Raw genomic sequence first — 115,343 nt, 5'->3', positions numbered from 1 at the left:
GCAGCAGGTGTGAATCCGGCATTTAAACGTGTAGATACCTGTGCTGCGGAGTTTGAAGCCAATACGCCATATCTCTACTCTACCTATGAAGATGAGTGTGAAGCGCGGCCTACCGATGCCAAAAAGATTATGGTGCTTGGTGGTGGTCCCAACCGCATCGGGCAGGGCATTGAGTTTGACTACTGCTGCGTGCATGCAGCCTTTGCACTCTCAGACGATGGTTATGAGACCATCATGGTCAACTGTAACCCTGAAACCGTATCTACCGATTACGACACCTCAGATCGCCTCTATTTTGAACCACTGACCTATGAAGATGTGATGGCCATAGTTGATGTGGAAAAACCCTATGGTGTGATCGTGCAGTTTGGTGGTCAGACGCCACTGAAACTGGCCGAGTCACTGGAAGCGGCCGGTGTGCCGATTATCGGTACCTCGCCTGATATGATTGATCTGGCTGAGGATCGTGAACGTTTCCAGCAGCTGCTGCATCAGCTGAAGCTGAAACAGCCTGAGAATGGTACAGCCCGTTCTACTGAAGAGGCTGTTGCTGTGGCCAATGAGATCGGTTATCCGGTCGTGGTGCGACCATCCTATGTGTTGGGTGGCCGTGCGATGCAGATTGTACACAACGAAAAGGGTCTGCTGCGTTATATGCGCGAGGCTGTGCAGGCATCCCCTGATCATCCGGTTCTGCTGGATCGTTTTCTTAATCAGGCCATTGAGCTTGATGTCGATGCCCTGGCTGATGGTAAGCGGGTAGTGATCGGCGGCATTATGGAGCATATCGAAGAGGCTGGTGTGCATTCAGGCGATTCAGCCTGCTGCCTGCCGCCGCATTCGATCTCTGACGAGATTGTGGCTGAGGTGATTCGTCAGACTGAGGCACTGGGACTGGCTCTGAACGTCAAGGGACTGCTCAATATTCAGTTCGCTATTCAGGGTGAAACCATTTATGTGCTGGAGGTCAATCCACGCGCCTCACGTACGGTGCCGTTTGTATCCAAGGCAACCGGCAAACCGCTGGCTAAGATTGCAGCGCGTATCATGGCCGGTCAGTCACTTGATGAGCAGGGTATTAGTGAGATTCCGCAGCCGAAAGATTTCAAAGCTGTGAAAGAGGCGGTCTTCCCGTTTGTGAAGTTCCGTGGTGTTGATCCGCTGCTCTCTCCAGAGATGAAATCAACAGGTGAAGTGATGGGTATTGCCACCACCTTCACCGCTGCCTTCTCCAAAGCGCAGCTTGGCGGCGGCGTGCGGCTGCCGGAATCAGGGCGTGCATTTATCTCGGTTCGTGAATGTGATAAAGCCCATGCCGTTGAGATTGGTCGCGTATTAACAGGGGCGGGATTTAAACTGCTGGCCACCAGCGGTACTCATCAGGCACTGGCTGATGCCGGTGTGGCTTCCGAGAGTGTTGCCAAGGTGACCGATGGTGTGCGTCCGCATATTGTTGACCGCCTGCTTAATGATGAAGTGAAATTGATTATTAACACCACCGAAGGTGAACAGGCGATCAAGGATTCCAAATCGATTCGTGAGGCAACGCTGGATCGTGGTATCGCCTACTACACAACCATGGCCGGCGGTCTTGCTGCTGCACAGGCCATTGCCGGTCACTCGGATGTAACTGTCGTAAAAAGTATTCAGGAATACCACCGCCAGTAAGGCGTGAATCGTTAGGGGTTAGGAGAACTATTTGGAACGTGTACCGATGACTAAACAGGGCGCTGAAACGCTGCGTGAAACTCTCGCTTATCTGAAGGGGGAGAATCGTCACAGGATCGTGAGAACGATTGAAGTGGCGCGTGCACACGGTGACCTCTCCGAAAATGCCGAATACCACGCTGCCAAGGAAGAGCAGGGCATGAATGAAGGGCGCGTCTCTCAGATTGAGGATACGCTGGCCCGTGCTCACATTATTGACCCGGCTACTATCACTTCCGAGAAGATTGTCTTCGGAGCAACGGTGGAGTTGATCGACCTTGATGAGGGCACAGAAGTGACCTATCAGGTGGTTGGCGTTGATGAGGCCAATATTGAGGCGGGCAAAGTATCCATTACCTCTCCGATTGCGCGAGCTATGATCGGTAAAGAGCAGGGTGATGTGATTGTGGTGCAGGCTCCCAGTGGTGAACGTGAGTATGAGGTTCAGGAGATCAGTTACGTTTGATTTGATTGATCCGCAAAACTCGTCCATGAGTTTTGCTTGGCCGCGCAGCAAAAGCGTGGTTTTGCTGCGCTTACGGGCTTCGCCCGCCGCACATCCATGTGCGGGTAGAAGCAGGTTGATCGTGAAGAGGAGTTCATATTGAGAGTTGAGTGCATTCGCATCGGTTCGGTTCGACTCAGTCTGGCACTGATGTTGGGGCTGCTGGTTGTGCCCGGTTTTATTGTGGCTCCGGTTCTCTTTGACAAAGCCGGTTCAGTTTCTCTGGCAGGCGCACTTGCCGGGGAGATTTTTCATATGGCCAATTTGGGGCTGATGCTGCTCTCTGCTGCCGTGATTGTTTTCTGGTTGCGTATGCGTAGCGCAGGCATGCAGATCGGCCGCTTGCGCTGGGGGCTTCTGGCTCTGGTTACGGCCCTAATCGTGGCCAATGAGTACACGATTTCACCGATTCTGGCGGAGTTAAAAGTGCAGATCGCTTCGCTGGATGCTGTGACCGATGAGCATCCGCTTCGCAAGCAGTTCGGTATGTGGCACGGGGTGAGCGCCTCAATTCACCTGATTGCAGCCATCACAGCTGCCGCACTGGTTGCTTTAGGGCCGACCAAACCCGGAGAAGCATGTTCGTCCTGACTGACTGGCTGAAGAAACGAATGGCAGACACCGAGCTGGTGATGCTGCTCTCTTCACTGCTGGTTATTTTCTTTCTGCTCTTCCTGCTGGGGCCGATTCTGGCACCGGTTCTTCTGGCTATTGCACTGGCTTATGTCCTTGATGGCGTGGTTGATCTTCTGCAGCGCTGCAAAACACCACGTTTAGTCGCTATCGCTGTTGCAGGTGGTGGTGCTCTGCTGTTGATCATGTTCGCGCTATTGGCTGTGCTGCCACTGTTAACCGAACAGGTGGGACGACTGGTGATGAATGCACCGCAATATGTGCAGTCGATCAGAGAGATGCTGTTGCAGCTGCAGGCCAACCATGCTGAGTGGATGAATCCGGCCTTTCTGCAGAAGGTAATTGCCGCCATTGCGTTGAAACTGCAGGAGTGGGGCGGGGCACTGCTCACCTTCTCGATCGCCTCTATTCCGGGCATGATAACCCTGCTGGTCTATGCGGTACTGGTGCCGGTGATGGTCTTCTTCTTTCTCAAGGATAAAAATCTGATTATCACCTGGACACAGCAGTTTCTGCCCACAGAACGTTCACTATTGCAACGGGTCTGGGCTGAGCTGGATATTCAGATTGGCAACTATATCCGGGGTAAATTCTGGGAAGCATTCATAGTCGGGCTGGCGATGTGGCTGGTGTTCTGGTGGATGGGGCATGAATATGCGCTGCTGCTGGGTGTGCTTACCGGTATCTCGGTCTGGATTCCGTTTGTAGGTGCTGCTGTGGTGACTGTGCCGGTGATTCTGCTCTCATTCTTCCAGTGGGGCTGGACCGATACCATGGCCTACAGTCTGCTGGCCTATACGGTGGTTCAGGCAATTGATGCCAATGTGATTGTGCCGTGGTTATTCTCTGAAATTGTTAATCTGCATCCCATCGCAATTATTGTGGCCATACTGGTGTTTGGCAGCTTGTGGGGTATTGTCGGTGTGGTCATTGCCATACCGATGGCTGCCCTGGTGAAAAGTGTGGTGTCCATTGTGCTGGAGCGGCGTCATGAGCCTGCTTTGCATGAAAACTGACATTGACACTGGATGGGTGCCTTTTAGGGTGCAGCAGCTTTATTATAATCGGTTTTCTTAACGCAGCGCCGATTGTTCATGATTATGAACGAGGATGAATGAGATGAGTGACGATATACCAGTAAAAGATTCCGACATCGAAGAGCTCAAACGCGAAATGCGTTCTGCCCAATGGACCAATTGGGTAGAGGCCAACCAGAAGCTGTTGATGGGTGCTGCTGCTGCCGTGGTGGTAGTGCTGCTGGCTGCCGGATTCTGGATCGAACAGGATCGTGCTCACAGTGCAACTGCTGCAACTGTTTACCAACAGGCTGTTGGTGAAGCTGATGTGAGCAACAAACAGATTCTGCTGCAGAACGTCAGCAGGGATTTCTCATCCAGCAGTTATGGTGCACTGGCACTGATGCAGTTGGCCAGCGTAGATTCGGCCAATGCCGAAGTGCATCTGAATGCACTGATTGCGCACCCTAAAGCGATGCCGGAGTGGGTATGGCAGGCCAGAATTGATCTGGCTGAGATTAAGCTTGCTGCCGGTGATCTGGCTGCAGCCAAGACGCTTCTCGATCAGAAGGTGGGGGATCAGTATCAGCAGATTCGCTACTACCTGCTGGCTCAGACCGCAACCGATGCAGCGCAGAAGCAGGAGTATCTGCAGAAGGCGCTGGATGCATCTGCGGTGAGTGATGCAGAACTTAAGCAGAAGATTGAATCTCAGATGAATAAGAAAACCTCATGATAAGAGCCAGATTGACAACTCAGTTGAAGTTGCCGTTGTTGGCAGCTGCCGTAGTTCTTATCTCCGGCTGCTCCATGAACCTCTTCTCTTCACAGGATGGCGAGCAGAAAGCGGTTGTGGAGACCACCTCTAATATTTCAGTTGTCTGGCGCAGTGACCTTGATCAACGCCAGCCTGCTTCCAACGGCGGTATCAGTAACCCGGCGATTGCCGAGAGTGAAGATGGTGAAGTGATCGTTGCCGGTGCCCAGGACAAAAGAGTCAGGGTACTCAATGCATCGGGCCGGGAAATTCATCGCATTGCACTGACTGCGGCAGGTGAGTCCGGCGGTCTGCAACTGGCCAATGGTCTGGTTGTTGTCGGTGATGTGGCGGGTAAGGTATTCGGCATCGATGTCAATCGGGGCAGCATCGCCTGGACCATTCAGCTCTCTTCATCGCTGTTAAGCCGGCCTGTTCTAATTGGCAATGATTTCATTATCCAGACTGAAACCAATCAGGTGTTCCGTTTTTCCCCATCCGGAGAAAAAGTCTGGAGCTACTCCGGACCAGCAGCGGGGTTGGGCATGCAGCTGTTGCCCTCTCCGGTTGTATTCCGTGATCAGGTCTATGTAGCGATGCGCAATGGTGATGTTGTGGCACTAAAAGCTGAAAGTGGAAGATTTTTGTGGCAGCGCCAGCTGCTGATTAATAGTGATGCTGCAGTATTAAGAGATCTCAAGGTGCCTGTAGCAACACCGCTGCTTATCCCGGCTGAACAGTCCGGCAAGCATGAGGATATGTTGGCTGTGCCGGTGTTTCAGGGCGAGCTGTTTTTCCTCTCACTGCAGGATGGCAGTACGTTGATGAGTCGTGCCATCTCCACGAAAGCATCACCACTGTTGATCGGTAACAAGGTTTATGTGGCTGATGCGCAGGGTTCACTGAGTATGCTCGATGCCGCTGGTGGCGAAACACTCTGGAAACAGAAACTCTCCGATGTTGAGCTGGCTGGCCCGATCTTCTGGAACAGGATGCTCTGGGTTGCAGATGAGTCTGGAAAAGTATTCCGCCTGAATCTTGATGGAAAACTGCTTGCAACGGTTGAACTGGGTGGACGTATCGACCTGGCTCCTGTTGCATCTTCTGACGGGGTGCTGGTTAGAAATAACCTTGGAACTCTGTTTAAACTGCGCTGAGCGCGCCAAAACAGGTCACTCCCTTGAATCAGAAACCCCATTATCAGAAGTTATCCGGCCGTCTGCCGGTCATTGCTATTGTTGGCCGCCCCAACGTGGGCAAGTCGACACTGTTTAACCGTCTGCTGGGCAAACGCAAAGCCATTGTCGGAGATCGCCCCGGTGTCACTGTCGATCGGCTGGAGAGTGAATGCCTGATTGGCGTTCGCGAATGCGTGCTGGTGGATACCGGTGGTATCGGTGAGGGCACCCATGATGTGATGCAGCCGGCCATTGATGCGCAGGTGGAAGCCGCGCTTGAGATCGCCGATGTTGTTCTTTTTATCGGTGATGGTAAGGCTGGTGTAACACCGGTGGATGCTGCTATAGCCAATAAGCTGCGCCGCCATCATATTCCTGTGGCGATTGTGGTGAATAAAGCTGAGAAACCCAATAGTGAGCTGGAGTTTTTCAAGCTCGGTATGGGTGATCCGATTGCTGTCTCTGCAGCACATGGTGATGGCATCCGTGATTTCGTGATTCATCTGGAAACGTTGCTGCCGGAACTGGTTAAATCAACAGAGGATGAGCAGACGCCGCTGGCCAGTATTGCTGTGATTGGTCGTCCGAATGTCGGTAAGTCGACCCTGATCAATGCCTGGCTTGGTAAGCAACGTATGGTGGTCAGTGATGTGGCTGGCACCACCAGAGACGCGATTGATAGCGATCTTCCATATCGTGACGGTGTTGTGCGTCTGGTGGATACGGCAGGGCAGCGTAAGCATGGCCGAATCAGTGATATCATCGAGTTTGTGGCGCGTGTGAAGGCTGTACAGGCATTTGCGCGTGCAGATACGGCTGTCATGGTACTTGATGGCTCAGAAGGTGTTGTAGAGCAGGATATGCGGCTGATGCAACTGGCTCAGGATGAAGGGTGTGCGCTGCTGGTGGCCGTGAACAAGCTTGATCTGCTGAGTGAAGATGAGTGGAACTATTTCGCCGAGCGCCTCAACTTCCGCATGCGTGGTCTGGCGGACATTCAGATTTTTCGCATCACTGCCAAGAGCAGCAAAGGTGTGAAAAAGCTACTTGATGAGGCGGTCAGGGCAGCCAAACGTAACCGCTTTGAGATCGGAACCGGTGAGCTGAATCGCTGGCTGCAGTCGGCTCAGGAGGCGCAGCATCCACCCAGTGATCGTGGTGCCGCTGTAAAACTGAAATATGCATCGCAGATCGGTACCTCTCCGCCAAGTATCAAAGTTTTCTGTAATCGTCCGCAGGCACTGAAGACCAGTTATCGCCGTTATCTGGAGCAGTCATTCCGTAAGACATTTAATCTTACCGGTGTCACTGTCCGCTTTACCTTCTCAGGGGGTGGCGACAACCCCTATGCCCCGGAGAAAAGACGCTGATCCATGCGTAGTTTCGAAGAGACCAGGGTGATCGCCAGCTCAGCAGGTAGAATGTTTGATGTTGTGATGGATATTGAAGCCTACCCGCAGTATCTGCCCTGGGTTGCTGATGCGACGATCCTGACTGAGCAGCAGGGTGAACTGACGGCTGAGCTTGTAGCAGATCTGGCCGGTTCCAGACACAGCTTTAAAACCATTGATCGCTATGTTTCAGAAAAGTTGATTGAGATACGACTGCTCGATGGCCCTTTTCGCTTTCTGGAGAGCATCTGGACCTTTGAGGCGATGGGGGATGATCGCTGCAAGGTGCATTTCTCGATCGAGTTTGAGTTTCGCAGTATGATGCTGGATATGGTGGCTTCTCCTATCTTCGCAACAGCATGCAAATCGATGGTACAGGCCTTTGAACAACGGGCTCTGGCCCTGAAGGGGCTCTAAATGCACGTTAGTGTCGTCTATGCGCTCGCGCACGAACAATTTATCGAAGATCTGGATGTTGCTGAGGGCACAACGGCTGAAGAGGCGGTACGTACCAGCGGCTTGATGGAAAAGTGTCCTGAAATCGATCTGGCGGTGCATCAGCTCGGTATCTATGCCAAACTGATCAAGGGTACTCAGGAGCTACGCGAGGGTGATCGGGTTGAGATCTACCGTTCACTACCGCGCAAACCGCGCAATGCCCATGCCGCCGATGATAAAAAAGAGCGTATTCGCGCCAAAAAGGCTCGCGTGGAAGCAGGCAACTAACTTCCGGACAGCTTTCAACGAGCTTATTGGTGTTGGTGATTTAACAGTGGGTAGCTGCTGCTGACCTCTCGCGGGTCTGCACCGATCTCTGCCGAATAGCGTAAAAGGACGGCTTTAAGTTCAGATGGGTCACTGAAGCGGGTGAGGTCTTCATCTTCGATGGCTTGCAGAAGGCGGCATTGCATGCCTGAAGAGTCAGCCAGTTTGGCAAGAGAGAGACCTCTGCTTTTGCGTATTTTTTTCAGATGACTACCCGTATATCTTATGCTCTCTGTTGCATTGCTCTCATCTGCGGATTTGAGGTAAAAAACATTTTTCTCACGCTCATCAACACTACTTCTGTTTACCGGACTACTACTTTTTTGTGCCAGCATGGTGTCGTAAAGCTTACGTTTTTCAGTATTGCTTAGCGTTTTATAGGCCGCTTCAATTTCACTGCGAATCTCCTGCAGCTGATCATCATCAAACATGGAATAGGTGGCCTGTGATCCGGTCACATAGGTTCTGGTTGCCAGCCGGTAGGCTTGAATAATGTCGGCAGGGGTAGCGCCTCTGGGGATATCCAGAATCTCGTAATAGTCAGGAAGGTTCATGACTGTTGCTGATGGATAATGCTTTTCACCAGATGTTTGAGCTGAATGGCATTTCGTGAATGGGGATGTTCATGCAGATACATCTGATGCTCACAGAGTGCTTTCATAATCGAAGCATCATGGTTGAGGAAGGATAGTGAGTCCGGTTTTTTGCCATAATACTGTTTCCAGATCAGGGCCATCGAATAACCGAGCTGAAAGTCGGAGGGTTCCCTGATCTGATTGACGATCAGGTGCAGGCCAGCGCTATTGATATTTTTCCTGAGAATCTTGCCATGTTTGGCCGATTTCTGATGAATCGAGGCGATGATCTTATTCAGTGTATTCAGGCTGCGGGTCTGCTCGGTGGGTTTGCCAAGAATCTCTTTGACGATCTCTTTGGTATCAACAGGCACATCACGGAGTTTGCGGTACATCGCCGATTTGAGGAAGCGGTGGCTGTTCTCAATCGAAGTGGGTTCAGGAATCACTGAGAGAATGCCCTGATCTGCGATATTGAAGAAATCGAGCGTGTTGTAGGTTGTGCCTGCACCCAGATCAAGGATTACATAATCAGCAGGCAGTTTATAGAGATGGCGGATAAGCTTGAGCTTCTGAAAATGTTTGAGATTGGCGACCTCAAGATGGTCGGATGCACCGCTGATGATGCCCAGCGTTGTGCCAGGCAGAGATTCGATCATCTCTTTCAGGTCGCTTCTTTTACCGTTGATGAAGTGGGAGAGTGAATGTTTCGGGCGGCTCATGCCGAGATGGGTGTGCAGGTTGGCACCGCCCAGATCAAGGTCTACAACAATGGTACGCCTGCCACTCTGGGCAAGCGCAAGGCCCAGATTAGAAGCGATAAAACTTTTTCCAACTCCACCCTTGCCACTTGCTACAGCCCAGATTTGTGGTCTGTTTTCAGTGGCTCCTGCACTGGCAGGAGCGGTAGGGGACGTCACCACTTTTAACATGGTCAAGACCTCCGTGTCCTGTAAGGAGAAACATATCAATAGGTTATGGCTGTTTTGTCAAGCTTTAGATTAATAGTTGCCTGTATGAAATTACTGTTTTTTGAACTGAAAATGAGAAGATCTGTAGCGAGAAGTTTCTGCTCAAAATAGTAATAACGAGCCGTTGCAGAGATGATGCATTCGCATATTAGACTTTACTTATTAATGCTGGTGTGGCATAAAGTGGGCATGAGTGAGAGACCACTACCAGCCAACCATGAACTGGCAACCAAGGTGCAGAAGGCGATCGTGAAGATTGTGCTTGGCATGATACTGGTTGCTGTGGCACCTGCCATTGTGATGATCAGTGTCATTGTCAATAATGGTAAGCCGCTTGAGATCGGTAAGCAGGTGCCTGAATTTTCGCTGCCTGATCAGGATAATCACCGTGTCTCAGTCAGTGATTTTAAGGGTCACTGGTGCCTGCTCTATTTCTATAATGAAGCGCGTGCTGAAGGGCTGATTCAGGCTCGCCGCTTCCGGGATCACTACGAAGGTTTTCGCGCCCTTGATCTGCAGCTGATCGGTATCAGCTATGATTCGGTTCCATCGCACCATGAGTTTGCCGCGAAAGTGGGTATTTCGCATCCGCTTCTCTCCGATCCTGAAGGTGATGTGATTGAGGATTATTCAGCCCACACCTCGATGACGCATATGACCAAAAATATGAGTTATCTGGTTGATGAAAAAGGTATTATTAAAAAGGTCTATCTGGATCTCTCACCCGATGAACAGGTGCGCGTGGTCTCCAGTGACGTGCGTAGGTTTAAACATCTGTAAATAAGTAGCGTGGGCTTCAGCAGCGCTATGTCTCTTTTTTCTCCACCAGATCCCTGATCAACCCTTTGGCCAGTGCTGCAATAGCAACCTTGGCAATTTTAGGGTCAAACTGGCTTCCGGCACCCTCTTCGAGCTGCTCAAGGCAGAAGGAGAGGGGTCTGGCGCGTCGGTACGCCCGATTCTGGGTCATGGCATCAATTGCCTCTGCAATGGCGATAAAGCGGGCGCCAACAGGGATCTTCTCCTGTTTCAGCCCATCAGGATAACCCGATCCATCCCAGCGCTCACCATGATGCAGTACCATCAGCCGCTCACGCTTCAGCGATTTAATCGGTTTAAGTATTTTACCGGCAACACCGGGCGCCTCTCGAATCACCTGACGTTCAGCTTTTGTAAAACTTCCCGGCTTGAGAAGGATGCCGTCAGGAACGCTGACCATGCCGATATCGTGTAGTAGCCCTGCATTGCCGATCTCTTTGATGGCCTGCTCATCGAGCTTGAATATTTTAGCCAGCCGCATGGCAATCTGGCTGACCCGCCTTGAGTGATCATTTGAGAAGCTGTCTCTTGCTTCCAGAGCACCGACCAGGGCAATCAGTGCTTCCTGCGCATCATTAGTTTGGTGTGGCTTACTCAACTAAAAGACTCCCTCGTTTTCATCCTACTCACTATCAATCGACAATTCCTCGACGATGATCGATAAGTTTGGAATGATCTCATCCCTATGATATAACCCCTTACTATATCAGCAATAAAAGTTCCGTCATCACTGCTGCGGCTGGCTGTATTGAATTTCCACAGTTGATGGTTGATGGCGTAGTCACCTTAGAGGTCTGTGTATGCGCATTGGTATTCCCAAAGAGATCAAGAATCGTGAGCACCGAGTGTCAGTCACGCCGGATGGGGTGAAAGCTCTGGTTGCTGCCGGTCATGCGCTGGTTGTAGAGGTTGCAGCAGGTGCTGACAGCTCTTTTTCTGATCAGAGCTATATCGATGCGGGGGCAACGGTTGTAACAGCCGCAGAAGAGGTCTGGTGTTGTGAGCTGGTGGTAAAGGTGAAAGAGCCGCTGGCTTCAGAGTACTGCTATTTCAGGCCCGAGCTGATGCTCTTTACCTATCTGCATCTTGCCGCCGTACCAGAATTGGCCAGCTCACTGCAGAGTGCGGGAGTTTGCGCGATCGGTTATGAGACAGTGCAACTGGATTCGGGTCAGCTGCCGCTGTTAGCACCGATGAGTCAGGTGGCAGGCAAGGTTGCTGCCCAACTGGCAGTGCAATATCTGCAGAAGGAGAGCGGTACAGGCATTACGGGAATGGGACGTCTGGTTGGTCCGATGGGCGCACAGCCCGCTGCAAAAGTAGTGATTCTCGGGGCCGGTAATGTCGGGATCAGTGCTGCAGAGGTTGTTGCACCTCTGGGTGCAGCGGTGATGCTTCTGGAAGCTGATGATCGGAGAATTGATCAGCTGCAGCATCAGACGCATGAGAATATTCAAGTCGTACACTACACCCATGCCAATCTTCTCAAGCTGCTACCTGATTGCGACATACTGATCGGTGCAGCCCTGATTCCGGGTAAACATGCCCCGATGCTGCTCAAACGCTCAGATATAGCCCGCATGAAACAGGGCTGTGTGTTTGTGGATGTAGCGATTGATCAGGGTGGTATGAGTGAAACAAGTCGCGCTACCAGCTTTGCTGAACCGGTCTATCTGGAGGAGGGGGTCATTCACTGCTGTCTGCCCAATCTGCCATCGGCTGTGCCTCAGAGCAGCACCGCAGCGCTAACCCATGCCACACTGCCCTATATTCAGAAAATCGCCGATCTGGGCTTAGATGCAGCCATAAAAGAAGATCCGGCAATTAAGCTGGGCGTTAATATCAGAGATGGAAAGATTGTTCACAAAGGTGTCAGGGCTGCGCTGTCGTCGAAGTAGACTATAAACAGGGCATAAACAGCCCAACAGACTGAGTTAGATCGCTTTTTCTACCAGTGCAGTGATTTTGTTGAGTAGATCAAGCAGACCAGCCGGAACCTTTTTCTTGCACAGCAGGGATGAGTAGATCACTTCACCCTTCACCACATCCTGATGGGTGATAAGGATTTTACCCTGCTTAAGGATTACACCGTTACAGATAGGCTCACCAAAGCCACCAACCTGTGACATGGTGCGAATGGTTTCCATCACCATCGGAGAGTAGAGCGCAAACTCTTCCCCTTCAGGATGATCGCCAACCTGAGCAATCAGACCGCCTTCACCATCAATAACGATAACACAGGAGAGTTCATGCTCCTGTCGAATCTGTTCAAGTTCCTGTTGAATAGAGATAAGCCATCCCTCCAACCTGCATCATATTTTTCAAGTGACTGGCACAAGAGCAAGCAGTATCACAATTCCTGATCATAAGTTCAAGTTCCTTTGGGAGCTGGCAATCGTTCTCTGGGCAATGTTCGGTGTGTTGCATTAATTTTTTTGAGTTATTGTGTGGGGTGAGAACTATGTGGGCTCAGAATAGTATATGCTGAGACACTCCTCACAAAAACTGGTGAGGCCGCGACCAGAGGCCATTTTTCTCCGGAACTCAGTGTAAGCCGGGCCATTCCATATCTCTTTCAGCGTAGAATCAGCGACATTTCCAAGCTTCAACAGGCCGTTATAATCACGGCAACATGCAACCACATCGCCATTCCATTGGGCGACAAGATATTGCCAGGGGAAAGGGCAGGGCATGTAGGCCGGATATTTTTCTACTCTGCCAAGCTCTTGAAGCTCGTTTTTGCTCCAGGGAAAAAAATCTCTTAACTCTACAACTCCACCTCGCTCTTGCCAGAAATTGCGGAAATCCTCAACCTCATCTTCATTCAGATTCATGACAATCATTCTGATGCTGATGATTGTATTACTCTCCAACTGCTGATGCCGCTGCAGCAGTAGTTCTGTGTTTTCTACGGCCCGGTCGATTTCGGCATGTTCTCCTCTGATCGCCCGGTACCTTTTATCGGTCATGCTATCCAGAGATATTATTATTTTATAAGGCGCGCTTTTGAGAAGGTCATCGATCATTCCGGAATTGAGGTCTGCAGGGTTTATAGAAAGCGTGGGTCTAAGTCCGGCTGATGAACTGTAAGCGACCATCTCTGCAAGTTGTGGATGAAACAGTGATTCGCCAAAGTGAAAAAGTTCAATCTCCTTCTCACGGACTTTTTCTGAGTAGGTGGAAGCTTCATCAATAATTTTTCTGAACAGCCCCATCTCCATGTTACCCTGTTTTCTTGTCATGTTGTCATTTCTGGGGCACATCACACAGGTATAAGGACAACGGTTGGTTGGCTCAATCTGGTGAATATGCGGCTCTTCTGTTCGATAATGCTCAAAAAATTGAGCCCAACCTTCTCTTGATTGGAGTGCTTTTGGCAGCGTGCGACCTTTGGCCCATGTGATGAAATCCATCGCTTTTATCTCCCGTTTTCCAGTTAATTATCCCAGTAGATGAATCCATCAAACGGCACTGTGCTGCGATCAATAATGGCTAACATCAATAATATGTACCAGATTACCAATGCCAACCTTGCAAGAGGGTCGGGCAACCACGTTAAAAGAAATAGATAAGTTTTACTCATCACATCACCCTAAACCGGCAAATGACAGAATCGAAGTAATGACAGGCATACCTGCAACAAGCCAGGTAAAAGTTGCTGTTCTGGTTATCGCGTTTTGCAAGACAGCTGGCAGCATGGAAAGCCGTAGCGGATCATCATTTAGCTGGTAGAGGCGACACAAAGCGATACCAGTGGCATGATAAAAACCCCATAAGAAATAATATAACGATAGTTCATGCCACAGTCCCATCACTGTCATAGCAGCAAACACGGCCAGTAGTTGGTTACGTGTTTTAGCCTGAACCGGACTGAATACATAATCTTTACACCAGCTGGAGAGGGTGATGTGCCAGCGTTGCCAGAAATCAATCAAATTGCGTGCTTTTAAAGGGTGGTTAAAGTTCTCTTCGATATGAAAACCCAATAACAGTGAAAAACCCAATGCAACATCAATATAGCCGCTAAATTCAATATAGAGATAGAGCCAGTCCTTGGCAGAGATGATAAATATACCCCAGAAGCCATCACCAGCATACTGCTCCAGAATACCGCCTAATTTGTGATTAAGCAGCCAATTTCCAAGTACAACAACCTTGGCATAACCATATAAAATGCGCTCAAAACCAGTCGTAAGGTTGACCGAATCCCAACGCCGTCGTTCGCACTGCCTTTGAAAGTTCTGATAGCGGTGGATAGGGCCTACAACCAATACCGGTAGAAAGAGCTGATAGTGAAAGTAGCGGCGCAAACTCATGGTTTGAATGTTGCCTTTATAGACTTCCATCAAAATATGAATGTGACGACATGTATAATATGAGAGGCCAAGCATCACTGGCAATATTGCCCCGGTATTGTCCGCGCCAGGTGACAGCCACTTGTAAACAAGGAAAACAACAGCGATCAGAATGATTGATACCCCGATCAAGGCCGGTTTTTTAGTGGGTGAAATGCAGATGCATAAGTAAGTCAATAATGATGCCGATATCAGCCAAAAACAGGACCAGGGAGAATAGATTGCCACAAAAATCACTGTACTTATGGCAACAACATCAACCTGCCACTGCCTAGGTGATATCCAGGTCACAATAACTGTGGCAACCATCCAAACAAAATAGACCGCTTGGAAGTCAGTCATGATGGTTTTCTTGCGCTAACTTTGATAAAAACCAGTCACTGAAAACAGCACGACCTTTACGATTCAAGTGAGCACGATCCGAATAATACTCTAATGGGAGATCACTTCTAAATTGCCATAGGGGTATTTGATAAAACTCTGAAACTTGCTGTAATGTTCTGTTTAACTGAGCCCTGAACCGATCTCCAAAGTACTCATTACCTTCTTTTGAACGATTCATTTCCAATAAGATGACCTTGATATTATTTTCTTTGGCATGCTTAAGGAAAGATTCAAAATACTTTGGGGAAACAGGTGGTTTGATTTGATATGAAACTTCTGCGTTTTTGATCTCGTCTATTGTAGCAACCTCTTCAAGCTTTAAAGAGCGATCATCCTGATATAATGGGAATAGAATAATTAATTTAGTTCTAATGAGGATTTGCTCAAGCATAAAACGCACATTATTACGGATACTATCGAAGTGCTCATGAAAAAAAGATTTATGATTGCTTAACTCTAAAAAAAATGGTTCTGCCTGTAGAAAGATCCAACGTGGTTTAGACTTTAAAACAGCCTCACTGATGGATTCAAAATCACTAGGTCTACCTGCATTGCGTGAAAAACGAACAAATTCAATTTTCATATTTTTTTTGGCTGCTAATGATTCGAACTTTTCATCATATGGAAATCCACAACTCACCATAGATGTTCCAATTACAATCAGGCCATGATTTTGAATTCTTTTCAATCGTTCAGGTACAAAACTCATCAACAAACGATCATATGCGGCAGGAGGTTTATAGTTTTGATGAAAATAGTCAGAAATCATTATAACAAATAGCAATCCGCTTAATGTGGCAAGCCAGAGACTGACTGGTACTTTGGATACTGGTTTATGATTCATCACATTTTAGCTTATTCTGAACCATTTCAAGCAAGCACTGTAAAGAATCAACACGCATCATTTCATCCATGCTAAACTGAATATCATATCTCTGCTCTGTGGCGGTGATGAGATTCAGATGCCCTAATGAATCCCAACCCGGGGTTTGATCTGACGAGCTATTCAAAGATAATTTTTTTTCTGAAGCGTTGAAAACTGAAGCTGCTAAGCCAACAATATCACTGTGTGGAATAGTTGTGTTGTTTCTGTCCGATTTATGAATTGTATCAGTAATCAAATCACGGATTTCAGATAACAACACTTTCCCTGAAACCCCTCTAGGCAACCTGTTTGTAGTGACAATAGTTTTTGGAACCTTAATGGGTTCAAGAAAATGACGACAATGATCGATAAGATTCGCTTCATCCAAATCATCATCTGATTCCACAACGCTCACAACCAGCTCACCCCAATCCTGATCTGCTATTCCCACGGTTGCTGAATCAGCTACTTGTGGGTGAGACATCAAAACTTCATTGATTTCATCAGGATGTATATTAAAACCACCACTCATAATAATTGCTTTTTTTCTACCAACAATTTCGATAAAGCCTTCCGGGTTTTGTCGAGCCATGTCTCCTGTACATAACCAGTCGTTGAAAAACAGTGATGTTGTAGCAATGGGGTCATCCAGATAACCAGGCGTTACATTTTCCCCTTTCAGCCAGAGTTCACCCTCTTCATTCACCGAACAATCACAGCCTTTCTCATCGACAATTCTAATATCCATATCAACAGGTTTACCTACTGTACCTAAGGCAAACGAATCTTTATCCGGGCCACAAAACAGCCCTCCGGCAACGGTTTCCGACAGGCCGTAAATATTGCATATATTGATGCCAAATCGTTGCTGCGACCTCTCCCAAAGATTTGCATCAAGTTTGGCCGCCACAGAGATCAAACAACGGAAATCTTCACCTTCAAAATAGTCATTATTGGAAGTCAGTCGATCTATCAGCGAAAGTATTGTAGGGACTGTGATGAAATGGGTGATGCGTTTGCTGAATAAGCTATTGAGTCGCTCTTCCAGATTTTGGATCGTAAATGCTGGGGGGCGATACAGCAGGGCGCCGGAAAACAGTGCCAGCAATGGCCCCTGAACGAAGCCATCGTTATGTGCCAGGGATAAATTATTGAAGATGCGGGATTGCTCTGTGTAGCCAAATACGCGTGTAAGCGTTTCTAAATGCTCAAATAAATTGGCATGTGTTGTGAGAATACCCTTTGGTTCGGATGTTGTTCCTGAGGTGAAGGATATAAATGCAATATCATCCGCCCGGGCTGCGCAGGCCGGTTCACTTATGCCGTAATCAGTCAGTAGGCTCGGATAACACTCAACTGATCTGTTTTTCTTCCCGAATAACTGGGCAAACAGAGATCGATTACTCTCCTCCAATATGCTCACAGACAGGAATTCAGCCAACCAGGGTAACGCTGGCTGTAACTCATCATCAACAAAAATCATTTGTGGCGAGACTTTTTCCGCAATGGCTTGCAGACGCTTCGATTTGGCTTCTACGGATAGAAGTATGGGTGAAAAGCCTTCCAACAAAGCTGCGGTGAGTATTGTGATGGCATGCTTATCATGCTTGGTCACAATGATGATTCGTGAGTCCTGTTTAAGTTCATGCGTTCTGAAAAAGGAGGTTAGCTTTTGCACAGAATTCAAGAGCTGGCGATATGTTAGTTTTTCATCATTAAAATCGGCAAACAGAGTGTTATTTTTTGCACGCACCTTGATGTCCCGATAAAGCGCACCAGTATAATTTTTCTTTTGGGTTGTCATACTTTATTAAAAGCCTGTTTTTTCAATGATCTGGTCAACCTTGCCAAGTGGATTTCGTTTTATAACTGCGTTATGCCATTTGGCAGGCATGTATTCAATGCCAAACTGTTGAACAATCGATTTATCCATTGCTGAGTAATCAAATGGCATAGAACACTCTACCCATATCTCCACACCATATCCCCCTGAAATTCTGCATCCTTTGACAACGGCATCATCTATGTTGGCCTGACTCTTTAACCAGCCTTCTAGCAAGCTCGGAAAAATCCACTCAGTAGTTGGCGCCTTTACTGCCCCGGAAGATCGCCCCACTAATCGGAGCTGTTCATGCGCTGTTTTTTGAACCAGGTCGCCGGTATCAAATGATGAGGTGCGAAGTAGTGGTTCCCCCAAATAACCCAGGAACATGTTTGGGCCTGTAATGCCCAGTTGAAACAGTTGACTGGAGTCCTCAACGGTTGTTAACACTATTTGGCAACCTTCACATGGGGGAGGGAGACAATTTTCAGTCTGCTTAGCGATTGTTTCAGCCAGTACGATACCAGCTGTTTCTGTTAAGCCGTAATAATTCACGACCGGGACTCCGAACACCTGCATTACTGTTGCGCGATCTGCCTCGTCAAGGTCAGCGCCGGTACAAAGCAGGGCCTCTACACTTTGAATATGTTCAATAATGCGTTTGCCATAAGCGGCGAGTTGTTTGATGAAAACGGGCCCGCAAACAATTTTTGTCGGCTTTAGTTGGGGTATCTCTTTGATGATCGATAGAAAGGGTGCTGAGTGATTGTCAGCTATCGTAACCGCTGCTTCTGAAACCAGGGGGAGAAGCAGACTACGTAATCCTGACATGCTGTGGATAGGCGCCAGACAATAGAGGTGGTCGCTACTGTCGATCTCAAAATGTTCACTAAACAGCTCTGCTGAACGAATGATATTTCCCAGTGAATGACAAACGCCCTTGGGCATGCCTGTTGAACCGGAGGTGAAGAGAATAAGCGCACATTCATCCTCCCGCCATGCATAGGGGCGAGCTGATGAGGCAGATCTATTTTCAGATAGCCAGAGATCCAGTGGTTTGCAATCCGGGCCAGCATAGACAAGCGGAGCATCGTAATCCTGATGAGCAACGACATGTAAGTGTGAGCCCAACTCTGATTGAGCATGTTGCAGATAGTCGTTGCTTGCATCTTCTCGAATGATTGCGACTGTCCATCCATTTTGCAGTGCAGATCGTATGATGGAGAGCACCAGTGAGCCTTTTATACCCTGTAACAGAACCTTCTTTTCACTGCCTGTTTCTGATGCAAAACGATTCGAAAACAGACGCTCTATCTCGCCTGACTCTTTAGCAGTGTTTCCCATCGGTAATATCATTGCGTAATTAATCCTGAAGATCGTAGATATCTCTATTTAATAATCAGCATAGTTGTATAACTTCAACCTTGTAAGTCGGGACTTTCATCCATATGAGAATATTAGGCAATTTATCCTTCCCTCAGGCATGTAGTTCGTACTAACTAACGGTTGTAACCCGTGTCAGGGAGCAACGGATGTAATGCGGTATTTCTGCAACGCTTTGGGAACATACCACTGTTCACTATTGTAGCCGATGCCGGCAGGGGCGGGTTTGATGCCGTGAAAGCGTTTGTGCATCACCGGCAGCGAGTAGGGGGCGAAGAGGAATACCATCGGTACATCCTGGTGGATCTCCTGCTGCATAAGATCATATTGGGCTTTGCGCTCATGGCGATCAAAGGTTCTGCGGGCGTTATCCAGTGCCGCATCAACATTGGCATTGTTATAAGAGAGGAAATTAAACTGCCGCGGGCCGGTCTGCGATGAGTGCCAGATGGTGTATTGATCGGGATCAGGTGATAGCGACCAGCCTAGAATCACCGCATCAAAGTTTCGTTTATTGATAAAGTTCTGAATAAAGGCTGACCACTCAACCAGCCGTACCTTGATCTCTATACCTACCTTCTTCAGGCGCTGCTGCATGATCGTGGCGGCATCGGCACGTTGTTTGTTGCCGTTATTGGTCAAGACAGTAAACGATAGCGGTTTGCCTTCCTTGTCGACAACGCCATCACCATCAGAATCAACCCAGCCTGCCTCAGCAAGCAGTTTGCGGGCATATTCCGGATCAAACGGGCGTGGTTTGAGCTTCTCATTGACCCAGAAGGTGCCGGGTTTATAAGGGCTGGCGATGGTCTCGCCTAAACCGAGCTGCACACCATCGAGAATCTCCTGACGATCAATGGCATAAGCGATTGCCTTGCGAACAAGGATATCATCAAAGGGTTTACGTTTAAGATTGAAACCGAGATAGGTGTAGACGAAATCAAGGTATTTGTAGCGATTAAAATTCTTTTTCAGCTCCTCACGTGTCTCAAACAGGCGGGAGTACTGCATCGGGCTCAGACCCACTGAATCGAGCCTGCCGGCTGAGAGTTCAAGAAACTGGGTGGCGCGATCCGGGATAATGCGGGTCAACCGCTCTTTGATCCAGACAGGTCCATCAAAGTAATCCTCATTGGCGCTCATCAGAATCGATTGCTGGGATTGCCACTGCGTCAGTTTGTAGGGGCCGATGCTCGCCTTAGGCTCACGCGACAGACGTGTGTCCATAATGTTTTCGTTTTCAAACACATGCTTAGGAAGTATTGCTAAAGAGGACCAGGAAGAGAGGGCGGGGGAGAATGGCTCATCATAATGCACCACAAAGGTGAGTGGATCGGGTGCTTCAGCGCGTTTGACGATAATGTAATCAGCTTTGTACGCGCTCTGGGTGCCCTCATCCTGAATCAGTCTGAGGGTGAACAGGCAGTCGGCTGAGGTGAGAGGTTTGCCATCACTCCAGCGCAGATTCGGGCGCAGATGAAAGGTGATGGTCAGATTGTCAGCTGAGATCTCCCACGACTTTGCCAGCTGGCCGATCAGATCGAGATTTTTGTCATACTTGAGTAGTGAGAGGTAGAGCTGGCCAGCGACAGCGTGACTTGATGCATCACCGGCAATCATCGGAATCAGATTGGTGGCATCACCAATGGAAGCTTCAACCAGTCGGTCGCCACGCGCCGGGATATCTTCATAGGCAGTGTTAACAGCTGTCTCATGCGCTGCTGACGGGGCATTTGAATCGCTGCAGCCGATAAGCAGCAACAGGCAGATAAGGGGTAGCGCTCTGATAGGGATCAATCTGATTAAAATCAGCTTGGACGAACGCGGGCCAGAACCCATAAGATATCACCGGCGCGAATAACTGATTTTTTCGAAAGACTGTTGACGCGGGCCAGAGCTTTGACTGTGGTGCCAAAGCGGTTGGCAATGCGCCACAGTGAGTCACCTGAACGAACGCGATAGCGAACGCGATTCTTTGAGGGCAGCAAAGGATTGATATTGGCACTCGCCTTGGCCAGCTGATTGGCTGGTACCTTCAATTTCTGTCCGATGCGAAGCGTATTGCTGATGCCTCGATTGAGTTTCTTCACGGTTTTGACATCGGTGCCATTGGCTCTGGCAATGCTCCACAGTGAGTTGCCGCTCTGTACTGTCACATAAACAAACTTCGGACCTGAGTGGGGGATGTTCTCCTGCACCTTACCATGGGCAGTTTCAGGCACGTGAATGGTCACCGGACGGGTCAGGTATTGGGCCTGATTCAGGGATGGATTAAAACGGAAGATCGCATCTTTCTCCATGCCGCTAAGCTGGGCAAGCAGTTGGATATCCACCGGTGGATTCAGATCAATAGCGCGGGTTTTGATCGGACTGGGAAATGAGAGTGTGCCATCATCAAGAAGGGCAACCAGACCAATAACATGTTTAACATAGTTGCGGGTCTCCGTCGGAACCGGCATCGCATCCAGTCCATCGGCGAGATCCCATGGTGTTTTCTTCAAGCGTTTTGAAACGGCATAGGGGCCGAGATTGTAAGCGGCGATGGCCAGTGGCCAGCTGTCAAAGCGGTCATGCTGGGTGGTGAGATACTCAACTGCTGCGCTTGTGGATCTTTCGATATCACGCCTGCCATCAATCTTCTTATCCGCTTTGATACCAAGCACTTTGGCTGTACCCGGCATCAGCTGCCATAATCCTGATGCTCCGGCATGGGAGAGCGCATAAGGGCTGTAGGTTGACTCCACGACCGGAATAATCTGTAGCGAGAGTGGTGCAGATACCTTCTCCAGCTTCTCTACCAGACGATAACGGACAAAGCGGGAGCGTTCTGAGACCAGATTCCATCTTTTGCTAAAACGCTGTTTGGCAATGGCTTTCACCGCTTTGATATCATCCGCATTGATACCTTTAAGCAGCGGTTCAGGTTGATCAGAGACCGGTTTGACCAGAGAGTGGGAGAGTTTGAGCTGGTGGGATGCAGTGTTGGCCGCATGAATCAGACGACTGCCCTGATAACTTACCAGTCGCCGGTCAGGGTCAGCGTAACCAAGCGGCTCCTCTGCCAGAGCCGTGTTTGTACACAGCAATGATACTCCCGTAATAAGAAAGCAGTGAATCAGGGATCTCTGTTGCCACGTCCTGTGCATGAAAGATTCAGTGATTGCAGCGATAATCAGCAGTGACGCTGGCTAGAAGAGATCATCATAATCGCCATCATCAAAGTCATCTTCTCCAGCCTCAGCACTGGCTTCAACCAGTGCATTGCCGAGCAGGGTGAGGGCGAGCATTTTACTTCCCTCTTTCTCACGTGCATCAACGGGCACCACCATGACATCACCAAGATTCAGGATAGCTGCGATCTCATCGACATTCTTGGCACCAGGCAGGTCCTGTTTGGTTGCGCCAACGAGTACGGGAAGACCGACATGCTCTTCATAGTAATCATACATCTTCCTCATTTCGACCAGTGACTCTTCACTGGTACTGTCGACAAGGAAGATCGCACCGATGGCACCCTTGGAGAGGATGTTCCACATAAAGTTGAAGCGAGACTGGCCCGGCGTACCGAACAGGTGCAGTTCAAGGTGCTCATCGATTTTAAGGATGCCGAAGTCCAGACCAACGGTGGTCATGCTCTTGAGTTGGGCGACCTGATCAGAGGGGGCAACATCGGTTGCGGCAATCTGAGAGTCACTGAGGTTCTGAACCATTGTGGTTTTGCCGGCATTGACCGGACCGGTGATGACAAGTTTTACAACCTGTTTCTCTTCCATTATAGACCCCTGATTCTGTTGATGATTCGGCTTAAGATAGAGACTTTCTTACCACGTCTGGCATCAGGGTTCTGAGCTCTCATCTCTCTGGTTGCAGTATGGCTGTTGCCTCCGGAGTTCAGTGGTGCAATCAGGCCCAGAATATAGGTCGCCATCAATACCCGCAGACGAATAATCTCATCACGCGTATTTTCAGCCTGGGAGATAAATCCCTGCATCCTGAGTGACCCGTTGTGCTGATACATCATATGCATCTTCATATAGGTAGAGTTGTCCTGAAAGGCGTAGCGCTGCATAGGGTAGAGTCGGACAATCAGAGGCGGCAGGCGCATGGCAAAACTGAGCAGGGAGGCGCGCATCTCTGCGTTGAATGTGTAACCGGCCAGCGCTGAGGCGATCGCCTGCGGAGCAAAGACGCGTTTGTTACTCATGGGGTTAAAGTCACTACTGGTTATGACCTCTACCGACTTGGATTCAAAAATCTCTCTGAGTTTCCTGGATACTTCATCATGAGTGCCTTCAAAGCCGGCACGCTCATAATAGATGCTTTTCGTAGTTGATCCGACCGTGTAATCAACCCTGGCTGGCTTTTGGCTGACTATCATACGGCGGAGGTAAACGAGTGAATTCATTATTATATCCTCTTCAGAGCTGATAATTTTTGAAATATACAGACTGATCCGGTTGCCGCAAACGGAAAGTTAAATTTATGGTCAGTAAGCGCGCACCATTTTCATCACATCATCAGATTGTTGTGGATGATAATCACTGACTAAGTGCCATATAAAAATAAGCCCCCGAAATTGGGGGCTCTGATGCTCTATTACAGAATCTGTCCCAGTTTGCTCTGTGCCTCTCGGGCTTCAAGGAAGACCAGGCCAAGATTGGCGCCTTGAGAAACGGTGACAATCATTGAGGCGCGATGTTCAATATCAAACAGCAGAATACCCGCATTAGAACCGCGAATATTCACCTCCTGAAAGTCTCCGACCTTGAGCGTATCGGTCACACGTTTGGCAAGGCTGCCAAGTGCAGCACCCATGGCAGCTGCAGCATCACCCTGAGTACCACCGAGTTTATCTGCAATCATCATGCCGTCCGGGCTGAGTACACCTGCACCCTGAATGTCCGATGTGGCCATTTTCAGTTCATCCAGAACACTGTTAATTCTATCCTGTTTTGTTGCCATCTCTCTCTCCTCTCAATAATTATAGTAATAGGTTTATGCAGGTAATTTGTAGATATCTTTCATGGTGTCAGCGCCCACTTCCAGTCCCTCAATCCAGTCGATAAACTGGTTGCAGATCTCTTTGCCGACAAACATGGCGCCGTGCTGGGGTGCGATAATCTCAATATCCAGATCGCGAACCATAGCTGCCCACGCTTTGCATGCAGTACTGGTAGGCATATAACGTTTGTGGAAGCCCTCCATGTGGGTTACATGGGCAGTGAAATCTTCAACAAAGCGGTAGTCGACAATGGCTGCTCCCAGATCACCGGAGTAGAGGATTTTTGAAACCGGGTCGTAAACATGGAAGTTGCCGGATGAGTGCAGGAAGTGGGCCGGAATGATCATCAGCTCACAGCCTTCCAGATCAAGTTTCATACCCTGATCAGGGATCTCCTTCATGCGATCCATGACACTGCCATCAACACCGAAGTGGGCGACAAAACGACGCCAGATTGCAGACATGTAGGCATCAGCATCGGTAATCATCAGCCAACCGTTAACAGAGGCAACAATATCCGGGTCCTGATGGGATAGAAAAAGGTATTTCAGCATGGACGGCGGCAGGTGCTCGGGCATGGCAGAGAAGATTTTTGAATAAACCTTGTGCCCACCGGGATCAAGCAGCATGCCTTTGCCTTTGTGAATAATCAGATGCTGGTTGGACGAAACCATCTCGCCCTCGGTAAAGTCCTCAAAGAAGACACATCTGTGCTCTTCATTTTCGAATAGAATATCTGCCATTCGGTTCCTCCGTGTTTAATGTATATCCATAAAAGTGTTACGTGGGGATTTTCTACTCCATATGCATGGCAAAAGCTAAGCGGTCCCTCAACTCTCTGATCAGCTTGCGAATGCCTCTGGGAACGGTTGCCGTATCCATCACCAGTACAAAAGGCTTGTTGTTGATCTCGATGTCCTTGATGACCATCAGATGGCTATCTTCAAGCACAAGTGCTACGCATGTGATGCTGTTGTATTCCCCAAGACGAACAGCATGATCACCAACCCTGATCAATTCCGGTGCAATGGCTGCCATGCCTGCATGGGCAATTTTTCCTGCATGGCTAATGGGCAGCCCGTTCTGATCGGCCAGCAGTAGAGAGTGCAGCTTATGCATCTCTCTGGTCTCTTCGAGAATTGCCTGCAGTCGCACATCCAGTTTTAGTTCCGATGTGTTTTCCACCAATACTCCTCCCATGTTCAGCCGCGATATTTAACCCTAATTTCAATAAGGATTCCATAAAAAAACAGAGCAGTGCTTCTGAACGCTGCAAAGGTACATTGAATGTGCAGCTTTTTCATCATCCATGATCTGGCTATATTGATGCAGGGCATTCATCTATAGTCCGGTTCAAGGGGAGGATTATGACGATCTCTATTATTGGCGCGCTCTCTGGCCTTCCGAAGGTCACGATTGAGGTGATAACATCTCTGCTTGAGGGGCCTGCATTGAATATGTCACATGGCGGTGACTTTACCGGTAAACCTTCGACACAACTTCATGCTGATGCATCATGGGTATTAAAGATTGATGAGCGACGCAACTTCTCAACTGAAGAGGTGGCACACAAATGGTCCGCTCTGCAGATTGAAAAGGAGAGGGCATACGGCATCTATCATCCACAGCGTTGCTGGTTTGTGATTCAGCGAAAGGGCTGGGTGGTGGGCAATATCTCGCCACGTATGCAGCCGCTGCACACTATCGATTTTTCAACCCTTAGCAGTGAGCAGCGATTAAACTACCTGACCAACCTGCTGGCGATCTACTGCCGCTTTGCAGCCGGCAGCGAGAAGCGGCTGGATGAAGGGCTGTCCAATTTTGCTCTGCTTGATGATCAGCTCTTCTACCTTGATGATGATATCTACCCGTGGGATAGCTTCTCATCCTTCTCTGCTATGCTGGCTAACTGGCTCAGGAAATCAGATGAGCTGGGGATGGACAGTGATCAGTGGCAAGTGCTGGGGAAAAGCCTGAAGCCTCTGTTGAGGGGGTATTCATCCTCTGCCGATGATATGGTTTATGAAGGGCTGAGTGATCAATTTGTCGGAAGCTTTGAGATGCATAAGCAGACATTGATCTCTGAACTTCGCTCTGTTGAATCGTGCGTCATGGTTAAAAAGGCTGCTGCTGTGGTATTGCAGTCAGGTGATGAGCCGATTGGGATGATTGCCGATGTGCATGCCAACCTTCCAGCCTTTGAGAGTGTTCTGAAACGCTTTGCAGAGATGGGTGTAGAACAGATTATGCATCTGGGTGATATTGTCGGTTACGGGCCGCAGCCTGCCGCATGTATACGCCTGGCTAAGGAGCAGAGCATCTGCTGCATTCGTGGCAACCATGATCACTACGTGGCTCATCATGGTGATGTAAAGGTTGCAGCCAGTCGCAGTGCACAGTGGACGCTGGATTGGACGATTGAGCAGCTTGATGACGATGATCGGGCCTGGCTGGCCACACTGCCGGTACGTCACCGTACTGATAAGTGGATGGCTGTGCATGGCTCGCCGATCGATAAAAGTTTTTTTAACGGTTATGTCTACAATATGACTGCCGAGAAGAATCTCGAACACCTCAGAAGCAGGGATATTCGAATCTGCCTGCACGGGCACTCCCATATTCAGGGTGTTTATGCCATGCAGGGAAGTGTTGTGTTACCATTTATCAACGCAGCAGAGGTTGATCTGAATCCATTTTCAGCATCGTTGATCTGCCCCGGCTCGGTGGGTCAGCCGCGCGACGGTCAGGTAGGGGCTGAAGCTGCGATCTTCTATCCTGATCGTATGAGAATCGAGCTGTTTACTGTCCCTTATGATATCGAAAAAGTGGCTTTAGAGATGCAGGACAACAACTTTCCGGAGCGTATCGTGCAACGTCTCAGGGCAGGGCGTTAAGCTAAGGATGCTTTGAAAAAGTCAGAGTTTGTGAGCAAAGGCAAAACCACGATTTTGCCTTTGCGTGCTGAAAACTACATGGATGTAGCTTTTCAGAGGTTCGCTAATTTGTTAAGCCTATAAGATGCTTTAAGGACACTTGGGTGCAACTTCAGCGAGTGCTGAGCGGGTCGCCATCCAGCCGGAACCGAGATTGATGGTAGTGCGGGTCACCAGAATTAGCAGGTAGTCAGGTTTCTCCGGTACCACCGCCATGAAATGGTAGGTGCCATCGGTGGTCATCTGAATCTCTTTGATATGGTATTTGATCTCTTCGCCACGCTGGGCTGCCATCATCGCTTCAACCGCAGTGATAGTTTTGCCTCTGAACATATCTACAGCGGCAGCGCCAACAGCATCAACGTAGGATTGCGTAAAGTAGGGGACGTTATGGTGAGCACCGAGTAACAGACCGTTATTCAGATCAACAACAGCAGCAGCAAGTGCGCCTTCGAGTTCACCTACCAGCTTTTCAAGGGTCTGATTCATATCCATCATTAACTTCCTGTTATCTGTTTTGTGCTTCTTGCATGACGCGTTTAACCAGCTCTTCCAGCATGGCCGGTTGTCTCTGTTCAGGCGCTTTCTGCTGCTCCTGAACCTGCTCCTCTTGATGCTGCTTGTTCATCAGTTCAAGAATGATATCCACCTCTTTACGGGCATGGCCGAGCAGCATGCCGAGTTTAAGGTCTCTGGCACCGATGAGCGCCAGCAGCATATCGCTGCCGGCATGGATCAGTGCCACAGTCTGATTTTTTGACTGGGTAACCACCTGGATACAGCCATCATCATCGCCCTGAATGGCGAGTGCATCACCGAGTGAGAGCATCGATGAACACATCGCAGAAAGAGCATCCGCCTCGATGTCGGCAGATGAAGCATAAGCGACTGGAAGACCGTCAGAGGTGCAGAGCAGTGCCGCATCAAGGTGATATTCACGCTCAACCAGTTGTTCAAGCTCACGACGGCAGGCTTCTTTATAATTACTCAACGATTAGGCTCCTGATAACTATTCCCCAACAGGGTTCTGGCAACACAGCTGACGATCTCTTTGATCATATTCTGCATGCCAGCGGGAACTCTGCTACACAAAATCGATAAGTAAATGAACTGATCACCGACAGCTGCTTCATGCATGATCAGCATGCGGCCATTTTTCAGCACCAGAGCACTGCAGACCTGTTCGCCGAGATCGCCTGATTCGACAACTTTGCGGGCGGTTTCCATCATCGATGATGAGTAGGCAGAAAAATCCTCTTCGGGGCATTCACCGGTTTCAGCCATGACCAACCCTTCATCATTGGCAACGGTGATGAAAATAAGCTTCTTTTCCTGACGAAGCTGTTCAAGCTCAGTATGAAGAGAAATGACCTATCCCCCTGTAAAATAATGCAATTCGACCTGAATTTACGCGCAGCTATATGACGTGTCAATAAAACTGCAGAAAGTTAAAGGTGTTGTTGTGGCTGGATGGAACAGTTGAATATGCTTAATAAATCCGTTTACTCTGATCGACAGAGCAGGCTGTTTCATACCATGGAATCGAAGCTCAGTTTGATTCATCACCGCTTATTCCTCGTTTTCAAACCCGAAACGACGAATCTCTTTGACGCGCAGTGCATCGTCATAGGTGATTTCAACACCACGTTTAATCATATCGCCACTCTCTTCATCTTCAAACTGTTCGAAGTAAACAACGCGATTTTCCTGCATGACATGATCAAGCGAAGGTGTACCGAGCGCCTGTTCGACGCTGAATTTGGTATCACCCTCCTGGATCTGCATGATACTACCGATTTTCAGTCGATTACCCTGATGGATCGGTTCATACACACAGCCGCCAAGCAGCATAGCGCTAAGGGCAAAGGGTAGAATCAAGTGTTTGATCATGCTGTCTCCGCAGGGCCACGGTGGCCTTTTTCAAGAAGTGAAATATAGTCTTTCATACCTTTTTCCAGCGTCCATTCCGGCTTCCAGTTGAGCAGTAGTTCTGACTCACTGAGATCAGCTTCGGTATGTTCCTGATAGAATGAAAATGGATTATCAAAGTATTCGACATCCAGATTTTTGTCGAGCAGAGCAGCGAGGTTGGTGACAATATCATTAAAGCTGCGCGCTTCTCCGGAGCCCACGTTGCATACGCCTGAGCGTGATGCATCCAGTGCGGCAAGGTTGGCAGAGACAACATCACGAATGTAAACAAAATCGCGTTTTTGCTCACCGAATTTAAACAGGCGAACCTGTTTGTCCGCTTTCACCTGCTCATAAAGCTGCAGGATCATTGATGCGGTTTTATTGCCTTCGCGCTCATTTTTATGCGCCTCTCCCGGCCCGAATACGTTGAAGTAACGCAGTCCGATGATCGGGGCGGGGTGGCGGTCGTACCAGCGGCAGGCGATGCGATCCATAGCCAGCTTGGAGAAGCCGTAGATGTTTTCCGGCTCCTCACCGAAACCGATACGGTTAGGGGCTGGCGAGTTGCCGTAGGTGCCTGCTGATGAGGCGTAGGTTACACGCGTGCCGGAGATGCTGCTGGCTTCAAGAATAGAGGCGAAGGCATTGGTGTTAACCTCAACCATCAGTCGCTGATCCATCACGGTTGTATCGGTGATAGCGGCCTGATGATAGATGGCGGAAAAACCACCATCGGCAATCTCTTCAAGCAGAAACGGATCATCGCAGTCGGCAGCGCGCACTTCACAATCAACATGGATCAGATTGCGCCAGTCACCGGATGAGAAGTCATCAACGACAACAACATCGGTTGCCGGGCGTTTAAGCAGTGCCGCGGTAATATTTGAGCCAATGTAACCGGCTCCACCGGTAACCAGAATTCTCTCACTCATGCTAATCGCCCGTTATCCATTGGCTTTTGCGCCTTTCCACTGCAACTGCAGCAGTGCCAGCGCACGTGTCGTGGCTTCATTGCAGATCCTGTACCCGGCTTTGGCATTCACCCGGTCGGTGATCTCCTCAGCTGGTAGCTCTCTGATATCTGAATCATTCATACCCGCTTCGGCAAAAATGCGGGAGATCCATGAGCCGATACCGGCAAGCTGGTTGATACGAACGATGCGGATCAGCTCGTCACAACGGGTCGGGGTTACCTGATTGCCTGTGGCAACAGAGAGCTCCTCAGGGTCCTCCTCGGCAAAAGAGTCGACAGGCTTGCAGAGTAGTTTGAAAATAACCCATTCACTTTCAGCCAGAAAGTTGCGATCTTCGTGCAGTGGAAATGTGCCGGGAAATGCTTTTACATTGCTCATATCGTTACGCTATATCCTTTGTGTCGCTCGTTTTTGTTTGATCACAACAGCAAATTTATTCAGGCGGTGGATGTTACGTTACCTGCCATCCAGTGCAAGCCATGCTTTATCAGCTGTTGATTAATGCAAAAGATGAACTCCTCATAACTTTGCTCAGGTAGAATAGTGAAGCTCCTTTTCACTGTAATAAAGGTCCCTGTTTGTTAGACTATGAAACAGTAACAGATTGTAACATTAACCAGACTGTAACAGGGAGGCAGATTTATGCGCTGGTCAGAAATTAACAGTTCAGGATCATCTGTATTTAATCCAAAAAAGATTACGGTGGTGGGTGCTGGCCATGTCGGTGCCACTGCTGCATTTCTTGCTGCCAAGAATGAGTTGGCTGATATTGTCCTGATCGATGTCATTGAGGGCGTGCCGCAGGGCAAGGCGCTTGATATGTATGAATCATCACCGATTCTTCGCTTTGACAGCGCGGTGATCGGAACCAATGACTATGCCGATACTGCCAATTCAGATCTGGTCATTATTACCGCAGGTATCGCCAGAAAACCCGGCATGAGCCGTGATGATCTACTCTCGATCAATGCCGGTATCATTGCCGATGTCACACGTAATATCGTCAGTCACTCGCCCGACTGCATCATTCTGGTCGTCACCAATCCACTCGATGCGATGGTTTATACCGCCCTGAAAGTATCCGGTTTCCCCAAACATCGTGTCATCGGTATGGCCGGTGTGCTTGATTCGGCCCGCATGCGAGCATTTATTGCTGATGAGCTAAAGGTTTCGATCAATAATGTTAATGCTTTCGTACTTGGAGGCCACGGCGATACGATGGTGCCGTTGCCTCGCTACTCGACAGTGGCAGGTATTCCGATCACTGAACTTTTGAGCCCTGAGCGGGTAGATGAAATTTGCCAGCGTACAGCCGATGGCGGAGCTGAAATTGTCAGGCTGCTGAAAACCGGTTCAGCCTTCTATGCGCCGGGAGCATCGGTAGTGCAGATGGCCGAAGCGATTATCAGGGATAATAAGCGGGTGCTTCCATGCTGTGCCTATCTTGAGGGTGAATATGGAGTTAACGGCTATTATCTCGGCGTGCCGTGCAAGCTTGGTGCAGGAGGGCTTGAGGCGATTATAGAGCTTGATCTGACAGAGCAGGAGAGGGCAGGGCTGGCAAAATCCATGCAGGCGGTAGCCGAGTTGGTGGAGCAAGTCGATGGCTTCGGTCTCTATTGAAGATTTATTGATTGCCCTTCATCATTTGCCACTGTAGCTGATGATCAGGTATCAGCTGCTGCTTACACTGCCAGGGAGACTCCTTTGAATATTCATGAATATCAGGCCAAAGCCATGCTTAGCGAATTTGGCGTGCCGGTTCCGCGTGGCGTGCTTGCGCTCAGTGTGGATGAGGCAGTTGCTGCGAGCGATCAACTGGGGGGAGATCTCTGGGTAGTAAAAGCTCAGATTCATGCCGGAGGACGCGGTAAAGCAGGTGGTGTGCGTCTCTGCAGATCAAAGCGTGAAGTGAGGATTGCGGCTGAAGCGCTGTTGGGTTCAACGTTAATAACCAAACAGACCGGAGAAGCGGGTAAAGAGGTGAAGCGGTTGTATGTGGAAGAGGGATTAAATATTAACTCCGAATTCTACCTGAGCTTGCTGGTTGATCGTGAAACAGAGAAGGTTGCCTTTGTGGTCAGTCCTGCCGGTGGCATGGACATCGAAGAGGTGGCTGCATCATCACCTGAAAAGATTCTCACCTTGTCGGTTGCAGGGGATCAGCCCTCTGAGTATGAATGCACGACCATAGCTGCATTCCTCGGGCTCCAGGGGCCGCAGGTTGCAGCCTGTGCCGATCTGCTCGCAAAACTGCACGCGGCATTTTGCCAGAAAGATGGCTCTATGCTTGAGCTTAACCCTCTGATTCTGACTGCTGATGGTGATCTGGTGGCACTCGATGCCAAGTTTGTTGCTGATAGTAACGGGCTCTACCGACATCCTGAGTTGGTGGCGCTGCGTGATCTTGATGAAGAGGATCCGCGTGAAGTTGAAGCTTCGCAATTCGGGCTGAACTATATCGCACTGGATGGTCGGATCGGTTGTATGGTCAACGGGGCAGGGCTTGCCATGGCGACAATGGATATCATTCAGCTTAAGGGCGACAAACCGGCCAATTTCCTGGATGTGGGCGGCGGTGTAACCGTCGATTCGGTATGTGAGGCTTTCAAGCTTCTGTTCAGTGATGATCATGTTAAAGCGGTGCTGGTGAATATTTTCGGTGGCATCGTGCGCTGTGATGTGATCGCCAACGGCCTGCTGGAAGCGATTAAAACCCATCCAATGCGTGTGCCTGTTGTGATGCGGTTGGTGGGTACCAATGAAGAAGAGGGACGCAGGCTGGTTAAAGATGCCGGTCTTGATGTACGTTGGGCTACTGATCTGGATCAGGCCGCTGAATTTGCAGTTGCTGCTGCGGGGGAGCAAGCATCGCTGTCCCGATGCGCGATAGATGGGGATATGAGATGAGTGTACTGCTTGATAAAAACACACGTGTGATCTGTCAGGGGTATACCGGCAAACAGGGGACATTCCACTCCAGTGCCATGATTGAGTACGGCACCTGTTTTGTCGGTGGCGTGACACCGGGTAAAGGTGGTCAGTCCCATCTTGAACGCCCTGTATTTAACACGGTTGCCGATGCCGTAGAGCAGGAGGGGGCAGAAGCATCAGTGATCTTTGTGCCTCCCCGTTTTGCTGCCGATGCGATCATTGAGGCTGCAGATGCCGGCATTAAACTGATTGCCTGTATTACAGAAGGTATTCCGGTTCTCGATATGCTGAAGGTGAAAGAGAGCATTAGCGGTAAAGAGTGTGTTCTGATCGGCCCCAACTGTCCGGGTATTATCACGCCGGGTGATGCCAAGATAGGTATTATGCCGGGTCACATTCATAAGCCGGGTCGCGTAGGTGTAATCTCCCGCTCCGGAACACTGACCTATGAGGCAGTAGATCAGTTAACCCGGACAGGTCTTGGCCAGTCCACCTGTATCGGTATGGGCGGAGATCCCATTCACGGCATGGATTTTATTGATGCCTTAAAGCTTTTTGAAGCGGACGATCAGACCGAGGGTATTGTACTGATTGGCGAGATTGGCGGCTCCGATGAAGAGCATGCTGCTGAATATATTCGCCACGCTATCTCAAAACCGGTCGTAGCATTTATTGCCGGTGCAACGGCTCCAAAAGGCAAACGCATGGGCCATGCCGGCGCCATTATCTCCGGTGGCAAGGGAACGGCAGAGGCCAAATTTGCAGCGCTTGAGATGGCCGGTGTTACTGTAGAACGTAACCCGACGCTACTGGGTGCGCGTATGCTGGAGCTTCTCTCTTAAGTTATTGCGAACTTACTCATGTGGGCTTGAGTGAATCATTTAGAAACCTGACGTTGATGGTGTTTTGCTCTTTGTCGGCTTAACGGATGTGCGGTTGATAATCTCTTTTTTGATCCACTCCGGCACATCTTCGGATCTGGCTGATTCCGCCAGTCTGCCGACCAGTTCACGCTCCTTGCAGCGTGTACGCACCTCATCGGTCAGGCTGATTCCCTGACTCAATAGCTTCATATATGCCTCGTTGGTGAGCATGGCATTGGCGATCATATTGGTACGAATCCAGTAGTCCGCTGCCGCATCCCGGCATACCTGTGACGGGTTAAGCGGACCATCCGTTGCTGCCTTATCTTTATCTTTTGTGGCTGCAACAGGGTTATCTTCAGGGCTGGAAGCTGTCTGTTTGGTCTCTTGTTGCACGGCTTCATTCCCGGCAGGAGAAGTTTGAGATTCATCTTCGCTTTCAGGTTTCACCATTTTGGCAAAGGGGTCGAATGGTTTAATGTTTGATTCGGGGTTTGATTCGGGCTCTGCCTGTGGCGGTTCTGCTAACCTTTCAAAAAGCTCATGGTTATAGAAGTAGAGGTATGCGCCTGAGGAGCCTGCGATAAACAGCGTGCCCAGAATAACCAGGATAACCATCTGCATATTCAGTGGTTTATTGGCGCTTTTTTTTGTCGCTTTCCTCTTTTTTTTGCCGCCTGAGGCAGTTTTTTTCTTTTCGCTTTCGGGCTCTTTTTGTGGTTCCGGGGGGATCTCTATGATCTCCGGTTCAATCTGTTGCTCTTGTTGAACCTCTCTGGTGTGTCGCTGCTCATCGATCTGATTCTGAACGGCCGGGCTTATCTTCTCCTGTATAAAGATGATAAATGTCTTCTGACAGTGTTTGCAGTTAATTCGCTTGCCAGTCGCGCGTCTCAGCTTATCGCTGACGCCATACTTCTTTTGACAATACGGGCACTGGATAAATTCCAAACGTCTCTCCTGAAAGTTTTATACTGTTTCAACTTATAAGGGTAATCAAGATTGATGCCACTTTTAGTGCTTGAATGGTACCGATATCCGCATAACAGTTCGATGAACTACCGGGCACTATCAATGTTCTACAGAGGCGGGTGAGCAACTCTGCTGTTATAACGCTGAAGTTTTATCCATTTCTGTTGATCAGTTTGTTCACGAGTTTGCTGAGTTCCGCGGTTTTGAAAGGTTTATTCAGCAGCATTGAGGTTTCATTATCGAGAATCTTCTGGGTCTTCTCTTTGGGCGCATCGTAACCGGTCATGAAGATTACCGGCAGTTCGGGATAGGTTTTTCGCATCTCAAGCACACTGTCCACGCCATCCATGCGGGGCATGACAATATCGCTGATGACCAGTGAAATTTCATGTTGATGGGCATAGAACTTCTCAATCGCATCAATACCATCGCTGGCCTGAATGACATGATGGCCGAAACTCTCAAGCACCGATGCAACCGTTTTACGTACCTCTATAGCATCATCTGCGACAAGAATGGTGCCTGAATGTGAGACTTGAACCGGCGTTTTAGATGCAGTCGTAACTTCTGTTTGATCACTCTCAGCCAGTGGCAGGCATACCTTAAAAGTAGAGCCCTTGGAGAAGGTGCTTCTGACATGAATGGAGCCATTGTGTGAGGTGATGATGCCATGCGCTGTAGATAGGCCCAGCCCGGTTCCTTGACCCACCTCCTTGGTGGTAAAGAAGGGCTCAAAGACTTTATCCAGATCGGAAGAGTTGATGCCTGTGCCTGTATCCTGAATTTCCAGACAGGCGATGTTTTTACAGTGGATATGGCAGGCACCACGATCACAACAGTTTTCGGGCTGGCTTGGGTAGAGGCGAATATGGATGGCTTTGACGACACTGCTCCTGACAGCATCGCGTGCATTGTTAACCAGATTGATGATGGCCTGTTTGATGTGGGTCTGATCGGCGAATATGGTCATCGGTTCGCTGGAGAGATCAAGTTTGACCTCGATATCCTCAGGGATACCTATCTGTGCCGTTGCGACAGCATCCCTGAGCGCTGCTGCTAACGTGATATTCTCTTTATCGTGTTGTGATTCGCGGGCAAAAGCGAGAAGTTGTTTGACCAGATGTGATGCATCAAAGGAGAGGGTCTGAATATCATCAAGGTTTTCAATGACTGCATCGGGTGCACCACTCTTTTTCGCTTTGACCTGAGCCACATAGGCTTTTCCTGAAATGGCTGCCAGCAGGTTATTAAAGTTGTGGGCAACACCACCAACGAGTGTACCCACCGCCTCCAGCTTCTGGGTCTGCAAGAGGGCATTTTCAACTCGTTTCTGTTCAGTCAGATCTGAGAAGACACCAACAAGGAATTTAGTGTTGCCATCTTCATCGGGGATAGATCTGACATCCAGAGCCTCGGGATAGAGTTCACCACTTTTGCGCTTGTTCCACAGTTCACCTTTCCACTGTCCCTTACTCTTGATCGATGCCCACATCCGTTCATAGAAGTGGCGATCCTGTTTGCCCGATTGCAGCATATTCGGATTGCCACCGATGGCTTCCTGCTGCGAATAACCAGTAACATCAGAAAAGGCCTGATTGACATAGACGATCTCGCCATCAGGTCGGGTGATAATCACGCTCTCACCAGCCCCCTGAAGTGCTTCAGCGAGCATCTCAATCTGTTGCTGATCTTTTTTGAAACTTTTCAGGATGGGTTTATATACAAACAGGTAGAGAGGGTAGGAAGAGAGTGTAACAAGAAGAACACCATCAAGTACCGCTTCTGCCAGTTGTGATAGAGAATCCTCCAGACCAGTGACATCAAACAGTAGCATGGCCAATATTTCGGCAACCAGAATGATGATGGCCAGTCGCAGGACACAATGAAGGTAAAAGAAGTTTTTCTGATCCATGTGGCTCCATTCCTTCGACGCATTATTTGACTCAACTAACCATCTATCGGCTCATTTTAAATGAACTTTAGGGCCGATCTTCTGCTATACTCTCTCTATCATTGTCTCATTAACAGGAGGTTGGTATGAAAAAGGTGCTTATTGGTGTTGCAGCATTAGGCGTGATTGTTGTTGGAGCAGTCTTCTTTCTACTCTCAAATCTTGATAACATTGTAAAAGATGCTATTCAGGTTTATGGATCAGAAGCTACAAAAACGCAGGTTGCTGTAAGCGATGTAAAAATCAAACTTGAATCCGGAGAGGCCTCAATTACTGGCCTGAATATCGGTAATCCAGCCGGTTTTTCTGACCCGAATATCTTTGAGCTGGGCAATATCAGTACCAAAATTGATATCTCAACGATTCGCCAGAATCCGATTGTGATTGATGAGATTATTATCAGTGCACCCAAAGTGGTCTATGAGATCAACAAATCAGGCATCTCCAACGCTGATGTATTGAAAAAGAACCTCGGTGCAGGTGGTGGCAGCAGTGCTTCTTCTGGTACAAGTGAAGGAGAAGAGCTGAAAATGATTATCAAACGCCTGGTTGTTGAAGGCACGTCTGCCAAGGTGCGCATTGCAGCACTTGGTGATCAGCAGCAGAGCGTATCTCTGCCTAAAATTGTCATGCGCGATATTGGTAAAAAGAGTGGTGGCGCGACTGCAGCAGAGGTGGCCCAACAGCTATCATCCAAACTGCTGGGTAATGTGAAGGGCTCCGTTGCCAAGCTTGGTGTAGGAAAATATCTCGGAAAATCGGCGGATGCATTCAAGGCCCAGGCTCTGGACAGAGTTGGTGGTGCCGGAGGTGCAGTTGGCGGTGCAGCCGGTGGTGCCGGTGATGCCATTAAAGGACTATTTGGCAAATAAGCGGGCACAATTGAAATAACCGAAAGGGTTGGATACTCAGGTGTCCAGCCCTTTTTTTTGTTTTTTTACTCTTTCCAGCTTTTCTGTTTAAACCATGCTGGTTTCAACTCATCAAGCATGGAGTAGGGGGCATTCTGGTTTAGTAACCAGGCGGCAAGTTTATCCAGTTCGTTCTCTTCGACAGGCAGATTACGATGCTGAATCTCTGCCACAAGTTGCGCTGCTGTGATCCCTGGAAGAGGCAGGGGGATGGCATCAAGCTTGCAGCCATCGGCCTTCAACAGATCATGCTGTTCAGCATATTCGGTGACGCAGAGCAGGGTAATCTCCCTCTCCCTTAATCTGTTCAGGTCCTCAAGAAATGCGCCGCTGTAACCATCTTTCAGGGTGCTGCCACTCCAGAGTTCATCAAAGTTGTGCAGGATGAGTAGTACTTTCTGATTCTCTTTTTCCAGCTGATTAAACAGTTTCCCCAGACTCTCTACACTGTGATCAGGATGGTTGAAGTAGCTGGCGATGGCCTTTAAAAAGCCTTTAAGATCATGGCAGTAGAGCTGCATGTTGAGCTGAATGATCATGGTTGATCCGGGGATGAAACTGCGCAGATCATCCAGTGTTCGTCTGCGCCCCTGTCCATGCGGACTGATCAGGTTGACTGATTCTCCCGATAGTATAAATCCTGCCAGAGCGGCTGTGAACCCGGGTCGTAAACAGGTTGCTCTCTCTGAATCCATCAGGTCAGAGGCGGCTGCGTGATACGCACCGGTTGTGGTCGCGACAGCGCTTTAGCAAGTTCCTCTTCGCTAAAGATGCCTTTGCTGATCAGCAGGCGGGTGATGGCATCCAACTGCATCTGACTGGCGGGCATAAGCGCCGGAGTCTGGGCTGGTTTAGCTTTGGCCTTTTTATCAGTTGCTGGCGCAGCAAAGTTTTGTCGCATCAGATCAAGCAGCGCCTCATCGGCGTCACCTGTAGCTTTCAGCCCTTTTTTCGACTGGAAATCTTTAACCGCACTGCGTGTTGCCACCCCGAACAGACCGGGTTGATCATGCATGGGGTAACCCATGCGTTGCAGAAGCTCCTGCAACATCGATACCCCTTTGCCGCGCATAAACATTTTCAGTTTTTTATTCATTTCGTCGTATCTCTTTATGCTATCTTATTCAGTATAGCATTAAATGTGAGACTTGGGCGCATGGCACGCGCCACCTTTGCAGGATCAGCGTGGAAATAGCCACCCATATCAACTGCAGTGCCCTGCACACTGTTCAACTCATCAATGATGATGCTCTCATGCTCTGTAAGCTGTTGTGCCAGTGGTGTGAATTGTGACTGCAGCTCCAGATCACTGTTTTGTGCAGCCAGAGCCTGGGCCCAGTACATCGCCAGATAGAAATGGCTGCCACGGTTATCCAGCTCATTAACCCTGCGAGAAGGTGACTTGTTCTCTTTGAGGAATTTGCCATTGGCGGCATTCAGCGCCTCTGCAACTACGGCTGCTTTAGCATTGCCGGTTTTAGCTGCCATATCTTCCAGCGATACAGCCAGGGCCAGAAATTCGCCGAGAGAGTCCCAGCGCAGGTGATTCTCTTTCACAAACTGCTGCACATGTTTGGGGGCAGAACCTCCAGCACCTGTTTCAAACAGGCCGCCTCCGGCCAGTAGCGGCACGATAGAGAGCATCTTGGCACTGGTTCCCAGTTCCAGAATCGGGAAGAGATCGGTCAGATAGTCACGCAGCACATTGCCAGTGACTGAAATGGTATCCAGCCCCTGTTTAACTCTGCCGAGTGCATGACGAATAGCGTTAACCGGCGCCATGATCTGAATATCGAGTCCGGCAGTATCGTGATCTGCCAGATAGGCGTTGACCTTGTTGATCAGATTGGCGTCGTGGGCACGGTTAGAATCAAGCCAGAATATAGCAGGATTACCTGTAGCCCGGGCGCGACTAACGGCCAGTTTTACCCAGTCTCGAATTGGCGCATCCTTGGCCTGACACATGCGCCAGATATCACCCTTCTCAACTGCATGCTCAAGTAGGATATTACCTGCATCATCGATCACACGAACCTTGCCATCTGTAGGGATATTAAAGGTTTTATCGTGCGAGCCGTACTCCTCAGCCTTCTGCGCCATCAGACCGACATTGGCCACATTACCCATGGTGATTGGATCAAAGGCTCCATGCTCTCTGCAGAAGCTGATGGTCTCCTGATAGATGCCGGCATAACAGCGATCAGGAATCATAAATTTGGCATCGTGAAGCTTGCCATCGCTGCCCCACATCTTGCCGGAGGAGCGAATCGCTGCAGGCATCGATGCATCAATAATGACATCGCTGGGAACATGCAGGTTAGTGATGCCTTTGTCGGAATCGACCATGGCAAGGGCAGGGTGACTCTCATAAATGGCCTGAATATCCGCTTCGATCTCAAGGCGTTGTGCATCCGGCAGTGTGGCGATCTTGGCATAGAGATCACCAAGGCCATTGCTGGCATCAACACCAAGCTCTGCAAACAGTGCGGCATGTTTCTCAAACAGATCTTTGAAATAGACGGTGACGGCATGGCCGAACATGATCGGGTCGGAAACCTTCATCATCGTCGCTTTCAAGTGCAGTGAAAGGAGGACGCCTGAGTTGTTGGCATCCTCAATCTGGGCGGCATAAAAGGCGCGCAGGGCTTTGCGGCTCATCACCGCCGCATCAATCACTTCACCACTCTGTAGCGGGGCACTGGTTTTCAGAACAAAGCTGTTGCCGTCGCTATCAATCAGTTCAATGCGGTAACTGCACGCATCGTCAATAGTGCATGATTTTTCACTGCCATAGAAATCACCAGCCGACATATGTGCTACATGTGATTTGGAGTCGCTGCTCCAGGGCCCCATGCTGTGCGGGTTATCTTTAGCATACTGTTTAACAGCATCAGCCACGCGACGATCAGAGTTGCCTTCACGCAATACAGGGTTCACGGCACTGCCTAACACTTTGGCATAACGGGCTTTGATCTCATGTTCATCACTGCTCTGTGCATCATCCGGATAGTCAGGGATATCAAAACCGTGTTCCTGCAGCTCTTTGATAGCAGCGTGGAGTTGAGGGATTGAAGCACTGATGTTCGGCAGTTTGATGATGTTGGCATCCGGCGTTTTAGCCACTTCACCCAGTTCACTCAACGCATCACCGATCTTCTGTGCTTCACTTAATCGGTCAGGGAAGTTGGCAATGATCCTGCCAGCAAGAGATATATCTCTGGTTTCAACATTCACATTGGCGGCTTTGGCGAAGGTTTGCACAATTGGAAGGAGCGAGTAGGTGGCCAGAGCCGGGGCCTCATCAGTGATGGTGTAGATGATGGTGGGTGTGTTGGGTGTCATTGACTATCCTGTTGTTGCTGCGCAGCCATAAGCAGGGCATGGCAAATATTTTGATGTGCAGGAGTTTAACAGCATGAGTTTTATTAAAAAGGTCGGTCTGTTTAAATTGCTGTGAAACCGGATATGCTGCATCATTCAAGGTCTAAAACGCAGTGGAGGTGGATGCGGTGAACAGAGATGCGCAGACAGATAATGAGAAACGCTGGTTTGAGGCAGCTGTTGCTGGTGATCAGGAGGGTTTGGAGCGTTTATTGGAGCAAGGTGTTCAGGTTAACACTACCGATGCTACAAAATCGACCGCCCTGCATTATGCGACCAAACATGGTCATCTCAGTTTGATGTGTTTTCTTATTGAAAATGGCGCTGATCTGCATGCAGTCAATGAGAGGCTCTCAACGCCTCTGCATCTGACTGAGAAGAATATCGATGCCATCCGAATTCTTTTAGAGGCCGGAGCCGATCCGAATCTGAAGGATGCCGACTACGACTATCCCTACTACTACGCTTTCTATGGCTCCATGCCACGCGAAATTGCCGAGTTATATGTCAAACACGGGGCAAATTTGATGCTGTTTGATAAGTAGGATCAGGGCCTGTTAACTCAAATTCCTGCTATCAAGTAATACGAGCAGAAACAGAGAAGGGTGAGATATGATCCCACCCTTCATCTTTACACTGAAACGATAATTCTCTAATTAATTAGCCTGCTTGCTATTGGCAAAAGCCGCGCCGAAATTCACCGGCTCCAGCAGTAGCGGCATAAAACCACCATCGACAGTCATGGTGCTGATCATCTGGCGTGCATATGGGAAGATAACTGTCGGGCAATCAACGCCGAGAATCATCTCCATATGCTCTTCAGGGATGTTCTTCAGATAGAAGAGTCCGGCATATTCTACTTCAATGTCGAACAGCACCTTTTCGCTTTCACTGTCACGCGCCACGGCTGAGACCTTCAGGGAGACCTCCCAGTGCTCATCATCGATCTGCCTGTTCTCCAGCCCAAGATTCATCTCAATCTTCGGTTGCGAGGCGGGAGCTGCAAACATCTCAGGTGCATTCGGGTTCTCAAAGGAGAGATCCTTCACATATATCTTCTGTACGCTGAAAATCGGTGCGTTCTCTTCGCTTGCTGCTCTGTCTTGCTCTGACATAAAATCTCCTTGTAATCTTATCTAAATGCGTGTGATTAATAGCCCAGGTTGGGTGCCAGCCACTTTTCGGCCTCATCGATGCTCATTCCTTTACGCTTGGCATAATCAGCAACCTGATCCTTGTTGATCTTACCGACAGTGAAGTAGTGCGCTTCAGGGTTGGCAAAGTAGAGGCCCGAAACAGCCGATGCAGGTTTCATGGCAAATGATTCGGTGAGGCCCATACCGATATTGTTTTCAACATCGAGAAGGCTCCAGAGGGTGGCTTTCTCGGTGTGTTCAGGGCAGGCGGGATAACCGGCAGCAGGGCGGATGCCCTGATATTTCTCTTTGGCCAGCTCTTCAGTGCTTAGGGACTCGTCACTTGCATATGCCCAATGTTTGCAGCGTACATCCTTGTGCAGCATCTCAGCCAGCGCTTCAGCCAGACGATCAGCCAGTACCTTGATCATAATGGCGGCATAATCATCGTTTTGAGCTGCATGGATTTTGGCCTGCTCATCTGCACCGAAGATGCCAACAGCAAAGCCGCCGATGTGGTCATGTTCTCGGGCAATGAAATCAGAGAGGCAGAGGTTGGCACGTGAATCCTTTTTATCCAGCTGCTGGCGCACAAAATGGAAGCGGGCGGACTCATTAGAACGAGACTCATCACTATAGACAATCACACTGTCATCGTCAGTGGATGCGGCAGGGAAGAGGCCGAACACCGCTTTGGCACTAAACCAGTTCTCAGCAATGATGCGATCCAGCCACACCTGTGCTTCATTAAACAGTTTTTGCGCCTCTTTGCCTTTGTGCGGATCATTAAGGATGCGCGGGTAGGCACCATTAAGCTCCCATGCCGAGAAGAAAGGGCTCCAGTCGATATAAGCACGAATTTCAGCGATATCGATATTATCCAGCACCTGCACACCGGGAGTGGCCGGGGCAGCTGCAATGCTCTCTTGCTTCAGCACGACAGGATTAGCACGGGCATCAGCAAGTGAGAGCCAGTCGGTCTGGCTCTGACGACCCAGATATCGATCACGTACACCCTCATACTCTGTGCGCAGCTTACTTACAAAGTCGGCGCGGTAGGCATCTGAAATAAGATTCTGGGCTACGCCAACGGCGCGTGAGGCGTCTTTCACCCAGACAGCCGGCTCATCGTACTCCGGCATGATCTTCACGGCTGTATGGGCCTTGGAGGTGGTTGCACCACCAAGCATGATCGGTTTGTTGAAACCTAACCGTTTCATCTCTTTGGCCAGATGCACCATCTCATCAAGGGAGGGGGTAATCAGACCAGAGAGGCCGATGATGTCGACATCATGTTTTTTGGCCTCTTCGAGAATTCTGGCGGCAGGTACCATCACCCCGATATCGATCACTTCGAAGTTGTTGCACTGCAGCACCACACCGACAATATTTTTACCGATATCGTGCACATCACCCTTCACGGTAGCCATCAGAATTTTACCGTTGGAGGAGGATACACCCTCAGCTTTCTCCGCTTCAATGTGCGGCATCAGCCAGGCCACGGCTTTTTTCATGACTCGGGCCGATTTCACCACCTGCGGCAGGAACATTTTGCCATCACCGAAGAGGTCTCCAACCACATTCATGCCATCCATCAATGGCCCCTCAATCACCTCAATCGGGCGATCAAAGGCAAGGCGTGCCTCTTCGGTATCTTCATCAACGTATGCATCAATGCCTTTAACCAGCGCATGCTCAAGGCGCTTGGCCACCGGCAGCTTGCGCCACTCCTCATCAGCCTTTTTGGCAATGGTACCATCACCGCGATAGTTATCGGCAATCGAGAGCAGGTGATCGGTGGCATCGGGGTTACGGTTGAGTACCACATCCTCTACGGCATCTCTGAGCTCTTTCGGAAGTTCTTCATACACCTCGAGCATGCCTGCATTCACAATGCCCATATCCATGCCCTGTTTGATGGCGTGGTAGAGGAATACAGAGTGGATCGCTTCTCGTACCGGATTGTTGCCACGGAAGGAGAAGGAGACGTTGGAGACACCGCCGGAGATCATCGCGTGTGGCAGATTCTGCTTGATCCAGCCGGTCGCTTCGATGAAATCAACGGCGTAGTTGTTGTGCTCTTCAATGCCGGTGGCGATAGCGAAGATGTTGGGGTCAAAGATAATATCTTCTGGCGGGAAGCCGCACTCATCAACGAGAATACGGTAGGAGTTCTCACAGATCTCGATTTTGCGTTTAAAAGTGTCGGCCTGACCCTCTTCATCAAAGGCCATCACCACCACTGCAGCACCATACTTGGCCAGCAGTTTGGCATGATGTACAAACGCCTCTTTACCCTCTTTCATGGAGATCGAGTTGACCACGCCCTTGCCCTGAATGCATTTCAGGCCTGCTTCGATAATCTCCCATTTGGATGAATCGATCATCACCGGTACACGCGAGATATCCGGTTCAGAGGCGATCAGGTTAAGGAAGGTGACCATCGCGGCTTTACCATCAAGCATCGCCTCATCCATATTGATATCGATGATCTGGGCACCGTTCTCCACCTGATCCCTGCAGACATCCAGTGCCTTCTCAAACTGACCTTCAAGAATCAACCGTTTGAACATGGCCGAACCGGTGACATTGGCACGCTCACCAACATTCACAAACAGGGAGTTCCTGTCGATATGCAGCGGCTCAAGACCGGAGAGACGGCAGAAGGTTTCGCGCTGGGGGGCAGGGCGGGGGGCAATGCCAGCCACAGCTTTGGCCATGGCGCGGATATGGTCAGGGCCGGTACCACAGCAGCCACCAATCACATTGAGGAATCCGGACTCGGCCCACTCCCTGATCTCGGCAGCCATCTCTTCAGCTGTCTCATCATAACCACCCATCGCATTGGGCAGCCCGGCATTGGGATGGGCATTAATGCCACAGGATACGGTGTTGGAGAGCTCTTCAACATACTGGCGCAACTCACCGGCACCCAGGGCACAGTTCAGACCGATCGAGATCGGATTGGCGTGAGCCAGCGAGTTGTAGAAGGCGGTGGCTGTCTGGCCGGAGAGGGTGCGGCCCGAGGCGTCGGTAATGGTGCCGGAGATCATGATCGGCAGCTCTACACCGGCATCTTCGAAATATTTCTTTACGGCAAACACGGCCGCTTTGGCATTGAGTGTGTCAAACACCGTCTCAATCAGCAGGATATCAGCACCACCATCGATCAGGCCACGTGTGGCATCGGTGTAGGTCTCTACCAGCTCATCAAAGGTGACATTGCGGTAACCCGGATCATTGACATCAGGCGAGATCGAGCAGGTTCGAGATGTGGGGCCGAGGACTCCTGCAACAAAACGTGGTTTCTCTGGCGTTGCAATGGCGTTACAAGCCTCTTTTGCAGCCTTGGCTCCGGCAACATTCAGTTCGTAAACCAGAGCTTCCATGCCGTAGTCGGCCATTGATGCGGCATTGGCGTTAAAGGTGTTGGTCTCCAGAATATCAGAACCGGCTTCCAGGTATTTCGTATGAATTTCCCTGATGATATGCGGTTGCGTTAGCGACAGCAGGTCGTTATTGCCTTTCAGCTCGCTAGGCCAGTCGGCAAAGCGTTCACCGCGATAATCGGCCTCGTCCAATCCATATGACTGGATCATGGTGCCCATGGCACCGTCCAGGATAAGGATCTGTTTTTTCATCTGCTGTTGTAGGAGAAGGGTTCTATTCATGGTGGCGCACACTAGCAGCTACTTATCAGGGTAGAAACGGTGAAATTTATTGCCTTGCTCTCTTCGCTTTTCAGGAGGAAATGCATGCACTTTCAGGGTGCGTTTGCTTTATGCTTGCTCGGGTTGCTGAAAAACAGGGCTGTATCTGACGTATTAATTTTGATAGTCGGATGACATGTTAACCTGTGGATGGCGATTGGCGGATAATTCGTTACAGTTCGCTTGAAAGTTTTTTTTTATAAGGTGAGTCCAATGCATTCGCAGAGTGAGAAGAGAAGTAGCAATGTGGTCTGGCATCAGGCTGCGGTGACTAGAGAGAAGCGTGAAATAGCCAACGGCCATAAAAGTGCTGTGTTGTGGTTTACCGGGCTCTCCGGTTCAGGAAAATCTACGCTGGCTCACGCTGTGGAAGAGCGCCTCTATGAGATGGGTGTAAAAACCTTTGTTATTGATGGGGATAATGTGCGCCATGGCCTCTGTGGTGATCTGAGCTTTTCAGATGCAGACAGGGTAGAGAATATCCGCCGCGTTGGTGAAGTGGCCAAGCTGTTTGTGGAGTCGGGGATGGTCGTGCTGACGGCGTTCATCTCACCATTTAGAGCAGACCGTGCCAAAGTGCGTTCGCTGCTTGTTGATGGCGATTTTATCGAGGTCTACTGCAAAACCCCGATTGAGGTGTGTGAATCACGCGATGTGAAGGGGTTATACGCCAAAGCGCGGGCAGGGGAGATCCCTGCATTCACCGGTATCTCATCACCCTATGAGGAGCCTGAATCACCCGAGGTGGTTGCTGAGACCGGCAGCCTCTCTTTAGATGCTTGCGTGGATCATGTGATCGCATGTTTATATGAAGCGGACATTATCAAGGGAGGCGTTTCTTGAAAGGGATTATTCTGGCCGGAGGTTCCGGCACCCGGTTGCATCCGCTAACCCTGTCAGTGAGTAAGCAACTGATGCCAGTTTATGACAAATGGGTACGGATTGCCCATTTGGACGAGCGAATTAGCTCGCCCCGGAGGGGAGGAGCACAGGATGTGCGACATCACAATTTGGTAGGAGAACTAAATTGGTCGTGCTTTAGCTCGCCCATTAGGGTGAGGGGCATGGATGCCCCGAATCACAAACCAATAATTGGTTTCAGGCAGGAGTTCTGATGAAAGGGATTATTCTAGCCGGAGGTTCTGGTACCCGTTTGCACCCGCTAACGCTTTCAGTGAGTAAGCAACTGATGCCGGTTTATGATAAACCAATGATCTATTACCCTCTCTCCACCCTGATGTTGGCTGGAGTGCGCGAAATTCTCATTATCTCTACACCTGCTGATCTGCCGAATTTTGAGAGGCTTTTAGGTGATGGTGCGCAATGGGGGTTGACGTTTTCCTATGCTGAGCAGCCTGCACCCGAAGGACTGGCGCAGGCGCTGACTATTGGCCGGGAGTTCATTGGTGATGATTCGGTCGCTCTCATTCTTGGCGATAATATTTTTTATGGTCAGGGGATGGTGCAGCAGTTGCGTATCGCTGCAGATCAGGCTCGCGGGGCAACGGTTTTCGCCTATCGCGTTCAAGAGCCGAAACATTATGGTGTTGTTGAATTCGATATGCAGGGCAAAGCAGTTTCAATTGAGGAGAAACCTGAAACCCCTAAAAGTAACTGGGCCATTACAGGACTCTATTTTTATGACAACAGTGTTGTGGATGTCGCTGCAAAGTTGCAGCCATCTGCCCGTGGCGAACTGGAAATAACGGATGTTAATAGAGCTTATCTGAAAAGGGGAGAGTTGGAAGTGGTTCAGATTGGTCGAGGTGTTGCCTGGCTCGATACCGGCACCCATGAGTCGTTAATGGATGCCGCGCGTTATGTTGAGGTGGTCGAGCGCAGGCAGGGGTTGAAGATCGGAAGCCCCGAAGAGATTGCCTGGCGTTTGGGTTATATTGATAATAATCAGTTGAAATTACTTGCAGCTGCACTTGGTAAAAGTGGCTATGGCGACTATCTGCATTCTCTGATGGAGAAATATGGATGATGTTTACACCCCGTAATATGCTAATCACCGGCGGTGCCGGTTTTATCGGCTGCAACTTTGTGCGATATATGCTGGCCAGTGATCCGGATGTGAAGATTGTAAATCTGGATCTGCTGACCTACGCGGGTTCTCTTGAAAACCTCACCAGTTTACCTGGTGAGTCACGCCATCACTTTGTGCAGGGTGATATCTGTGACCGGGAGCTGGTTGATCGACTGCTACGTGAATTTGAGATTGATACAGTCGTCCATTTCGCGGCTGAATCTCATGTGGATAATTCGATTGCAGGCCCGGAAGTTTTTGTGAAGACAAATGTTCTTGGCACCTTCACGCTGCTGGAGGCAGTGCGTCACTACTGGTTGCAGGAGAGGCAATGGGACTCGGCGGCGTGTCGATTCCATCATATCTCGACTGATGAGGTATATGGGACTCTTGAGCCATCAGATCCGGCATTTAGTGAGGCAACGGCCTATGCCCCCAATTCGCCATATTCAGCCTCCAAGGCCGGGTCAGACCATCTGGTGCGCGCCTATTTTCACACCTATGGGCTGCCTGTGACAACCAGTAACTGTTCTAATAATTATGGCCCTTATCAGCACAGTGAAAAGCTGATTCCAACCATTATTCGCAATTGCCTGAACGGCACCCCGATTCCTGTCTATGGTGATGGCTCCAATATCCGCGACTGGCTTTATGTTGAGGATCACTGCGTTGGCATCAATGCGATCATCAGCAGAGGTGTTCCCGGCGAAGTATACAATATTGGAGGTATCAATGAGTGGAGTAATATCAATATTGTGCGCATGATTTGTAGCCTTATGGACGAGGCGGCTCCGGAGAATGGGCTACATAACGATCTGATCTCATTTGTAAAAGATCGCCCCGGCCACGATTGGCGTTATGCTATTGATGCGACAAAGATGATGCAGACTCTGAATTGGACGCCTGCAGAGACGTTTGAGACAGGCATTAGAAAAGCCCTGAACTGGTATCTGGACAGGTAGGTTTGCGGAATATCCTACTAGTTAACTACATTTTTCAGGCCTTCATGATACGTCTGCTGAGATCATAAAAACATAAGCTATAATTGTGGTTTTTTATTTTATATATCATGATGTTATGCGCCTGTAATCATGTTGTTTCTAATTTTATTGGCATTTTCTATCATTGAGGTAGCGTGCAATCCTGTAGGATAATGTTTCAGGAAAGCATCCTTAAGAGAGGGTTTATCAAGCTGATGAAAATTGCCATTGCCGGAACAGGATATGTCGGACTCTCCAACGCCATGTTGCTGGCTCAGCACAACGATGTGGTTGCGCTCGATATATCAGCTGAGAAAGTTGATATGCTCAATAACGGACTCTCACCCATCGCGGATGATGAGATTGAAGATTTCCTGAGTAATAGAGCACTTCATTTCCGAGCGACTCTTGATAAACAGGTTGCCTACGCTGACGCCGATTATGTCATTATTGCAACACCTACAGATTATGACCCTGAGACTAACTGTTTCAATACCAGCTCCGTGGAATCGGTGATTCAGGATGTGCTGTCTATCAATCCGGATGCTGTGATGATTATTAAATCGACCATTCCTGTCGGTTTTACAGCCAAGGCAAGTGCCAGCTTCAATTGTAATAATCTAATTTTTTCACCCGAATTTCTTCGTGAAGGCAGGGCTCTTTATGACAATTTGTATCCTTCACGCATTGTTGTGGGCGAGCGCTCTGATCGCGCCGAGAGATTTGCTTCTCTTCTTAAACAGGGGGCAGAAAAACAGGATGTTGAGATACTCCTTACTGACTCCAGTGAGGCTGAAGCGATTAAGCTGTTTGCCAACACCTACCTGGCCATGCGTGTGGCCTATTTTAATGAGCTCGATAGTTATGCGGCCACACATGGCATGGATTCACGACAGATTATTCAGGGCGTTTGTCTAGATCCACGCATCGGTGATTTTTATAATAATCCCTCGTTCGGTTATGGCGGTTACTGCCTGCCCAAGGATACCAAACAACTGCTGGCCAACTATCAGGATGTGCCGCAAAATCTGATCAACGCCATTGTTGATGCCAACACCACACGCAAGGATTTTATTGGCGACTCCATTCTCAAACTTAAACCGAAGGTGGTAGGTGTTTATCGGCTAATCATGAAGAGCGGCTCGGATAATTTCCGTGCCTCCAGCATTCAGGGCATTATGAAGCGTATCAAGGCCAAGGGTGTTGAAGTTATAATTTATGAACCTGCCCTGTCAGATGAATATTTCTTCAATTCCGAAGTTATTGAGAGTTTGGAGCTTTTCAAACAGAGGTCGGATGTTATTGTGGCCAACAGAATCTCCGAGAACCTCAGAGATGTTGAGAGCAAGGTCTATACGCGTGATCTGTTTGGCAGCGATTAGATGGAGATTGTGCTATTTCGTGGAGAGAGGGAAGAATGAGTCATTTGAGTAAAGTTCTAATGTTTCTGCTTATCGGTGCGATCGCTGTTCCTGCCACTGTCAGTGCAGCCGCACTGGATGAACAGTTGAAGATGGCCAATTCGCTTTCAACGAAGGATCAGAAAACCTTGGCTAGAGAGGCAGGCTTTAACGGTGATAACACACGGGATACTGGTCGTGATCAGCAGGGGTCACAGCAGTCAAAACCTTCAGTTGAGCCATTTGATGTTGAACTACTGTCTGAACCAAGTTCGATTGAACGATCAATGCATGATCGATTAAATAGATTTGCCTCATTTGTCGAAAACATCAGGCAATCGCGTGATACTGATGCCAGAGAGTCGCGTGATACTGATGCCAGAGAGTCGCGTGATACTGATACCAGAGAGTCGCGTGATGCTGATACCAGAGAGTCGCGTGATGCTGATACCAGAGAGTCGCGTGATGCTGATACCAGAGAGTCGCGTGATGCTGATACCAGAGAGTCGCGTGATGCTGATACCAGAGAGTCGCGTGATGCTGATAATGAGTACATTAATATTGATGATCGCTTGCAATCAGCTTGGAAGGGAGAGCTAGAATCCCAGCCTCAGCGCAAGGTTAATTTAACTGAGAGGAAGCGTTTACAAACTGTTTGGAACGATGAGCTTAATGAAGCAATGACAAAGGTTAAGGTGAGTAATGAGCTGCTCCAGTATGGATACAACCTGTTCGCAGGAACGCCAACCACCTTTGAGCCAGCTTCAGAGATCCCCATTCCCCCAGAATACATTCTAGGACCGGGTGACGAGATTTCCGTACAACTGTATGGCAGCAGAGATGATAGCCTTGAACTGGTGGTTGACCGTGAAGGGGTGATTGAACTTCCTCCTATTGGACCACTAAGTGTAGCAGGTCAGAGCTTTATGCAGGTTAAGGCGCTGATCGCTGAAAAGATTCATCAGCATATAATTGGTGCAACGGGGTCTGTTTCTATGGGGCGACTGCGCTCTATGCGTGTGTTTGTTCTCGGTGATGTAAATAACCCCGGCTCTTATCTTGTCAGTGGTCTTTCCACGATCTCTAATGCATTGTTTGTCTCAGGTGGTATAAGTAAAAAGGGTAGTTTGCGCCATGTGGTTCTGAAACGAAGTGGTAAAAATGTGGCAGAACTTGATCTCTATGACTTTCTACTTAAAGGTGACAGCCAGCATGATGTGAGACTACAGCCCGGAGATGTCGTATTTGTCCCTCCGATTGGCCAGGTTATCGGCGTGGCTGGTGAAGTTGTAAGACCGGGTATTTATGAGTTGAAGAAGGGACGCTCCTATCGTACCAGCGATGTTTTAAAACTGGCCGGAGGAACGCTGGCTACAGCCGATGTTCGCCATGTTCAGATTGATCGGATTACGAAAGCAGGGAATAGCTCGCTGCTTGATCTGGATCTTACAGTGAAGAAAGCTGACCTTACTAAAGATGGTGATCTGATGCTTGTCTATCCTGTGCCAGGAATTAAACAGGATTTGGTACACCTAGGCGGGCATGTGAAGCGTCCTGGAGCTTTCGGATTGAAAGATGATATGCATCTTTCTGATCTTATCGCCTCAGAAGCCGATCTTCTTCCATCTGCATTCCGTGATTACCTGATTATTCAACGAGCCAATCCACTCAGTGGAGAGATAACCATTCTTCAGCCGCCTCTTGGTGAGATGTTGCACAGTGGTTTTCAGTCAGAAAACCCTCTCCTGCTTGCTGGCGATAAGATTTTTGTTCTTTCGAATAAGGCCATGCGGCAGATGGCAAGTGTAACTATCCAGGGCGCGATTCAATATGAGGGTGAGTATCCTCTTGGTAAAAACATGCGGATTGCCGATCTTCTGATGGCCGCTGGTGGTCCGAAAGAAGAGGCTTACCTAAAACAGGCCGAGCTTACCAGATATGAGGTTAATCAAGACGATGTAAGAAAAACAAAACATGTTGTGGTTAATCTGGCAGAGGCGCTGTCAGGAGATGCCAAAGCAAATGTTGTTTTGCTTCCTGATGATGTGCTGATGGTGCGCTCCATCAGCAACTGGCGACCTTCAGAGCAGGTGGAGCTGAAAGGAGAGGTGAAATTCCCTGGCGTCTATACGATTGAAAATGGGGAAACCATTGAGCAACTACTGCAGCGAGCGGGTGGATTAACGGATAGTGCTTATGTGCAGGCTGCTATTTTCACCAGAGAATCAATTAAAGAAGAGCAGAGTAAGCAGATGAAGGAGGCAGCAACTCGTCTGCAGCGCGAGATAGCCCAGATGGAAACAGCCTATAGTTCTATAAATGATCCCAAAATTCTTGCCGAAAAGCAGCGTGGGCTTTCGAGTGCTGAAAACGTACTTGAGGCTCTTCTAGACCTTAAACCGCAAGGCCGTTTGTTAATCGATATGGATAACAAAGGAAAACTAAGAGCAGGATCTACTCTCAAGCTTATTGATGGAGATACTTTACTTATTCCGAAACGTCCGGATCAGGTAATGGTTATGGGAGAGGTGTATAATCAGACGGCCATGCTTTATCGACAGAATATGGATAAAGATGATTTGATTGATCTTGCCGGAGGTATGACTGCAATGGCTGATAATTCCAGAGCGTATATTATCAGGGCCAATGGATACGTGGAGTCTGGTAGTGGGTGGCGAAGTAATAGTGAAATTTATCCCGGAGATACTGTAGTTGTACCACAAAAGTTAGAGACGTTTAATGCACTTGATAGTGCACTCGACTGGTCAAAAGTGTTGATGCAGACGGCAATATTTACGGCATCCATGGTCGCACTGGGTGTTCTCTGATGCCTGATGTAAAAATAGAACGTCCACAAAGTGACCAGCAACCTGATCAATCGACTGTTCCACCCTTAGACCCCCGATTACTTGCCGCTATGTATGGTGTGCAGGATAATGAGGGGATTGATCTGCTGGAGTATTGGAAGATGCTCTGGAGGAAAAAGTGGCTGATTATCGGCATGGTTGTTTTGGCTACAGTGCTGGCCGTTGTTTATGCGCGCAGCCTGCCAAACATTTATCGTGCAGAAGTCGTGATCACTCCCGTCGGAGAACAAGCGAATAATAGAGCATCGCTGGGAGGATTAGGAGGATTGGCTTCAATGGCCGGAATATCACTGGGAGGTGGTGGCAGTCAGGATGTGAAAGTTAATCTGGCCGTACTGACTTCACGGGGATTCCTATGGGCATTTGTTAAAGAGAACAAGCTTAAGCAGATACTATTTAAGAATCGCTGGGATGCAGAAAACCAGACATGGCGTGGTGAGAAAGGGGAACCTTCTCAATGGGCTGTATATCGAAAAATAAATAGCATGCTGTCTGTCTCCAATGATATAAAATCAGACCTTATCAGAGTTGCTGTAGAGAGTAAGGATGCGGCCCTTACAGCAATAATAGCCAATGCTGTGATAGCAAAATTGAATGCGCACTTGCGGCAACAAGCGTTAGATCGGAGCAGGGAGAAGCTGGGCTATCTAAATGCTGAACTGGGCAAAGTCAGGGTGGCTGAGATGCGGCAGGCACTGTTTGAATTGATTTCTCAGGAACAGAAAAGGGCCATGCTGGCAAGCACGCAAAAGGAATTTGCATTCAGGGTGTTGGATGCAGCGGTTGCTCCAGATTATCCATTCAAACCTAAACGCATCCGAATTGTAATGTTGGCCATGATCGCATCCGCATTCCTCACCATGATTGCTGTGTTTCTCTGGGAAGGGTGGCAAAGAGAGCGAAAAAAAGGTGCATACTCAGCGTCTGATAAATGAACATTGTGATTTTATAAGAGGGTACTAATGATTAAAAAAACTGTTGCTGTCGTCGGCTTGGGCTATGTCGGCCTGCCACTGGCTCTGGCCTTTGGTCGTTGCCTGCCGACGATAGGCTTTGATATTTCGAAGCAGAAGGTAAAAGCATATCAGGAGGGTTATGACCCGACTGGAGAGATGTCTAATGAGCTATTTGGGCGAGCCGCGATGCTTAACTATAGCACTGATGCGGCTGATATTACCCAAGCCGATTATGTCGTTGTCGCTGTGCCAACACCTGTAGATGAGGGCCATAAACCTGATCTTACACCCGTCATCCGGGCAACAGAGACGGTTGGGCGCAACCTGAAAAAGGGTGCGATTGTTATTTTCGAGTCGACTGTATATCCGGGTGTCACTGAAGAAGTGTGTGTGCCGATTCTGGAAAAAGAGTCGGGTCTGAAGTGTGGTGATAATGGCTTCAAAGTCGGTTATTCACCAGAGCGTGTGAATCCGGGTGATAAGGTGCATACGCTTGAGTCGATCGTGAAGGTTGTTTCTGGGCAGGATGATGAGACGCTTGAACAGGTTGCAAAGCTCTATGAGATGGTTGTTGAAGCTGGTGTTCACAGAGCAGCCACAATTAAGGTTGCAGAAGCTGCCAAGGTGATCGAGAATACCCAGCGCGATCTCAATATTGCCTTGATCAACGAGCTCGCCATTATCTTTGATAAGATGGGGATTGATACGATTGATGTGCTTGAGGCGGCAGGCAGTAAGTGGAACTTTCTTCCCTTCAGACCGGGTCTTGTGGGTGGCCACTGTATCGGAGTTGATCCATATTATTTGACCCATAAGGCCGAAGTGCTGGGTTATCATCCGCAGGTTATTCTGGCAGGTCGTCATATCAATGATGGTATGTCTGCTTATATCGCTCAGCAGACTGTGAAGCAGATGATTCAGTCAGGTGCCTGCATCAAAGATTCCAAGGTTATTGTGTTAGGCCTTACCTTTAAAGAAGACTGCCCGGATCTGCGTAACTCCAAGGTAGCTGATGTGGTGTCTGAGCTTGAAGAGTATGGGTGTGTCGTCAGCACACATGATCCGCTTGCTGCAACTGATGAGGCTGAACATGAATATGGCATCAGCCTAACAGCGTGGCGTGATCTGCCTGATGCAGCTGATGCTGTGGTTCTCGCTGTGGGTCACAAACAATATATGAATATGCCCCTGAGCGAACTGCTGACCAGCCTTAGACAGGGTGGGGTGGTTATCGATGTGAAGTCTGCACTGGATCGTGATGCAGTAACTGATGCCGGCTACAGCCTATGGAGATTGTAAGTTTGAAAAGAAGCAGTCAGCTGGCAGTCATCAGTTTGCAGCTAGTGAGGCGAACTTGTGCTGCAGACTGTAAACTGCCCCCTGCAGACTTGTCTTATGCCCTTTGAGAATCTGGATGTTTGGAAACGGTCAGCAAGATTGAGTGCAGGCATATACAAAGAGCTGTCTGTATTGAGAGATTTTGGTTTTAAGGATCAGATCACCCGTTCTGGTCTTTCTATACCCTTCAACAATAATGCAGGAAGCAGCATTGCACGCGTATAGCGCCCTGAAAGGGGAGGTCACACGATGTGGCGTATGAATATCGCCGAGGGGATGGAGCGATCATCCGACAAGGAAAAAGGACGTTTTCTGGATATTGCCAAAGCATCATGTGCGGAGCTGAGAACACAAACATATATTGGCATTGAGATCGGATATATTGACAACGAAGTAGGCAAGCAGTGGATCAAGGAAACAATAGAGATCAGTGCTATGCTTGTCGGGCTGATTCGGAGCGTTAAAGATAATGGGAAGTAGGCAGTTGACAGCTTGCAGTTGAAAGAAGCCATTCTGCTTACTGCCAACTGACTTCTGCCAACTTTTTACGAAGGAGTATTCGTGAGTAAAATTTTAGTGACCGGCGCTGCCGGATTTATCGGTTCACATCTGAGTATTCGCCTGCTGGAGCGTGGCGATGAAGTGGTGGGGCTGGATAACCTCAATGATTATTATGAGGTCAGTCTGAAAGAGGCGCGTTTGGCACGCTTTTCTGATCACGAGAATTTCCGTCTTATGAAGATGGATCTCTCTGATCGTGAAGGTATGGAAGCACTGTTTGCCGAAGAGAAGTTCGATAAGGTAGTGAATCTGGCTGCACAGGCTGGTGTGCGTTATTCGATAGATAACCCACACGCCTATATCGACAGCAACATTGTTGGTTTCACCAATGTTCTCGAGGGCTGCCGCCACAATCAGGTAAAACATCTGGTTTATGCTTCATCGTCTTCGGTATACGGTGCCAATGAAACCATGCCATTCTCGGTGCATGACAACGTCGATCATCCGTTGTCACTCTATGCGGCCAGTAAGAAGGCCAACGAGTTGATGGCTCATACCTATTCAAATCTGTTTGACCTGCCTACTACCGGCCTGCGTTTCTTTACCGTCTACGGCCCCTGGGGACGTCCTGATATGGCTCTCTTCCTGTTTACCAAGGCAATACTGGAAGGTAAGTCCATTGATGTATTTAACCACGGCAAAATGCGCCGTGATTTTACCTATGTCGATGATATCGTAGAAGGTGTGATCCGAGTATTGGATAATACTGCCGAGAGTAATCCAGATTGGACAGGAAAGAACCCCGATCCGGGATCGAGCAAGGTTCCCTGGAAGGTGTATAACATTGGCAATTCCAGTCCCGTTGAGTTAATGGATTATATCGGAGCGATTGAAACGGCACTGGGCATCGAAGCGAAAAAGAACTTCCTGCCTCTGCAGGATGGCGATGTTCCGGCTACCTATGCTGATGTGGATGATCTAGTACGCGATGTTGATTATCGACCAGATACTCCTGTGGTAGAGGGTGTGGCGAGATTTGTAGCCTGGTATCGAGATTATTATGGCATGTGATGGCTATATGTATGCCATTAGCAACGCACGCTAAGTCATAATAGTCTGATGAGAAGATGTATTAAACGGCTGTATGTTCGCTGGATTAGTTGGTGTGGTCTATCTGTAAATCGCAGTATATTCGGTGCTGCACTGTCAATAGCAATGATAACGCTTGTGGTAAGGGCACTTTCTGTCGGGAAAGATATGGCAGTCGCAAGTGCATTTGGTATCGGCGACTCATTAGATATATTTTTAATGGCCTGTGTCCTACCAGCTTTCGCGATCTCTGTATTTGCGGGTTCATTCTATTCTTCATTTATTCCTGTGTTGATTAGCGTTAGGGAAGAGCATGGACATGCAGCGGCGAAGAAACTGTTTTCGAGTGTCACATTGATTGCTCTAGCAGTGCTTGGTGCTGTTACGGTAATTTTTTCTGTAACTAATGAGTGGCTAATAAAAATGCTCGCAGCTGGTTTTTCCCCATCTAAATTAGAGAATACAATTAACGTATTTGACCAGATGTTGCCTTTGATTCTGATCGGTGGAATGGCACTTTTTGGCGGAGCAGTACTAAATGCACAAAAGAAATTTTCTCTGGTAGCAGTTGCGCCCATTCTGACTCCTGTTGTTATCATTCTACTGCTTTATGTTTTTGCGAATGGTAGTGGGAATCCCGAGCTATTGGTCATGGGGACGCTTAGTGGCGCTTTTTTTGAGCTTTGTATTATCGTGTGGGGGCTAAATAGAGCTGGATATGTTTGTTTACCAATATGGCATGGGCTAGACAATAACAGCAGGAAAGTGATTACCCAATATCTGCCAATGATTGGTGGGGCATTTTTGATGAGTGGCACTGTGATGGTAGATCAGGTGATGGCAGCCTGGCTAGAATCGGGGAGTGTTTCGGCTTTAAGCTTTGCCATCAAGGTGCCAGCTTTAGTAACTGGGCTGGCAGCAGCTGGTTTGGGAGCCGCGGTGTTACCATATTTGTCGCAACAAATTGCTGAAGCGGACTACCGGGGGTTGAGGGACACGCTGACTAAATATTCAAAATTAATTGTTGTCATCTCACTCCCATTGACATCGATCGGTTTGTGTTTTTCTGAACCATTGGTTGAACTCTTGTTTGAGAGAGGATCTTTTTCTCGGGAGGATACGATGCTGGTAAGTGAGGTGATGCGGTATTCACTATTACAGGTTCCATTTTATATCTTGGGAATATTGTTTGCCAGGTATGTTTCCGTAATGAGTGGAAATAGATTCTTACTATATGTGGCGATACTAAATTTATTGTTAAATGTGATTTTAAATATCATTTTAATGAGAATAATAGGGGTGGCAGGAATTGCATTGTCCACCGCTGCTGTTTACATTGTTTCAACAACTTCATTATACTGGATTGTGAAATATCAAATGAAGAAACTGGAAGATGACGGAAGAAAGTCTCTGGAAATTTGATGTAAACTGAGTCGTGGAATGTGACCAAGAAGAATAGATGTTCGGCGGCTGTGAAACAGACAGAAATGCTGTTCTAAATTTGATCGGATTAATAAAAAATAACATTTCAGCTTATCGTAATAGTCATTAAGAATAGTGTGTCTAAGTTTATGCTGAGGTTTACAAGAGTTACTGATGAATATATTTAATGCAGCAAAAATCTTAATCAAGGCCCTTCGTGGTGATGATGAGTCACGATATTATCTTGCAGAACGTTCTGCCAACTTTCTTTACCCAAAACTGCATGTTGGTGACCGTACTGAAATTTGGAGGGAGGATGCAGAGTTTCTTAAGTGGTATGAGAGATATTGCGGCTCAAATAATTATCGATCACTTGATAGGAAGTATACTATACGAGAGCTATTAAAACTTGTCGAAGGGGTAGCAGGTGATACGGTGGAGTGTGGTGCATACCAAGGTGCTACCTCATATTTAATTTGCCAGCATGCTGAAAGTTTCAGTAAAATGCATTGCTTGTTTGACTCATTTGAAGGGTTAAGCTCACCGGGTGAGAATGATGGTTCATATTGGCAGGCGGCTGATCTTATTTCTCCGGAAGCTGCATGTCGGGAAACTTTACAATCATTCTCAAATGTTATGTATTACAAGGGCTGGATACCTGATAAATTTGGTGAAGTAAAGAGTGGTTCATTCTCATTTTTACATATTGATGTCGATCTATATCAGCCTACATTAGATGCATTAGAGTTTTTCTATCCCCGTATGGCGAGTGGTGGGGTGATTGTATGTGATGATTATGGTTTTGGGACCTGCCCAGGGACTAAGCTTGCTATGGATGAGTATTTTGGTGGCAAGGAGAAAATATTGTCATTAACAACAGGTCAAGGGGTTGTGATTAAGCTATGAATAAAATCAATCAGGAAAAAATCTGGGAGCATTTCCAGACTGATGAGTTGAATGTTTTTTCTGGAGCGCATCCACGGCTTTCATTTCTAGCTAAGCAAGTAGCTAAAGGCGCGCGCGTGTTGAATATTGGTGTGGGGGATGGCTTTCTTGAATCTCAAGTCTTAAATCATGGTGCTGAGGCTTATTCTCTTGATCCCTCAGAGAATACGATCAAGAAATTAGCGGCTCATTTGGGTGATGCAGATGGAGAGCATTTTAAGGCTGGTTATGTCGAGTCTATCCCTTTCCCCGATAGTTTTTTCGATGTGGTTATTATGTCCGAAGTATTAGAACACTTAAGTGACAAGTCGTTGTCTGAAGCGCTTCAGGAGGTGCATCGAGTTTTAAAACCTGGAGGGAAGTTTATCGGGACTGTTCCGGCAGATGAAGATTTATCTGAGAACTCTATTCTTTGCCCCTGCTGCGAGGCAAGATTTCATCGATGGGGGCATGAGCAAAGTTTTTCAAAGCAGCGTTTTGTCGAAGTGCTGGAGAATAATTTTGTGAACGTGGTTGTTCGACGGGCATATTTTGTTAATTGGAAGCAGTGTAGCTGGAAAGGAAAGATTGTCGCCTTTGCAAAGCTATCTGTGTGTGTACTGGGGAACGGCGGCGCAGGTGAGAATTGGCAGTTTTCTGTAAGGAAAGGGGAGCATTAATGGGGCACAGAAAAGAGGTTGAAAGCGGCGATCGTTTTGAATTTGGTGCCAACTGGGCACTGTTTCTGAAGGAGTTGAATGAAGATCGTATTTTAATGGCCGTAGATTCTTTGAAGCGCATGTTGGATGTGGAGACCCTGGAAGGGAAAACATTTCTCGATATTGGCTCAGGGAGTGGATTGTTTAGCTTGGCAGCACGTCAATTGGGGGCAAAGGTTCACTCTATAGACTTCGATCCTCAATCTGTTGCCTGTACTCGGAAACTACGAGAACGTTTCTTTGCTAATGACAGTCAATGGGTGGTCGAGGAAGGCTCTGTACTAGATGAAAATCACCTGCGAGGACTTGGTCAGTATGATGTTGTCTACTCTTGGGGGGTTCTTCACCATACTGGAAAGATGTGGCAAGCACTGGAAAATGCAGGTTCAATGGTATCTGGTGGGGGGACTTTATTTGTCTCTATTTACAATGATCAGGGAGGTATTAGTCGCCGTTGGTTGTTGGCGAAACGTGCATATAACTCATTACCTAAAGGTTTTCGCTGGTTGGTGTGGTTACCATCACTTCTCAAAGTGTGGGGGCCACAAGTGATCCGAGATGTTATAAATCAAGGGAACCCATTCCACTCCTGGATACACTATGCGGAATCTGGAGCTCGAGGAATGTCAGCATTTCGAGATTTGATTGATTGGGTTGGGGGCTTGCCATTTGAGGTGGCCAAACCAGAAGAAATTTTTGCTTTTTACCATGAACGGGGATTTATGCTGGAACGCATGATTACTTGTGGTGGAGGACTAGGGTGCAATGAGTTTGTTTTCACAAATAAGTCAGACAAATTTTAATATAGTTTTCGTTATTGATAGCTTGGAACTTGGAGGGGCGGAACATCAACTGGTGATGCTTGCTGAAGGGTTGAATAAACGAGGGTATCACTGTGAAGTCTTCGCTTTGCGTGCTGAAGGGAAGTTTCGTGAGGTGTTGGAGTCACTCGGGATCCCTGTGCGAAATGGCAGACTTTCACAAGGGAAAGATAGACATGCATTACTTCGTGGTGTCTGGACCTTGTGGCGATCTATCAATGAAAATCGTCCCTGTATTGTTCATACATATCTACCTTTATCTAATTTTATAGGCTCTGTTGTAGCTAGATTGGCCGGGGCTTCCGTGGTAATTACCAGTCGTCGAGATTTAGGGAAACATCAGGAACGAGAATCACGTTGGAAATACTTTGATCGTATTAGTAATGCGCTAAGTAACATAGTTACTGTAAACTCCCAGATGGTGGGTGACGATACAATAAAACGCGATGGTGTTGATAAAAAGAAAATCGTTTGTATTCATAACGGACTGAATTCATCACAGTTTGATTTTACGGATGAAACACGTCAGTTGATGCGCTCAAAATTTGGTTTGTCTTCATCGGAGTTTGCTTGGGTTAAGGTTGCAAACTTGGCTGAACGCAAAGGACATATCGACTTACTTAAGGCATTTTCAACAATATCCCATAATCATGCTGCTCGTCTTTTTCTGGTTGGAGAAGACAGGGGTGCACAGCACGAAATCGAAATGATGGTGAATAATTTGGGGCTTGAAGAACAGGTCGTTATTCTTGGTGGCTGTAGTAATATTCCTGATATTTTGTCAGCAATGGATGGTTATGTGATGGCATCTCATAGCGAAGGGTTTTCAAATGCTATTCTTGAGGCAATGGCAGCCGGTTTGCCTATAGTTGCGACAACGGTGGGGGGAAACGCTGAGGCGTTGCAGAATGGCAAGGCAGGTTTATTGGTTCCCCCCTATGATCCGGTTGCGCTTAGTAAAGCTATGCAGGAGGCAATGAACAATCAGGAGTTACGAGAGACTGTATCAGCCGTTGCAAAGCAATCTTCTCGCGAGAAATTTAGCGTGGATGCAATGGTCACAGCTTACCTTGAACTTTACCATCGTGAGTTAGGCCGCTGATGTTCGGGGTATTGTTTGCTGGTGGTTTTAAGATATTAACTATTATAAGTGAATCATCTCGCTTGTTTAATATTATGAGGTTATGAATGAGTAGACTCGGAAGTATTTATGCCAGCGTATATAATAGTCTGTGTGGTGTTCATCCAAGATTATATCCATGGCATTTTCAGTGGTTGGCAGCAAAATATATATATGCCGATTTAAAAGAAACTCTACCTAGTTTTCATGGTAAAGTTCTGGATGTGGGGTGTGGAGATAAGCCCTATCAAATATGGTTGTCAGAAAATGTTCAGCACATTGGAATTGATGTTTATGAAGGGGAGTTCGTCGACCATATTGTCAAGCATGATGAGGCATGGCCGATTGAGACGGCAAGCATGGAAAATGTGATCTGCACTCAGGTTCTTGAACATGTTCAAGATGTTGATGAAGTACTTAATGAAATTTACCGTGTACTTGTGCCGGGAGGCGAGGTGTTAATCACTGCTCCATTCATATATCAGGAGCATGGGGCGCCAAATGATTTTCGACGTTTTTCCTATTATGGCGTTTTGTCTCTGCTGTCGAATCGCTTCGAAGTCATACAAGTAAATAAACAGGGTGGAATTGGCAGTACGCTTGGCCTTTTGCTACTGAGTTGGATGGAAACTGAAAGCAACATGAACTTTCCATTGAAAATACTCAAGGGTATGTTTTTCCCTGTGTGGCTACTGTTTTCTGCAATCGTCAATATTGTAGCAATCTTTATGGATAAAATTGATGTGACCGATTGTTATTATAACAATGTTTCCATTCTTGCTAGAAAAAAATGAGCATAAAAAAACTATTGGTACTGGATACGTCATTTGCATTAGAGGCAATACGTAATCGCGGTTTGCAAGAATCAGTTACGTGTAGAGATCTGGATGGTTATTTTGAACATGTATGGTCTGTACATCCTTTTGCTTCATTGGTATCAGACCCAAATTCAGTGAAATGGTCGGGTTTTGCGGAATTCCATCGATTAACTGAGAGACATACATTCATCGATGGAAAGATGGGGCGTTTTTCATGGCTAGAATGGCTACCAAAGTTAAATTTTTTACTAGGTCAAATTGCTCTAATTACTCGTTTGATATATCTGATAAAACGAGAAAATATTAGTGTAGTGCGGGCAGCAGATCCGTTATACAATGGATTGATTGGGCTTATTATTTCTAAATTGACAGGCGTGCCACTATTGGTGCGTGTCGGTGCGAATCACGACAAATCATTCGAAACGACTGGAACCCCAATGATGCCTCGTCTTTTCCCATCACGCCGAATTGAAAAAGCAGTAGGTCGGTTTGTACTGGAGAGGGCAGAGTGTGTTGCTGGTGCTAATCAGGACAACCTCGATTTTGCTATCGCAAATGGTGCCCATCTTGAACGAACGACACTGTTCCGCTATGGCAATCTCATTGACCGATTACATTTCACTGACCTTGATTGCCGCTCAGAAATGACTGGCTGGCTGGAAGAGAATAATATCGCGCCGAAAAAATTCCTGATGTTTGTCGGACGACTTGAACCAGTAAAACACCCTGATGATCCTATCAAAGTGTTGGCTGAACTAAAGAGACGAGGACATGAGGTTAAGTTGTTAATGGTTGGCGACGGCCAGCTTAGAGATCAACTGTCTGATCTTGCAACTAACCTTGGTATTAGTGATCAGGTTGTTTTTTGCGGCAACCAGAATCAGGGATTCCTGGCCTCAATGTATCCTCTTGCGGCAGTCGTGCTCTCGCCTCACACTGGTCGAGCTCTTGCTGAGGCGGCTTTAGCCGGAGCAAAAATCGTAGCTTATGATGTAGACTGGCAAGGAGAGATGGTTGAATCCGGGATAACCGGAGAACTGGTTGCGCACATGGACTGGATGCAGATGGCGGATGCTGCTAATAGAATCCTGAATGATTCTATTTATGCGCATCGCATTGGTTCAGGTGCACGTGATCGTGCATTAGAGATGATGGACCCTGACTTGCTTGATGAGCATGAACGTGCGACTTACACTAGACTATTGAATGATGTTTCTTTGGAGAAGCTGTGACAGCAACATGGATAGATAGAGCGGCTGATCGGCAAATAATTATCGTCATATCCTTTTTGCTATTTTGGGATGTTATTATTAACACTATTTTATATTTGTTGAAGTTCACCTCAATCAATACTGTTAAATTCAGAATACCGGTGGGGGACACCTAATGTGCGGTCTAGTGGGGCTGTTGAGTAATGCAGGACTAGGGAGAGAGGAAGGCACAGCCCTGCTCAGACGTATGGCTGATACTATCGTACATCGCGGTCCCGATGATGTTGGATGTTGGTCTGATGCTAATCAGTACATCGGCCTTGCTCATCGACGCCTGTCGGTAGTGGATCTGTCACCGGCGGGTCATCAACCCATGGAGTCGGCCCAGAGTCGATTTGTCATAGCCTTCAATGGCGAGATTTATAATCACCTTGAAATCAGAAGTCAGTTGGAAAAAGAAAGTTTACAGTCGGCAGTCTGCAGCCCCCCAGGGGAGTCTCTCTTGCCTGCCGGTAATTCACCTTCTCGGCAGTCAGAGGTTTCAAGCGATCAATCCTCAATTACTAGTTCCCAATCACCGTATAATTGGCGCGGCCATTCGGATACCGAAACCTTGCTTGCTGGGTTAGAGGCTTGGGGAATTCAAGCTACGATTGAACGGGCTATTGGCATGTTTGCCGTAGCTGTGTGGGACAGAGAGACCAATACATTGACCCTTGCGAGAGATCGTGTTGGTGAAAAACCACTCTACTATGGTTGGCAGGGCGATACATTCCTGTTTGGGTCTGAGTTAAAGGCGTTACGTGCCCATCCCGCTTTTCAAGCTGAAGTTGACCGCGATGCTTTGTGTCTGTTGCTTCGGCATAACTATATTCCTACACCTTATTCAATATACAAGGGCATTGCCAAGCTGACACCAGGCTGCTTATTGACCGTTAGTTTACAGCAACGTGAACCCGAGCTGGTACAGTATTGGTCTGGTGTCCAGGTAGCTGAATCCGGCGTTGCCAATGCCTTTACGGGTAGTGCTGATGAGGCCGTGAATGAGTTAGAGCTCTTGCTGAAGGATGCAGTACATCAGCAGATGATGGCGGATGTGCCACTGGGAGCATTCTTGTCGGGTGGGGTGGACTCTTCCGTAATCGTTGCATTAATGCAGGCGCAGTCAGTGAAACCTGTGAAGACATTTGCCATTGGCTTTGAAGAAAAAGGTTACAATGAGGCTGTGTACGCCAAAGCAGTGGCGCAACATTTGGGTACAGATCATACCGAACTGTACGTTACGCATGAACATGCCATGGAAGTCATTCCACATTTGCCGGCATTATATGATGAACCGTTTTCTGACTCTTCCAGTATTCCTACTTTTCTGGTTTCTCAGTTGGCCAGAGAGCATGTAACGGTGTCACTTTCTGGCGATGCGGGGGACGAACTATTTTGTGGTTATGATCGTTATCGTATGACTTCCAAGTGGGGGAGTCGGCTGGAGATGATACCCGGCCCGCTGCGAAAACTGATGGCGCGAGGGATAACAAGCATCTCTCCTCAGGTTTGGGATAACCTTGCAGAGAAAATGCCTGGATATATACGAAGTGCACATATCGGAAATAAATTGCACAAAGGTGCGATGTTGATGAATGGATCTGAAGATGAGATCTATCATGCTCTGGTGTCGCATTGGGATGATCCAGCTTCAGTGGTGATTGGAGGAGATGAGCCAGCTACATTGCTCACCGGCAATGCCCCTGAGTTGCATGGATTGAATCTGATTCAGCGGATGATGGCATTGGATATGCTCACATATCTACCAGATGATATTCTGGTGAAAGTGGATCGGGCTGCAATGGGGGTATCATTGGAATCCAGGATGCCATTTCTGGATCACCGTCTAGTGGAGTTTGCATGGCGCTTGCCACAATCGATGAAATTGCGCGACGGCCAGACCAAGTGGGCACTACGGCAGGTTCTCTACCGGCATGTGCCAAAAGAGTTGATTGAGCGACCGAAAATGGGCTTTGGTATACCATTGGGAGATTGGCTGCGGGGGCCGTTGCGCGACTGGGCTGAGTCGCTTCTGGATGAAGCTCGATTGCAACGAGAAGGATTTTTTCATCAGGCACCGATACGAGAAAAGTGGGACGAACATTTAACAGGACAACGTGATTGGTCAGGTCATTTGTGGGATGTACTTATGTTTCAGGCATGGCTTGAGGAGAACCAGTGACTATTGCATTGTTATTACCGAGGGAACAAATTGTTTTTATTTAAAAATGAATCCGATCTTGAATGGAATGTTAGAACTCATAACAAGATTGCAAAAAAATATGAGCGAATTCATGGAGAGATATACAACAGCCATGAGCAATCTCGACTTAGAAATGCGTTGAAAGAGGCAATATCAGATATTAATACTGGGTGTGAATCTAAGCTGGTGCTTGATTTCGGCTGTGGGGCAGGGAACCTGACTGGACACCTTACCTTTCTTGGTTGCGAAGTTGTTGCATGTGATGTTTCTCAAGGCTTTTTAGATCTGCTGGCTTCCAGGAGCTATACTACAAATGTAGAAACAGCAAAGTTGAATGGCGTTGATCTTTCAAATATTCCAAGTGATAGTGTAGATATGGTGGCTACATATTCCGTGTTGCATCATGTGCCTGATTACCTTGGCATCCTTACAGAGTTTATGAGGGTGCTTAAGCCTGGCGGTGTAGTGTTCATAGATCATGAACCATCAGATGAGTTTTGGCTTAAGGGTCATGCTTACCTGGATTTTGAGCAGGAAATGAAGCAGAACACCAGACTGGATTTGAAAAAATATTTTATCCCGACAAACTATTACGATTGGCTTATCAGGCGCTTCGTTAATCCCAGATATCATAGGGAGGGTGATATTCATGTGTTTGATGATGATCATGTCGAATGGAGTAAAGTTACTAGCGCTTTAGTTAAAGCCGGTGGGGAAGTTGTATTTGAAGCGGACTACCTTCTATATAGACGAAATTACGACATTTTGATATACAATAAACATAAGGACAAAACTACCGATATGCACCTGCTTGTAGTTAAAAAGCTGTAATGATGGATGGAATGATAAGAGTCCGCATAAATGAAATGATTCTCGTTCAAAAACTCTTGATGCGCCATACATCCCTTAGTCAACATGATTACCAATAAAACTCTCATAATTTATTATGGTGGTTTTTTGTGTAAAACTGGCGGGGCCTTTTTTCATGCCAGAAACATAGAGCGTGAACTTACTCAGATAGGATGGCGAGTTGAAATCATCACATTGGATAACCTTCCTGTAATCTTCAGGTATCTTCCCCATTTGTTAGAAAAACTTGTAAACTGGCTATATGCGCCGCTAGGTTTTTTGTATAAAGCTTATGTTACCAAGCTCTTGTATAAACTTTTCTTTGATAAGAAAGCCGATGTACGGGTATTTGAAGACATCTATTTATCATGGGACTCGGATATTCCATCGGTATCCGTACTCCATGCAGTTTGGAGCGATAATATTCAGGCCTATACTGTTTCTGAAGCCAAGCAGCAGCGGTTTCGCAACCATGAAGCAAAAATAATCAACAAAATAGGCCATCCTGTTGTGACTGTTTCATACCCATACCGGGACTACATAGTGAATGAGCATTTCAAGGGCATGCTAACAAAAAAAATAGACGTTATTGAACTTGGAGTAGATCAGGCAAAGTTTTCAGGCTCAAATGATGCTCGACGATTGAAAAAATCGATAGTGTATTGTGGCACACTGGAAGCAAGAAAAAATCTTTTCTTTTTGCTGGATCTATTTAAGGCAATATACGAAGAAGACTCTGAGTATAGTTTAACTATTATTGGGGATGGCCCTGACAGGGGAAGAATGGAAGCCTATGCCAATGGAAATAATTTGCCAGTCAGGTTCCTTGGGAGATTAGATAATGACAACGTTCTTCCTGAGTTGTATCAACATGAAATATATATGCATACATCAGTGAAAGAATCATTTTCATACTCTTTGCTTGAAGCAAAGATGGCTGGCCTTAAAACTTGTGCTTATGCTAAGCTGCAAATACCAGCCGAATTTATTGATCTGGGCTTTGATACATTTGATGTGGAAGAGTGGAGTCGAGGAATTTTGAATATACGCCCAGAACTCTGCGAGTTTGATGGTAGTAAATACACAGCTGAAAGGATGACCATGTCCACGTTGAATTTAATCCAATGTAAAGTGATTTAATATGAAGAAAATCCTTTCAGTTTTTGGCACACGGCCTGAGGCCATAAAAATGGCACCGGTAGTTGCTGAGCTAAAGAAATGTCCACAACATTTTGATAGCAGGGTATGTGTAACAGCTCAACACCGTCAAATGTTAGATCAAGTGCTGGATCTTTTTGAGATCGTTCCTGAATATGATCTGAACATTATGCAGCCAGGGCAGTCTCTAACTGATGTTACTTGCAATGTGCTTAAAGGGCTGGAGCCGGTTTTAAAGGAGTTTTGTCCTGACATTGTTTTGGTTCATGGTGACACGACTACAGCGATGGCTACAAGTTTAGCTTCATATTATCAGAAGATTGCGGTTGGCCATGTAGAAGCAGGGCTTCGCACCGGCGATATCTACTCTCCATGGCCAGAGGAGATGAATCGCCATATAGCGGGTGTAATTAGCCGCTATCATTTTTCGCCAACGGAACAGTCCAGACAGAACCTGTTGAATGAAGGTGTTGAAGATAGATCAATTGTAGTCACAGGGAATACTGTAATTGATGCCCTGTTAGGTGTTGTCGATAAGCTGTACTCAAACAGCGAACTGCAGCAGGAGATGGCTGAACGCTTCTGTTTCCTTAATAAAGACAAACGCATGATTTTAGTGACTGGACATCGCCGAGAGAACTTTGGTGCTGGATTCGAGCAGATATGTCATGCTCTTAAAACAGTTACTGAAACTTTTGATGATGTTGAAATTGTTTATCCGGTACACCTGAACCCGAATGTTCAGCAGCCTGTGAATCGGATTTTAGCAGGAACGGACAGAATACACCTGATTGAACCACAGGATTACCTTCCTTTTGTTTATCTGATGAGTCGCGCACACCTGATTATCACTGACTCAGGAGGGGTGCAGGAAGAGGCACCATCACTGGGCAAACCTGTTTTGGTTATTAGAGACACTACAGAGCGCCCTGAGGCGTTAGATGCTGGAACAGTCAGGCTTGTGGGTAAGAACTCTGATCGGATTGTTTCAGAGGTCTCTAATCTGCTTGGGGATGGGGTTGCTTATGAAAAGATGAGTAAGTCTCATAACCCTTATGGGGATGGAAAAGCAGCGGTTCGAATAGTTGAAAGGTTAATGCAAATAGATTAATAAGTATTTGTAACTGTGAAAGGTTCAAAGATAATTGCATTTTTTTGGGGGGAGCATGAAAAAGTTATTTCAGAATGGATTGCTATTCTTTTTTTCGATAGCTGTAGCAATTTTGTTGGCTGAAGCAGTTTGTCGAATCATTCCTCTGTCGAATGATTCAGACCCTACCTATAAATTGGCGCATGAAGTTTTGCCCTTTGTCATGAAGCCTAATTCAGAATCAATATCCATTCACGGACATGTACTTAAGATTAACAGCCATGGCTTGCGTGATTTTGAGTATTCGTATGAAAAGGAAAAAGGAGTCTTTAGAATTCTGGTGCTGGGCGATTCAGTAACTTTTGCATTTGGCAATGATATGGAGGCTGGGTATTCAAAAGTATTAGAACGCCAACTCAATGAAATTGTAGAAAAAAAATATAGTAAGGTAGAAGTTATTAATGCTGCCCATAATGGCTATAATACCTTTGATGAGTATAACTACCTGCGACTCTATGGATTAAAGTACTCTCCCGACTTGTTGGTTGTAGGCGTGACATATGCAGACTTCACCACTCAAAGTATGAATATAATAATAAAGGATGGCGTGGATTCCAGGCCCGGCTCATTTTGGTTGAATATTCCTACATGGGTGAAAAAGACACTCAGACAATCACACTTATATATAGCAATAGGCTGGGTTCGAGCTAACAGAGGTTTTTCTATTAAGGATCCAACAGCTCATCCTGTGCCAAGTGAAAACAATGAAACGCTTATAAAAACAAAAGATAATTTTGATAAAATCACAGCATTGGCAAGCAAGGAAAAAATACCCCTCTATTTTATTTCTATACCAGGTAGAGGTGAGGTTCTTCTGAAGTCCTATTTGCATCCGCAATTTATTCAACATCTCAGGACTCTGGAAAATGAAGGTAAGGGTTATTTCATTGATTCGCTAGATGGATTTACTAGCCATTCTGATAGACTAGATGATTTATATGCATTAAAAGATTCAAGTCACCCTAGTGCAGAGGGGCACCAGATTCTTGGCAACTATCTATTCAAGCGAATTTCTCCTATTGTAAGTAAATGACTGACAATAGGATTTCGATAAAAAGGGTTGTATTATCACTTATGCTTTAAGTGATTGGATCATTTGAATTCGTCGAGTAATTAAAATAAATATTAGGATTTAATAAATGTCATCTAACAAGCCGAAATCGTCTTACAACAGTATGTTGTTATCTACCATAGTCTTTATTATATCGATTGCGGTTGCCCTATTGATTGGTGAAGGATTTGTGCGCGCAAAAAATGCATCAATGAAAAGCTATGATATCGAAATGTGGAAGTATGCAAAAGAACTAAAGCAAAGTAGCGATAACCCGATTTTAGGCCATGAACATGTGCCAAACTCTGAAGCTGTGCTGCAGTCGGTATCTATCCGTATAAATAAGGAAGGGATGCGAGGAGAAAACATATCAAGCATCAAAGAGGGGCGTCGCGTACTTTTTATTGGAAGTTCTATCACCCTAGGCTGGGGGGTTAAGGAAGTGGATGTATTAACATCTGTGATCCAAGACATGGCAAAACAGAGCGGCCAACAGATGGAGGTTTTGAATGCAGGTATTGGGAATTACAATACTGTCAGATATGTCGAACTGTTTTTAACGAAACTCGCCCATCTAAATCCAGATGATATTGTAATACAGTATTTTGTTAATGATGCTGAAAGCCTCGAAGCTGGTGGTGGCAACTGGTTTCTACGCAATAGCCAACTTGCGGTAACCTTATGGATTGCACTGAATCGTACTTTCAACAGCTCCGGTGAAAAGGGACTATTGCAGCACTATAAAAAAGTTTATGATCATGAGACGGCAGGGTATCGTGAAATGCAGTCATCACTAAGAGATCTGGCTGATTATGCCAAGAAACACGATATACGACTGCATCTCGCTATGACACCAGATATACACAATTTGGTGGACTATCCATTTACCTTTATTCACCATGAGATCGAAAAAATATCTAACGAACTAGGTATCCATTATATTGACCTGCTTCCGGTACTATCTGGTTATGATGGGAAGTCACTATGGGCTATGCCTGGAGACCCACACCCCAATGCTCTGGGGCATAAGTTGATGGCTGAAAGTATTTATAAGCAATTGTGATTTTTATCAAAGTGTTTTGTAGGAAAGTCTAAGTTATGCTCTTCAGTTCTATTGAATTTCTTATGTTTTTCGCCGTTTATTTTATTATATTTAGACTGCTTCCTTCGCGATTTTTAATTACATTGATAATCATCGGGAGTCTTATTTTTTATGGATGGTGGAACCCTCTGCTTATTTGGGTTCCTGCAGTGCTCTGCACTATCGCTTTCTTTGGCACTAATTGGATGGAGAAAACTCCAGATGGCCGTGCTAAAAAGTTCCGATTGGTTAGTGTTATTTTAGTTCTTTTTATTCCATTAGTTGTCTTTAAATACACTAATTTTGTTTTTAATGAAATGATGGCACCAATTTTTGCACTGGATGATGTTGATCTTAAATTTGTACTACCGCTTGGTATTTCATTCATCACTTTCACTATGATTTCTTATGTTTCTGATGTTTATTCTAAACGTTTCCCTATTGAGAAAAAATATACGGAACTTGTTGCTTACACACTATTTTTCCCTCAACTAATCGCTGGTCCTATTCTTCGACCAGCAGAGTTGATTCCTCAGTTGATTCGAGGTCACCAAAAAAAGATTTCCTCTATAGGTCTGGGCGTGACGATCTTTACAGTTGGTTTGATAAAAAAAGTTATTTTTGCAGATGGTATTGCAAGCAGTATAAATCCAATTTTCGCAAATCCGTTGGGATATTCCCTTCTGGAGTACTGGCTAGCCATTGTTGGTTTTGCGATGCAAATTTACTGCGACTTTAGTGGCTACACTGATATGGCAATTGGTTTGGCTGTGATCCTAGGTATTAAGCTACCAATGAATTTTAATCAACCCTATATGGCGATTAATCTTCAGGACTTCTGGCAACGTTGGCATATGACCTTATCTAGATGGTTACGTGATTATTTATATATACCTCTTGGTGGTAGCCGATGTTCAAAGCCTCGTCATTTAACAAACATCCTTGTTACCATGATTTTGGGCGGGCTTTGGCATGGAGCAAATTGGACCTTCATTATCTGGGGTGCACTACATGGTGTTGCCATTGCCATTAACCATGCTATAGGATTTTTCCCATTAACTCAGAAGCTTTCGAACTACACCCCGAAAACAATCAAACGAATACTAACATTGGCATTCATTCTTTTTGCCTGGGTCTTTTTTAGGGCTGAAGATGCTGAAGGGGCAATGACTATAATCAGTGGGTCGCTATTTTCTGTGGTTGATGCTCCATCATTTTTTTCAGATTATGCTTTTGAATTACTCCTGATCGGGGTCTTTGTATTGCTGCATCGTTATGATACGCAGGCGTATGTTCGATTGGCATATAGAAAAATGAACAAACTATTTCTTACCGTAACAATCGTATTCTTTTGGCTTATTGTGGTCGCAGCTTCAACGGGCAGTTCACAGGAGTTTATTTATTTCGACTTTTAGAGTCTACCTATTGTGTGGCATTGAGCATCTCTTGGATTGCCAATCCAATGAAAGGTGTGGAGTAAAACCCTTCACTAATATTGCGCGTATGACTTTATGAGAACGGTGTATTATTTTGACAGTATATGAGATGATTTGAACAGATTGATATGTAATGAAAACAAACATAAAAAAAATCATATGATCGTTGTCATGATTCAGTATGATTTGATAGTAACATAAGTTTTTTTGGAAGGTGTTAAGTCAAATGGTTATTTTGGGAATCTCTGCTTTTTACCATGATAGTGCTGCCGCATTGGTATGCGATGGGGATATCGTCGCCGCAGTGCAGGAAGAACGATTCACGCGCAAAAAACATGATGCGGGCTTTCCCTCTCATGCCATTTCCTACTGCCTGGATGAGGCCGGGATTACCCTGACCGATGTTGATCATGTTGTATTTTATGACAAGCCGCTGGTTAAATTTGAACGCCTTCTGGAAACCTACCTAGCTTATGCTCCCAGTGGCTTCCGCTCATTCCTCTCCGCCATGCCTGTCTGGTTAAAGGAAAAGCTATATCTCAAATCGGTATTGAAAAAAGAGCTAGCTGCTCTGGGCGAATGTAAAACAAGTGATCTACCTCAACTGCTGTTTACTGAACATCATCAGTCTCATGCGGCCTCGGCATTTTTTCCGAGCCCTTTCCAAAAAGCGGCTGTGATGTGTCTGGATGGTGTTGGGGAGTGGGCATCCAGTTCTGTTTGGCTCGGTGATGGTAATACATTGACGCCGCAGTGGGAGATGGACTTTCCGCATTCGCTGGGTCTGCTTTATTCGGCGTTTACTTATTACACCGGCTTCAAGGTCAATTCTGGTGAATACAAACTGATGGGGCTGGCCCCTTACGGTCAACCTGTTTATGTCGACCTGATTCTGGATAACCTCATGGATCTGAAAGAGGACGGTACGTTCCGGTTGGATATGTCTTATTTCAATTATGCCACAGGTCTTACCATGACAAACAGTAAATTTGATGCGTTGTTCGATGGTCCTGCTAGAAAATCTGAAACTGATCTGGGGCAGCGTGAGATGGATATTGCCGCTTCCATCCAGAAAGTGACCGAAGAGATTGTTCTCCGTCTGGGTAAAACCGTTAAAAAAGAGCTGGGGACCGATTATCTCTGTCTGGCAGGTGGAGTGGCACTAAACTGCGTGAGTAATGGTGAATTGTTACGTTCTGGTGTGTTTGATGATATCTGGATTCAGCCAGCAGCAGGTGATGCCGGTGGTGCTCTTGGGGCTGCATTGTCGGTCTGGTATGAGTATCTTGATAACCCTCGCACGGCCAACCCCGAAGACAGCATGAAGGGTTCCTACCTGGGGTGCCGTTACTCCGATGATGAGATTGAGGCCTACCTGAAATCAGTGAATGCATCATACCAGCGCTTGGATGAAAACTCATTGATGACACAGCTGGCAGAGATTCTTGATGACGGGAATGTTATAGGTTGGATGCAGGGCCGTATGGAGTTCGGACCTCGAGCACTTGGTTCACGATCCATTATCGGTGATCCACGCAATACTAAAATGCAGTCAGTAATGAACCTGAAGATCAAATACCGGGAGTCATTTCGACCATTTGCTCCGATTGTTCGCGCTGATCGGGTTGGCGATTACTTTAAACATGATGGCAAGAGCCCGTATATGTTAATTGTCGCTCCGGTAAGAGATGAGATTCGCCTGCCAATGACAGATGAGCAGAAAAATTTATTTGGCATTGAACAGCTGAATGTACCACGATCAGAGCTACCAGCAATTACCCATGTGGATTACTCTGCACGTCTTCAGACAGTCCATGAGGAGACTAATCCGCAACTTCACCAGCTTCTTAATGAATTTGATAAGCGCACTGGTTGTGCTGTTCTGGTTAATACCTCATTTAATGTCCGCGGTGAGCCAATTGTGAATACCCCTGAAGACGCTTATCGTTGCTTCATGCGTACTGAAATGGACTATCTGGTTATTGAGAACTATCTACTTGCCAAGCCAGATCAGCCGGAGTGGGAAAACAGTGATGACTGGAAGGATGAGTTCGAGCTGGACTGATAAACTGGGCATCCATTTTTATTTACAGACGTTTTTATATTAGGAGCGATTATGTCACATCACGAAATTCCTGAACTCGATACCAAGGGGTTACGCCAGTTTGGTTTGATGCTTGGCGCTATTCTGGCAGTTATCTTCGGATTACTTTTGCCCTGGGCATGGGAGTGGGAGAATCTACCTAACCTGCAGTGGATTGGCACCGGAGTGATTGTTATCGCCTGGGCTTTGATAGCTCCTGATTCGATGCGTGGCCTGTACAATGGCTGGATGCGAGTTGCCTTGGTCATTGGTCATGTTATCAACTCTATTATCCTGGCAATAGTATATTTTATCGTGATTACCCCGATGGGGATTGTTATGCGTTTAATGGGTAAAGACCCTATGCGTCGGACTTTGGATAAAACTATAGCTAGTTACCGGGTGATCAGTAAAGTTGCTGACAGAAATCATGTGGAGAGGCCATATTAATGCTGGATTTATTAAAAGATTTGTGGGGTTTCATGAAGGAACGCAAAAAATTCTGGCTAGCTCCGATTATTATCGTGTTGCTATTGTTGGGCGTTCTGGTGGTTTTTGCGCAAGGATCCGCTGTGGCTCCATTTATATACACACTGTTTTAATTTAATGATGTGAGAGAGCTGTTTTTGTGAGTTTTCTACAAGTCATGCATATGTTTCATGCATATATAGACCAATCTTAGTCCAAACAAAAAGTGAGATAGTTTATTGAAAACGTTTAAACAAATGGTAATTAATACCTGTCTCATAGGCATGTCGTGTTTATTCGCTCTAGCTGTAGTGGAGGCATATCTGCGCGTAACAGATTTTTCCATGCCAAGTTTGTATCATTTTTCTCCCGATCATTCCGGGGCAATGCATAGACCAAATGCACATGGCTGGCATAGGAGCGAAGGAATAACTTATATTAGAATAAACAGTGCAGGTTTAAGGGATAGAGAGCATTCAATCTTAAAAGCAGATAATACATATAGAATTGCCATTATCGGAGATTCTTATGCTGAGGCGCTACAAGTAGAAATTGAGGAAACATTTTGGTCAAAATTGGAATCTCTTCTGCAACAAAACTCATTTGCAGATGGAAAGAAAATTGAAGTCATTAACTTTGGTGTATCCGGTTATGGAACTGCCGACGAATTGCTCGCGTTGCAGTCCCGTGTATGGTCATACTCTCCAGATATGGTGTTGTTAGCCTTTCTTACGGGAAATGACATTCGAAACAATTCAAAGGCATTAGAACCAAGGCAAGATAAACCATTTTGGGTAATAGAAGGTGGTAAACTTATTTACGATGATTCTTTTTTAAAATCAGAGTTTTATAAAAAAAGAACTTCTGAACTTTGGAGAACGCTGCAAAAACTTTCTGACCATATAAGAGTTCTCCAGCTTTTGCGTTTTGTTAAGGACAACCTTTTCCCTTCTACTACTCTCAGTGAATCTGAAAGTAATGGACTTAGCATAGAAGCGGGTATTGATGATGCAATTTATAGTGAACCGAAAACAAAGGTCTGGATAGAAGCATGGCAGGTGACTGAAGCATTAATAGCCAAGGTAAATCAGGAGGTCCAAAAGCACAAAGCGCGTTTTTTACTGGTTTGCTTGTCAAACAGTGCTCAAGTTTATCCTGCCCCTGATGAGCGGAAGAAACTTATGGAGAAGCTTGGTGTTTCTGATTTATTTTATCCAGATAAGAGGATTTATGAACTTGGAGAGGCACTAGGCATAGAGGTTTTACTATTGGCTCCATTTCTACAGAAAGTAGCAGATGAAAAAAAAGTTCATTTACATGGGTTCGATAATACAAAATTGGGGGTTGGTCATTGGAATAAGTTGGGACATTCAGAGGCAGCAAGCGTCATAAGTGATTATTTATTGCATAAGCCATTGTGAACCTATAAGAATCATGACAATTTTTAGTAATTTGTTTTTCGATTATTAGTTTCTATGACTAGATCCAACAGCATGTAATCTACTTTGTGATGAGATACAAACATGGTCTATGATAGCAGAGAAGAGAAAATTGTCGCAAATCACTCATTCTTTCTTAAGATGAAGGATATGCTTATTTCTACCTTAATAAAGCGGTATTGTACTCGATGATACCTTACTGGTTTATGCTTTCATTACCTCTGTTGGCTGTTTTTTCACCGGTAAAAACGGAAAAAGACCTCAGTTTTTTTGCAATATTATCATTTGGGGTTTTAGCGGTTTTTTTTATAGGCACCCGACACGAAGTCGGAGGCGATTGGTATTCCTATCTTCATCATTATGAATTAGTTATTAATGCCTCTTTTATTGATGCAATGAAATCCTCTGATCCGGGTTATGCTTTTCTTAATTGGTGGATGGCTGAACTTGATTTCGGCATCTATGGCGTAAACCTCGTCTGTGGCGCCATATTTATGGCAGGCTTGATTACATTTTCTCGCACTATGCCGCTACCCTGGTTGGCTATTCTGGTTGCAGTTCCCTACCTTTATACTGTTGTAGCCATGGGTTACAGTCGGCAAGCGGTAGCCATTGGTTTTGAACTTTTAGCTCTCTGTGCTCTGGTCAGACTGGCAACGGTAAAGTTTTTCCTGTTTGTTTTTTGTGCCGCACTATTTCACAAGACAGCCGTACTTCTTGCCTTGCTGGGTGTTTTCTTCAGCCCGAACAGCAGACTATCCCCATTGCGTATCGTAACCGGTATCCTAGTGGCAGCTTTTGTCATGGTAATGTTCCTGCAGGACTATTATGAGACCCTGCTATTAAATTATGTTGAACGTACCATGCATTCTGACGGTGGCCAGATTCGTGTGCTAATGAATGCTCTGCCTGGTTTGATCTTTCTGCTGCTTTATAGACAATGGATCCGTCGCTTTGGTAAACAGCAGCCTTGGTTGGTGTTTGCGCTGGCCTCGCTAGCCTGTATACCCTTGGTTTCTCTTGCCTCAACAGCCGTGGATCGCATTGCTCTATATCTATTGCCAATTCAGCTCTATGTGTGGTCACACTTCCCTCTGATTTTTAGAAATCCTATGTACAGATATGCTGCCTTGCTAGCTATAGTAGGAGTGTATGTTGCGGTTTTATGGGTATGGTTAAACTTTGGTAATCAGGCACAAACTTGGCTGCCTTATCAGAGCGTATTTTTTCTATGAGAATACTTAGTTTGCAGTATGCAGCTATCAGTATGCAGTCGGTTATCGCTGGTTACCACTCATCAGGTGAACTTCTATCGCGCGATGCGAGTGCTATTGATTGCTCCCCTTGGGAACGGCTCACCAATCATCAGGTGAATTGCGTTCACGCAAGAGATTATCCCCTGAGATACCAGTCACGGATCCTCTATGTCTAAGGTGATTATTATCTCTAATACCAGCTGGAATCTGTTTAATTTTCGTCTGCCACTAATGTCTCGCCTGAGAGAAGAGGGCTATGAAATTGTTGCGGTGGCACCGTTTGATGAATATGCAAATCGTTTAAGCGACACGGGTTTTCGATATATTGACCTGCCGATGAACAATAAAGGAACGAATCCGGTCGAAGATGTCGGACTGGCGATTCGTTTGTTTAAGCTGTTTCGATCTGAGCGGCCTGATGTGGTTCTGACCTATACACCCAAGCCGAATATATACGCTTCCATTGCAGGTGGTTTTAGCGGCACGCCGGTCATCCCGAATATCTCGGGGCTTGGTGCAACCTTTATTCGTCAGGATGTGATTACGAAAATCATCAAGTTCCTCTATCGCTGGGCGCTACGCTATCCACCACGGGTGTTTTTCCAGAATCACGATGACATGAACCAGTTCATCGCCCTCGGATTGGTTAAAGAGGTTAAAACGCAACGTATTCCCGGTTCGGGTATCAACACCACTGTTTATGCTCCCGAGGACAATGTGGAAAGTGAAGAGCACGGCTTTGTCTTTCTACTGGTAGCTCGCATGTTGTGGGATAAGGGGGTGGGGGAATATGTCGAGGCTGCCCGTATAGTTAAGCAGAAATATCCCAATGCCAGGTTCCAACTGCTCGGGTTTCTGGATGTAATCAATCCGCAGGCTATTTCGCGGGAACAGATGCAGAAGTGGGTTGATGAGGGCGTCGTTGAATATCTGGGCGTGAGCGACGATGTGAAATCGCACATGCAGTCTGCCGACTGTGTCGTGTTGCCATCCTACAGAGAAGGGCTTCCCCGCACATTGATTGAAGCAGGTAGCTTGGCTAAACCTATTGTGACGACTGATGTGCCGGGTTGTCGGGATGTAGTTGATAATGGTGTGACGGGGTATTTATGTGAGGTGAAAAACGCATGCGACCTTGCTGATAAGATGGAGCGGATGATCTGCCTCACTTCTGCGCAGAGGAGGAAGATGGGCGAGTCTGGGAGGGAGAAGGTGGAGCGTGAATTTGATGAAAAGATAGTGATCAATTGCTATCTGAAGGAACTTGAGCTGATCACAGGCAATAAGACTAATCTGTATTAAGAAAGAGTGGTTCGGACGTTAGAAGCAGCTGTTGTGAGGGTAATGAATATTAGAAACTTATATCATTACTCGCATACAAATTTCCCATGCACAATGATAGGTTCCGAAAATTAATCAAAAACAGCAGGATGTGAGAGCCGGGTCAGGCATGAGTTATTGAGTTATTCGACAGCAGGTGGGCGGGTCTGGTGGATAGGGGCGTGAAGGCCGGTAAAAGTCAGTAAGTTCAACAGATCAAACGCCCCGTCTGCTATTTACAAGCCGAGCCAGAGCTTCAGCGCCGAATCCATCTCGCTTTTCTGTTTCGGATTCAATGCACCAATCCGCTGTTTGATGCGATCGGCCTTGATGGCTGTGAGTTTATCCACCATCGCTTGCGACTTCACCGACAGGCCTGTTTTTCCGCCTGCCGGGATTAATATGCGAAAAAGCGGCGCATCGACGATATGCGATGTAACAGGGCAGATGACAACGCTGGCATGGGTGGGATTAAACAGGTCGGATTGAACTACCACAGCCGGGCGTGGCTTGCCGTAATCCCCGGCCAACGCACAGATAACGATATCCCCCCGGTTCACGACTGCCAGCCGCTATCATCGTGCGCAGATTCCCATAACTCATCTTCATTGACACCATCTTGACTGCTGACCAGTAGCGACTGCTTGCGCGCCTCCTCCTGCAACAAGGTATCAGAATGCTTTTCCAGATACTCCTCAATGGCACGGACAATGATGCCGTTCTTGCGCCTGTGCAATCTGGCAGCCGCATCGTCCAGCCGGTGGGCAAGCGATTCATCAAGGCGGATACTGGTTGTACATGTCTGACCCATATGCGACTCCTGCAACACTTTGTGTTAATTTAGGAGGCCATGTCAGATATGTCAAGGCTGGGTCTGAAGTCATGGGTCGGAGGTAGGCTTTCATAACTTGATATTGCGCATGGACATGAGATGATTATCGTACCAAGTTTCTCTGGTTGAGCTGGCATGAGTTATTGAGTAGTTCGACACCGGAGGGGCAGCTCCGGGAAATGTGAGGAGTGAACTGGCTTTAGGGCTTGGTTCATTGACGCGTTATGTCTACCTGAACAGTCACCTGTTCACTGCTGTAATAATTGATGGTTGGTATGAGCGACCTATCCTTGCAATCGTGGATTGTCACTCCATGATTGCGAGGATTTTGGCTAGAAGGGTAAGGGAATAGAATCATGAAAAGAGCATTGATTACTGGCGTGACAGGACAGGATGGATCATATCTGGCAGAGCTGCTGCTGGAGAAGGGGTACGAGGTGCATGGCATCAAACGCCGTGCTTCATCTTTCAACACGCAACGCGTCGATCATATCTATCAGGATCCTCATGTTGAGAACAAGAACTTCGTTTTGCACTATGGAGATCTAACCGACACATCCAATCTGACCCGGATACTGCAGGAGGTACAGCCGGATGAGGTGTACAATCTTGGGGCCCAATCACATGTGGCGGTAAGTTTTGAGTCCCCTGAATATACAGCCGATGTGGATGGCTTGGGGACACTCCGTCTTTTAGAAGCAATCAGGCTTCTGGGTATGGAAAAGAGGGTGAAGTTCTACCAGGCCTCCACCTCAGAGCTATATGGTCTGGTGCAGGAGACACCGCAAACAGAGACTACACCGTTCTATCCCCGTTCCCCTTATGCTGTAGCAAAACTCTACGCCTACTGGATTGTAGTTAATTATCGAGAGTCATATGGCATGTATGCGTGTAATGGCATTCTCTTTAATCATGAGTCCCCTCGGCGGGGTGAAACATTCGTGACGCGCAAGATAACTCGAGGGCTGGCCAATATCGCGCAGGGGCTCGAGAAGTGCCTCTACATGGGTAATATGGATGCACTGCGTGATTGGGGACATGCCAAAGATTATGTGCGCATGCAGTGGATGATGTTGCAGCAGGATGACGCTGAGGATTATGTGATTGCTACCGGTGTTCAGTACTCTGTACGCCAGTTCATTACATGGTCGGCAGCAGAACTCGGCATCAGCCTGCGTTTTGAAGGTGTGGGGCTGGATGAGTGTGCTGTAGTTGAGTCTATAGAGGGGAGTAAGGCTCCGGCACTTTCCGCTGGAGATGTTATTGTACGTGTTGACCCTCGATATTTCCGACCTGCAGAAGTTGAAACCCTGCTGGGTGATCCGAGTAAGGCCAAGGCCAAACTGGGTTGGACACCTGAGATCAGTGTGCAGGAGATGTGCGCTGAAATGGTGGCGGCAGATCTGAAGTCTGCTCAACAGTATTCATTGCTCAGGAAGCATGGTCATGATGTTTCTGTGGCACATGAATAGAGGCATTTGATGGAAAAGTCTTCAAAGATCTATGTGGCGGGCCATCGTGGACTCGTGGGTTCGGCTATTGTTCGAGCCTTACGGCAGCAGGGTTATGATAACCTCATCCTGCGCTGCTCAGCTGAGCTTGATCTGCGTAATCAGGTTGCAACTGACGATTTCTTTGCTACAGAGCGTCCGGACTACCTGTTTATGGCCGCGGCAAAAGTAGGGGGGATCTATGCCAATGACACCTATCCTGCCGATTTCATTCGCGACAACCTGCTCATTCAGAGCAATTGTATTGATGCTGCGTATCGCAACGGAGTAAAGCGTCTGCTGTTTCTCGGCTCCTCCTGTATCTATCCCAAACTTGCACCACAGCCGATGCCGGAGTCCTGCCTGCTTACGGGTGAACTTGAACCAACCAACGATGCCTATGCCATTGCCAAGATTGCCGGCATCAAGATGTGTCAGGCCTATCAGAAACAGTATGGTTTTGATGCCATCTCAGCCATGCCAACCAACCTTTATGGCCCGAATGATAATTTTGATCTGGAAAACTCGCATGTACTGCCAGCCCTGATACGAAAGTTTCATCTGGCTAAACTGGCGCAGGCAGGCGATATCGAAGCAGTGATGGCCGATGAATCCCGCTATGGCCCTGTTCCTGCTGATATCCGTGATAGCCTTGGCATGGCCTCTAACGTGCCACCCAAAGTCATGCTCTGGGGCTCTGGCACCCCCTGTCGCGAGTTTCTGCATGTTGATGATATGGCGGATGCTTCTCTATTTCTCATGCAGTTAGATTCATCACAGTTAACATCACACCCCTCGCGACTGTTTAACGTCGGTGTCGGATCGGATGTTACCATTCGAGATTTAGCTGAACTTGTTCAGCGTATTGTCGGCTTTGATGGTGAGGTGATCTGGGATGCATCCAAACCCGATGGTACCCCCAGAAAGCTGATGGATGTCTCCAGAATCAGAAAACTGGGTTGGCAGAGCCAGGTAGGGCTGGAAGAGGGGATTCGTTCTGTTTACAGCCAATATTGCCAATGATTGATAAAGGTTGGGTAAACCTGAACGAGAGGATTTAGATGCAGAACAATATGTTTATTACCTACGCATTGCCGCTGCTCTCTTCGATTCTGTTGACGCTACTGGTGATGCCAGCCGTTGTTCGTCTGGCACAGCGGCTCGGTGCGGTTGATCAGCCGAATGAGCGCAAGGTTCATGCTATTGCCACACCACGTATGGGTGGGGTGGCATTCTTTATCTCACTACTGCTGATTCCATTCACTATGCTGGATGTCACTCCGGCTACACAGGGTTTTCTTCTTGGTCTGTTTATAGTCGGTTGTACAGGTTTTGCAGACGATATTTTTGATATCTCTCCCCGGTTGAAGTTTCTCGGTATTATTGCGGGAACCAGTGTGTTCATTGTGATGAGCGGAACTGCGATAAACGATCTGGGCGATCTGTTCGACATGGGGAATATTGAAACCGGCTGGTTTGCCATACCATTAACACTGATCGGCATGGTCGGTTTTATTAATGCACTGAATCTGTCGGATGGTCTTGATGGTCTGGCAGCAGGCATTACCCTGATTGCTGCATACTTTTTGGGTAGCTTTGCCCTGTCCATTGGTGATCAAGCCAGCCTGATAATTGCTATTGTTCTGTTCGGATCGATGATCGGTTTCCTCTATTTCAATTCGCATCCCGCCCGTATATTTATGGGCGATACCGGCAGTCTTATCCTTGGTTATGTATTGGCTTGCCTCTGCCTTATGCTGTTACAGTCAGGGGAGGGGGCAGTCATATCACCGATAAGCATGGGCATTCTTCTTGGGCTTCCGCTTTCTGACACACTCTATGTCATGACCAAACGTGTTATGAAAGGGAAAAGTCCTTTCCAGCCGGATAAGACACACTTTCATCATCGCCTGATTGAGCTTGGACTCTCCCATAAAGGTGTGGTGGCCACATTTTACGGTCTTATTTTTTTCTACGCTTCTGTAGCAGCACTCTTTGCGGGAAGTGCAGAATGGATGCAGTCACTGGTCCTGCTCGGGCTGGTGGCTGGCACATATTTAACGTTGGCACTACTGGAGCGCGGCTCCTTCTCTTTTGCTATGCCTGCCGATGATGAGGTTTCAGATTCGCCTGCAGCTCACCACAGCTCGAGCTACTACAGCATGACCCGTGCTCTGGGGCGCTCTATACCTGTTGTTACATGGGTGATTCCACTGGTTCTGCTACTGCCTGTCGTGATGATTGAGCGATCAACCACAATGGCTCTCTGCATGGCTGTGATGATGGTTTTGGTCGTTATTCTCTATCCCTGGAGAGAAGGCCGTGATGCCACCTGGTCTCAAGGGCTTATCTACCTGCTGATTTTCGCACTGCTGTTTCAGATCAATATGAGTGAGCAGTCGTGGGTGTTGAATTACATGGTTGTGATGACTGGATTGCTGGCACTCTGGGTGGTTCTTAAACTCTACTTCAAAAGGAATATGCGCGTCTTTTTAACAACCGGTCTGGAAAGTCTGCTGCTTGTTTTTTCATGGGTTACGCCCTGGCTGATCGGCAGATTCAACCTGTTCTCGGCAGATATACAGGCCTCACTGTATGTTGTTTGTGTAGAGGCGGTGATCTTTCTTGTCGCTGCTAAAATTGTATTGAGGCGTCAGCCTAAAAGGAACACACAGATGCTGGTTTCGTTACTGATCCTGGCAGCGATCAGCCTTTTTTAATCACGGTCAGGTTCAGTGGCCAGTTTTGAAGCGCGACGGACAGTTTTTGCACGTTCCTGAGCAACGAATTTAACCGATCTGAAGTTTTTCCAGAATTTATATAGCGGTGCAATAAAAGCTCCAGCCATGACAAACCAGACAAAGTCTTCCATGGGAACGTGAAGGATAAAGGTGCCGGAGAGGTTCTGGAACGACCAGGTTGATTCTACCCATCCGGCCGTTAACAACTCGGGGATACCGAAGAACAGGAAAGCCAGAAAGGCGGCAAAGAGGGCACCAAAAATGGCGTTGGGAACAAGATCCTTTCTCTGACTTAACAGATATAAAGTACTTATTCCGAAGGTTAATACTGTGGCGCTGAATGAGTGGAAATTGAAAATTATGGCGCTTCCGAAAAACAGCGAGCAGACAGTCAGGGCAATGTACCTGAATCTAATGGGAAATCTGGGGGTCTGCTCTCTCTCTTGATATGTTTTATTGAATACAATTTCATAGAAAACCGCTACCGACCCAGAGAAGAAGAAGCCGAACAGGAAGTCTTCAATACCGATGGTTGTGCCCGTAACAAATTGCGGTTCCCACCAATCATGGCCATAGACAAAAAAGTTGGAAAGAACGCCGCCAATACCAAACAGAAAGGAGAGGATCAGCATGGCAGGACGCAAGTCAGGCCTGACAATAAAGCAGTATAGCCAGATCGGGATGAAGGCGATTATTCCAAAGAGATAACTGTATTCGTACATAAATAACTATTTAAATCCTTAATGTTAAAATCGAGTGTGCTTTATGATTGTAGTCTAATTCGTCTAGGGTGCAAAGCTTACACATTTACAACTGTTTATCGCCAACTATATGCAGCTCTTAAATCACATCATTGGACGTTATCTTCTACATTATGCAATATGCCCCGATGTCTCTCCCTATTAGATGCGAAGGTGATTTATCACCACAAGGCCGAATAGCTCTTATTGCTTTTTCTCTTTTTATATCAGTGGTTTTCTTGCTCCCTGTCTTTGCCTCTGCTGAGGAGGAGGGTTCATCCATTGACTCTGTCCCTGCAAAATTCCGCTTCACCTACGACAATGCGAGTCTGCCAGCTGGTGAAAAAATGGGGTTTCTTGGAACCACCGCGCTTTATGACGTAAACGATTGGTTATCCTTTGGTCCATCCGCATATGGTGCCCTTGTAGGCCAGCGCGGTGGTTTTATAACCCTGGGCATGGCAACCGAACTTAGAAAGGAACTGTTTGATAATAATTTTGAAGTTAATGCAGGTATGTTTGTTGGCGCAGGAGGAGGGCGTGGAGGCTTCCAGTTGGCGGGAGGCGGTCTGATGCTGCGTTATCACTTAGGAGCGAAGCTGAAAACCTTCATGGGTGATTTTGGTGGCGGCATCAGTTATATCGATTTTCCAGACGGCGCAATTCATAGCAGCCAGCCCTATATCTCTTATGAGTTTCCCTTTACCACGCTGATTGCTTCCGGTCGACGCGATGTTCCTGATTGGGAAGGGGCGATGATCGGTCGTGGGAGTCTCTCAGAGCAGGAGTTTGCAACTGTTTTCCGTACATATCAAATACCTACAGGCGTATTGACAGATAGTGGTAGGGCTCAGTATAAAACCATTAACTTGATGGGCATTGAGTGGAATCGCTATCTGGATGATAATCTGTTTCTGAAAATCGAATCAGAAGGGGCCATGGGAGGCCAAAGTAATGGTTATATGCAGATACTGTTTGGCCTTGGCTACCGTTTTGAACTTATGGATGGTACCTGGTTCAAGCTCTCATCATCACTAGGTGTGGCCGGAGGCGGAGATGTAGCCACAGGCGGAGGACTCATCATTGATGCTGTCGCCTCCCTGCAGCAGAGATTGGGTGATAATCTGTTTGCTGAGATCTCTGCCGGTTATGTCAAAGTTCCTGAAACCTCCTTTAAAGCAGTCAGTTATGCAGGAAAGATTGGTTATCATTTCTATACGCCCAATGTCCGAAGTGAAAGCGTAGATCTCACCGACCTGATTGGTTTTGATGCCGCCCACTTCAGAATGCGGACAACGCATCAAACCTATTATAAAGCTGCTGCCAACTGGCGTAGCCATCACGCCAACCTGAATGTCGACCTTCTCGGCATTCAGATGGACTACTTCCTGCATGATAACTTCTATCTGACTGGGCAGGGGTTGGCTGCCTACAAAGGTCAGGCTGGCGCTTACATGACAGGCCTTGTCGGAGGCGGAGTCCATCTGCCTCTGTTTGGCTCGCCTCTCTTTATCGACGGGGAGCTGTTAGTTGGCGCAGCTGGTGGAGGCGGCCTGGCTGTTGGTGGTGGTTTTGTATGGCAAGGCAATGCTGGCCTTGGTTATCAATTCTCAGATGAGTTTAGCCTGATTGCTCAATATGGCTATATGGCAGCACCCAAAGGAAACTTCCGAGCCAAAGTTCTGAGCCTCTCTCTTGGTTACAATTTAACACTGTTTTCAAGGTAGAACTAAAGAGTATCTTTAATGATTTCGCCTCTATTATTCACTATTAACACCTTTTTGTTAAAGTCCTTTGAAGCATCCGGGTGATCTTCTGAGATAAACAGCGCCGTGCTCCATGCATCGGCCAGCATCGCGGAACGGGCAATGACTGTAGCGCTTTGCACCGAGTTTCCAGGCCATCCAGTTTTTGGATCAAGGATATGGTGATAACGTTTTCCTTCAAAGATATAGAAACGTTCGTAATCACCTGATGTTACCACTGCTACATCACCCTGCAGTTCCAGAGTTTTGATCACATCAGATTTGTTACGAGGGTGGCGGATGCCAATTCGCCATGGGCGATCTCCGTGGGAACCGATGAGGCGAATATCTCCACCGGCATTGATGATGGCGTTTGAAATATCGTGGCTGCGTAAGATCTCAATGCCACGATCGATGGCATAACCTTTGGCTATGGCGCCGAAGTCCAGTTGGCAATTATCATGCAAACGAACCCAACCCTGATCGCGCTTTTCAATGCAGAGCGGAGGGGGAGTGGCCTGTCTGATTGCCCGGGAAGAGGGGGGGGACGTTGGTGCTTCCGGTAGAGAAAAGCCCCAGAGCTGGTTGAGCTTGCCCAGTACGGGATCAAAGGCACCGTTACTCTCCCTTTTTATGGTCAGTGCAGCTGCAAGCAGAGTGCTGACCTCATCGGGCAACTGAACCGTTTCTCCAACGTCGCTGCGATTGAATCTTTTTACGCTGTTATCAACCTCTCCGTAGATAGTAAAAGCGTTTTCGATACGCTGCATCTCATTGGCTGCAGCTCTGATCGCAGCGGATGCAACGCTTTCATCTGCACCAGTAACGGTAAATTCCACCAGTGTCCCCATAATAAAGCGGCTATCGCGAATATCGGCAGATTCAGAGCAGGCGGCAAGAAGAAGAGCCAAAATGGGTATGCATAGGCGGTACATAGCGCCATTGTTATCTCAAAACAGGCGTAAGCAAGAGACAATAATTCTTCTGGGTTTGATATCCTGACTGAAATAACCGATATTTCCGCTCAGATATTTGGATGAGAGCTTTTCCTGATCCCTTTGTGAGGTAAATGATATGACAGTCACGCTAAGCCAGGCTGCAGCCGATAAGGTGCAAGGGCTACTGGATAAAGAGAATAATGATGAGCTGAATCTGCGCGTCTTTGTCTCCGGTGGCGGTTGCTCCGGTTTCCAGTACGGCTTTACATTTGATGACCAGATCAATGATAACGATACCATCGTTGAAAATCATGGTGTTAAACTGCTTGTTGATCAGTCCAGTCTTGATCTGCTTGATGGTGCCGAGATCGATTATCAGACCTCGATTCAGGGTGAATCCTTTGTCATCCGCAATCCCAATGCCGTATCCACATGCGGTTGCGGCAAATCCTTTACACCATCGGATTCCGGTGGTGGTTGCGCCAACGCCGGTTACTGATAAATTTTTATTTCGATAGAAGGCGGGGCTATTTGGCTCGGCTTTGGCATCCTGCGTCGCCCTAACTCCTCCCTCCATGGAGTCGTCCGTTTTTTGTTTATACCGCTATAAGGAGTAGGATTGATTGCATGAGCGCGCTTGAAATTAATGGCCTGACCAAAACCTACGCCAACGGTAAAACTGCCTTGAACAATGTGACACTGTCTGTGCCGCAGGGCAGCTTTTTTGCACTGCTCGGGCCAAATGGTGCAGGTAAAAGCACCCTGATCAATATGTTGGCCGATATCGTTCGCTCTACCTCCGGAGAGGTAAAACTCTTTGGTCGCAACCTGTTTATGGAGCGGGAAGAGTGCAAAAGGCGCATGGGTGTGGTGCCCCAGGAGATCGCTTTTGATCCCTTTTTCACACCCCGCGAAGTGCTACGTTTCACTTCAGGGCTATTTGGTTGTAAACCTGATGAGGCCTGGATTGATGAGCTTTTAGAGCGCCTGGAGCTGACCGAGCACCAGGCTAAGAATACCCGCCAGCTCTCTGGTGGCATGCGGCGCAGACTGTTGGTGGCTCAAGCACTCGTACATCGCCCTGAGCTTGTTATTCTTGATGAGCCGACTGCAGGTGTGGATGTGGAGCTGCGCAAGCGTCTATGGGCCTTTATGCGTGAGCTTAATGAGAAGGGCATCACCATACTGCTCACCACCCATTATCTCGATGAGGCGGAGGAGCTGTGTGATCATGTGGCAATTATTGATCAGGGTAATCTGCTGACGGCACGTCCAATGAAAGAGATGATGGCAGAGATCGCCTCCTCACATCTCTGGTTGAATTATGGCAGGGAAATAGCGCTGACGGCTGAAGATCAACAGGCTCTGGCTGGATTTGAGCCCAGAAGTCATGACGATGGCGTCTGTCTGAAACTCGGACAGCTGGAAGGGGGAAAAACAACCTTTCATAATGCCTATCAGGCGGCTGTAGATCGCTTTGGCCCACCCATTGATGCAGGTGTGCGCTCTGAAGACCTGGAAGATGTCTTCCTGCGCCTGACAGCTAAACAGAGTAAGGATCAAGCGCTATGATGCCTGTTAATCCGCGTGGTACCTGGACACTGTTTCAGCGTGAGATTCGCCGTTTTCTTAAAGTGAAAATGCAGACCATTTTCACCCCTGCACTGACAGCAATACTCTATCTGGTGATTTTTCGTTATGCGATGGGAGAGAGGGAAGTGCCGGGCATGCAGATCGATTATTTCACCTTTCTGGTACCCGGTCTTGCGATGATGGCGATGATGCAGAATGCCTTTGCCAACACCTCAAGCTCGATGATGATGGGTAAGGTGATGGGCATGCATATTTATCTGCTGATGGCACCACTCTCCTCTATTGAGATCGTTGCTGCCTTCCTCGCGGCTGCAGTGGTACGGGCTGTGGTTGTGGCTACAGTATTCCTTGCTGTGCTCTACCCCTTTGTTGATCTGCAGCTGCTGCATCCGGGCATCATTCTGCTCTATGGTGTTGCTGCCAGTATTATTATGGGTGGTCTGGGGCTGATTGGCGGCATGTGGGCCAAGGATTTTGATAATATCGCCATGATTACCAATTTTGTGATTATGCCTCTGACCTTTCTCTCCGGTGTTTTCTACTCGGTGAAGCAGCTGCCTGAGATTTGGCAGCAGTTTAATTATGCCAATCCATTCTTCTATCTTACTGATGGATTCCGTTATGGATTCCTTGGTATCGGCGATACCGATCCCTTTGCATCAATTTCTATTGTTATTGGCTCGGTAGTGGTTACGGTTCTGACCTGCTGGTATTTGTGGCAAACAGGCTGGAGAATGAAGGAGTAAACCTCAACAAAGCAATGGGTGTTGCTTTGTTGAGGTGCGCTAGTTAAAACAAAAACAAAGCAATGGGGTTGCTCTGTTTGGTGCAATAGTTCAATAAAAAAAAGTAACTATTCAGTATAGTTACAAAAAACATAAAATCGAACCACGAATGCACTCGAATTAACACGAATAAGAGATGCAGTTCTGGTTGAGTGTCTTTTCATTCGTGCTCATTTGTGTCTATTCGTGGTTAAGGTGGTTTATGGGATTCAGTTCAAAGAGTAAAGCTGCGCGAAAAACCTCTGCCTGGTTTCAGCGCCATTCTAAAGATCCGCATGTAAAGCAGGCCCAGAAAGAGGGGAAGCGTTCGCGTGCCGCATTCAAACTGACCGAAATCCTTGAGCAGAGCCAACTTGATATCAAAAGGGGATCGGTGGTGGTTGATCTCGGTTGTGCGCCGGGATCATGGAGTGTTGAGCTTGCCAAAAAGGTTGGCCCTGAAGGGTTGGTGATCGGCATTGACCTGCTGGAGCTCAGCCCGATTACCGGTGTAACACTGATTAAAGGTGATTTTGACTCACCTGCCGGTCAGGCTGCTCTGGAGCAGGCTCTGGGTGGCAGGAAGATTGATGCTGTGGTTTCCGATATGGCACCTGAGATGAGTGGCAATAAACTTGTCGATCAGATGCGTATGATCGGGCTTAATGAGATGACCCTGCACTTTGCTCGCCAGCATCTGCGTCCAGGTGGCGATATCCTGATGAAAACCTTTATGGGTGAAGGTTATGACGCCTTCAGACGTGAAATGGGCATCTCATTTAAGCGTATTAAAAATATCAAACCTGCAGCCAGCCGCAAAACCTCTCCTGAATTCTTCATTCTGGGACTCGATTTCAAGGCCGATAAATAGTTACCACAGAGAACACGAAGGGCACAGAGAAAAACTATAAAAAAGTGATGTTAATGCGGGCTTGTGCAAGACAAATCGTCTTGAGGTGAATCTTTAGTTCAAACCTTTTTTCGCCTGCTGCGGAAGAAGCTTTTCAGTAGCTCTCCACACGCATCAGCCATAACCCCTGATGTTACTTGAGGTTGATGGTTTAATCGTTTGTCAGACAGGACCTGATAGAGCGACGCGACAGCGCCTGTTTTAGGATCACTGGCTCCGTAAACAACGCGTCCAATACGGGCATGTACAATGGCTCCGGCACACATCAAACAGGGCTCCAGCGTCACATAAAGAGTGCTGTCGGCAAGACGATAGTTTCCATTCTGTCGACAGGCCTTACGAATCACACGCATTTCGGCATGGGCGGATGCATCATGCAGATCGATCGGAGCATTGTGGGAAACAACTTCACTACCATCAGCCAGCAGGAGCAGGGCACCAACGGGCACCTCTTCTATTTCAGCTGCAATTTCAGCCTGTTGCAGCGCTTTGCTCATGTAGTAATTGTCATCTTTCATCACGATTTCAACTTGGGATCAAAATAATCCCGCAACCCTTCACCGAGCAGATTATAACCCAGCACAGTGATCAGAATAGCCAGGCCGGGAAACATCGAGAGCCACCAGGCGATCTGAATATTGTCTTTACCCTCGGTCAGAATATTGCCCCATGAGGCATCCGGTGGCTGTACACCAAGCCCCAGAAAAGAGAGACCGGACTCAACCAGTACCGCACCAGCGATACCAAGAACTGCCGAGACAAGAACAGGACCCATGGCATTAGGCAGAAGATAACGCCACATCATACGGATTGAGGAGACACCAAGCCCTTGTGCAGCCATGACAAATTCGCGGTGACGCAGGGAGAGGAATTCAGCTCTAACCAGACGGGTTACACCCATCCATGAGGTTAAACCGATAACAATCATGATATTCCAGATCGAGGGCTCGAGAAAAGCGATCACGGCAAGGATCAGGAAGAAGGTAGGGAAGCAGAGCACCATATCGGTCAGTCGCATCATCACCGCATCAATGCGGCCACCACTGAAGCCGGCCACGGCACCGAGCACCAAGCCGATGACCAGTGAGATGCCGACGGCAACAAAACCAACAGCCAATGAAACGCGTGCGCCGTACAACATGCGGGAGAAGACATCACGGCCAAGGGTGTCTGTGCCGCACCAGTGCTCCCACGATGGTGGCAGCAAAATCACTTTAACATTGATCTCTGACGGGTCGTAGGGGGCAATCCAGGGTGCCAGAAGCGCCAGCAGTGTAACGCAGGCAACAATCAGGCCACCGACAAACATCAACGGGAAGGATCTGGCAAATGTGATCATCCTTGTCTCCCGTGGCGAATACGGGGATCGGCCCATGCGTAGGAGATATCAGCAATAAGATTACCCAGCAGGGTAAGCACTGCACCTATAACGGTAATGCCCATTACCAGCGGGTAATCGCGTGACATCACCGCCTCAAAGAAGAGCAAGCCCATGCCCGGCAGTGAAAAAAGCTGTTCAACAATCACCGAGCCACCAATCAATCCCGGAATGGAGAGGCCGAGCAGAGTGATGATCGGTAACATCGCATTCTTCAAGGCAAGGCGGTAGCGGATGCTCTGCTCAGGCACGCCCATAGCGCGGGCTGTTGTAATGTAATCAGAGCGAATTACCTCAAGCATGCCTGAGCGCATAAAGCGGCTCATGCCGGCAAGGCCGCCGATTGCAGAAACAAAAATCGGCAGTATCAGGTGACTGAGCAGATCGATCTGCTGCTGCCAGAAGCCCATCTGCTGCCAGTTATAATCATGCAGACCGGAAATTGGCAACCAACTCATATTCACGCCAAGGCCGATCATCAACAGCAGACCCAGCCAGAAAGAGGGGATGGCAAAACCGATAAAAACGAATACGGTCATGCACTTATCCAGCCATGAGTCGCGTTTAACCGCACTAATAATGCCGATGGGAATAGCGATAGCGATAATCAGCAGCATAGCGAGGATATTGATCCACAGGGTGACAGGGATGCGTTCTGATATTTTATCGATCACATCGCGGCCATCGGCGGAGAATGATTTACCGAAATCCAGCACAACAAGGCGATTCAGCCAGTTCAGGTATTGCTCATACAGTGGTTTATCCAGACCGTAATAGGCACGCAGGCGCTCGATATCCTGCGCTGAAACCTTGGGATTAAACTCCTGACCAACCACGACCGGTTCGCCCGGTGCAAGATGCATCATACCAAAAGAGATAATGGTGATGCCGAACAGCAGTGGAATCATGCCGGCAAGTCGTTTCAACAGGTATTGGGTCACGGGTGGACTATACTGAGCCGCATTAAAAAAAACAGGTCTCTTTGGTGTGAATTTTTTGACGTTATTGTGCTACCTGTCGCTGTACAGCTTGACATCAAAGCACAAGATTGTTTTTATCCACATTCTTAAATTGTAAAAGCGGGAAGGGGAATTTCTGTGAAGAGACATTTAATTGCAATGACATTGGCGGCTGCATTTGCTTTGACAGCACCACTCAGTTTATCAGGAACCAGTTCGCCGATGGGTTATCAGCAAGCAGTAGCAGCTGAGAGCTCCATAGATGGCATGAAACGTCTGAATCTTATTATTAAGAAGCTGCGTGATGCCATGGGCAGCATGAAAGACTTTGATGAACTGGAAAAGGCCGGGCTGAACAAGAAAGATGTGGATCGCATGCGCCAGGCAATGGAATCTAAAATCCGTCAGATGATGGAAGACGCCATCTACGCTATCCGTAGTCTGTAGGGGGGCGCTTTGAGTGGATTAACAGTATTAAAAAGAGCTCTACTGATCACACTGGCTGCAGGAATTGCCATGTTTTCAACAGAAGCAGTGGCTGGTGATGCCCGCAATGTGAATTTCGCTGCCTTTCAGAAGGTTGATCCGAATTTTGAATTTGATCCGATCGTGCTGGGTAAATTCAGTGATTTTATCGCGGTGATGGATGGCGCGCAGATTCTTATTCTCTCCCATACAGCCGACTCAATTAACAACGATGTCATCAATATTCAGCAGGATGTATTAAGGCAGGGTAAAGATGGTCTTGGCGACGTTGGCATCAACTGCCAACTCAGTTATCTGGATGAGAGCACACCGGAGAGCACGTCGTATGAGATAGGCGGCTTCTGTAAGATCCTTGATGTTGGTGATGGCCGTGAAAATAAGCTTCTGGCGATTATCCCCATGACAGGGCTTCCCGACACTGCACAGGGTGTTGATGCCTGGGTGATGCTTTATGAAGATGAAGCCAGCGGCACCGCATTTTACGCCAACGTAAGCGTTCACTAACCGTTTATTGGAAATCAGAACTGGCCGGGCTCTTTTGAGTCCGGCTCTTTTTTTATCCATCTGTTTATAGTTTCTGCATAGAATTACAGGAATTCTTTCCAGTTTCGCAAAAGTGGTTTATGTTTGGTAGGTTGGCTAAAGTCATTAACGTATCAAATCAATGTTCGGGGTTTTAAAAGGGATCTATGCATTTAAAGCAGCAACGGCAACTGATTCAGCTGGGTGTTATCTCTGAGGCTCAAATTACTGAGGCTGAGCAGCAGGCTAAATCCAATAGAAAGAAGGGGCTTCTGCTCTGCCTTCTGGAGTTGCCGGATATCGAGCCTGATGCACTTCTCTCAGCACTCTCCAAAATCTTTAAAACGCCCTATATCGATCTCACCAACATTAAAATCGATGACGAGCTGCTGGAGATCTGTCCGGAAAAACTCTGTCTGGATTACCATTTTGTGCCGTTAAGGCACAATGCTACTGATATCCATATCGCCACGGGAGATCCGCTGGATGTGAACATGCTTAACGCGCTCGGTTTTAAGCTGGGCAAACGAATTATTCCTCACTTTACCAGACCTGATCACATTCACCGTAAAATATCAGAGGTGTATCAGGATAGTGATAGCGCATTCGATGCGGCGATGGAAGATCTCGATGAGGAACACACCCTTACCCAGGAGATGGAATCCACAACTGAATCCGCCAACCTGGATGAACTCAAACGCGGCGCTGAAGATTCGCCCATCATCAAACTGGTTAACGGTGTCATTGTGCAGGCGATGAAAATTGGCAGTTCCGATATCCATATTGAACCGGGCGAACGTCAGAGCGTGGTACGCCTGCGTGTTGATGGGCGCCTGCGGCCCATGCTGAGGTTCCCGTCCAAGGCGCATGCGCTTGTTGTTTCCCGCATTAAGATCATGTCCAAGCTAGATATTGCCAACGCCAGAACACCTCAGGATGGTCGCTCCCGAATCAAATTATGGGGCAAGAGTTACGATATGCGTATCTCGACACTACCCGCTATGCATGGCGAAAAGGTGGTGATGCGAATTTTGGATAAGGGCGGTCTTGCCCTGAATCTTGATGTATTATGCTTTGAGGAACTTGCCTACAAACGCATTCGAGAGTGTATCGGCCAATCTACCGGTGCTGTGCTGGTCACAGGTCCGACAGGTAGTGGTAAAACCACAACGCTCTACTCATTTCTGCACCACATCAAAGATGAGGAGATGAACCTGATCACCATTGAAGACCCGGTTGAGTTTCAGATTGAGGGTATCAATCAGGTTCAGGTCAACCCCAAAGCAGGTATGACATTTGCCACTGTATTGCGCTCGATTCTGCGACAGGATCCAGATGTCGTGATGATTGGTGAGATTCGAGATGAGGAGACCGCTGAAATTGCACTGCATGCAGCACAGACCGGTCACCTGGTTCTCTCCACGCTGCATACCAATGATGCACCATCTACCATTACACGCCTGATCGATATGGGCATCGAACCGATGATGCTCTCCTCCTCACTTAATCTGGTAGTCGCCCAGCGGCTGGTTCGCCGCCTCTGCCCTAAATGCCGAAAACAGATAAAACCTACGCCTGAACTGATTGAGAGGCTGGATATTCCCGAAGATGTTGTGTTTTATGACAAGGTGGGCTGTAAATCGTGCATGGATATCGGTTATAAAGGACGACTGGGTATCCATGAGGTGCTCTATGTTAATGATCGCATGCGTAAACTTATCGCCAGAGGAGCAACGGATCGTGAACTGATGCACGTTGCCCGCGAGGAGGGGATGTTCACCATGTTTGAGGATGGACTCTCTAAAGTACTCTCTGGCCAGACCAGTATTCAAGAGGTGATGCGTGTTTGCCCGCATCCGGAAGATTATAAGGTAAGTGAACATCTGGATGAGAATCAGCAACTGATCTCATTTGGTGAGCTGCAGCGACGCAGAGATAAGGCGCAGCTTCAGGAGTTTACGGAAACTGACCAGCAGATTGTTCTGATCGTTGATGATTCCAGCAGTGTTCGCAATCTGGTGGAGTTTATTCTTGATGCCGATGGTTATAAGGTGATTCAGGCCGAGGATGGTCAGCAGGCGTGGGAGATGTTACAGCGCGTAAAACCAAGCCTTGTACTTACCGATTATGAGATGCCGAACATGACAGGGGTGGAACTGCTGCAACGTATGCGTGAACAGGAGCGCTTTAATGATGTGCCGATTATTATGCTGACAGCACGCAAGAGTGAAGAGGATGAAGTCTTCGGTCTTAAAGCGGGTGCAGATGACTACATTGGCAAACCGGTTGAACCTCTGAAACTACAGGCTCGGGTGAGAAAAACCCTGGCCCTGTATCAAAACTTCCGATCAAGGTTACATTGATGGCAACTGAAATGAATAAAAGTGACGCAGCAAAGGTGGCTAGTGAGCAGACAGATATGCTTCAGGTCGTTATTGCTGGCAGTGAGGTTCTGATTCGCTCATCCGAGATTCGCGAGGTGGTCAGACCACTACCCCTGACAAAGGTGCCGATGGGGCCTGATCACATTTTAGGGCTGGCTAATATCCATGGCCAGATCGTTTCTGTTATCGATGCGGGCAAAGTATCATCGCTACCGTCCATAAACAGTAGTGATAATAATAGTTCAAGGGCCCGCTTTCTTGTCCTGCGCCATCCGGTTATGCATGTCGGACTACGGGTAGATGAAGTCAAACGGCTACGGAAAGTTGACAACCAAATGTTAAATCGGAAAAAAAACGGTGACGATGCCGTATATGTGGTAGAGATCGATGGTTTTACATTCGATGTTCTCGACACCAGCAAGCTGTTTCACTGATCAGCCTGTCCATTGAACCATAAAGTATTGAACTGTTTTTAAATATCCTGCTAAAGTTGATTCGGTTGGGGAATTGCCGAAGTAGAGAGGGGAGCATCATGGAAGAGACTATTGAAAACAGCTCAGCAAAGCAGGTTTCGCTGATGCAGATGGCCAAACGCAACTCAGTGTTTTCGCTGTTACTTTTCGTTGCTCTTATCGCCATCATTTTCGTCGCTTTCCAGCGTGACCGGGATTCCATGTCCACTCTGGAAGATGTCTATCGCGACCAGTTTAATATTGAACATTTCAAAGCCACACTGTTTGATGTAATTTCACCACTGAATGATTTTGCCCTGACCTCTGATGAGAAAAACTTTCAGAAGCTCAAAGATGCCATCAAACATTACGAAACAACCTACGCAGTCATTAAAACCATCCCACATCTGACAGCAGAGAACCACAAGTCACTGGCCAAGGTGCATCAGCTGATGACCGAGGTGATGAATATCGCCAGTGATGTGGCCAACCAGAAGATTGCAGCCAACCAGACCGGCACAGTGACCATTCTTGCTCAAAATCTGGTGCTCGGTGCACAGGCTAAACTTGAATCGATAGTGCAGGGGCTTGAGGAGCAGCTCAATCGCAGTTCCGCCGAGCGTCAGGAGAAGGCGACCATGCAGCTCTATATTCTGCTCGCTTTCATCGTTTTCATTGTGCTCCTTCTGGAGTTTTTAAGCCGCAAGCTGGTCAATCATGCTCAGCAGCTCTCCAGAGCATCCTCAAGTGTGGCCACAGGTATCGGAGACATACTTGATGCCAATAAAGCTCAGGCCAGTGCCTCTGAACAACAGACACGTTTCATGGAAAAGGTAATCAAAGGGCTGGAGCTCATTGCTGACTCAGGAACAAATATCGCAACGACAGCAACCAGTGCAGAGAAGGCCGCATCTGTCTCTGCATCCCTTGCCAAGGGCGGTCTGATGGAGATGGAGGGGATACTCGCATCTGTCACGACTCTGAAAGAGGGGGCTCAAGATGAGAGTGGCACTGCTGGCCTGGTAAACAGTAAATCTGACCAGCTGATCAGAGTGCTTGAGCAGATCAGTGAGGTTTCAGATGAAGCTCAGCTGATGGCTGTTAATGCCTCTATCGAATCATCCGGATCATCCAGTTCGGTGGTTGATGAGATGGAGCGTATGGCAAATCAGATTCGCTTAAGCAGCGATGAAATTCGTGCCATTGTTCAGGAGTTGCGTGATGGTGTGATAGCTTCAGGCACGGATAACAGAGTCCAGAGTATTAATAATATTGAAGAACTTTCGCATCGCGTCACTGATCTGATGAGCAAGATTCACAACATGTCGGAGAAGGGCGGTCTCTCTTCTGGATTGGTCATTCAAGCCACGGCGCGTCAAAATGAGCGTAATCAGAAAATTATGCAGGCACTGAAACATATTTCGGAGCTATTGCAGATCTCTGGCAATAAACTCCATGCATCCAATGAAGCCTCTGTGCGATTAAGCGAAGCATCTGAAAGTCTGCAGAACATGTCGTAAAGGCATAAGGCCCTTCAATGACAGATTTTGATCTATCCGGATTTCTTGTTCAGTTTTTTGACGAGGCCAATGAGCGTCTGACTTCGGTAAACCGCAGGCTGGTACTTCTTGAGTCAGGCAATCTTGATAAAGAGGGGCTGGCACAGCTCTGTCGTGATGCACACACCATCAAGGGCTCAGCAGAGATGCTTGGCGTTAAGGATATCAGTGCCCTGAGCCATCTTCTTGAAGATGGTGTTGAACTTGTCAGGTCTGAAAAAATGGACTCCGGTTCTCACCCGATGACGCAATTCCTGTTTGATCTTCATGACCAGCTGCAGGAGAGGCTCAAATATCCGGACACTGAATCGCGCCTTGATACATCACCCTATGTCGATCAATTCAACACGCTGCGCGGCTTATCAGCCAAAACCGCCAAAGAGTCAGCAGCCGCGGTCAACAAAGAGGCAGAGCAGAAGGGGGCTGAAGCGGCAACGAAAAAGAGGGCACGCAAACCGGCTGTAAAAATGCGCATCAATAAGAATATTATTGCTGCAGTGATGGGCTCTATTGAGGGCTCTCTGAAAGATGATGACAAGGGTGAAAAGGCTACAGATGAAGCGACAGTCGAGAAGAAGAGTATTCAGGAGCCTGTAGAAGAGCCCAAAGCGCAAGAGATATGCTTTCGTCCTGCAATAGATTCGCTTGAACATGAAATTGACAAAGCTGCAGATGAGAGTTCAGGCAACTTTCTGCGTGTGGATAGATCGCGCTTAAACAGACTCTCCAACCAGATTATCGAACTCAGTTCTGATCGTTATCGCAGCAGTGCGTTAGAGTCAGAGCTGGAAGGGCTGATGCTCGATTTCAAGCAACTAAGGCAACAACTGTTTGAATCCGGAGCTACTCAGGGACGCCCGGAGCATAGCTCTGAATTTGACCAGCGACTGCGTCAACTGCATAAAACCGGAGAGCAGCTACGCATGCAGCAGAGGCGATCCTCAGCCATGCTGGATGATCTGCGCAAGCAGGTTTTCGGCCTGATGTTGCGCCCGATCAGCAGCCTGTTTTCAGTGTTTCCAAGAACAGTACGTGATCTTGCGGCCCGAAGTGGTAAAAAAGTGCAGTTGCTTATCTCTGGTGATGCCATTGAGATGGATCAATTGGCTGCTGAATCGCTATCAGAGCCTCTGATTCACCTTATCAACAACGCAGTAGCCCACGGCATTGAAACGCCCGAAGAGAGGCTTGCAGCAGGTAAACCTGAAGAGGCACAGATTACCGTTACAGCAAAACAGCAGGGCACTGAAGTCTGCATTGAGGTCATTGATGATGGCAGGGGTATTGAAATTGAACAGCTGCGCAATAAAGCAGTAAGTTCAGGCATCATCAGTGCCAGTGAAGCAGAAGAGATGGACTCATCAGAGATTCTTGAACTTATATTCCACCCCGGCTTTTCTACGCTTGCTGTAGCCAATGAGGCGGCGGGCAGGGGTGTCGGTCTGAATGCTGTATTAAATGCCATGCGGGAAGTGACCGGCTCGGTTCATTTTCAAACCCAACCTGGCCAAGGAACCAAATTTATTCTTAATCTGCCGGTCAGTGTGGCCATTCAGAAGGCCAATACATTCTCTGTTGCCGGCAACCGTTTCGGCATGCTCTCCAACCTGATTGTGAAAGTTCTCTCTCTGGACACACAGACCGTTGAGAAGGGGCACGGTGCCTACCATCAGGGTTATATCAGTTATGAGGGGCATCGCGTACCCATTATTGATCTCTATCCGGCACTCAATACAACAGAAAGGAATCAACATGGCTCAAGTATCATGATTGTTGAGCATTTTGAAGGGTTTCTCGGGGTATTGGTTGATGAAGTGCATGATGAACGTGAAATTATCGTGCGTGATATTGATCCATACCTGAAGTTTTACCAGCCAGTAGGGCTGATGGGTAATGCCATTGCTGAAGATGGCACCGTTCTGCTGCTTATCGAACCCAATGGACTCAAAGAGATGTGGCGCACCTCGCCTGAGTATGATTCCAGCCTTATTGATGAGGCTACTACTGCAGAGACTCCTGAATTCTCTCACAGGGTACTGCTTGTCGATGATTCAACGATCGCCCTTAAAATAGAGAAGATGATCTTCGAATCGCTTGGATTCACTGTAGAGACTGCCGTTGGCGGTATGGATGCACTGGAGAAGATCGGCCTGCAGGTCTACCAGCTTCTGGTTACAGATATGAAGATGCCCGGCATTGATGGTGCTGAGCTGATTGAACAAGTCAGGGCAGATGAGCGCCATGCCGAGCTTCCGATTATGGTGATTGCCACGCTGGAAGCAGAAAAAGATAAAAAACGAGTTATGCAAGCCGGTGCCAACGCATTTCTGGGTAAACGGCACCTGAAAGGGCATGAAGATCTTCTAAATAAGACAATCAGATCGATTCTGGGCATTGACGTAGGGGAGTGATCGCAATAGAAATCGCCCTCCGCAAAATGCTCTGTTCGTCTAGCGGTTAGGACGCTGGCCTCTCACGCCGGAAACAGGGGTTCGATTCCCCTACGGAGTACCAATAAAATCAAGCACTTACGTGAATTCGTAAGTGCTTTTTTTATGCCTGTTGATTCATTCTGAACAAAAAAGGGTTCGTTCAACTCGATCTATTCATAATTTTCCCAATGGTGTTGATCGCATCGGAAGTCACTCCGCATTCAAAAACCTACTTCGGATCATCAGTAAGAAGCATCCAATTGTGCTCTAGATCCCAACAACAACACTTGTCAGACAAATAATATAACCTGAGAGAAGGGGACGTTATCGCTTGATTATGGCCTCTTTTAGGACTGTAAGAATAAGGTGAAATGCTCTCATTCAGTCATTTGATAATGAAAGAGAACACGGCTTTCATTGTTGGTTCTTTTATTTATCTGGTTGGTATTAAATGTTTATCTTGTTGTTTTTACTGCATATAAATATGATACAACCAACAAAAGAACCAACACGTTAAATTGTTGGTCTTTATGTTGGTTCTTTGAGCCTATAAAAGAACCAACAGTGAGGTCGAGCATGGCACTGTCTGAAGCAGAGATCGAAGCAATGAAAGTTCCGTATGGAAGAAATCAGTTTAAGGTCAGTGATGGTGGCGGACTCTATCTGCTGGTGAAATCCTCAGGCCGATACTGGAAGCTGGCTTACCGTTTTGATGGTAAACAGAAGACACTGGCATTTGGCGTTCATCCTGCCGTGGGGCTGGAAGAGGCTCGTGAAAAGCGTGAGGCGGCCAAAGCGCTATTGGCAGACAACATTGATCCTGGAGAGCTTCGCAAGCAGGAGCGCCAGGAGATCCGGGCAGCAGTAGAACAAAAGAATTCAGCAACATCAGTGCAAGAATCCAATCAACGCAGTGTGCAACAGCGACCTGTGGCAATTGATGAAATTGAACAGCGTATGCTTGAAGCTCGTCGCTTGCGTATTCTAAGTATTATTGCTCGCACTAGGGCTTACACGACAAATGAAACGGCCTTGCTTGAGTCATTGCATTCAGAGGGATTTCAAATTTCATTTGATCGCCTGCGTACCGATCTTGCATGGTTATCTGAACAACACGCGGTTCAACTTAAATGCGGAGCGCTATGGGGCATCTATTTAACACAGCCCGGATTAGATGCATCACAAGGTAGTGTATGGATTCCCGGCATTCAGAAACCTGAAGCAACAACCGAACAGGAACAGGATTAAGGGTTGTTTCTTTTTTCCTGCTGATCACAACAATGGCTGTTGTGCACTATTATGCTTTGATACAATCTTTTTCCGATGATAAGCAGAGGCTCTTATTTTAATCTCTGAGTGTTTATAGCGTACGAATAGTCATAATGAACGAGAGGGAGGATGTATGTTACAATTCAGCCAAGTTTCATTTTCGGCCCTTCAGGTCGGTTTCATAATAAACACATAACGTCGCATAATGGATATTATGTAAAGTAATGGAGAGAGCGAGTGCCAGATCGTATTAAAGGTAAAGATAATCATTACGAGAAGTTATATGCACTTATGAAGGTTCTGCGTGAAGAGTGTCCGTGGGACAAAGAGCAAACACTCCTCTCTCTACGTCGGTACACTCTCGAAGAAGTTCACGAAGTACTCGAAGCGATTGATATCGCTGACTCCGATGATAACTGGGAGCCACTTAAATCCGAGCTGGGTGATCTGCTTATCCAGGTGCTCTTCTATTCACGCATTGCTGAGGAGTCGGACAAGTTCGATCTTGCCGATGTCATCGATGCGCTGATCGATAAGATGATCTATCGTCACCCACATGTGTTCGGCAAGGCGAATCCGGAAGATCTGACCGATCAATGGAACAGCCTTAAGGATGCAGAGCATCAGAGTCGCAAAAGTCTGATGGATGAGATCCCTCCTCTGCCGGCGCTGAAATATGCCCAGAAACAGCAGCAGCGCGCTGCCCGCGTTGGTTTTGACTGGGTGAAGGCTACGGATGTGCTGGCAAAAATGCGTGAGGAGCTTGATGAGCTTGAGCATGAAGTTACCCATAGTAAAGATCTCAAACGCATTGAGGATGAATTCGGAGATGTGCTGTTCACCCTGGCCAACCTGGCCCGCAAACTCGATCTTGATGCTGAGCTCTGCCTTATGAGTACCAACCGAAAATTTGCTGATCGCTTTAGAATGATGGAGCGTTTGGCTGAACAACAAGATATTTCACTCAAAGCTCTCAACCTTGATCAACAGGAAGATCTATACTTAGAAGCAAAGAAAGCGTTATAAAACAAGGAGTTATAATGGACACCAACGACAATCCAGAGGCACCCCAGGATATTCAGGTTCAGATTCCGCCTGAGGTGCAACGAGGCACTTATGCAAATCAACTGGTCGTTGCGCATAGTCCCGAGGAGTTTATTCTCGATTTTATCTTCGTAACACCACCGGCGGGCGTTGTTAATTCTCGTGTGGTTATCTCTCCAGCGCATGCCAAACGTATGATTGCGGCACTTCAGGAGAATATCATTCGCTACGAAGCCACATTCGGTGAAATCAAGGTGAATCCTTTGTCTGCGGTACCTGAGACAAAGATAAAAACCCATTAAAACCGCGTAGCTACGATTAACCCTTTACGTTAAAAATAGGACGGTAATACTTATCACCATGCAGTGGACTATATCCAATCAGCTTACCTTTGGCCGTGTTGTTATCATCCCGGTGTTCATGGCCACCTTTTATCTTCCCGGTGAGCTTAGCTACTGGATATCCGCCCTGCTGTTCACACTCGCCTCATTTACAGACTGGCTGGATGGTTACCTGGCAAGAAGCCGTGGTGAAGTCACTGCATTCGGTCGTTTCCTTGATCCTGTAGCAGATAAACTGCTCGTGGCTGCAGCGCTGGTGATGCTTGTCTCTGCTGAGATGGCTCCTGCGATTCTGGCGGTGATCATTATTGGCCGTGAAATCACTATTGGTGCACTTCGTGAATGGCTGGCAGAACGCTCTACCGTGGTTCATGTGTCCCTGATCGCCAAGTGGAAAACCGCCCTGCAGATGATCTCGATCATCGCCCTGCTCCTGCACGTCGATATTCTTGGTATATCTATGCACGATATCGGACTAACCCTGCTGTGGGTCGCCGCAGCACTCACCCTATGGTCGGGATACGACTATATCAAAGGGGCCTGGCCCGAGCTGATGAGCCGATCAGATGAAGACAATCCTCAAAAACCTAAAGACGGGAATGAAGAATCTCCCTGATTTCACTATCGGTTAACACGATGGGATTGGTGGCCATACTGCCACCACTGATATTGGCAATAATCTTCTTAAATCCAGCCTCACCGATGCCATAATGGGACAGTAGAGGCATCTCCAGTCTCTGGCTCCACGCCTCTATGAGCTTGAGAAGCCCGCTACGCGCCTCGCTATCACCTAGCTCAGGCTGATTCGTCAGCAGGCGCCCCACCTGTGCATATTTGAATAGTCCGGGATTCTCAGGTTCACGATCCAGCATGGCCTGGATATTCATGCGTGTTGCTTCATACAGCAGTGTTCCGCAGACCACGCCATGGGGAATCGGATAAAAGGCACCCAGTGGAGAAGCCAGTCCATGCACCGATCCCAACCCTGCATTGGCCAGTGTCAGCCCTGAGATGGATGAGGCATAGAGCATACCTGAGCGCGCATCGAGATTACTGCCATCGTTGACGGCCTCAAGCAGCGAATCCCTTACCTTCTCAAGTCCGCTTAGCGCCAGCGCATCGCTCATCGCGGAGGCTCTGGTGGAAACGTAAGACTCAAGCAACTGCGTGAAAGCATCCATGCCACAGGAGGCCGTTACAGCTTTCGGGCAGCTTAGTGTCAGTTCAGGATCAAGAATAATATGTTTTGCGACCAGTTCTTCATCACGGAATGACTTTTTATAACCATCTTCACCAATCACCGACAGCACTGCATTTTTACTGGTTTCACCACCTGTTCCGGCCGTTGTTGGCAGGGCGATAAAAGGAGTGGAAGGTCCCTGATAGCTCTTTCCGCGCCCTACCCCTTCCAGGTACTCCATCACCGAATCCCCTGAGGGCAGCAGCCCTGCAATAGCTTTACCTGCATCCACGGCACTGCCACCACCGATTGCCACCACGGCATAAGGAGCCCATGCGCGATGTTCAGCGACTGCACCATCCACCAGTTGTGGTGAAGGCTCACCAGTGACTTTAATACGGCGAATCTCAAACGTTGAGGCAAGCTGCTGCATCAAATCACTGCACAATGCTGAGTCATCAAATGATCTGCCGCCGGTTACCAGTAGGACTCTGGAGCCATAGGTCTGAAGGATTACCGCAAGCTTAAATCGCGTTCCAGCGCCAAAATGGATGTGAGGGGTAGAGGCAAAACTAAATGGGGAGATCATCTCTGCAAGATAACAGGAGATCACAATTGCGACCAGAATTTAGCCAAAACTGAACCTTCATCGTTATATATGGCTTAATGGCACTTGTACCTAACAGCTTGTGGTTTATGATTGCCTTTCATGAACAAGCTGCTGCCAATTATCAGTACATTCCTGCTCCTTATCACGCTCTCTGCTGAAGGGTTCGTTGCGTGGAAACTCTATGATCAGAGCACGGCTGCCGAGCAGACAACAGATGAGGTGGCTGCAGAGACAGAGGCACTTCCGGAAGCCGAGGTCGTTTTTATGGATCTGGGCGAAACAACAGTAAATCTGAGTGGAGGTGATTCTGACAACAGTTTCCTGCGCATAAAAATTAAAGTTTCACTTAATGGTAGTGATGCAGAGGAACGAATCACCCAGAATATTACAAAGGTAACAGATCTGGTTCTGAACGTCCTTTCGGCACAAACCTTCTCCAACATTCGTACTCAGGAAGGGAAATCAGCCCTGAAAAAAGACCTCATTGACCGCATCAACAGACTTGTTGGACATGATCCCATCCGGGATATTTTCTTTGTTGATTTCGTTTCCCAATAGAAAAACCGGGGAATAGCACGCTAAGCAACAAAACCCCTGACGTTTAAAACAAAAAAAGCACTCACGGTTTCCCGCAAGTGCTTTATGTTGGCGTCCCCAAGGGGATTCGAACCCCTGTTGCCGCCGTGAAAGGGCGGTGTCCTAGGCCGACTAGACGATGGGGACCTGTTGGACGCGGCGAACAATAGCGAACGTTTTTTTTGCGTCAATCAAAATTTGTGACTCAGTTATCTGTAAACGCTGCGAATAATTTTTTGATTGTCATCCAGCTCAAGCACCACATCGGCAAGCTCGGGTAGTTTCTCCAGGCTCTGACGTGTCAGACGCTCAAAATGCTGAATAAATCGGGCCAGCTGCAGAGCATTCATCCCCTCACCTGTCTTGAATGTTTTAGACTCCTGTCTGCCCCGCCACTGCGTGACAGCATCAAATCCTGGAACTTTCAGGAAAACCAGAGCATCAATTATTTCGAAGAGCTGCTGATAACTGCCTGCCAGTGTTTCGTTTACAAAACGTCTCCAACTCCCCTCTTTGTCTTCTAATGCCTCAAGTTCATTCACGGCTCTGACAAGCTCATCTTGTGACTGTGGCGGTGTTGCGACACACCACCCCTCAAAGAGCAGGATATCAACCGGTGTCTTGTAGCGAGGCCATAAAGCTTCAAGCATTCGGTCATCCATGCTTTTATCGAAGCGAGGCAATGAAACCTCTCCGTTTTTTGTAATCAGCTCATCGATCCTCTCCATTCCAAGCTGAATGTCGTGGGTCCCCGGCACACCACGGGTTTTGAGCAGTGGATGGATAGACTCTGAGAGCTTGTTACGCTCATCCCTTGTCAGGTAAAGATCATCGATAGAGAGCGTAGCAACGTTATATCCGAAACGCTGTTTAAGGATGATTGCCAGTGCCGCAGTCATGGTCGATTTGCCGCTTCCCTGTGCACCATTGATGCCAATCAGTAGTGGTTTGTCCTGTTTGCGATTGTTTATCCATGCAGCCAGAGGGATCAAATGTTCCTGAGCAAGGTTCATATAATCTTCCGGCAGCCCCTCTTGACCGATAAAATGGTTTAGCGCCACGCTAAAATCCGCATCCATGTTAGTGGTCACAGGGCTCACAACAGTGGTGATTGCAATCCTGAGAATCTGATTCCGGTTGCAACGTGACGTGTTCAATGCCTGCTTCACGCAGATGCTGCTGCAGAAGTGCCAGTGTTTGATCCCACTCTTGCAAGGCTTCAACAACGATATGGGCTGATAGCGCCCGGCCACCACCCGGCAGCTTCCAGAGATGGATATGATGCGTTCCCGATACACCTGTTACACCACACATGGCCTTCTCAAGCACCACAACATCAACATCGGAAGGGGTAGCCGCCATCAACTCGCCAGTGGTCTCACGCAACAGATTCCAGCCGCCCCAGGCAAGGATTCCTGCAACAAGAAATGAGAGGATCGGATCAATCGGCATCCAGCCGGTAAGAAAAATGGTTGCACCGGCAACAATAGCAGCGACTGAACCCAGCGCATCACCTAGCACATGCCAATAGGCAGCACGTGTATTGATATCGTCTGCGCCGTGCAGCCATTTCAGAATCACCAGATTGACTACGAGGCCGATAAAACCAATCACAATCACGATCCAGCCCTGTACATCGGGAGGATCAAGCAGGCGTCCGAATGCTTCCCAGACTATCCAGCCACTCAAAAACCAGAGCGCCACACCATTGGCCTGGGCAGCAAGCACCCTCGCCCGGCCATAACCGTAGGTCATGCCGTTGTGTGCCGGCCGCATGGCAACTCGCCCTGCAAATGCAGCAATGCCCAGCGCCACAACATCGGAGCTCATATGCACAGCATCAGCCAGCAGCGCCAGCGAGTTGGATATCCAGCCACCAGCAAATTCGACAATGGCAAACAGCGCTGTCAGGGCCAGAGCCATATCCAAATGATGGTGATGCGAAGGACCGTCGTGATGATGGTGGTGGTGTCCTGACACTAGCGCCCTCTCAATATGGTAGATCTGCTCATCACTTAATCATTGAGAAATCGCGGTAACAATTCAACCCTTGGTGAATGAGGCATAAACTCTGGTGATTGAAATCCACACCATATCAGCAGCTGGTCTGCAAAACCGCTTTTTGCATGGGGTTGGCTGAAATGCCCATATTGAACTACAATAACTATCTAATGGGCCTTCGGGCTCTCAATGAACACCAAACAGGAGATAACCGATGCCATTTGAACTGCCTGCTCTGCCCTATGCCCGTGACGCACTGGTACCACACATCTCTGAAGAGACGCTGGACTACCACTACGGCAAACATCACAACACCTATGTGACCAACCTGAATAACCTCATTGCCGGAACTGATCATGAGGAGAGCTCACTGGAAGAGATCATTCTTACCTCCAGTGGCGGCCTGTTTAATAATGCAGCACAGGTGTGGAATCACACCTTCTACTGGAACTGCCTCTCCCCTGAAGGTGGTGGTGAACCTGCCGATACACTGGCTGATGCCATTAACGAGACATTCGGCTCATTTGAGGCATTCAGAGAGCAGTTCACCACCTCTGCCGCCACCAACTTTGGCGCAGGCTGGACCTGGCTTGTAAAAAACGGGGATGGTGGACTGGAGATTATCAATACCAGCAATGCAGCCAATCCAATGACTGACGGCTATAAACCACTACTCACCTGTGATGTATGGGAGCACGCCTATTACATCGATTACCGCAATGCCCGCCCTGTTTACCTGCAGGCATTCTGGAAGCTTGTGAACTGGAAGTTTGTTTCAAATAATCTTTAATAATCAGCAAATTATATGCCAATAGTTAATGTTAATTATTTGATTGACTGCTCAGCAGAGCCGGGCCTTGTGTCCGGCTCTTTTGTTATGAGCCCTTGCCATTGCTGATGTTCATACGTGGAATGAGCCGATGCTAAACCGGAACAGCGCAATAGAGCAGTTAAAAACCACAACCCTTCCTGCAAAGCTCATCATGCTCTGCAAGAGAATCAACGGGGCTGGAGGTCAGGGCTGGCTGGTTGGTGGCTCTGTGCGCGACATACTACTGGGCCTGACCCCCAAAGATTTTGATCTGGAAGTCTATGGGCTTGAGGTCGATCAGCTTGAAACACTACTAACATCAATGGGTAGAACAGAAACCGTTGGCAAACAGTTTGGCATCCAGAAGCTCTGGATGGGTGACCTTGAGATTGATGTTGCCCTGCCCCGCACTGAGAAAAAAACTACTGCTGGTCATTGCGGCTTCTCCATACAGACAGACCCGCATCTAAGCCCTGAAAAAGCCACGCTGCGCCGCGATTTCACCATCAATGCAATGATGTTTGATCCACTGACTGAATCACTGCTCGATTTTCATGGCGGGCAAAAGGATTTGAATGATCGAATCCTCAGACATGTCAGCAGTGCTTTTGGCGAAGACCCGCTGCGCCCGCTACGTGCCATGCAGTTTGCCAGCCGTTTCCAGCTAAACATTGATCCTGAAACAGCCCTGCTTTGCCATAGCCTGCTTGGGGAGGCGGATAAACTCCCAGAGGCGCGCATCTGGAATGAATGGAAGAAGTGGGCGCTATCCAGCTACCCCTCTTATGGGCTGAAACTGCTTGCTGATTGTGGCTGGCTGAGCTGTTATCCGGAACTGGAGCCAATGGTGACGTGTGATCAGGAACCCTACTGGCATCCGGAAGGCACTGTCTGGAAACACACGCTTCAGGTCTGCGATCAGGCTGCGCTGATCTCCAGCCGGGAAAGTCTGACTGATGATAAACGCATGCTGCTTGTTCTCTCTTCGCTCTGTCATGATGTAGGCAAGCCGAAGAGCTCTTTTATCAATGATAAAGGGCGCATCTGCTCCCCCGGCCATGCCGAGGTGGGCGTTGGCATCTCAGGACTGTTTCTCAAGCGGATTACGGCACCTGGCAAGCTAATCGATCTGATTCTTCCACTTGTTAAAGAGCATATTACCCACCTGCATGGTGAACCGACCGCACGGGCTGTACGCAGGCTGGCTGATCGACTGGTGCCTGCCAATATCGAGTTATGGGAGATGCTGGTCGAGGCTGATGCCTCAGGCCGTTATCCTGCCCCGCCATCACGTCCGGCACTTGGTTGGCTGAAGCTGGCTCAGGAGTTAAAGCACCAACACAACAGGCCCGAACCAATGCTTACCGGAAAGATGCTTCTAGAGCTTGGAGAAAAAGCGGGCCCTGGCATGGGAGAAATCCTCAGTAAAGCCTATCAGGCCCAACTGGATGGGACTATTTTCGACCAGCCTTCGGCCATGCAGTGGTACCACGATTTCAGGCCCTGGAATCAGGGCTCAGAGGGCGATAACCAAGGATAACAGTCAACTATTTGATTCTATTGGTCTTTCATTGACGATTTAATTCATGCCGCTATAATGCCGTTGCAATCAAAATCAGGAGTTTCCATGCCCCACTATCGTCGTTTTACCGATGCCTCAGTCAGTGAAAAAATACTTGATACCATGTTCCTTATCACCATCGGCCTGGGCTACCTGTTTGCCCTGGGCCACACCTTCTTTTCACATGAGGGACGCGATGGTCAATCAGGCCTCTCCGTTGAAGATGTGAAGATCGCTTACTATGGAGAGCACCAGCAAACCCGCTTGGGTGCAGCACTTAACGGTGGTATGGCTGGCAACCTTGATAATGATGAGCAGAAACAGGTCATCGTTGACTGGATTGAGGGTGGTAATGATAAAGCTGCATTTGAACTCAATGTAGCTCCGATTTTGAACAGCAACTGTATTGCCTGTCACTCCGCCGAAGCTGAGATGGGGTTACCACCGCTGACCAGTTACGAAGAGGTTGTGAACCTGACCCATGCCGATACCGGTGCTTCAATCCAGAGTCTGGTTCGCGTCTCCCATATCCACCTGTTTGGTATCGCCTTTATCCTCTTCTTCGTTGGCCGCATCTTTATCCTCTGTGAGATGCCGGTATTGACCAAACGCATTACCGTTGCTATTCCGTTTCTGGCGATCCTTATTGATATCCTCTCCTGGTATATTACCAAGTTTATTCCCGGCTTTGCCTTTGTTGTTGTGATTGCCGGTGGTCTGATGGGTATATCCCTGACCATTCAGATTCTGGTTTCGCTCTATCAGATGTGGTTCTACCATCCCAACGTGGAACCTATTGAGATGTAAGAGGTGCAATGTTTGAGGCATGTCGCGCAAACATTCCTCTCACAGCAGTTGCAGCAAGAGATTAAAATCCTCCCATAGCGGAGAAAACAAGGAGAAACCCCATGAAAAAAACAATTGTGATGATGATGACAGCAGCCTTTTTTGGTCTGAGTGCCCAGTCTGCACTGGCCTCTGATATTGATGCTGCCAAGCTCTTCAACGGCAAATGCAAGATGTGCCACAAGATTGATGGTAAAAAGATGGGGCCAGGTCTGAAACAGATGACAACTGATGCAGCTTCTCTTAAAACTACCATCACAGATGGCCGTAAAATGATGCCAACCTATGGCAAGAAATTGAGCGGCGAACAGATTGATGCACTGGTTGCTTTCATCCAGAGCAATCAGTAAAAAACATGGTAGAGCCCTGATCATTTCGGGGCTCTATTTTTTAAAAGTTTCAACAAGTTGATTGGCTTTGGCTAATCTGCAGCAGAAACCCTTGCGCTAAGAATCCGTGTGGTAAATAGTTAGGACTTCACACGGGAGGAGATTACTTATGGATTTCAAACGAATAACAGGGGTTGCACTTGCCCTTCTGATTATGCCTTTCTCTGCAAATGCAGACGATAGCCTCAATGGTAAGGCACTCTACCAGGCTAACTGTGCCGCATGCCATGGCACTGACGGCATGCCTACGGAGTTTGGTAAAGAACTAAAACCATTCCCGGCACGTAACCATCAGGCCGTTGTTGGTCTGGTCGAGCGTGATGAGCTGCGCCGCATTATCAACTACGGTATTGCCGGCACAGAGATGACTCCAAAGAAGTATGATCTCGATGGTCTGCAGATCGAAGCGGTTATCGATTATATGGAAACCTTCAAATACACCCCTAACCTGGCCAATGGTAAAGTCCGTTTCGAGGCGGTCTGTGCAAGTTGTCATGGTATGGATGGTCGCGCCAAAACCGGTATGGGCGCCAAAAATCTCGTCTACTCAACACAGACTCTGCAGGAGATGGCACACACCATGCGTTATGGTCGTCCTGGCACCAAGATGACCAGCAAACGTCATCAGTTGAGCAACGAAGATATTGCAGATGTGGCACACTATGCACACTCACTGCGCTACAGAGCAGATGCGGCCAAGGGCAAGAAACTCTACGCCTCAAACTGTGCCTCCTGCCACGCTACGCCTTCAGCGATCAAACTGACCGGTAATGCGGCATCCAAGCGTACCCTTGCTGATCTCTCTGATCGCCTGCTGGACCTGCGTATTACTCACGGTCGCCATGTTGATCGTGCCGGTAAAGATGTTGGCAAACTCTCTGCTGATGACATCTCCGATATCATTGCGCATATGAGGAAGAGTACTAAATAATGACGTTACACTCCGATAGAGGCGCCTCCCAATTGGGGGGCGCTGATCTTTTTGACCTGGAAGTTATCAAGAAGTACGACAAGGCCGGGCCGCGTTATACCTCATACCCCACCGCTCCGATGTTTCACACCGGAATTGGTGCCAAAGAGTATGCGCAGACGCTGAGTGATGTGGCTGATAGCGATGCTCCGCTGTCGCTCTATATCCACATCCCATTCTGCAATACCGTCTGTTACTACTGCGGCTGCAGCAAAATTGTCACCAAGAAATATGATCGTGCAGCCCCGTATCTTGAGCTGCTGCTCAAAGAGATCGATCGTGTTGCTGATGCCATGGGCAACACCCGTCGCCCTGTCACCCAGTTGCACTTTGGCGGCGGCACACCAACCTTCATGAACAACGATCAGATGCGTGCCATCATGACACGTCTGCGTGAGCGTTTTAACTTTGTACCCAAGGATGAGGGTGAATTCAGTATTGAGATCGATCCGCGTGAGTGTGATGAAAACACTGTACGTGTTCTGCAGGAGATTGGTCTTAATCGCATGAGCATGGGCGTTCAGGATTTCGATCCGATTGTGCAGAAGGCGGTCAACCGCATTCAGTCCAAAGAGGAGACCCTGCGTGTGCTTGGCGAAGCGCGTCAGCACGGTTTTGAATCGATGAATATCGATCTGATGTATGGCCTGCCTCATCAGACGGTTGAAACCTTCGATGTCACCCTGAACACCATTATCGAGTTTAACCCTGACCGTATTGCTCTGTTTAACTATGCGCATATGCCGCACATGTTTATGCCACAGCGCCGTATTGATGAGTCAGCCATGCCTACACCGCAAGAGAAGCTCAATATCCTTGAGCACAGCATCAACAAGCTTCTGGATGCCGGCTACGTGTTTATCGGTATGGATCATTTTGCCAAACCTGAAGATGAACTGACCATTGCCCAGCAAAACGGCAAGCTCTACAGAAACTTCCAGGGTTACAGTACCCAGGCAGATTGCGACCTGATTGGTCTGGGTGTCACCTCCATCGGTTATGTTGGTGGTGGATTCTTCCAGAATGCCAAAGAGATGGACCCCTACGCTGAGAAGATCGATGGCGACGAGTTCGCAGTATTCCGCGGTTACATCCTCTCGGATGAGGATCATCTGCGTCGTCAGGTGATTATGCGCCTGATGTGTGATTTCGCTCTCGATTACACGCAGTTTGAGTCCGAGTTCGGCATCAACTTCAAAGAGCACTTTGCCGATGGCATTGCTGATCTCGATGAGATGGCCAAAGACAGTCTGGTAGAGCTGCGTGATGATGGTCTAACCGTCCTACCAGCAGGTCGTCTGCTGATCCGTAACGTTGCCATGGTATTCGATGAGTACCTGCAGAAGAAAAAAGAGGGATCAGGCTTCTCCAAAACCATCTGAGCAGACAATGAAACTGAGGCCGGGCTTTTGCTCGGCCTTTTTCATGCCCCTTCCTTTCGCCTAACACCTCACCCCTTACTAAGGAGTCCACTGCATGCAAATCCAGAGTGATAGCCGCACCTTTTACGAAAGAATCGGTGGTGAAGAGCCCCTGCGCCAACTGGTGCAGCGCTTCTATCGTCACATGGATGAACTGACTGAAACAGTGACTATCCGCCGTATGCATGCCCCCGATCTAAAATCCGCCGAAGATAAGCTGTTCATGTTCCTCTCCGGCTGGATGGGCGGCCCATCCCTGTATATTGAGAAGTTCGGCCACCCTCGCCTGCGTATGCGTCATATGCCCTTCAAGATCGGCGAATCCGAACGTGATCAATGGATGCTCTGCATGAAACACGCACTGGCTGACGTAGTAACAGACAAAACCCTCTCTGCTGAACTCTACGCCGCCCTATACAGCGTCGCAGATTTCATGCGCAATCAACCTGAATAACCAACACATTGGGTCAAACATCAATTACTAAGGATTGAGCCTAGAATCAGAATATTCATCTTCAATTCTTTGGTCAGACTGCTGTCGAGAACTCTTTCCTGTGCTAAATTGATTTAATTGCAGATAGATAGCTGGCTTGTGAAATAGTTCACAGGCCAACGCTTCAATGGCCATATATACTCTCCAAACAGGAGAAAACAGACCTTCACCTCTCCCCCCCCCTCACAGGTGAGGGTCTTTGAAAGCCTCGACTAACAAGTCGGGGCTTTTTTTCTTGAGATGTCCCGTCCTGAAATAAGTTGACACAAAAAGGACTTATTATGGGAAAGGAAGAAACAGCAAGGCGCAGACGAAGTCAGCGTGATTATACATTGGGCTTTAAATTGAGCATTGTCGAACAGGTTGAA

111 protein-coding genes, 2 tRNA genes and 1 pseudogene (1 of these 114 running past the window's edge) are annotated in these 115,343 nt (G+C 47.8%); 74 read left to right on the top strand and 40 right to left on the bottom strand.

The annotated features are described in order from the left end of the window. From carB to F3F96_RS10505, 9 genes are all read left to right on the top strand, one after another. Nucleotides 1-1,668 carry the 3' portion of a carbamoyl-phosphate synthase large subunit gene (gene carB, locus F3F96_RS10545; RefSeq protein ID WP_176963228.1) on the top strand. 1,548 nt of this gene lie to the left of the window's left edge, so 1,668 of the gene's 3,216 nt are visible here — the last part of the coding sequence; its start codon lies off the left edge, out of view; it ends in the stop codon at nt 1,666-1,668. 31 nt (nt 1,669-1,699) lie between these two features. After that, nucleotides 1,700-2,173 (top strand): transcription elongation factor GreA, encoded by a 474-nt coding sequence (greA, locus tag F3F96_RS10540; RefSeq protein WP_176963227.1) that lies wholly within the window; start codon nt 1,700-1,702, stop codon nt 2,171-2,173. A gap of 138 nt (nt 2,174-2,311) precedes the next feature. After that, nucleotides 2,312-2,803 (top strand): DUF4149 domain-containing protein, encoded by a 492-nt coding sequence (locus F3F96_RS10535; RefSeq protein ID WP_176963226.1) that lies wholly within the window; start codon nt 2,312-2,314, stop codon nt 2,801-2,803. Then, a complete protein-coding gene (locus F3F96_RS10530) occupies nt 2,791-3,861 on the top strand; it encodes an AI-2E family transporter (RefSeq protein WP_176963225.1) in 1,071 nt (356 codons plus the stop codon). Before F3F96_RS10535 ends, F3F96_RS10530 begins: the two co-directional genes overlap by 13 nt. A gap of 103 nt (nt 3,862-3,964) precedes the next feature. Further along, nucleotides 3,965-4,597: a tetratricopeptide repeat protein gene (locus F3F96_RS10525; protein WP_176963224.1), complete on the top strand. Its 633-nt coding sequence runs from the start codon at nt 3,965-3,967 to the stop codon at nt 4,595-4,597. 11 nt (nt 4,598-4,608) lie between these two features. Then, nucleotides 4,609-5,775, top strand: coding sequence for a PQQ-binding-like beta-propeller repeat protein (locus F3F96_RS10520; RefSeq protein WP_241697790.1), 1,167 nt, complete (start codon nt 4,609-4,611; stop codon nt 5,773-5,775). Nucleotides 5,776-5,798: 23 nt separating this feature from the next. Next, entirely contained in the window at nt 5,799-7,166 is a 1,368-nt protein-coding gene (gene der / locus F3F96_RS10515; protein WP_176963222.1) for a ribosome biogenesis GTPase Der, read from the top strand. A 3-nt stretch (nt 7,167-7,169) separates the two neighbouring features. Continuing rightward, nucleotides 7,170-7,604, top strand: coding sequence for a type II toxin-antitoxin system RatA family toxin (locus F3F96_RS10510; protein WP_176963221.1), 435 nt, complete (start codon nt 7,170-7,172; stop codon nt 7,602-7,604). Beyond that, nucleotides 7,605-7,913 carry an RnfH family protein gene (locus F3F96_RS10505; protein ID WP_176963220.1) on the top strand — a complete coding sequence of 103 codons (309 nt, stop codon included), beginning with the start codon at nt 7,605-7,607 and terminating at the stop codon, nt 7,911-7,913. A gap of 23 nt (nt 7,914-7,936) precedes the next feature. On the opposite strand, the gene F3F96_RS10500 is transcribed toward F3F96_RS10505, so the two are convergent. After that, nucleotides 7,937-8,506 carry a helix-turn-helix domain-containing protein gene (locus F3F96_RS10500; protein WP_176963219.1) on the bottom strand — a complete coding sequence of 190 codons (570 nt, stop codon included), beginning with the start codon at nt 8,504-8,506 and terminating at the stop codon, nt 7,937-7,939. Next, complete coding sequence (locus F3F96_RS10495; RefSeq protein WP_176963218.1) at nt 8,503-9,459, bottom strand: P-loop NTPase; 957 nt, start codon at nt 9,457-9,459, stop codon at nt 8,503-8,505. The genes F3F96_RS10500 and F3F96_RS10495 overlap by 4 nt, the downstream gene beginning before the upstream one ends. 228 nt (nt 9,460-9,687) lie before the next feature. Between F3F96_RS10495 and F3F96_RS10490 the strand changes: the two genes are divergently transcribed. Continuing rightward, nucleotides 9,688-10,278 carry a peroxiredoxin gene (locus tag F3F96_RS10490; RefSeq protein ID WP_176963217.1) on the top strand — a complete coding sequence of 197 codons (591 nt, stop codon included), beginning with the start codon at nt 9,688-9,690 and terminating at the stop codon, nt 10,276-10,278. 25 nt (nt 10,279-10,303) lie between these two features. Here F3F96_RS10490 and F3F96_RS10485 read toward each other — a convergent pair whose 3' ends face one another. Beyond that, on the bottom strand, nt 10,304-10,915 hold the full coding sequence (locus F3F96_RS10485) for an HD-GYP domain-containing protein (RefSeq protein ID WP_241697789.1): 612 nt from the start codon (nt 10,913-10,915) through the stop codon (nt 10,304-10,306). 202 nt (nt 10,916-11,117) lie between these two features. Here F3F96_RS10485 and ald point away from each other — a divergent pair, with 202 nt between their 5' ends. Then, a complete protein-coding gene (gene ald / locus F3F96_RS10480) occupies nt 11,118-12,215 on the top strand; it encodes an alanine dehydrogenase (RefSeq protein ID WP_176963216.1) in 1,098 nt (365 codons plus the stop codon). 36 nt (nt 12,216-12,251) lie between these two features. Here ald and F3F96_RS10475 read toward each other — a convergent pair whose 3' ends face one another. The 13 genes from F3F96_RS10475 to F3F96_RS10415 form a co-directional block, all read right to left on the bottom strand. Beyond that, nucleotides 12,252-12,623, bottom strand: a complete 372-nt coding sequence (locus F3F96_RS10475) for a hypothetical protein (RefSeq protein ID WP_186338967.1) — start codon at nt 12,621-12,623, stop codon at nt 12,252-12,254. Nucleotides 12,624-12,776: 153 nt separating this feature from the next. Further along, complete coding sequence (locus F3F96_RS10470) at nt 12,777-13,730, bottom strand: radical SAM/SPASM domain-containing protein (RefSeq protein WP_176963215.1); 954 nt, start codon at nt 13,728-13,730, stop codon at nt 12,777-12,779. 174 nt (nt 13,731-13,904) lie between these two features. Further along, entirely contained in the window at nt 13,905-15,014 is a 1,110-nt protein-coding gene (locus F3F96_RS10465) for an MBOAT family O-acyltransferase (RefSeq protein ID WP_176963214.1), read from the bottom strand. Further along, nucleotides 15,007-15,900 (bottom strand): hypothetical protein, encoded by an 894-nt coding sequence (locus F3F96_RS10460; protein ID WP_176963213.1) that lies wholly within the window; start codon nt 15,898-15,900, stop codon nt 15,007-15,009. The genes F3F96_RS10465 and F3F96_RS10460 overlap by 8 nt, the downstream gene beginning before the upstream one ends. Next, on the bottom strand, nt 15,890-17,725 hold the full coding sequence (locus F3F96_RS10455) for an AMP-binding protein (RefSeq protein ID WP_176963212.1): 1,836 nt from the start codon (nt 17,723-17,725) through the stop codon (nt 15,890-15,892). Before F3F96_RS10455 ends, F3F96_RS10460 begins: the two co-directional genes overlap by 11 nt. A 6-nt stretch (nt 17,726-17,731) precedes the next feature. Beyond that, nucleotides 17,732-19,087 (bottom strand): AMP-binding protein, encoded by a 1,356-nt coding sequence (locus F3F96_RS10450; protein WP_176963211.1) that lies wholly within the window; start codon nt 19,085-19,087, stop codon nt 17,732-17,734. A gap of 174 nt (nt 19,088-19,261) precedes the next feature. After that, nucleotides 19,262-20,965, bottom strand: coding sequence for a peptide-binding protein (locus F3F96_RS10445; protein ID WP_176963210.1), 1,704 nt, complete (start codon nt 20,963-20,965; stop codon nt 19,262-19,264). Then, nucleotides 20,935-22,212, bottom strand: a complete 1,278-nt coding sequence (locus tag F3F96_RS10440) for a LysM peptidoglycan-binding domain-containing protein (protein ID WP_241697787.1) — start codon at nt 22,210-22,212, stop codon at nt 20,935-20,937. The genes F3F96_RS10445 and F3F96_RS10440 overlap by 31 nt, the downstream gene beginning before the upstream one ends. Before the next feature lie 102 nt (nt 22,213-22,314). After that, nucleotides 22,315-22,899, bottom strand: a complete 585-nt coding sequence (locus F3F96_RS10435) for an ATP/GTP-binding protein (protein WP_186338966.1) — start codon at nt 22,897-22,899, stop codon at nt 22,315-22,317. Next, a complete protein-coding gene (locus tag F3F96_RS10430) occupies nt 22,899-23,531 on the bottom strand; it encodes a hypothetical protein (RefSeq protein WP_176963208.1) in 633 nt (210 codons plus the stop codon). Before F3F96_RS10430 ends, F3F96_RS10435 begins: the two co-directional genes overlap by 1 nt. 191 nt (nt 23,532-23,722) lie before the next feature. After that, complete coding sequence (locus tag F3F96_RS10425; protein ID WP_176963207.1) at nt 23,723-24,088, bottom strand: roadblock/LC7 domain-containing protein; 366 nt, start codon at nt 24,086-24,088, stop codon at nt 23,723-23,725. A gap of 33 nt (nt 24,089-24,121) precedes the next feature. Beyond that, on the bottom strand, nt 24,122-24,871 hold the full coding sequence (locus F3F96_RS10420) for an MBL fold metallo-hydrolase (protein ID WP_176963206.1): 750 nt from the start codon (nt 24,869-24,871) through the stop codon (nt 24,122-24,124). Between the two features lie 52 nt (nt 24,872-24,923). Then, the gene (locus tag F3F96_RS10415) at nt 24,924-25,313 is read right to left on the bottom strand and encodes a hypothetical protein (RefSeq protein ID WP_370465539.1); all 390 of its coding nucleotides are present in this window, start codon (nt 25,311-25,313) and stop codon (nt 24,924-24,926) included. Nucleotides 25,314-25,495: 182 nt separating this feature from the next. On the opposite strand from F3F96_RS10415, the gene F3F96_RS10410 reads away from it, so the two are divergent. Continuing rightward, a complete protein-coding gene (locus F3F96_RS10410) occupies nt 25,496-27,022 on the top strand; it encodes a metallophosphoesterase (RefSeq protein WP_176963204.1) in 1,527 nt (508 codons plus the stop codon). Between the two features lie 129 nt (nt 27,023-27,151). On the opposite strand, the gene F3F96_RS10405 is transcribed toward F3F96_RS10410, so the two are convergent. The 6 genes from F3F96_RS10405 to F3F96_RS10380 form a co-directional block, all read right to left on the bottom strand. Beyond that, nucleotides 27,152-27,559, bottom strand: a complete 408-nt coding sequence (locus F3F96_RS10405) for a hypothetical protein (RefSeq protein WP_176963203.1) — start codon at nt 27,557-27,559, stop codon at nt 27,152-27,154. Between the two features lie 10 nt (nt 27,560-27,569). Next, complete coding sequence (locus F3F96_RS10400) at nt 27,570-28,052, bottom strand: roadblock/LC7 domain-containing protein (RefSeq protein WP_176963202.1); 483 nt, start codon at nt 28,050-28,052, stop codon at nt 27,570-27,572. Continuing rightward, the gene (locus F3F96_RS10395; RefSeq protein WP_176963201.1) at nt 28,049-28,345 is read right to left on the bottom strand and encodes a hypothetical protein; all 297 of its coding nucleotides are present in this window, start codon (nt 28,343-28,345) and stop codon (nt 28,049-28,051) included. Before F3F96_RS10395 ends, F3F96_RS10400 begins: the two co-directional genes overlap by 4 nt. 285 nt (nt 28,346-28,630) lie before the next feature. Continuing rightward, nucleotides 28,631-28,951 carry an outer membrane protein assembly factor BamE gene (locus F3F96_RS10390; RefSeq protein WP_176963200.1) on the bottom strand — a complete coding sequence of 107 codons (321 nt, stop codon included), beginning with the start codon at nt 28,949-28,951 and terminating at the stop codon, nt 28,631-28,633. Further along, the gene (rfaD, locus tag F3F96_RS10385) at nt 28,948-29,907 is read right to left on the bottom strand and encodes an ADP-glyceromanno-heptose 6-epimerase (protein ID WP_176963199.1); all 960 of its coding nucleotides are present in this window, start codon (nt 29,905-29,907) and stop codon (nt 28,948-28,950) included. The genes F3F96_RS10390 and rfaD overlap by 4 nt, the downstream gene beginning before the upstream one ends. Nucleotides 29,908-29,919: 12 nt before the next feature. After that, entirely contained in the window at nt 29,920-30,327 is a 408-nt protein-coding gene (locus F3F96_RS10380; RefSeq protein WP_176963198.1) for a hypothetical protein, read from the bottom strand. A gap of 264 nt (nt 30,328-30,591) precedes the next feature. On the opposite strand from F3F96_RS10380, the gene mdh reads away from it, so the two are divergent. The 3 genes from mdh to sucD all read left to right on the top strand — a co-directional run bounded on the left by mdh (nt 30,592) and on the right by sucD (nt 33,725). After that, entirely contained in the window at nt 30,592-31,572 is a 981-nt protein-coding gene (mdh, locus tag F3F96_RS10375; protein ID WP_176963197.1) for a malate dehydrogenase, read from the top strand. Nucleotides 31,573-31,656: 84 nt separating this feature from the next. Further along, complete coding sequence (gene sucC / locus F3F96_RS10370) at nt 31,657-32,859, top strand: ADP-forming succinate--CoA ligase subunit beta (RefSeq protein ID WP_176963196.1); 1,203 nt, start codon at nt 31,657-31,659, stop codon at nt 32,857-32,859. Further along, a complete protein-coding gene (gene sucD, locus F3F96_RS10365; protein ID WP_176963195.1) occupies nt 32,856-33,725 on the top strand; it encodes a succinate--CoA ligase subunit alpha in 870 nt (289 codons plus the stop codon). The genes sucC and sucD overlap by 4 nt, the downstream gene beginning before the upstream one ends. Nucleotides 33,726-33,764: 39 nt before the next feature. Here sucD and F3F96_RS10360 read toward each other — a convergent pair whose 3' ends face one another. Then, nucleotides 33,765-34,697 (bottom strand): zinc-ribbon domain-containing protein, encoded by a 933-nt coding sequence (locus tag F3F96_RS10360; RefSeq protein WP_176963194.1) that lies wholly within the window; start codon nt 34,695-34,697, stop codon nt 33,765-33,767. Between the two features lie 172 nt (nt 34,698-34,869). Beyond that, nucleotides 34,870-36,630: an ATP-binding protein gene (locus F3F96_RS10355; protein ID WP_176963193.1), complete on the bottom strand. Its 1,761-nt coding sequence runs from the start codon at nt 36,628-36,630 to the stop codon at nt 34,870-34,872. Nucleotides 36,631-36,755: 125 nt separating this feature from the next. Between F3F96_RS10355 and F3F96_RS10350 the strand changes: the two genes are divergently transcribed. Further along, on the top strand, nt 36,756-37,541 hold the full coding sequence (locus tag F3F96_RS10350) for a hypothetical protein (RefSeq protein WP_176963192.1): 786 nt from the start codon (nt 36,756-36,758) through the stop codon (nt 37,539-37,541). A gap of 65 nt (nt 37,542-37,606) precedes the next feature. On the opposite strand, the gene F3F96_RS10345 is transcribed toward F3F96_RS10350, so the two are convergent. From F3F96_RS10345 to F3F96_RS10335, 3 genes are read right to left on the bottom strand one after another with little or no spacing between them, the layout of a single operon-like run. Next, nucleotides 37,607-38,275, bottom strand: a complete 669-nt coding sequence (locus F3F96_RS10345) for a hypothetical protein (protein ID WP_176963191.1) — start codon at nt 38,273-38,275, stop codon at nt 37,607-37,609. Further along, nucleotides 38,275-38,676, bottom strand: a complete 402-nt coding sequence (locus tag F3F96_RS10340; RefSeq protein WP_206675327.1) for a peptidoglycan-binding protein — start codon at nt 38,674-38,676, stop codon at nt 38,275-38,277. The genes F3F96_RS10345 and F3F96_RS10340 overlap by 1 nt, the downstream gene beginning before the upstream one ends. A 14-nt stretch (nt 38,677-38,690) precedes the next feature. Further along, a complete protein-coding gene (locus F3F96_RS10335; protein WP_176963190.1) occupies nt 38,691-40,922 on the bottom strand; it encodes an NADP-dependent isocitrate dehydrogenase in 2,232 nt (743 codons plus the stop codon). Nucleotides 40,923-41,089: 167 nt separating this feature from the next. Between F3F96_RS10335 and F3F96_RS10330 the strand changes: the two genes are divergently transcribed. Further along, the gene (locus F3F96_RS10330) at nt 41,090-41,506 is read left to right on the top strand and encodes an ankyrin repeat domain-containing protein (protein WP_176963189.1); all 417 of its coding nucleotides are present in this window, start codon (nt 41,090-41,092) and stop codon (nt 41,504-41,506) included. Nucleotides 41,507-41,617: 111 nt separating this feature from the next. On the opposite strand, the gene secB is transcribed toward F3F96_RS10330, so the two are convergent. After that, entirely contained in the window at nt 41,618-42,076 is a 459-nt protein-coding gene (gene secB, locus F3F96_RS10325; RefSeq protein WP_176963188.1) for a protein-export chaperone SecB, read from the bottom strand. Nucleotides 42,077-42,111: 35 nt separating this feature from the next. Continuing rightward, complete coding sequence (gene metH / locus F3F96_RS10320) at nt 42,112-45,768, bottom strand: methionine synthase (protein ID WP_176963187.1); 3,657 nt, start codon at nt 45,766-45,768, stop codon at nt 42,112-42,114. A gap of 252 nt (nt 45,769-46,020) precedes the next feature. Here metH and cysC point away from each other — a divergent pair, with 252 nt between their 5' ends. From cysC to F3F96_RS10170, 30 genes and pseudogenes are all read left to right on the top strand, one after another. After that, the gene (gene cysC, locus F3F96_RS10315) at nt 46,021-46,650 is read left to right on the top strand and encodes an adenylyl-sulfate kinase (RefSeq protein ID WP_176963186.1); all 630 of its coding nucleotides are present in this window, start codon (nt 46,021-46,023) and stop codon (nt 46,648-46,650) included. Then, nucleotides 46,647-46,922, top strand: a complete 276-nt coding sequence (locus F3F96_RS12740) for a sugar phosphate nucleotidyltransferase (protein ID WP_370465538.1) — start codon at nt 46,647-46,649, stop codon at nt 46,920-46,922. The genes cysC and F3F96_RS12740 overlap by 4 nt, the downstream gene beginning before the upstream one ends. Beyond that, complete coding sequence (gene rfbA, locus F3F96_RS10305) at nt 46,922-47,794, top strand: glucose-1-phosphate thymidylyltransferase RfbA (protein ID WP_176963185.1); 873 nt, start codon at nt 46,922-46,924, stop codon at nt 47,792-47,794. Before F3F96_RS12740 ends, rfbA begins: the two co-directional genes overlap by 1 nt. After that, entirely contained in the window at nt 47,791-48,798 is a 1,008-nt protein-coding gene (rfbB, locus tag F3F96_RS10300; RefSeq protein ID WP_176963184.1) for a dTDP-glucose 4,6-dehydratase, read from the top strand. Before rfbA ends, rfbB begins: the two co-directional genes overlap by 4 nt. A gap of 233 nt (nt 48,799-49,031) precedes the next feature. Continuing rightward, a complete protein-coding gene (locus tag F3F96_RS10295) occupies nt 49,032-50,198 on the top strand; it encodes a nucleotide sugar dehydrogenase (protein ID WP_176963183.1) in 1,167 nt (388 codons plus the stop codon). A 44-nt stretch (nt 50,199-50,242) separates the two neighbouring features. Then, nucleotides 50,243-53,044 (top strand): SLBB domain-containing protein, encoded by a 2,802-nt coding sequence (locus tag F3F96_RS10290; protein WP_176963182.1) that lies wholly within the window; start codon nt 50,243-50,245, stop codon nt 53,042-53,044. Beyond that, nucleotides 53,044-54,018, top strand: coding sequence for a Wzz/FepE/Etk N-terminal domain-containing protein (locus F3F96_RS10285; RefSeq protein WP_176963181.1), 975 nt, complete (start codon nt 53,044-53,046; stop codon nt 54,016-54,018). The genes F3F96_RS10290 and F3F96_RS10285 overlap by 1 nt, the downstream gene beginning before the upstream one ends. 27 nt (nt 54,019-54,045) lie before the next feature. After that, nucleotides 54,046-55,338, top strand: coding sequence for a nucleotide sugar dehydrogenase (locus F3F96_RS10280; protein ID WP_176963180.1), 1,293 nt, complete (start codon nt 54,046-54,048; stop codon nt 55,336-55,338). Nucleotides 55,339-55,434: 96 nt separating this feature from the next. Next, nucleotides 55,435-55,857: pseudogene (locus tag F3F96_RS12735) on the top strand (four helix bundle protein). An 81-nt stretch (nt 55,858-55,938) separates the two neighbouring features. Further along, nucleotides 55,939-56,949, top strand: a complete 1,011-nt coding sequence (locus F3F96_RS10270; RefSeq protein WP_176963179.1) for an SDR family NAD(P)-dependent oxidoreductase — start codon at nt 55,939-55,941, stop codon at nt 56,947-56,949. Nucleotides 56,950-56,997: 48 nt separating this feature from the next. Next, entirely contained in the window at nt 56,998-58,389 is a 1,392-nt protein-coding gene (murJ, locus tag F3F96_RS10265) for a murein biosynthesis integral membrane protein MurJ (protein ID WP_176963178.1), read from the top strand. A 174-nt stretch (nt 58,390-58,563) separates the two neighbouring features. Beyond that, nucleotides 58,564-59,295 carry a TylF/MycF/NovP-related O-methyltransferase gene (locus F3F96_RS10260; protein WP_176963177.1) on the top strand — a complete coding sequence of 244 codons (732 nt, stop codon included), beginning with the start codon at nt 58,564-58,566 and terminating at the stop codon, nt 59,293-59,295. Then, nucleotides 59,292-59,993, top strand: coding sequence for a bifunctional 2-polyprenyl-6-hydroxyphenol methylase/3-demethylubiquinol 3-O-methyltransferase UbiG (locus tag F3F96_RS10255; RefSeq protein WP_176963176.1), 702 nt, complete (start codon nt 59,292-59,294; stop codon nt 59,991-59,993). Before F3F96_RS10260 ends, F3F96_RS10255 begins: the two co-directional genes overlap by 4 nt. Then, nucleotides 59,993-60,835: a bifunctional 2-polyprenyl-6-hydroxyphenol methylase/3-demethylubiquinol 3-O-methyltransferase UbiG gene (locus F3F96_RS10250; protein ID WP_176963175.1), complete on the top strand. Its 843-nt coding sequence runs from the start codon at nt 59,993-59,995 to the stop codon at nt 60,833-60,835. Before F3F96_RS10255 ends, F3F96_RS10250 begins: the two co-directional genes overlap by 1 nt. Beyond that, the gene (locus tag F3F96_RS10245; RefSeq protein WP_176963174.1) at nt 60,798-61,955 is read left to right on the top strand and encodes a glycosyltransferase; all 1,158 of its coding nucleotides are present in this window, start codon (nt 60,798-60,800) and stop codon (nt 61,953-61,955) included. The genes F3F96_RS10250 and F3F96_RS10245 overlap by 38 nt, the downstream gene beginning before the upstream one ends. Nucleotides 61,956-62,041: 86 nt before the next feature. Next, on the top strand, nt 62,042-62,767 hold the full coding sequence (locus F3F96_RS10240) for a class I SAM-dependent methyltransferase (RefSeq protein ID WP_176963173.1): 726 nt from the start codon (nt 62,042-62,044) through the stop codon (nt 62,765-62,767). Continuing rightward, nucleotides 62,764-64,023 (top strand): glycosyltransferase, encoded by a 1,260-nt coding sequence (locus tag F3F96_RS10235; protein ID WP_176963172.1) that lies wholly within the window; start codon nt 62,764-62,766, stop codon nt 64,021-64,023. The genes F3F96_RS10240 and F3F96_RS10235 overlap by 4 nt, the downstream gene beginning before the upstream one ends. Before the next feature lie 154 nt (nt 64,024-64,177). Beyond that, nucleotides 64,178-66,226 (top strand): asparagine synthase (glutamine-hydrolyzing), encoded by a 2,049-nt coding sequence (gene asnB, locus F3F96_RS10225; RefSeq protein ID WP_370465537.1) that lies wholly within the window; start codon nt 64,178-64,180, stop codon nt 66,224-66,226. A gap of 30 nt (nt 66,227-66,256) precedes the next feature. Next, on the top strand, nt 66,257-67,078 hold the full coding sequence (locus F3F96_RS10220; RefSeq protein ID WP_176963171.1) for a class I SAM-dependent methyltransferase: 822 nt from the start codon (nt 66,257-66,259) through the stop codon (nt 67,076-67,078). Between the two features lie 84 nt (nt 67,079-67,162). Further along, nucleotides 67,163-68,236, top strand: coding sequence for a glycosyltransferase family 4 protein (locus tag F3F96_RS10215; RefSeq protein ID WP_176963170.1), 1,074 nt, complete (start codon nt 67,163-67,165; stop codon nt 68,234-68,236). 1 nt (nt 68,237) lies between these two features. Next, entirely contained in the window at nt 68,238-69,365 is a 1,128-nt protein-coding gene (wecB, locus tag F3F96_RS10210; protein WP_176963169.1) for a non-hydrolyzing UDP-N-acetylglucosamine 2-epimerase, read from the top strand. 55 nt (nt 69,366-69,420) lie between these two features. After that, nucleotides 69,421-70,437: an SGNH/GDSL hydrolase family protein gene (locus tag F3F96_RS10205; RefSeq protein ID WP_176963168.1), complete on the top strand. Its 1,017-nt coding sequence runs from the start codon at nt 69,421-69,423 to the stop codon at nt 70,435-70,437. 106 nt (nt 70,438-70,543) lie between these two features. Further along, nucleotides 70,544-71,518, top strand: a complete 975-nt coding sequence (locus tag F3F96_RS10200; protein ID WP_176963167.1) for an SGNH/GDSL hydrolase family protein — start codon at nt 70,544-70,546, stop codon at nt 71,516-71,518. A 35-nt stretch (nt 71,519-71,553) separates the two neighbouring features. Beyond that, complete coding sequence (locus F3F96_RS10195; protein ID WP_206675323.1) at nt 71,554-72,951, top strand: MBOAT family protein; 1,398 nt, start codon at nt 71,554-71,556, stop codon at nt 72,949-72,951. Between the two features lie 247 nt (nt 72,952-73,198). Beyond that, nucleotides 73,199-75,037: a carbamoyltransferase gene (locus F3F96_RS10190; RefSeq protein WP_176963166.1), complete on the top strand. Its 1,839-nt coding sequence runs from the start codon at nt 73,199-73,201 to the stop codon at nt 75,035-75,037. 51 nt (nt 75,038-75,088) lie between these two features. Continuing rightward, complete coding sequence (locus tag F3F96_RS10185; protein ID WP_176963165.1) at nt 75,089-75,505, top strand: SxtJ family membrane protein; 417 nt, start codon at nt 75,089-75,091, stop codon at nt 75,503-75,505. Then, nucleotides 75,505-75,657 carry a DUF5989 family protein gene (locus tag F3F96_RS12475; RefSeq protein WP_255461321.1) on the top strand — a complete coding sequence of 51 codons (153 nt, stop codon included), beginning with the start codon at nt 75,505-75,507 and terminating at the stop codon, nt 75,655-75,657. Before F3F96_RS10185 ends, F3F96_RS12475 begins: the two co-directional genes overlap by 1 nt. A 105-nt stretch (nt 75,658-75,762) precedes the next feature. Continuing rightward, on the top strand, nt 75,763-76,944 hold the full coding sequence (locus F3F96_RS10180; RefSeq protein WP_176963164.1) for an SGNH/GDSL hydrolase family protein: 1,182 nt from the start codon (nt 75,763-75,765) through the stop codon (nt 76,942-76,944). A gap of 224 nt (nt 76,945-77,168) precedes the next feature. Next, nucleotides 77,169-78,197 (top strand): EpsG family protein, encoded by a 1,029-nt coding sequence (locus tag F3F96_RS10175; protein ID WP_176963163.1) that lies wholly within the window; start codon nt 77,169-77,171, stop codon nt 78,195-78,197. Between the two features lie 189 nt (nt 78,198-78,386). Beyond that, nucleotides 78,387-79,520 (top strand): glycosyltransferase family 4 protein, encoded by a 1,134-nt coding sequence (locus tag F3F96_RS10170; RefSeq protein WP_176963162.1) that lies wholly within the window; start codon nt 78,387-78,389, stop codon nt 79,518-79,520. A 254-nt stretch (nt 79,521-79,774) separates the two neighbouring features. On the opposite strand, the gene F3F96_RS10165 is transcribed toward F3F96_RS10170, so the two are convergent. Continuing rightward, complete coding sequence (locus F3F96_RS10165) at nt 79,775-80,098, bottom strand: type II toxin-antitoxin system PemK/MazF family toxin (protein WP_176963161.1); 324 nt, start codon at nt 80,096-80,098, stop codon at nt 79,775-79,777. Next, nucleotides 80,095-80,349 (bottom strand): CopG family ribbon-helix-helix protein, encoded by a 255-nt coding sequence (locus F3F96_RS10160; RefSeq protein ID WP_176963160.1) that lies wholly within the window; start codon nt 80,347-80,349, stop codon nt 80,095-80,097. The genes F3F96_RS10165 and F3F96_RS10160 overlap by 4 nt, the downstream gene beginning before the upstream one ends. Before the next feature lie 377 nt (nt 80,350-80,726). On the opposite strand from F3F96_RS10160, the gene gmd reads away from it, so the two are divergent. Genes gmd through F3F96_RS10145 form a run of 3 tightly spaced genes read left to right on the top strand, consistent with a single transcriptional unit; the run spans nt 80,727 to nt 84,580 of the window. After that, a complete protein-coding gene (gene gmd / locus F3F96_RS10155) occupies nt 80,727-81,842 on the top strand; it encodes a GDP-mannose 4,6-dehydratase (RefSeq protein ID WP_176963159.1) in 1,116 nt (371 codons plus the stop codon). Nucleotides 81,843-81,851: 9 nt separating this feature from the next. Further along, entirely contained in the window at nt 81,852-82,883 is a 1,032-nt protein-coding gene (locus tag F3F96_RS10150) for a GDP-L-fucose synthase (RefSeq protein ID WP_176963158.1), read from the top strand. A 38-nt stretch (nt 82,884-82,921) separates the two neighbouring features. Further along, a complete protein-coding gene (locus F3F96_RS10145) occupies nt 82,922-84,580 on the top strand; it encodes a glycosyltransferase family 4 protein (protein ID WP_176963157.1) in 1,659 nt (552 codons plus the stop codon). On the opposite strand, the gene F3F96_RS10140 is transcribed toward F3F96_RS10145, so the two are convergent. Continuing rightward, the gene (locus F3F96_RS10140; protein WP_176963156.1) at nt 84,577-85,233 is read right to left on the bottom strand and encodes a lycopene cyclase domain-containing protein; all 657 of its coding nucleotides are present in this window, start codon (nt 85,231-85,233) and stop codon (nt 84,577-84,579) included. The two genes, F3F96_RS10145 and F3F96_RS10140, sit on opposite strands and share 4 nt — an antisense overlap. 338 nt (nt 85,234-85,571) lie before the next feature. Between F3F96_RS10140 and F3F96_RS10135 the strand changes: the two genes are divergently transcribed. After that, complete coding sequence (locus tag F3F96_RS10135) at nt 85,572-87,068, top strand: hypothetical protein (protein ID WP_206675322.1); 1,497 nt, start codon at nt 85,572-85,574, stop codon at nt 87,066-87,068. 2 nt (nt 87,069-87,070) lie between these two features. Here the strand turns inward: F3F96_RS10135 and F3F96_RS10130 are convergent, their stop codons facing one another. Continuing rightward, nucleotides 87,071-87,997 carry an FAD:protein FMN transferase gene (locus F3F96_RS10130; protein WP_241697785.1) on the bottom strand — a complete coding sequence of 309 codons (927 nt, stop codon included), beginning with the start codon at nt 87,995-87,997 and terminating at the stop codon, nt 87,071-87,073. 163 nt (nt 87,998-88,160) lie between these two features. On the opposite strand from F3F96_RS10130, the gene erpA reads away from it, so the two are divergent. The 4 genes from erpA to F3F96_RS10110 all read left to right on the top strand — a co-directional run bounded on the left by erpA (nt 88,161) and on the right by F3F96_RS10110 (nt 91,252). Continuing rightward, complete coding sequence (erpA, locus tag F3F96_RS10125) at nt 88,161-88,523, top strand: iron-sulfur cluster insertion protein ErpA (RefSeq protein WP_176963154.1); 363 nt, start codon at nt 88,161-88,163, stop codon at nt 88,521-88,523. 128 nt (nt 88,524-88,651) lie between these two features. Further along, nucleotides 88,652-89,596 carry an ABC transporter ATP-binding protein gene (locus tag F3F96_RS10120; protein WP_176963153.1) on the top strand — a complete coding sequence of 315 codons (945 nt, stop codon included), beginning with the start codon at nt 88,652-88,654 and terminating at the stop codon, nt 89,594-89,596. Beyond that, complete coding sequence (locus F3F96_RS10115; RefSeq protein ID WP_176963152.1) at nt 89,593-90,363, top strand: ABC transporter permease; 771 nt, start codon at nt 89,593-89,595, stop codon at nt 90,361-90,363. Before F3F96_RS10120 ends, F3F96_RS10115 begins: the two co-directional genes overlap by 4 nt. A gap of 241 nt (nt 90,364-90,604) precedes the next feature. Next, nucleotides 90,605-91,252 (top strand): RlmE family RNA methyltransferase, encoded by a 648-nt coding sequence (locus F3F96_RS10110; RefSeq protein ID WP_176963151.1) that lies wholly within the window; start codon nt 90,605-90,607, stop codon nt 91,250-91,252. A gap of 98 nt (nt 91,253-91,350) precedes the next feature. Here F3F96_RS10110 and tadA read toward each other — a convergent pair whose 3' ends face one another. The 3 genes from tadA to F3F96_RS10095 are packed head-to-tail and all read right to left on the bottom strand — an operon-like array spanning nt 91,351 to nt 93,610. Next, nucleotides 91,351-91,809, bottom strand: coding sequence for a tRNA adenosine(34) deaminase TadA (gene tadA / locus F3F96_RS10105; RefSeq protein ID WP_176963150.1), 459 nt, complete (start codon nt 91,807-91,809; stop codon nt 91,351-91,353). Next, nucleotides 91,809-92,630, bottom strand: coding sequence for an ABC transporter permease (locus F3F96_RS10100; protein WP_241697784.1), 822 nt, complete (start codon nt 92,628-92,630; stop codon nt 91,809-91,811). The genes tadA and F3F96_RS10100 overlap by 1 nt, the downstream gene beginning before the upstream one ends. Beyond that, complete coding sequence (locus F3F96_RS10095; protein ID WP_176963148.1) at nt 92,627-93,610, bottom strand: ABC transporter permease subunit; 984 nt, start codon at nt 93,608-93,610, stop codon at nt 92,627-92,629. The genes F3F96_RS10100 and F3F96_RS10095 overlap by 4 nt, the downstream gene beginning before the upstream one ends. Nucleotides 93,611-93,766: 156 nt before the next feature. Between F3F96_RS10095 and F3F96_RS10090 the strand changes: the two genes are divergently transcribed. The 11 genes from F3F96_RS10090 (at nt 93,767) to pgsA (ending at nt 104,733) form a co-directional block, all read left to right on the top strand. Beyond that, on the top strand, nt 93,767-94,075 hold the full coding sequence (locus F3F96_RS10090; RefSeq protein WP_370465536.1) for a hypothetical protein: 309 nt from the start codon (nt 93,767-93,769) through the stop codon (nt 94,073-94,075). A 9-nt stretch (nt 94,076-94,084) separates the two neighbouring features. Next, entirely contained in the window at nt 94,085-94,618 is a 534-nt protein-coding gene (locus tag F3F96_RS10085) for a hypothetical protein (RefSeq protein WP_206675321.1), read from the top strand. A gap of 185 nt (nt 94,619-94,803) precedes the next feature. Next, nucleotides 94,804-96,999, top strand: coding sequence for an ATPase, T2SS/T4P/T4SS family (locus F3F96_RS10080; RefSeq protein WP_176963147.1), 2,196 nt, complete (start codon nt 94,804-94,806; stop codon nt 96,997-96,999). Further along, on the top strand, nt 96,999-97,454 hold the full coding sequence (locus F3F96_RS10075) for a chemotaxis protein CheW (protein ID WP_241697783.1): 456 nt from the start codon (nt 96,999-97,001) through the stop codon (nt 97,452-97,454). Before F3F96_RS10080 ends, F3F96_RS10075 begins: the two co-directional genes overlap by 1 nt. 98 nt (nt 97,455-97,552) lie before the next feature. After that, complete coding sequence (locus tag F3F96_RS10070; protein ID WP_176963146.1) at nt 97,553-98,992, top strand: methyl-accepting chemotaxis protein; 1,440 nt, start codon at nt 97,553-97,555, stop codon at nt 98,990-98,992. Nucleotides 98,993-99,009: 17 nt separating this feature from the next. Beyond that, a complete protein-coding gene (locus F3F96_RS10065; RefSeq protein WP_176963145.1) occupies nt 99,010-101,442 on the top strand; it encodes a response regulator in 2,433 nt (810 codons plus the stop codon). Nucleotides 101,443-101,470: 28 nt separating this feature from the next. Then, nucleotides 101,471-101,545: transfer RNA gene (locus F3F96_RS10060), tRNA-Glu, on the top strand. A 335-nt stretch (nt 101,546-101,880) separates the two neighbouring features. Beyond that, complete coding sequence (locus F3F96_RS10055) at nt 101,881-102,711, top strand: Arm DNA-binding domain-containing protein (RefSeq protein ID WP_241697782.1); 831 nt, start codon at nt 101,881-101,883, stop codon at nt 102,709-102,711. Between the two features lie 258 nt (nt 102,712-102,969). Continuing rightward, a complete protein-coding gene (gene mazG, locus F3F96_RS10050; protein WP_176963144.1) occupies nt 102,970-103,758 on the top strand; it encodes a nucleoside triphosphate pyrophosphohydrolase in 789 nt (262 codons plus the stop codon). 14 nt (nt 103,759-103,772) lie between these two features. Continuing rightward, a complete protein-coding gene (locus F3F96_RS10045; protein WP_176963143.1) occupies nt 103,773-104,078 on the top strand; it encodes a DUF3467 domain-containing protein in 306 nt (101 codons plus the stop codon). A gap of 58 nt (nt 104,079-104,136) precedes the next feature. Further along, the gene (gene pgsA, locus F3F96_RS10040) at nt 104,137-104,733 is read left to right on the top strand and encodes a CDP-diacylglycerol--glycerol-3-phosphate 3-phosphatidyltransferase (RefSeq protein ID WP_176963142.1); all 597 of its coding nucleotides are present in this window, start codon (nt 104,137-104,139) and stop codon (nt 104,731-104,733) included. Here the strand turns inward: pgsA and F3F96_RS10035 are convergent. Further along, nucleotides 104,705-105,886, bottom strand: coding sequence for an iron-containing alcohol dehydrogenase (locus F3F96_RS10035; RefSeq protein ID WP_176963141.1), 1,182 nt, complete (start codon nt 105,884-105,886; stop codon nt 104,705-104,707). The two genes, pgsA and F3F96_RS10035, sit on opposite strands and share 29 nt — an antisense overlap. 120 nt (nt 105,887-106,006) lie before the next feature. Between F3F96_RS10035 and fliL the strand changes: the two genes are divergently transcribed. Next, nucleotides 106,007-106,465 carry a flagellar basal body-associated protein FliL gene (gene fliL, locus F3F96_RS10030; RefSeq protein WP_176963140.1) on the top strand — a complete coding sequence of 153 codons (459 nt, stop codon included), beginning with the start codon at nt 106,007-106,009 and terminating at the stop codon, nt 106,463-106,465. Between the two features lie 88 nt (nt 106,466-106,553). On the opposite strand, the gene F3F96_RS10025 is transcribed toward fliL, so the two are convergent. From F3F96_RS10025 to F3F96_RS10015, 3 genes are all read right to left on the bottom strand, one after another. Further along, nucleotides 106,554-106,630: transfer RNA gene (locus tag F3F96_RS10025), tRNA-Glu, on the bottom strand. A gap of 62 nt (nt 106,631-106,692) precedes the next feature. Continuing rightward, a complete protein-coding gene (locus F3F96_RS10020; protein ID WP_206675320.1) occupies nt 106,693-107,574 on the bottom strand; it encodes a hypothetical protein in 882 nt (293 codons plus the stop codon). Continuing rightward, nucleotides 107,564-108,406 carry a cation diffusion facilitator family transporter gene (locus tag F3F96_RS10015; protein WP_186338964.1) on the bottom strand — a complete coding sequence of 281 codons (843 nt, stop codon included), beginning with the start codon at nt 108,404-108,406 and terminating at the stop codon, nt 107,564-107,566. Before F3F96_RS10015 ends, F3F96_RS10020 begins: the two co-directional genes overlap by 11 nt. 292 nt (nt 108,407-108,698) lie before the next feature. On the opposite strand from F3F96_RS10015, the gene F3F96_RS10010 reads away from it, so the two are divergent. The 7 genes from F3F96_RS10010 (at nt 108,699) to F3F96_RS09980 (ending at nt 114,936) form a co-directional block, all read left to right on the top strand. Beyond that, nucleotides 108,699-109,274, top strand: coding sequence for a superoxide dismutase (locus F3F96_RS10010; protein ID WP_176963138.1), 576 nt, complete (start codon nt 108,699-108,701; stop codon nt 109,272-109,274). 193 nt (nt 109,275-109,467) lie between these two features. Beyond that, nucleotides 109,468-110,835 carry a CCA tRNA nucleotidyltransferase gene (locus F3F96_RS10005; RefSeq protein ID WP_241697781.1) on the top strand — a complete coding sequence of 456 codons (1,368 nt, stop codon included), beginning with the start codon at nt 109,468-109,470 and terminating at the stop codon, nt 110,833-110,835. Nucleotides 110,836-110,922: 87 nt separating this feature from the next. Then, a complete protein-coding gene (locus tag F3F96_RS10000) occupies nt 110,923-111,663 on the top strand; it encodes a hypothetical protein (RefSeq protein WP_176963136.1) in 741 nt (246 codons plus the stop codon). 101 nt (nt 111,664-111,764) lie between these two features. After that, a complete protein-coding gene (locus tag F3F96_RS09995) occupies nt 111,765-112,052 on the top strand; it encodes a cytochrome c (RefSeq protein ID WP_176963135.1) in 288 nt (95 codons plus the stop codon). Between the two features lie 148 nt (nt 112,053-112,200). Then, entirely contained in the window at nt 112,201-113,022 is an 822-nt protein-coding gene (locus F3F96_RS09990; RefSeq protein WP_176963134.1) for a c-type cytochrome, read from the top strand. After that, the gene (gene hemN, locus F3F96_RS09985; RefSeq protein ID WP_176963133.1) at nt 113,022-114,443 is read left to right on the top strand and encodes an oxygen-independent coproporphyrinogen III oxidase; all 1,422 of its coding nucleotides are present in this window, start codon (nt 113,022-113,024) and stop codon (nt 114,441-114,443) included. The genes F3F96_RS09990 and hemN overlap by 1 nt, the downstream gene beginning before the upstream one ends. Before the next feature lie 94 nt (nt 114,444-114,537). Then, nucleotides 114,538-114,936, top strand: a complete 399-nt coding sequence (locus F3F96_RS09980) for a group II truncated hemoglobin (RefSeq protein ID WP_176963132.1) — start codon at nt 114,538-114,540, stop codon at nt 114,934-114,936. The last annotated feature ends 407 nt before the right edge of the window (nt 114,937-115,343 follow it).

The sequence above is a fragment of the Mariprofundus sp. NF genome (genome assembly GCF_013387455.1).
GTDB lineage: Bacteria > Pseudomonadota > Zetaproteobacteria > Mariprofundales > Mariprofundaceae > Mariprofundus.
The sequence above is the reverse complement of the archived record's forward strand: the minus strand, read 5'-3'. Positions and strand labels throughout refer to the sequence as shown.

Excerpts from the sequence above, each read along its gene's own strand:
- F3F96_RS10530 (WP_176963225.1), top strand. The coding sequence starts at position 2,791 with ATGTTCGTCCTGACTGACTGGCTGAAGAAACGAATGGCAGACACCGAG.
- F3F96_RS10525 (WP_176963224.1), top strand. The coding sequence starts at position 3,965 with ATGAGTGACGATATACCAGTAAAAGATTCCGACATCGAAGAGCTCAAA.
- F3F96_RS10510 (WP_176963221.1), top strand. The coding sequence starts at position 7,170 with ATGCGTAGTTTCGAAGAGACCAGGGTGATCGCCAGCTCAGCAGGTAGA.
- F3F96_RS10505 (WP_176963220.1), top strand. The coding sequence starts at position 7,605 with ATGCACGTTAGTGTCGTCTATGCGCTCGCGCACGAACAATTTATCGAA.
- F3F96_RS10500 (WP_176963219.1), bottom strand. The coding sequence starts at position 8,506 with ATGAACCTTCCTGACTATTACGAGATTCTGGATATCCCCAGAGGCGCT.
- F3F96_RS10495 (WP_176963218.1), bottom strand. The coding sequence starts at position 9,459 with ATGTTAAAAGTGGTGACGTCCCCTACCGCTCCTGCCAGTGCAGGAGCC.
- F3F96_RS10490 (WP_176963217.1), top strand. The coding sequence starts at position 9,688 with ATGAGTGAGAGACCACTACCAGCCAACCATGAACTGGCAACCAAGGTG.
- ald (WP_176963216.1), top strand. The coding sequence starts at position 11,118 with ATGCGCATTGGTATTCCCAAAGAGATCAAGAATCGTGAGCACCGAGTG.
- F3F96_RS10470 (WP_176963215.1), bottom strand. The coding sequence starts at position 13,730 with ATGGATTTCATCACATGGGCCAAAGGTCGCACGCTGCCAAAAGCACTC.
- F3F96_RS10465 (WP_176963214.1), bottom strand. The coding sequence starts at position 15,014 with ATGACTGACTTCCAAGCGGTCTATTTTGTTTGGATGGTTGCCACAGTT.
- F3F96_RS10460 (WP_176963213.1), bottom strand. The coding sequence starts at position 15,900 with ATGAATCATAAACCAGTATCCAAAGTACCAGTCAGTCTCTGGCTTGCC.
- F3F96_RS10455 (WP_176963212.1), bottom strand. The coding sequence starts at position 17,725 with ATGACAACCCAAAAGAAAAATTATACTGGTGCGCTTTATCGGGACATC.
- F3F96_RS10450 (WP_176963211.1), bottom strand. The coding sequence starts at position 19,087 with ATGGGAAACACTGCTAAAGAGTCAGGCGAGATAGAGCGTCTGTTTTCG.
- F3F96_RS10445 (WP_176963210.1), bottom strand. The coding sequence starts at position 20,965 with ATGGGTTCTGGCCCGCGTTCGTCCAAGCTGATTTTAATCAGATTGATC.
- F3F96_RS10435 (WP_186338966.1), bottom strand. The coding sequence starts at position 22,899 with ATGGAAGAGAAACAGGTTGTAAAACTTGTCATCACCGGTCCGGTCAAT.
- F3F96_RS10430 (WP_176963208.1), bottom strand. The coding sequence starts at position 23,531 with ATGAATTCACTCGTTTACCTCCGCCGTATGATAGTCAGCCAAAAGCCA.
- F3F96_RS10425 (WP_176963207.1), bottom strand. The coding sequence starts at position 24,088 with ATGGCAACAAAACAGGATAGAATTAACAGTGTTCTGGATGAACTGAAA.
- F3F96_RS10420 (WP_176963206.1), bottom strand. The coding sequence starts at position 24,871 with ATGGCAGATATTCTATTCGAAAATGAAGAGCACAGATGTGTCTTCTTT.
- F3F96_RS10410 (WP_176963204.1), top strand. The coding sequence starts at position 25,496 with ATGACGATCTCTATTATTGGCGCGCTCTCTGGCCTTCCGAAGGTCACG.
- F3F96_RS10405 (WP_176963203.1), bottom strand. The coding sequence starts at position 27,559 with ATGATGGATATGAATCAGACCCTTGAAAAGCTGGTAGGTGAACTCGAA.
- F3F96_RS10395 (WP_176963201.1), bottom strand. The coding sequence starts at position 28,345 with ATGGCTGAAACCGGTGAATGCCCCGAAGAGGATTTTTCTGCCTACTCA.
- F3F96_RS10390 (WP_176963200.1), bottom strand. The coding sequence starts at position 28,951 with ATGATCAAACACTTGATTCTACCCTTTGCCCTTAGCGCTATGCTGCTT.
- rfaD (WP_176963199.1), bottom strand. The coding sequence starts at position 29,907 with ATGAGTGAGAGAATTCTGGTTACCGGTGGAGCCGGTTACATTGGCTCA.
- F3F96_RS10380 (WP_176963198.1), bottom strand. The coding sequence starts at position 30,327 with ATGAGCAATGTAAAAGCATTTCCCGGCACATTTCCACTGCACGAAGAT.
- mdh (WP_176963197.1), top strand. The coding sequence starts at position 30,592 with ATGCGCTGGTCAGAAATTAACAGTTCAGGATCATCTGTATTTAATCCA.
- sucD (WP_176963195.1), top strand. The coding sequence starts at position 32,856 with ATGAGTGTACTGCTTGATAAAAACACACGTGTGATCTGTCAGGGGTAT.
- F3F96_RS10355 (WP_176963193.1), bottom strand. The coding sequence starts at position 36,630 with ATGGATCAGAAAAACTTCTTTTACCTTCATTGTGTCCTGCGACTGGCC.
- F3F96_RS10350 (WP_176963192.1), top strand. The coding sequence starts at position 36,756 with ATGAAAAAGGTGCTTATTGGTGTTGCAGCATTAGGCGTGATTGTTGTT.
- F3F96_RS10345 (WP_176963191.1), bottom strand. The coding sequence starts at position 38,275 with ATGGATTCAGAGAGAGCAACCTGTTTACGACCCGGGTTCACAGCCGCT.
- F3F96_RS10340 (WP_206675327.1), bottom strand. The coding sequence starts at position 38,676 with ATGAATAAAAAACTGAAAATGTTTATGCGCGGCAAAGGGGTATCGATG.
- F3F96_RS10335 (WP_176963190.1), bottom strand. The coding sequence starts at position 40,922 with ATGACACCCAACACACCCACCATCATCTACACCATCACTGATGAGGCC.
- secB (WP_176963188.1), bottom strand. The coding sequence starts at position 42,076 with ATGTCAGAGCAAGACAGAGCAGCAAGCGAAGAGAACGCACCGATTTTC.
- metH (WP_176963187.1), bottom strand. The coding sequence starts at position 45,768 with ATGAATAGAACCCTTCTCCTACAACAGCAGATGAAAAAACAGATCCTT.
- cysC (WP_176963186.1), top strand. The coding sequence starts at position 46,021 with ATGCATTCGCAGAGTGAGAAGAGAAGTAGCAATGTGGTCTGGCATCAG.
- rfbA (WP_176963185.1), top strand. The coding sequence starts at position 46,922 with ATGAAAGGGATTATTCTAGCCGGAGGTTCTGGTACCCGTTTGCACCCG.
- rfbB (WP_176963184.1), top strand. The coding sequence starts at position 47,791 with ATGATGTTTACACCCCGTAATATGCTAATCACCGGCGGTGCCGGTTTT.
- F3F96_RS10295 (WP_176963183.1), top strand. The coding sequence starts at position 49,032 with ATGAAAATTGCCATTGCCGGAACAGGATATGTCGGACTCTCCAACGCC.
- F3F96_RS10285 (WP_176963181.1), top strand. The coding sequence starts at position 53,044 with ATGCCTGATGTAAAAATAGAACGTCCACAAAGTGACCAGCAACCTGAT.
- F3F96_RS10280 (WP_176963180.1), top strand. The coding sequence starts at position 54,046 with ATGATTAAAAAAACTGTTGCTGTCGTCGGCTTGGGCTATGTCGGCCTG.
- murJ (WP_176963178.1), top strand. The coding sequence starts at position 56,998 with ATGAGAAGATGTATTAAACGGCTGTATGTTCGCTGGATTAGTTGGTGT.
- F3F96_RS10260 (WP_176963177.1), top strand. The coding sequence starts at position 58,564 with ATGAATATATTTAATGCAGCAAAAATCTTAATCAAGGCCCTTCGTGGT.
- F3F96_RS10255 (WP_176963176.1), top strand. The coding sequence starts at position 59,292 with ATGAATAAAATCAATCAGGAAAAAATCTGGGAGCATTTCCAGACTGAT.
- F3F96_RS10250 (WP_176963175.1), top strand. The coding sequence starts at position 59,993 with ATGGGGCACAGAAAAGAGGTTGAAAGCGGCGATCGTTTTGAATTTGGT.
- F3F96_RS10245 (WP_176963174.1), top strand. The coding sequence starts at position 60,798 with ATGAGTTTGTTTTCACAAATAAGTCAGACAAATTTTAATATAGTTTTC.
- F3F96_RS10240 (WP_176963173.1), top strand. The coding sequence starts at position 62,042 with ATGAGTAGACTCGGAAGTATTTATGCCAGCGTATATAATAGTCTGTGT.
- F3F96_RS10235 (WP_176963172.1), top strand. The coding sequence starts at position 62,764 with ATGAGCATAAAAAAACTATTGGTACTGGATACGTCATTTGCATTAGAG.
- asnB (WP_370465537.1), top strand. The coding sequence starts at position 64,178 with ATGTGCGGTCTAGTGGGGCTGTTGAGTAATGCAGGACTAGGGAGAGAG.
- F3F96_RS10215 (WP_176963170.1), top strand. The coding sequence starts at position 67,163 with ATGATTACCAATAAAACTCTCATAATTTATTATGGTGGTTTTTTGTGT.
- wecB (WP_176963169.1), top strand. The coding sequence starts at position 68,238 with ATGAAGAAAATCCTTTCAGTTTTTGGCACACGGCCTGAGGCCATAAAA.
- F3F96_RS10205 (WP_176963168.1), top strand. The coding sequence starts at position 69,421 with ATGAAAAAGTTATTTCAGAATGGATTGCTATTCTTTTTTTCGATAGCT.
- F3F96_RS10200 (WP_176963167.1), top strand. The coding sequence starts at position 70,544 with ATGTCATCTAACAAGCCGAAATCGTCTTACAACAGTATGTTGTTATCT.
- F3F96_RS10195 (WP_206675323.1), top strand. The coding sequence starts at position 71,554 with ATGCTCTTCAGTTCTATTGAATTTCTTATGTTTTTCGCCGTTTATTTT.
- F3F96_RS10190 (WP_176963166.1), top strand. The coding sequence starts at position 73,199 with ATGGTTATTTTGGGAATCTCTGCTTTTTACCATGATAGTGCTGCCGCA.
- F3F96_RS10185 (WP_176963165.1), top strand. The coding sequence starts at position 75,089 with ATGTCACATCACGAAATTCCTGAACTCGATACCAAGGGGTTACGCCAG.
- F3F96_RS12475 (WP_255461321.1), top strand. The coding sequence starts at position 75,505 with ATGCTGGATTTATTAAAAGATTTGTGGGGTTTCATGAAGGAACGCAAA.
- F3F96_RS10175 (WP_176963163.1), top strand. The coding sequence starts at position 77,169 with ATGCTTTCATTACCTCTGTTGGCTGTTTTTTCACCGGTAAAAACGGAA.
- F3F96_RS10170 (WP_176963162.1), top strand. The coding sequence starts at position 78,387 with ATGTCTAAGGTGATTATTATCTCTAATACCAGCTGGAATCTGTTTAAT.
- F3F96_RS10160 (WP_176963160.1), bottom strand. The coding sequence starts at position 80,349 with ATGGGTCAGACATGTACAACCAGTATCCGCCTTGATGAATCGCTTGCC.
- gmd (WP_176963159.1), top strand. The coding sequence starts at position 80,727 with ATGAAAAGAGCATTGATTACTGGCGTGACAGGACAGGATGGATCATAT.
- F3F96_RS10150 (WP_176963158.1), top strand. The coding sequence starts at position 81,852 with ATGGAAAAGTCTTCAAAGATCTATGTGGCGGGCCATCGTGGACTCGTG.
- F3F96_RS10145 (WP_176963157.1), top strand. The coding sequence starts at position 82,922 with ATGCAGAACAATATGTTTATTACCTACGCATTGCCGCTGCTCTCTTCG.
- F3F96_RS10140 (WP_176963156.1), bottom strand. The coding sequence starts at position 85,233 with ATGCTGATCCTCTCCTTTCTGTTTGGTATTGGCGGCGTTCTTTCCAAC.
- erpA (WP_176963154.1), top strand. The coding sequence starts at position 88,161 with ATGACAGTCACGCTAAGCCAGGCTGCAGCCGATAAGGTGCAAGGGCTA.
- F3F96_RS10120 (WP_176963153.1), top strand. The coding sequence starts at position 88,652 with ATGAGCGCGCTTGAAATTAATGGCCTGACCAAAACCTACGCCAACGGT.
- F3F96_RS10115 (WP_176963152.1), top strand. The coding sequence starts at position 89,593 with ATGATGCCTGTTAATCCGCGTGGTACCTGGACACTGTTTCAGCGTGAG.
- F3F96_RS10110 (WP_176963151.1), top strand. The coding sequence starts at position 90,605 with ATGGGATTCAGTTCAAAGAGTAAAGCTGCGCGAAAAACCTCTGCCTGG.
- tadA (WP_176963150.1), bottom strand. The coding sequence starts at position 91,809 with ATGAAAGATGACAATTACTACATGAGCAAAGCGCTGCAACAGGCTGAA.
- F3F96_RS10100 (WP_241697784.1), bottom strand. The coding sequence starts at position 92,630 with ATGATCACATTTGCCAGATCCTTCCCGTTGATGTTTGTCGGTGGCCTG.
- F3F96_RS10080 (WP_176963147.1), top strand. The coding sequence starts at position 94,804 with ATGCATTTAAAGCAGCAACGGCAACTGATTCAGCTGGGTGTTATCTCT.
- F3F96_RS10075 (WP_241697783.1), top strand. The coding sequence starts at position 96,999 with ATGGCAACTGAAATGAATAAAAGTGACGCAGCAAAGGTGGCTAGTGAG.
- F3F96_RS10070 (WP_176963146.1), top strand. The coding sequence starts at position 97,553 with ATGGAAGAGACTATTGAAAACAGCTCAGCAAAGCAGGTTTCGCTGATG.
- F3F96_RS10065 (WP_176963145.1), top strand. The coding sequence starts at position 99,010 with ATGACAGATTTTGATCTATCCGGATTTCTTGTTCAGTTTTTTGACGAG.
- F3F96_RS10045 (WP_176963143.1), top strand. The coding sequence starts at position 103,773 with ATGGACACCAACGACAATCCAGAGGCACCCCAGGATATTCAGGTTCAG.
- pgsA (WP_176963142.1), top strand. The coding sequence starts at position 104,137 with ATGCAGTGGACTATATCCAATCAGCTTACCTTTGGCCGTGTTGTTATC.
- F3F96_RS10035 (WP_176963141.1), bottom strand. The coding sequence starts at position 105,886 with ATGATCTCCCCATTTAGTTTTGCCTCTACCCCTCACATCCATTTTGGC.
- fliL (WP_176963140.1), top strand. The coding sequence starts at position 106,007 with ATGAACAAGCTGCTGCCAATTATCAGTACATTCCTGCTCCTTATCACG.
- F3F96_RS10015 (WP_186338964.1), bottom strand. The coding sequence starts at position 108,406 with ATGGCTCTGGCCCTGACAGCGCTGTTTGCCATTGTCGAATTTGCTGGT.
- F3F96_RS10010 (WP_176963138.1), top strand. The coding sequence starts at position 108,699 with ATGCCATTTGAACTGCCTGCTCTGCCCTATGCCCGTGACGCACTGGTA.
- F3F96_RS10005 (WP_241697781.1), top strand. The coding sequence starts at position 109,468 with ATGCTCTGCAAGAGAATCAACGGGGCTGGAGGTCAGGGCTGGCTGGTT.
- F3F96_RS10000 (WP_176963136.1), top strand. The coding sequence starts at position 110,923 with ATGCCCCACTATCGTCGTTTTACCGATGCCTCAGTCAGTGAAAAAATA.
- F3F96_RS09995 (WP_176963135.1), top strand. The coding sequence starts at position 111,765 with ATGAAAAAAACAATTGTGATGATGATGACAGCAGCCTTTTTTGGTCTG.
- F3F96_RS09990 (WP_176963134.1), top strand. The coding sequence starts at position 112,201 with ATGGATTTCAAACGAATAACAGGGGTTGCACTTGCCCTTCTGATTATG.
- hemN (WP_176963133.1), top strand. The coding sequence starts at position 113,022 with ATGACGTTACACTCCGATAGAGGCGCCTCCCAATTGGGGGGCGCTGAT.
- F3F96_RS09980 (WP_176963132.1), top strand. The coding sequence starts at position 114,538 with ATGCAAATCCAGAGTGATAGCCGCACCTTTTACGAAAGAATCGGTGGT.